We start from the raw sequence: 115,343 nt of genomic DNA on the forward strand, positions 1-115,343 counted from the left end.
ATGGCGTTCGATCAGGCGGCGCAGGTCGCCGTCGGTGAAGATGCCGGTGGGCTTGCCGGCCGCGTCGAGCACGATGGTCATGCCCATGCCCTTGGCGGACATTTCTTCAAGCGCCGTGAACAGCGCCGCGGATTCGGCCACCGTGGGCAGCGCGGCCCCCTGGCGCATGACGTCGCGCACGTGAGTGAGCAGGCGGCGGCCCAGGGTTCCGCCCGGATGCGAACGGGCGAAGTCTTCGGGGCCGAAGCCGCGCGCTTCCAGGCAGGCCACCGCCAGCGCGTCGCCGAGGGCCATCGCGGTGGTGGTGCTGGCGGTGGGCGCCAGGTTCAGCGGGCAGGCTTCCTGCGCCACGCTGGTGTCCAGGTGCAGGTCGGCCAGGCGCGCCAGCTCGGACGCCGGGTTGCCGGTGATGGCGACCAGGCCGGCCCCCATTCTGCGGGCCACGGGCAGGATGGTCAGCAGTTCCTGGCCCGAGCCGGAATGCGACACCGCGATGAGGACATCGTCGCGGGTGATCATGCCCAGGTCGCCATGGATGGCTTCGGCGGCATGCACGAAGAAAGCCGGCGTGCCGGTCGAGGCAAAGGTGGCGGCGATCTTGCGGGCGATGTGGCCCGTCTTGCCGATGCCGCTGACAACGACCCGGCCTCGACAGGCCAGCAGCATGTCGACCACGCGCGTGAAGTTGTCGTCCAGCCGCGCGGAAAGATCGGCGATGGCCTGGGCTTCGATGCGCAGCGTGCGGCGCGCGGAATCGATCGCCGTGCCGCCAGAGGGGGTGGGATGGTCGGTCATGGGCGGATTTTAATCTCAGTATGGCTGGTTGCCGCCTTACTGGGTGTGTGGCATGCTGGCGCCGCAATTTTCCGTTTCAACTCTCTACCAGGCTCGCGTCATGTCTTCCATTCCCGCGCCCGTGCTGGGCACGCCCCTGTCCGGCTCCGCCGTTCGCGTCATGTTGCTGGGAGCCGGCGAGCTTGGCAAGGAAGTCACCATCGCCCTGCAGCGGCTCGGCGTCGAAGTGGTGGCGGTCGACCGCTATGCCGACGCGCCGGCCCACCAGGTTGCGCACAGGGCCCATGTCGTGTCCATGACCGACCCGGACGCCCTGCGGCGCGTCATCGAGCAAGAGCGCCCCCACGTAATCGTGCCCGAGATCGAGGCCATCGCCACCCAGGTGCTGGCCGAGATCGAAGCCGCCGGAACCGCCCGTGTCACGCCCACGGCCCGCGCCGCGCACTTGACCATGAACCGCGAAGGCATCCGCCGGCTGGCCGCCGAAACCCTGGGCCTGCCGGTGTCGCCTTATCGGTTCGTGGACGCCGAGTCCGAGCTGCGCCGCGCCATCGACGAAGGCATCGGCTACCCTTGCGTGGTAAAGCCCGTCATGTCGTCGTCGGGCAAGGGCCAGTCGGTCATCCATGGCCCCGACGACATCGCCGCGGCCTGGCAGTATTCGCAAGAGGGCGGCCGCGTGGGGGCGGGGCGCGTCATCGTCGAGGGCTTCATCCGGTTCGATTACGAAATCACCCTGCTCACGGTGCGGGCGCGCGCGGCCGACGGCAGCATCCAGACGCATTTCTGCGAACCCATCGGCCATCTGCAGGCCGATGGCGACTACATCGAAAGCTGGCAGCCGCACCCCATGAGCCCCGTGGCGTTGCAGCGCGCGCAGGAAATTGCCCGCGCGGTCACGGGTGAACTGGGCGGCATGGGCGTGTTCGGCGTGGAGCTGTTCGTCGCCGGCGACCAGGTGTGGTTTTCGGAAGTAAGCCCGCGCCCGCACGACACCGGCATGGTCACCATGATCACCCAGGCCCAGAGCGAGTTCGAGCTGCATGCCCGCGCCTTGCTGGGCCTGCCGGTCGATACCTCGCTGCGCCAGCCCGGCGCCAGCAGCGTCATCTACGGCGGCCTGGAGGCTCGCGGCGTATCGTTTCACCACGTGGCCGACGCCCTGGCCGAACAGGGTACCGATATCCGGCTGTTCGGCAAGCCCGAATCGTTCGCCAAGCGCCGCATGGGCGTGGCCCTGGCCACCGACACCGACGCCCAGGCCGCCCGCGCCAAGGCCAAGCGCGTATCCGGCAAGGTGGCCGTCAAGGCCTGACAGATCACCTGCGGGCGCGCCTGCAGGCAGTGGCGCGCGGCCCCGGCTGCGTTGCTTCTTGCCGTCGATGCGAAGGTGTCTGACACCCTTCGGGAGTCAGACACCGAGCCGTCCAGCGCCGGTCTGGTCTGCGCCAGGCCGTCGACGCCAGGGTGTCTGACTCCCGAAGGGTGTCAGACACCGCACCGTTCAGCGCCGATCTGGTCTGCGTCAGGCCGTCGACGCCAGGGTGTCTGACTCCCGAAGGGTGTCAGACACCGCACCGTCCAGCGCCGATCTGGTCTGCGCCAGGCCGTCCGCGCCCGGGTGTCTGACTCCCGAAGGGTGTCAGACACCGCACCGCTGACTCTTATCCTGGTGTAGATATCGCCGCCTTCCAGGCGGCATTTTTGTGGCTTGCTTTTGACTTTGGTTAATACGATAATTTCAGAAATTTCTGAAATTCGCGTAACAAAACATGCCACTCACGCCTCGGACCGAACGTTTCGTGCTGCATTTCGGCGAAATGGGCAGCCGGTGGGGCGTCAATCGCACGGTGGGGCAGATGTACGCCTTGCTGTTCCTGGCGCCGCAGCCGCTCAATGCCGACGATATCGCCGAAGCCCTGGGGTTTTCGCGTTCGAACGTCAGCATGGGGCTCAAAGAGCTGCAGTCATGGCGCCTGGTGAAGCTGGTGCATCAGGTAGGCGACCGCCGCGATTACTTCGAGACCCCGCAAGACGTCTGGGAGATCTTCCGCATCCTGATGGAAGAAAAGCGCAAACGCGAAGTCGACCCCACACTGACACTATTGCGCGACACGCTGCTGGACCCGCCGCGCGGCGAATCCGAGGCGTATGCTCATCAGCGCATGCGCGAGATGCTCGAGTTGATCGAGTTATGCACCGGCTGGTTCGACGAGGTGCATGACCTTCCCCCCGAAACGCTACAAAGCCTGATGAAAATGGGCACCAAGGTGCAGAAGGTTCTGGGGTTTGCCGGCAAGCTGCGAGGCCGGGACTGACATCGCGGCATCACGAAGGATGTGTCGTATGGGTCTGTCGGAAGCGCGCCTGGCGCGCATATGGTTGTACCGGGCCGCCCGCCGCCCCATCGGCGCCAGGGCGATATCGCGGCTTGCCGCGGCTTGCTAGGAAGGCGATTATGTTCGATATCGACGTCGTCAACCTGTCGCGCCTGCAGTTCGCCGCGACAGCGATGTATCACTTCATCTTCGTTCCGCTGACGCTGGGGCTGTCGTTCATCCTGGCCATCATGGAAAGCGTGTATGTCATGACCGGACGCGACATCTGGCGCCGCATGACAATGTTCTGGGGCACGCTGTTCGGCATCAACTTCGCGCTGGGCGTGGCCACCGGTGTGGTCATGGAGTTCCAGTTCGGCATGAACTGGTCGTACTACAGCCACTATGTGGGCGACGTGTTCGGCGCGCCGCTGGCGCTCGAAGGCCTGATGGCGTTCTTCCTGGAAGCGACCTTCGTCGGGCTGTTTTTCTTCGGCTGGGACCGCCTGTCCAGGGTGGGCCACCTGGTGGTGACCTGGCTGGTTGCCTTCGGCACCAACTTCTCGGCCTTGTGGATCCTGATTGCCAACGGCTGGATGCAGAACCCGGTGGGCGCGGTATTCAACCCCGACACCATGCGCATGGAAATGACCGACTTTGTCGCGGTGCTGCTGAACCCCGTGGCCCAGGCCAAGTTCGTGCATACCGTCAGTGCGGGTTATGTCGCGGGCGCGATGTTCGTGATGTCGATCAGCGCGTGGTATCTGCTGCGGCGTCGCCATGTCGACCTGGCCAAGCGTTCGATGGCCGTGGCCGCCAGCTTCGGCCTGGCGTCCGCGCTGTCGGTCGTGGTGCTGGGCGACGAAAGCGGCTACCTGACCACCGAGCACCAGAAAATGAAGATCGCCGCGATCGAGGCCATGTGGCACACGGAGCCCGCGCCGGCCAGCTTCAACCTGTTTGCCATTCCCAACCAGGCAGAGCGCAAGAACGACTACGCCATCGAGATTCCCTGGGTGATGGGCATCATCGGCACGCGGTCGCTGACCACGCCGATGCTGGGCATCGACGACCTGGTGCGGCGCGCCGAGGTACGCATCCGCGAAGGCCTGGTGGCCTACGAGGCCATGCAGCGCATACGCGCCAACCCCGACGATACCGAGGCGCGGATGACGCTGGACCGCACCTGGCCCGAGCTGGGCTATGCGTTGCTGGTCAAGCGCCACCAGCCCGACCTGAGCAAGGTCACCGACGCAGACATTGCACGGGCCGCGCAGGATACGGTTCCGCATGTGGCGCCGCTGTTCTGGGCGTTCCGCATCATGGTGGCGGTGGGCATGTACCTGATCCTGTTCTTCGCGGTGGCGTTCTGGCTGGCGTCGCGCGGGCAACTGGACCGCCGCCCTGGCCTGCTGAAAGTGGCCCTGTGGAGCCTGCCGCTGCCCTGGGTGGCCATTGAAGCCGGCTGGTTCGTGGCCGAGTACGGACGCCAGCCGTGGGTGATCGAAGGCGTGCTGCCCACTTACTACGCCGCTTCGGGCCTGACGGTAAGCGACCTGGTGATCAGCCTGAGCATCTTCGTGTCGCTGTACACCGTGCTGCTGGTGATCGGCGTGAAGGTGATGCTGCATGCCATCAAGGCCGGGCCCAAGTCGGATCAGCCGCCGCGTCCGGCGCAGGCCGATCCGGTTTCCGCCGCTGTCGACGCATATTGATAACGGAGCGCGCAAATGGAAAGTCTGATTCCTTTTGACTATGCCGCCTTGAGAGTGATCTGGTGGGCGCTGCTGGGCGTGCTGCTGATCGGGTTTGCGGTGATGGACGGCTTCGACCTGGGCATCGCCGCATTGCTGCCGGTGGTGGCCCGTACCGACATAGAGCGGCGCGTGGTCATCAACGTCGTGGGGCCGGTGTGGGAAGGCAACCAGGTCTGGCTGATCACCGGGGGCGGGGCCATTTTCGCGGCGTGGCCGCTGCTGTATGCCTCGTCGTTTTCGGGCTTTTACATGGCCATGATGCTGGTGCTGGTTGCCCTGATCGTGCGGCCGGTGGGCTTCAAGTACCGCAGCAAGATGGAGGGCACCCGCTGGCGCAGCACATGGGACCGCGTGCTGTGCGCGTCGGGTGTGCTGACGTCGCTGGTGTTCGGGGTGGCCATGGGCAACCTGATCGTGGGCGTGCCTTTCGGCTTTGACGCGAACATGCTGCGCCCACAGTATTACGGCCATTTCTACCAGCTGTTCAGCCCCTTTGCCCTGCTGGCGGGGGTGTTGAGCGTGGCCATGCTGGTCATGCACGGCGCGGTGCAGCTCGTATGGCGCACCGACGGCGTGGTTGCGCAACGCGCGCGACGCGCCGGCCGCCTGGCGGCGCTGGCGACGGCGGCGCTGTTCGTCGCGGGGGGCTTCTGGGTGGCATACGGCATTGACGGGCACATCATTACCAGCATCCCCAATACGCTGGCGCCGTCCGACCCGGCGAGCAAGACCGTGGCGCTGCAGCCCGGCGGCTGGCTGGCCAACTTCGGCAAGTGGCCGCTGGCCTGGGTGGCGCCCGCTCTGGGCGTGGGCGGCGCTCTGCTGGTGGCGGCGCTGCTGGGGCGCTGCCGCGACGGCCTGATGTTCATCATTTCGTCATTGGCGGTCAGTGGCGTGATCCTGACAGTGGGGCTGGCGCTGTTTCCGTTCCTGATGCCTTCGTCGGCCGACCCGCGCTTCGGGCTTACGGTGTGGGACGCATCGTCCAGCCGCCTGACGCTATGGATCATGTTGCTGGCCACGGCGTTTTTCATGCCCATCATCACGATGTACACCGCCTGGGTATATCGCGTGATGCGCGGCAAGGTCAGCGCCGAGTCGGTCGACGGCACGCCCAATTCTTACTAGGAGCCCGCACGCATGTGGTATTTCTCGTGGATACTCGGTTTGAGCCTGGCGTGCGCCTTTGCCATTCTTAATGCCATGTGGTTTGAATTGCGCGAAGGCGGCGAGCACGATCCTGCCAGGCCGCCCGGCAAGTGAGCCGCCCGCCCGGCCATGTGCCGGACCCCGCCGTGCCGGCCGGCCAGGCCACGCGTGAACAGGGGCGTTGGCTGGCCGCGCAGGCGCGCCGGGTGCGCGCGCCCCTGGCCGTGGCGGCCGGATCGCCGCTGTTGGGGGGCATTTTGCTGGTGGCGCAGGCCTGGTTGCTGGCGCGGGTGCTGGACGCGGCCATCGCACAAGGCGCGCTGCGCGCCCAACTGGCGCCCGCCATCGGCGCGATCGCGGCGTTGATTCTGGCGCGCGCGGCGCTGGCATGGCTGGGCGAGCGCGCCGGGGCACGGGCCGCCGAGGCAATCAAGCAGCGGGTGCGGCTGGCGTTATTCGACAGGCTGGTGGCGCATGGGCCGCAATGGTCGCGCGCGCGGGTGTCGGGCGAGCTGGCCAGCGCCATCGTCGACCAGGTCGAGGCGCTGGACGGATTTTTCTCGCGCTATTTGCCGTCGGCTGTGGCCGCGGCCGTGCTGCCGGTGGCGTTTGCCGTGGTGCTGCTGCCGCTGGATATCGTGGCGGGCCTGCTGTTGCTGGTGACGGCGCCCTTGATTCCCCTTTTCATGGCGCTGGTGGGGTGGGGGGCCGAGGCTGCCAGCCGTCGCCACCTGCAGGCCTTCGCGCGCCTGTCCGGCTTTTTTGCCGACAGGCTGCGCGGCCTGTCGACCTTGAAACTATATGGCCGCGCCGAAGCCGAGGCGCGCTCGGTCGCCGCCGCAAGCGATGCCGTACGGCGGCGCACGATGGCGGTGCTGCGCATTGCATTCCTGTCGTCTGCCGTGCTGGAGTTCTTCGCGGCGCTGGGCGTGGCCGGCATGGCGGTGTACTTCGGGCTGACCTACCTGGGCTTTCTGGACGTGCGCGGTTCGCCGCTGACATTGCACGTGGGCTTCTTCTGCCTGCTGATGGCCCCGGAAGCGTATGCGCCGCTGCGGCAGTTCGCCGCGCATTACCACGACCGCGCCGCCGCCCGCGCGGCCGTGTCCCAGATCGCCGCGGCATTTGACGGCTTGCCCGACCCGGCCGACGGCGACCCGGAAGACAGCCACCCGGCGGCGTCCCCGCGTGGCCACGGGCGCCAGACCCCAGATCGCGCGTCGAGGTGTCAGACACCCCATGCGGCCGTTGTTGGGTGTCAGACACCCCCTGCCGCGGCGGCGCTCGAGGCAGGGCATTCGCAGGGGTGTCTGACACCGTCGCAGGAGCATGCGACAGCGGGTACCGATGCACTGGCCGTTGTTGGGTGTCAGACACCCCCTGCCGCAGCGGCGCTCGAGGCAGGGCGTTCGCAGGGGTGTCTGACACCGTTGCAGGAGCGTGCGGCACCGGATACCGATGCGGCCGTTGTTGGGTGTCAGACACCCCCTGCCGCAGCGGCGCTCGAGGCAGGGCGTTCGCAGGGGTGTCTGACACCGTTGCAGGAGCGTGCGGCACCGGATACCGATGCGCTGGCCGTTGTTGGGTGTCAGACACCCTCTGCCGCAGCGGCGCTCGAGGCAGGGCATTCGCAGGGGTGTCTGACACCGTTGCAGGAGCGTGCGACAGCGGATACCGATGCGGCCGTTGTTGGGTGTCAGACACCCCCTGCCGCAGCGGCGCTCGAGGCAGGGCATTCGCAGGGGTGTCTGACACCGTCACCGGAGCGTCGGACACCTGCCCCCGCCACGGGGGCGGCGGTGTGTGCCGACGCGTTGACGATTTATGCCCCGGGCCGCGCGGGGGCGATCATAGACGGGGCGCGGCTGGCCTTGGAGCCCGGCGCCCACGTCGCGCTGATGGGGCCCAGCGGGGCGGGCAAGACGACGCTGCTCGAGACCCTGTGCCGCCTGCGCGCAGGGGCGGGCCAGGTCATTCTCGACGGCGTTCCGCTGGCAGCGTGGAACGAACCCGCCTTGCGCGAACGCGTGGCGTTGGTGGGCCAGCGGCCATACCTGTACGCGGGCAGCATCGCCGACAACATCCGGCTGGGCCGGGCCGATGCCACCGATGCGCAAGTGCGTGAAGCCGCCCGGCGTGCGTGTGTGCTGGAATTTGCCGATGCGATGCCCCTGGGGCTGGATACTCCCCTGGGAAGCCGTGGGCATGGCCTGTCGGGCGGGCAGGCGCAGCGCGTGGCGCTGGCGCGCCTGTTTCTTCGCGACCCCGGCCTGGTTCTGCTGGACGAGCCCACCTCGCATCTGGACGAGGCCGCGCAGGCGCGCGTCATGGATGAAGTCCTGGCCTTTGCGCAGGGGCGCACCCTTGTGCTGGCCACGCACGCGCCGGCGGTGGCCCGCCGGCTGCCCCGAATGCTGCGCCTGGCGCACGGCAGGCTGGAGCCGGCATGAAAACACTATGGCTGCTGCTGCCCCTGTATCGCCGGCGCGTCGTCGGCCTGGCCGCGGCGCTGGTGTTGGCGCTGGTGACGATCGCGGCAGGCGTGGGCTTGCTGGGCGTGTCCGGGTGGTTCCTGAGCGCCGCGGCCCTGGCCGGCGCCGGCACCGTTTTCAACCTGTTCGTGCCGTCGGCGCTGGTGCGGCTGCTGTCGTTCGTGCGGATCGCATCGCGCTATGCCGAGCGGCTGGTGGGGCACGCCGCCACGCTGCGCCTGCTGACCGACCTGCGCGCCAGCGTGTTCGACGCGTTGGTCGCACTTACGCCGCGGCAACTGAGCCGCTATCGGGGCGGCGATCTGGTGGCGCGCCTGACGGGCGACGTCGACGCCCTGGATACTGTGTTCCTGAACGTGCTGGCGCCGTTGACGACGGCGGCGCTGGCGGCCGCCCTGCTTGCGGCGGTGGTGGGGCGCTGGACCCCTGAAGGCGCGTGGATCCTGGCCGCTGCCATGCTTGCCGCCTGCCTGGCGGTGCCGGCCTGGCAGGCGTGGGCGGGCCGGCAGGCCGGGCGCGACATCCAGGAGCGTCATGCGCAGTTGCGCGCCGCGACGCTGGACGTGGTGGAAGGCCATGCCGACGTGGTCGCATGGCATGCCGCGGCTCAGGTGCGCGGCGCTTATGCGCGGCACTGCGAGCAAGCAGCCGGCGCGCGCTGGGCGCAGGTGCGGGTGGCCGCGGGCGGCCTGTGGGCGCTGCAAGTGCTGTCGGGCGCCGGGATGCTGGCCGTGCTGTGGTTCGGCCTGGCGGCCCAGGCCGAGCAAAGGCTGGCCGGCCCCGTGCTGGCCGGGCTGGTGCTGGCCGCCATCGGGCTGTTCGAAGTGCTTGGTCCGCTGATGCGGGGGGCTGCCCGGTTGGGCGGATCCGTGGCCGCCGCGCAGCGCATTCATGCGATTACCGCACAGCGGCCCGCGCGGGAAGATCCGCAGGAACCGCAGGCCCTGCCCGATCGGGGCGCCATCGAGTTCGACGCCGTGCGCTATGCCTATCCGGGCCCGGCGGGGCTGCCCGGACTGCCCGTGCTCGACGGTGTGAGTCTGCGTATCGAGCCCGGCGAGCGCGTGGCCATTGTCGGGCCCAGCGGCGGCGGCAAATCCACGTTGCTGCATGTGCTGCTGCGCCTGGAAGATCCGCAGGCGGGCAGCGTGCGCTACGGCGGCGTAGACCTGCGCCGGGCGGCCCAGGCCGACTGGCATCGCCGCGTGGCCTGGCTGGCGCAGGATGCGCCGGTGTTCCTGGGCACTGTGCGCACCAATCTGCTGATCGGCGCGCCCGACGCGAGCGATGCCGCGCTCTGGGCAGCGCTGGACGCCGCCGGCCTGGCGAACTTTGTGCGGGCCCTGCCCGGCGGGCTGGACAGCTGGGTCGGGGAAACGGGCGCCACCCTGTCGGCGGGCCAGGCGCGCCGCCTGTGCCTGGCGCGCGCGCTGCTGGCCCCCGCGCCTGTGCTGGTGCTGGATGAACCCACCGCCGGCCTGGACGCCACCGCGCAGGAGGCATTCTTCCGCGATCTGGGTCGCGCCGCGCAGGGGCGTACCGTGCTGCTCGTGACCCACGCGGCGCTGCCGCCGGGTACGGTGCACCGATGCCTGGCGTTGCGTGGCGGCCGCCTGGCGGCCGTCGCGCTGGCCTAAGCCCGGCGGCACGGTTATAGTTCGCCTTGCTTCACTTTTCCGGGGCGTTCCCATGCAGACTGATACTGCCGAACTCATCCGGCGCACTATCCGCAGCGTTCCCGACTGGCCCCGCCCCGGGGTCGTGTTCCGCGATATCACGCCACTGCTACAAGACCCGCGCACCTTCCGCGTGCTTATCGACCTGTTCGTCTACCGTTATATGCGGCAAAGGCTGGACCTGGTGGCTGGCGTGGACGCGCGCGGCTTTATCGTGGGCAGTGTGCTGGCCTACGAGCTGAACCTGGGTTTCGTGCCGGTGCGCAAAGAGGGCAAGCTGCCTTATCGCACGGTGGCCGAGTCCTATAGCCTTGAATACGGCAATTCCACGGTCGAGATGCATACCGACGCGGTGCGCACCGGCCAGCGCGTCTTGCTGGTCGACGACCTGATCGCCACTGGCGGCACCATGCTGGCGGCCATCAAGCTGTTGCAGCGCCTGGGGGCCAATGTGGTCGAGGCCGCCGCCATTATCGACCTGCCCGAGCTGGGCGGTTCGGGCAAGGTTGCCGCCACCGGCACGCCGCTGTTCACGGTGTGCAGCTTCGATGGCGCCGCCTGACGACCGGCGCCGCCGTACAGGCCGGATGCGCCCGCAACCGTTACGCAAGCCTCTTTGCTGACGCTATGTCCGAAGAAATTCCTCGTAAAACGCGCGCCCAGGTGCGCGACGAACTGGCCGCGGCCAAGCGGGCCGGTGAGGTCTCGTTTGGCGAGCTGGATTATCCGCCGCCCGTCGCGCCGGCCGGTTCGCACAAGACCCGTTCTGAGGTGCGCGCCGAACTTGCGCAGGCGCGGGCCTCGGGCGAGCTGTCTTTCGGCGAGCTGGACTATCCCCCCGAGCCGCCCGTAGCCGCGGGCAAGACGCGCGCCCAGGTGCGCGCCGAGCTTGCCGCCGCCAAAGAGGCCGGCGAAGTCGGCTTCGGCGAACTGGATTATCCGCCCGACGGCCGCTAGTTGGTCTTGTTCGCCGCCATTGGCCGGCGTCGCCGCTACAAGAACAGCCGGTAGGCCGGATTGTCGGTTTCGTTCCAGTGCGGGTAGCCCAGCTCGGCCACGAAGCTCTTGAATTGCTTCTTGTCGGAGGGCGGCACCTGGATGCCGATCAGGATCTGGCCGTAGTCGGCGCCCTGATTACGGTAATGGAACAGGCTGATGTTCCAGTCGGGGTTCATGGCGCTTAGAAAGCGCATCAGTGCGCCCGGGCGTTCGGGAAATTCGAAGCGATACAGCAGCTCGTTGCTGGCGAGCGAGGACCGGCCGCCCACCATATGGCGCAAGTGAGTCTTGGCCATTTCATCGTGGGTGAGGTCCAGCGTGTCGAAGCCGTGGCGACGGAAGTTTGCGGCGATCTTGTCCGACTCGGATGGCGAGGCAACCTGCAGGCCCACGAATACGTGGGCGCGCGCGGGGTCGGAAATGCGGTAGTTGAACTCCGTCACGCTGCGGTGCCCCACCAGTTCGCAGAAGCGCCGGAAGCTGCCTCGCTGTTCGGGCATGCTGACTGCGAAAACCGCTTCGCGCATTTCGCCCACTTCGGCGCGTTCGGCCACGAAGCGCAGGCGGTCGAAGTTCATGTTGGCGCCGCAGGCGATGGCAACAAGAGTGGCGCCCTTGAGCTTGTGCGTGGCGGCATATTGCTTGGCGGCGGCCACCGCCATGGCGCCGGCGGGCTCGAGCACGCTGCGGGTATCCTGGAATACGTCTTTGATGGCCGCGCAGATGGCGTCGGTGTCGACCACCACGAAATCGTCGACATACTGGCGGGTCAGGCGGAACGTTTCGGCGCCGACCATCTTCACGGCGGTGCCATCGGAGAACAGGCCCACATCGTTGAGCTGCACGCGGCGCCCCGCGCGCACGCTGCGCAGCATGGCGTCGGAGTCATCGGTCTGCACGCCGATGATCTTGATCTCGGGGCGCAGCTGCTTGACGTAGGCGGCGATACCCGACACCAGCCCGCCGCCGCCGATGGCCACGAAAATGGCATCGATGGGGCCGGGATGCTGGCGCAGGATCTCCATGCCCACCGTACCCTGCCCGGCGATGACGTCAGGGTCGTCGAAAGGGTGCACGAAGGTAAGCTTTTCTTTCTTCTCGAGCGTCTGGGCGTGCTCGTAGGCATCCGTGAAGCTCTCGCCGGCCAGCACGACTTCGCCGCCCAGGCGCCGCACCGCGTCTATCTTGACTTGCGGGCTGGTGGTGGGCATGACGATGACGGCCCGGCAGCCCAGCCGCGATGCAGCCAGCGCGACCCCCTGCGCATGGTTACCCGCCGAGGCGGCGATGACGCCCCGGTTGCGCGCCGCGGGTGGCAGGTTGGCCATTTTGTTGTACGCCCCGCGCAGCTTGAAGCTGAAAACCGCCTGGGTATCTTCACGCTTGAGCAGCACCGTGTTCGAAATTCGCTGGGACAGCAGGGGAGCGGGGTCTAGCGGGGATTCGACGGCGACGTCATAGACCTTCGAGGTCAGGATGCGTTTTAGATAATCGGCGGACATAGTGGCTTTGGGGCCGCGTGTAGGAAGGTTGAAGCGGTGGGGGGATTATTGCATGCGGCATTTGGGGAGGAGGTGTTCCTTCTGATGACGTCGCGGGGGGAGGGGGCGCGAAGCCCGGCTTCACGGTGCCGTCGGGCGCCCTGTGCGCCCGGCCCGCCCGCGCCGCCCTGCGCGGCGCGGGCGGGCCATTCGGGCAAGGATTGTGTCGGGGATTTGTATATGCGGGGTGGTGTCAGACACCGAGGGCATGGGTTGATGCCTGACCCGAGAAAATTGGTCGGTGTCTGACACCTGGAGTGCGATAGGCGCTTGCTTGATGCGAGGTGTCAGACACCGAGGGCATTGGTGGATGTCTGAGCCGAGAAAATTCGTCGGTGTCAGACACCGGGAGCGCATCGGCATATCCATCGATCGGCGCCAGCCACCGGCCCACACGCCATCCCCATCCCCTATGCGAATGCATTTTCCAGGCCGCGCAGGGCGGCCCGGAAAATGCGGCCCTGTGCGATTTTCCCTTCCACGCCAATGCGGCGTTCAACATGCAAGAATCCGATCCGCCCCGGCGATGCATCATCGGTATTCCACTGCGAGTCGTGGGCGGGAGGCGTGGGGCCGCGGCGCCTCGGGGGCGGATCGGGCGCGCGGGGCGCCCGACGGCCCCGTGAAGCCAAGGCCCCACGCCTCCCGCCCACGACGCCAACAGAACCCCAACACCCCCCCAAAAACGCCACCCCAAACCAGCTAAACTGCCGCCCATCATGGAAGAAAGCCTGCTGAACGCCGTACATTGGATGCTGGCGCTGGTGGCGTTGCCCGTGGTCGGATTGCCGGCCATTTTCGTGGTCAGCGTCATTTCGGCGACCCTCTTGCCGCTGGGCTCCGAGCCGGCGGTTTTCGGCTTTGTGAAGCTGGCGCCCGACATGTTCTGGCCGGCCGTACTGGTCGCCACCGCCGGCAACACCATCGGCGGAGCCATTAGTTACGCCATGGGCCTGGGCGTCCACCGCGCCCTGGAACGATGGCGGGAAAAACACCCCCACCCGCATCCCGACGGGCACCCTGGCCACCCCGGCGGGCCCGCCGACCGCATGCGCGGGCGCTGGCACCTGCATGCCCACGACTGGCTGCACCGGATCGGCCCGCCGGCCCTGCTGCTGTCGTGGCTGCCGGCCGTGGGCGACCCGCTGTGCGCCGTGGCGGGCTGGCTGCGCCTGGCGTTCTGGCCGTGCGTGCTGTACATGGCCATCGGCAAGTTTGCCCGGTACACCATCATGACGGCCGGCCTGCTGTGGTTCTTTCCGCAGCCCGTGTAGGCCTCTCGCACGCGGCGCCGCGACGGCGCTGCCGGCGTCCGGTCCGGCGGGCCCGGGCGGCCGCCGCGCACAATGTCATAAAATGATTCTTTAAGGGCCTTTCCCTACCGTTGTCCATGAACGCCCCCCTCGCCAGCCAAATCCTGTCCGCGGCGATCCCGCCCGCGGCCACATCTCGCCTACGCGAAATCCCGTACAACTACACGTCGTTCTCCGACCGTGAGATCGTCGGCCGCCTGCTGGGCGACGATGCCTGGCAGTGGCTGACCGACCTGCGCGGCGAGCGCCGCACCGGCCGCTCGGCGCGCATGCTGTACGAAGTGCTGGGCGACATCTGGGTCGTCAGCCGCAACCCCTACCTGCAGGACGACCTGCTCGACAACCCCAAGCGCCGCAGGCTGCTCATCGAGGCCCTGCATCATCGCCTGGCCGAGATCGAGAAGCGCCGCGAACCCGACGTGCCGGCCCTGGAAGGCCATGATCCGCACCGCGACGCCAAGGTGGGCGAGCTGCTGGCGCGGGCGCGTTCGGCCGTGGCGGCTTTCGAAAGCCAGTTCGACCAGACGGCGCACCTGCGCAAGCAGGCCGTGAAAGTGCTGGGCCGGTTCACTGCGCGCGGCAACATCAAGTTCGATGGCCTGTCACGCGTGTCGCACGTCACCGACGCGACCGACTGGCGGGTGGAATATCCATTCGTCGTGCTCACGCCCGACAACGAAGAAGAAATCGCTGCCCTGGTGCGCGCCTGCATCGAGCTGGGCCTGACCATCGTGCCGCGCGGCGGCGGCACCGGTTATACCGGCGGGGCCATTCCGCTGACCTGGAAGTCTGCGGTCATCAACACCGAAAAGTTCGACGCCCTGGGGCCGGTCGAGTCCTGTATTCTGCCCGGGCTGACCGAGCCGGTGGCGGTCATTCATGCCGGGGCTGGCGTGGTGACCAAGCGCGTCGCCGAAGCCGCCGAACAGGCCGGCCATGTGTTCGCCGTAGACCCCACCTCGGCCGAAGCCTCGTGCGTGGGCGGCAACATCGCGATGAACGCCGGCGGGAAAAAGGCCGTGCTGTGGGGCACTGCGCTGGACAACCTGGCCTGGTGGCGCATGGTCGATCCCGACGGCAACTGGCTCGAAGTCACTCGCCTGGACCACAACCTGGGCAAGATCCACGACGTGGACGTCGCGCGCTTCGAGCTCAAGTGGTTCGACGGCGCCGGCAAGCCGGGCGAAAAGCTCATCAAGACCGAACAGCTTGAAATCGCCGGCCGCGCATTCCGCAAAGAAGGCCTGGGCAAGGATGTCACCGACAAGTTCCTGGCCGGCCTGCCGGGCGTGCAGAAAGAAGGCTGCGATGGCCTGATCACGTCCGCCCGCTGGATTCTGCATCGCATGCCGCGCCACACCCGCACGGTGTGCATGGAGTTCTTCGGCCAGGCGCGCGACGCCATTCCGTCCATCGTCGAGGTCAAGGCCTATCTCGATGGCGAAGGCCGCGCACGCGGCGCCATTCTTGCCGGCCTGGAGCATCTCGACGAACGCTATCTGCGCGCGGTGGGCTATGCCACCAAGAGCAAGCGCGGCACGCTGCCCAAGATGGTGCTGATCGGCGACATCGTGGGCGATGACGAAGACGCCGTGGCCACTGCTGCCAGCGAGGTCGTGCGGCTGGCCAATACCCGCCATGGCGAAGGTTTCGTGGCCGTCAGCGCCGAGGCCCGCAAGAAATTCTGGCTCGACCGCTCGCGCACGGCGGCCATCGCCCGGCATACCAACGCCTTCAAGATCAACGAAGACGTGGTCATCCCGCTGTCGCGCATGGGCGAATACACCGACCATATCGAGCGCATCAACATCGAGCTGTCCACGCGCAACAAGCTCAGGCTGCTCGAAGCGCTGGACGCTTTCCTGGCGGCGCCGCTGCCCATCGGCAAGATCGAAGACGCGGAAGACGGCCCGGCCCGGGCCGAACAGCTGGCCGAGCGCACCCGCCAGGCCATTGACGTGCTGGCGCAGGTGCGGCGTCGCTGGCAGTGGCTGCTGGACAACCTGGATATGCCGCTGCACCAGGCGCTGCCCGACCTGCCGGGCCTGGGCCTGGCGCCGCTGCAGGGCGCCTTGGCCGACCGGGTGGCCGCGCAGCCCGACGTCACGCTGTTCAGCGTGCTGCAGGACCGCACGGTGCGCGTGTCCTGGAAAACCGAAGTGCTGGCGCCGCTGCAAGGCATTTTCTCGGGCAACATGGGCAAGCACGTGGTCGACGAACTCAAGGCGATCCACGCCCGCGTGCTCAAGAGCCGTGTATTCGTCGCCCTGCACATGCACGCCGGCGACGGCAACGTGCACACCAACATTCCCGTCAACTCCGACGACTACGAAATGCTGACCGAGGCGCACCAGGCGGTGGCCCGCATCATGCAGATCGCGCGCGACCTGGACGGGGTGATATCGGGCGAGCACGGCATCGGCCTGACCAAGTACGAATTCCTTACCGAAGCCGAACTGGCGCCGTTCCAGGAATACAAGCGGCGCGTCGATCCGCGCGGCCACTTCAACGCGGGCAAGCTGATGCCCGGCGCTGACCTGCGCCATGCCTGGACCCCCAGCTTCAACCTGATGGGCCACGAATCGCTGATCATGCAGCAAAGCGATATCGGCGCCATTTCCGAATCCATCAAAGACTGTCTGCGTTGCGGCAAATGCAAGCCGGTTTGCGCGACCCACGTGCCGCGCGCCAACCTGCTGTATTCGCCTCGCAACAAGATCCTGGCGACCTCGCTGCTGGTCGAGGCTTTCCTGTACGAAGAGCAGACCCGCCGCGGCGTCAGCCTGAAGCACTGGGAAGAATTCGAAGACGTCGCCGACCACTGCACGGTCTGCCACAAGTGCTACAACCCTTGCCCGGTGGACATCGACTTCGGCGACGTATCCATGAACATGCGCGCGCTGCTGCGCCGCATGGGTCGCAAGTCGTTCAACCCGGGCACCGCGGCGGCAATGTTCTTCCTGAATGCCAAGGACCCGGCCACCATCAACGCCACGCGCAAGGCCATGGTGGGCGTGGGCTACAAGGCGCAGCGCCTGGCACACGACCTGCTGTCGGGCATTGCGCGCAAGCAGACGGCGCATCCGCCGGCCACGGTGGGCAAGCCGCCGTTGCGCGAGCAGGTGGTCCACTTCGTCAACAAGAAGATGCCGGGCGGCCTGCCCAAGCAAAGCGCGCGCAAGCTGCTGGACATCGAAGACGCCAATTACGTACCCATCATCCGCGACCCCAAGGCCACCACTGCGGATACCGAGGCGGTGTTCTATTTTCCGGGCTGCGGATCGGAGCGGCTGTTCTCGCAAGTGGGGCTGGCCACGCAGGCCATGCTCTGGCATGCGGGGGTGCAAACCGTGCTGCCGCCGGGCTACCTGTGCTGCGGGTATCCCCAGCGCGGCAACGGCATGAACGACAAGGCCGAACAGATCATCACCGACAACCGCGTGTTGTTCCACCGCGTGGCCAATACGCTGAACTACCTGGACATCAAGACCGTGGTGGTCAGCTGCGGCACATGCTATGACCAGTTGGCGGGCTACGAATTCGACAAGATCTTCCCGGGTTGCCGCCTGATAGACATCCACGAATACCTGCTTGAAAAAGGCATCAAGCTCGACGGGGTGCAGGGCGTGCGCTACGTGTACCACGACCCCTGCCATACCCCCATGAAGCTGCAGGAGCCCATGAAAACGGTGCGTGCGCTGGTGGGCGATGGCGCGATCAAGACCGACCGGTGCTGCGGCGAATCCGGCACGCTGGCGGTGACGCGCCCCGATGTGTCTACCCAGGTGCGCTTTCGCAAGCAGGAAGAACTGAACAAGAACCAGGCCGCCGTGCGCCAGGATGGCTACGCGGGCGAGGTCAAGATGCTGACGTCATGTCCGTCGTGCCTGCAGGGCCTGTCGCGCTATCAGCAGGATACGTCCATGCAGGCCGACTACATCGTGGTCGAAATGGCTCGCCACATCCTGGGCGAGCAATGGATGGAAGACTACGTCCGGCGCGCCAATGCCGGCGGCATCGAACGCGTGCTGGTGTAAGCCGCTGCCGTGCGCGTAGCCATAATCGGGGGCGGCCCGGCGGGCCTGATGGCGGCCGAGGTCCTGGCGCGCCGGGGCATACAGGCCGACGTATACGACAGCATGCCGTCGGTGGGCCGCAAGTTCCTGCTGGCGGGGCGCGGCGGGCTCAACCTGACGCATAGCGAACCTGCGGGGCGCTTCAGCCAGCGATACGGCGCGCGCAGCGCCGCCGTGGCCGGCTGGCTGCGGCACTTTGATGCCGACGCGATGCGCGAATGGGCGCATGGGCTGGGCATAGATACGTTCGTCGGCTCGTCCGGCCGGGTGTTCCCGCGCGAAATGAAGGCGGCCCCGCTGTTGCGAGCCTGGCTGTCGCGGCTGCGCGCGGCCGGCGTGCGCCTGCACATGCGGCACCGCTGGACGGGCTGGCCCGACGCCGCCGCGGCCGCGGCGCACACGCTGCACTTCGATACTCCGCAGGGCGCCGTGGTGGCGCAGGCCGACGCCGTCGTCCTGGCGCTGGGCGGAGCAAGCTGGGCGCGCCTGGGCTCGGACGGCGCCTGGGTGCCCGGCCTGCGGGCGTGCAGGGTGGACGTCGCGTCATTGCGGCCCGCCAATTGCGGCTTCGATGTCGACTGGAGCGCTCATCTGCGCGAACGCTGCGCCGGCATGCCCGTGAAATCCGTGGCCATGGCGCCCGACGACCATGGCGCGCCGGGCACATGGCGGCGCGGCGAGTTCGTGTTGACCGCCACCGGGGTCGAGGGCAGCCTGGTCTATGCCTTGTCCGCGCCGCTGCGCGACGCCATCGATGCGCGGGGCGCGACAGTGGCGTGGCTGGATTTGCTGCCCGATCTGTCTGCCGACCGCGTGGCCGCCCAGGTGGCGCATCCGCGCGGTGCGCGTTCAATGGCCAGCCATCTGCAGAGCCGGCTCGGGCTCAAGGGAGTCAAGGCGGCTTTGCTGCGGGAATGCGCCGAGCCCCAGGCCTGGAGCGATATGGCGCTGCTGGCCCGCTGCATCAAGGCGCTGCCGGTGCGCCTGCTGCGTGCCCGCCCGATCGACGAGGCCATCAGCAGCGCGGGCGGTGTGACCCTGGAAGCCCTTGATTCCGGCCTGATGCTCAAGGCGCTGCCCGGCGTCTTTTGCGCCGGCGAAATGCTGGACTGGGAAGCGCCCACGGGCGGCTATCTGCTGACCGCCTGCATGGCCAGCGCCGTGGTGGCCGCCGAAGCGGTACACGCCTATCTGGACGCGCCCCTGGCCGCCTGACGGCGTACCAGGGGTGTCAGGCTTGCGGCACGGTGCGCACCGCGATGCCGGCTTTTGACAAGGCATCGCGCAGCGCCTGCGCGAACACCCTGGCGTTGGGCTGGTCGCCGTGGATGCACAGGGTATCCGCGCGCACCGGCACGTCGCGGCCGCTGACCGAGCGCACCACGCCGTCTTGCACCATGCGCAGCACCTGCGCCAGCGACGCGCCCACCTCTTCGATCATTGCGCCCGGCTGGCTGCGCGGCGTCAGCGAGCCGTCGTCCTGATACGAGCGGTCGGCGAACACTTCATGGGCGGCCCGCAGGCCCAGTGTTTCGGCCTCGCTGACCAGGTGGCTGCCGGCCAGGCCGTACAGCACCAGGCTGGCGTCGACATCGCGCACCGCGCGGCAGATGGCCTGCGCCAGCGCCGCGTCCTTGGCTGCCATGTTGTACAGCGCCCCGTGCGGCTTGACGTGGTGCAGGCGCGTGCCCTGGCTGGCGGCCACGCCGGCCAGCGCGCCCACCTGGTAAACCACCATGTCGTAGGCTTCTTGGGGCGTGATCTGCATGGTGCGGCGGCCGAAGCCGGCCAGGTCGGGCAGGCTCGGATGGGCGCCTACCGCCACGTTGCGGTCCCGCGCCGCGGTCACTGTCTTGCGCATGGTGGACGGGTCGCCGCCATGGAAGCCGCACGCGACGTTGGCCGACGTGACGAAATCCAGGACGGCCTCATCGTTGCCCATGGTCCAGGCGCCGTAGCTTTCGCCCATGTCGCAGTTAAGGTCGATGGCGGAACTCATGTGGGTGTCCTCAAGCGTGAAGCAGGACGCGCAGCGGCGACAGGGCATCCTGCAATTGGGCAAAAGCGTCTTCGCGATCGCTGTCGAGTTGTTGGGCCTCGTCCAGGTTGACGCGCGCAAAGCGCACCGCCTGACCGGGGCCCATCTGCGCCAGTGCCGGCAAATCGGCCGTGATCACCTGCGCGATCTTGGGGTAGCCGCCGGTGGTCTGGCGATCGGCCATCAGCACAATGGCTTGGCCGCCCGCGGGCACTTGTACGGTGCCATAGTTGATCGCCTCGGACAAGATCTGACGCGGGGCCGCCATGGCCAGCGGCGGGCCGTCCAGGCGGTAGCCCATGCGGTCGGATTGCGGGCTGATGCGGAATTCCGCGTGCAGCAGCTGATGGCGCGCGTCATCGGTGAACTCGTCCCAATGCGCGCCCGGCAGCACGCGGATATGACGGCGTGGCTGCACGGCCAGGGGGGAAGGCAGGTAGATGCGCAGTTGCCAGAGGCCCTGCGCGAGCTGGTCGAGTGCCTCGGGTTGCGTGGGCAGGGAGGCACGCAGGCCGATGGTGTCGCCCTTGGCCAGGGCGCGCCCCGCATGCCCGCCGAAGCCGCCGCGCAAGTAGGTGCTGCAACTGCCCAGAACGGGTTCCAGCGCGTAACCGCCATGCACCGCCAGGTAGGCGCGTATGCCGCCGTCGGGACGGGCCGTGCGAAAGGCCAGCACATCGCCGGCGCGCGCCACCAGCGGGCGATGGCAGGGCACCGGGTCGCCGTTGAGCGTGGCCTGCAGGTCGGCCCCGCCGATGGCAAAGCAGGCGGGGGCATCGAACTGCAGCGTCGGGCCGGCCAGCGTGATCTCGAGCGTGGCCAGGTCGGCCTCATTGCCCGCCAGCAGGTTGGCCAGTCGATGCGAACGGGCGTCCATGACGCCGCCCACGGGCACCCCCAGGTGCTGGCTGCCGGTGCGGCCCATGTCCTGGAAGCTGGTGAGCAGCCCGGGCTTGAGAACGGTAATGCTCATCGCGCGGCCTCGCGCAGGCGGCGGAACTCCGCGGGGCCGATAGGCACGAAACGCACGCGGTCGCCGGGTTGCAGCAGGGTGGGCGCGTCGCTTGCCGGGTCGAAGAGCACGGCGGGCGTGGCGCCGATGATGTTCCAGCCGCCCGGCGACTGGCTGGGGTACAGCACGGTCTGCCGGTTGGCGACAGCCACCGAGCCGGCGGGCACGGCGGTGCGCGGCGACGCCCGGCGCGGGATGTCGAGGCGGGCGTCGTGCACGCCCATATACGGGGCGCCCGGGGCGAACCCCAGCATGAAAACCAGGCTCTCGGCGCCGCTGTGCAATTCGATGACGGCTTCGGGCGACAGGCCGGCATGGCGCGCCACGTCGGGCAGGTCGGGGCCGTATTGGCCGCCATAGCAGACGGGAAGCTCCACGTGCCGGCCGGTCTGTGTGTCGGCCGCCACCCCCTGGGCAAGCAGCGGCTCTATCCGGGCGGCCAGTTCTTCGTAGCGCGGGCGCTGCCCGCCACCCGGCCGGTAATGCACCGCCACCGTGACGAACGACGGCACCACGTCGGTTACGCCCGGCAGCTGCGCCAGGCGCAGCGCCTGCGCGGCGGCCAGGCACAGCCGGCCGACCTCGACATCAATGCTGTCGCCAAAGCGGATCAGCAGGCAGCGATCGCCTTGCGGCTCGATACGCCATGGCGGCGCGGGGGCGGGTGGGGGCGTGGTCAACAGCTTGGCGGCCCGTAGTCGGTTACTTGGCGAAGAGGGAATCCATGTTCTTGAACGACTTGAATTCCAGCGCGTTGCCCGACGGATCGAGGAAGAACATGGTGGCCTGCTCACCCACTTCGCCCTTGAAGCGGATGTAGGGCTCGATGACGAACTTGGTGCCCGCGTCGGTCAGCTTCTTGGCCAGGGCTTCCCAGTCTTGCATCGGCAGCACGGCGCCGAAGTGGCGTACCGGCACGTCGTGCGAATCGACCGAGCTGGTGGACTTGTGGCCGCATTCGTCCGGCGACAGGTGCGCGACGATCTGGTGACCATAGAAGTTGAAGTCCACCCATTCGTCGGAGCTGCGCCCTTCGGGACAGCCCAGCAGCTCGCCATAGAAGGCGCGGGCCTCGGCAAGGTCGCGTACGGGGAACGCCAGGTGGAAGGGGGGCAGGGTTGCAGGTGTGCTCATACGGGCTCCGGATTGCGGCAAGAGTAAATCAAAATCAAGCGTCGGGGCGGGCCGCCCGGCAACGGGCACGGCCGGCTCGCGCAGGCCTATCAGTTTAGAGATTGTTTTTTTGATCCAAAAGCGATATTTTTTTGCCCTGAGCATCAAAAAAATCGATAGTGATACGCGAATTCAAAACCTTCATGGCGGTGGCGCGCGCCGGTACGTTTACGGCGGCTGGCCGCCAGCTGGGGCTGACCCAGTCTGCCGTCAGCGCGCAGATGCGCCGGCTCGAAGACTATCTGGGCGTGACGCTGTTCGAGCGCACCGCCAAATCGGCGGTACTCAGCGCGTCAGGCCGCGAGATGCTGCCACAGGCCGAAGAAATCGTGGCGCTGGCCGAACGCATCGCCGGCGCGGCAAGGGCGGGCCACATCAGCGGGCTGCTGCGCGTGGGCGCCATTGCCTCGGCCCAGCAAAGCCTGCTGGTGGACGCCCTGGTGCAGTTTCGCGATGCGTTTCCCGATGTGCGCGTGCGTATCGTGCCGGGCGTGTCGCTGTCTTTGCTGGGACAGGTCGACGCCGCGGAAATCGACATGGCCGTCCTGATACGCCCGCCGTTTGCGCTGCCGCCCGAGCTGGCCTGGCGGCCGCTGCTGCGCGAACCCATGGCGCTGGCGGTTCCCGCCGGTTTGCCTGCCCGGCCATGGCGCGAGCTGCTGGCCAGCCAGCCATTCATCCGCTACGACCGCACGTCGTTCGGCGGCCGCCTGGTGGATATGTTCCTGAAGAAGCACCGCATTGCGGTGCGCGAGGCGATCGAACTGGACGAAATGGAGGCCATCGCCAACCTGGTCAGGCGCGGCCTGGGCGTGGCGCTGTTGCCGCGCACGCGCCGCTTTGATGACCGGGGCCTGGACCTGTACGACCTGGGCGAAGCCGGCTTTACCCGCGATATCGGCCTGATCGTGCGCCTGCCGCACGACCCGGCCTCGTTGGCAGGGCACCTGGCCGAATGTCTGCTGAACGCCGCGGGCATGTCCTGCGGCGGCTAAGGCCGGCGGGCGCCAGTTTGCCCGCCGCTCAGGGCGTGCGGATCACGTCGCAGCGCACGGTGATGGGGTGGCTGCACAGCGCGGTCATGACGGCGTCGCTGACTTCGCCATCCACATCGGTGATCACGTAGCCGATCTGGCCGCGCGTCTGCAGGTTCTGGCTGAGGATGTTCAGCCCCTGATCGGCGAGCAGGCTGTCCAGGGCGCCCAGCGCGCCGGGGGCATTGCGGTGCACGTGCAGGATGCGCGCGGCGCCGGCCGGCTCCAGATAGGGCAGTTCAGGGAAATTGACGGCGCTCTTGGTTGTGCCCGATTGCAGGAAGCGCACCAGTTTCTCGGCCACTTCGCGGCCGATGTTTTCCTGGGATTCCTGGGTGCTGCCGCCGATGTGCGGGGTAAGCAGCACGTTGGGCAAGCCGATCAAGGGGCTGTCAAGGGGTTCGTCCACGCCCTTGGGTTCGACCGGAAATACATCGAGCGCCGCGCCGGCCAGATGGCCCGATGTCAGGGCGGCGTGCAGCGCGGCAATGTCCACGACGGTGCCGCGCGATGCATTGATAAGAATAGCGCCACGCTTCATGCGGGCCAGCGCATCGGCGTCGATAATGTTCTGTGTGCTCTTGCCGCCGGGCACATGCAGCGTCACGACGTCGGCTTGCTGCAGCAATTCATCGAGCGACCCTGCGGGGCGGGCGTTGCCCAGCGGCAGCTTGGCTTCCACGTCGTGATACACCACGCGCATGCCCATCGCTTCGGCCAGCGTGCCGACCTGGGAGCCGATGTTGCCATAGCCCACGATACCCAGCGTCTTGCCGCGGGTCTCGAACGCGCCGGCGGCCGACTTGTCCCAGTGGCCCAGGTGTACGCGCGCGTTCTTCTCGGGGATGCGGCGCAGCAGCAGGATGGCCTCGCCCAGCACCAGTTCGGCTACCGAGCGGGTGTTGGAAAACGGCGCATTGAACACCGGCACGCCGCGCTGCATGGCGGTGTTCAGGTCGACCTGGTTGGTGCCGATGCAGAAGCACCCCACCACGCGCAGATCGGGCGCGGCCGCCAGCGCTTCGGCGTCAAGGTGCGTGCGTGAGCGGATGCCCGCCACCTGCGCATCGCGCAGGGCCGCATGCAGTTCGGCGGGCGGCAGCGCGCTGGCGTGCGTGACGATATCGGTGTAGCCCGCGGCGGTGAAGACGTCGCGCGCGCGGGGGTGGATATTTTCAAACAGGACGATCTGGGCCATAGAAGCTTGGTGCAAGAATGGAAGGTGATGCCCGTATTGTGGCGCAGTTCGCGCGCGCAACGCACAGAGGCCATTTGGCCGGTGTGGCGATCAGGCCGCCACGATCCGTTCCGCGGGGAAATGCAGGGCAAACGTGCTGCCCTTGCCGACTTCGCTGGTGATCAGCAGTTCGGCATCGTGCCGGATGGCGATGTGTTTGGTGATGGCCAGGCCCAGCCCTGTGCCGCCGGCGGCGCGCGAGCGGCCGCGGTCGACCCGGTAGAAGCGCTCGGTCAGCCGCGGCAGATGCGGCGCCGCGATGCCGATGCCGGTGTCCTGCACGCTGAAGCGCGCCCCGCCGTCGGGTTCGCTGCGCCATTGCACGGTGATCGTGCCGCCGTCGGGCGTGTAACGCACGGCATTGGTCAGCAGGTTCGACATCGCCGAAGCCAGCTCGGTTTCGGCGCCGAGCACATCGAGTGATTCGTCGATATTCCACGAGAATTCGTGGCGCCCTCCGGACAGGGCCTCTATCTGCTCGCGCGCCCTGCGCAGCAGCGCGGGCAGGTCCACGGCGTGAGGGTCCGATCCCGGCGAGGATTCCAGCGTCGACAGTGTCAGCAGGTCTTCCACGATGGCCTGCATGCGGCGCGCCTGCTCGTGCATCAGGCCCAGGTATTGTTCGCGCTGCGAGTCGTCCAGGGCCTCGGGCGGCATGTCGCGCAGCGTTTCCAGAAAACCCGCCAGCACCGTCAGCGGCGTGCGCAGTTCGTGCGATACGTTGGCCACGAAATCGCGGCGCGTGGTCTCAAGCTTTTCAATCTGCGTGACATCGCGCGTGATCAACAGGCGCCGGTTGCTGGCATACGCAGCCAGATGCATCATCATGACGCGTTCCTGGTCGCCGTGCGCCAGGCGCACCAGCACCGGTTCGGGCCAGCTGTCGCGATGCGCGTAAGCCACGAACTCCGGATCGCGCAGCAGGTTGAGCAGGTTGGTGCCCCGGTCGGCGGGCAGGCTCAGCCCCAGATGGTGCCGCGCCACCCGGTTGCACCAATCGATCTGGAAGTCTTCATTGAGCGTGACCACGCCGTCGGGCAGGGCCTGGGCAGCGGCCAGCATGCCTTGCATGGTGGCGCGCGTCTCGGCCAGTTCGCGCGCCCGCGCCCGGGTATAGCGGTAAAGCGGCGCAAGTATGTCGTCCCAGGGGCCCACGGACGCCGGCGGAGACGTTTCGGGGTGGTGCGCCCAACGCGATACCGCGCTCAGGCGCCAGCTGCGCCAGAACAACAAGCCCAGCAGGGCCGCGCAGAAGACCACCCAGCCGGCGGGTGCGCCCGCCAGCCAGTGCACAAACAACGCAAAGGCCGCCCACAGGGCGACCAGGAAAATAGTGCGCAGCCAGATCATCGTGGCGTTTTACCGTGCCGGCACTTGTGCGGTAAACCGGTAGCCGCTGCCGCGCACCGTTTCGACATGCACGTCGTGGCCGGTGGGTTCCAGCGCCTTGCGCAGGCGGCGTATGTGCACGTCCACCGTGCGCTCTTCCACGAATACGTGATCGCCCCAGACCTGGTCCAGCAATTGCGAGCGCGAGAACACCCGTTCCGGGTGCGTCATGAAAAAGTGCAGCAGGCGGAACTCGGTGGGGCCGATCGACAGCGGCTGTTCGTTGCCCGACAGGCGGTGGGTAACCGGGTCGAGCTTCAGGCCGCCCACATCGATGATGTCGTCGGTGAGCTGCGGCGCGCGGCGGCGCAGCACCGCCTTGATGCGGGCCATCAGCTCTTTGGGCGAGAAGGGCTTGGTGATGTAGTCGTCGGCGCCGGCTTCCAGGCCATCGACCTTGTCCTGTTCGGCGCCCTTGGCGGTAAGCATGATCACCGGCACCGCCCGCGTGCGCTCGTCGTCGCGCAGCTTGCGCGCCAGGCTCAGCCCCGAGGTGCCGGGCAGCATCCAGTCGAGCAGGATGAGGTCGGGCAGTTCGGCGCGGATCAGCGTCTGCGCCTGTTCAGCGTCGAAAGCGCGAAGCACCTTGTGGCCGGCAAAAGACAGGTTGACGGCAATAAGTTCCTGGATGGCGGGTTCGTCTTCGACGACAAGAATGGTGCTGGACATGGCGGTCGAGGCAGTCAATGTTCAAGTGGGCGCTTCTGCGGCGCGAACATTGCGATAGTATGGCCGGAATATTTCAGGTATGTGACCAGGCAGGGGCGGCACGGCGTTTTCGTGCCGGCCGGCCGGTGCGGCGCGGCCTCGATCGGCTACCATTGCGTCATATACCGGGATACCAGCCATGCAACAGAACCCTGCCACTCCATCCGAGCCCGAACACGGCACGACGCATTTCGGCTTCCAGTCGGTGCCCGAAACCGAGAAAGCCCGCAAAGTTGCCGAGGTGTTCCATTCCGTGGCCTCGCGCTACGACGTCATGAACGACCTGATGTCGGGCGGACTGCACCGCGTCTGGAAGGCCTTCACCATCGGGCGCGCGGCGATCCGCCCCGGCATGAAAGTGCTGGACATCGCCGGCGGCACGGGCGACCTGGCGCGCGCCTTCGCGCGGCGGGCCGGCCCTTCGGGCGAAGTATGGCTCACCGACATCAACGATTCGATGCTGCGCGTGGGCCGCGATCGCCTGACCGACGCCGGCCTGCTGCTGCCCATTGCCGTGTGCGACGCCGAGCGTCTGCCGTTTCCATCGGGTTATTTCGATCGCGTCAGCGTGGCGTTCGGCCTGCGCAACATGACCCACAAAGACCGCGCGCTGGCCGAAATGACGCGCGTGCTCAAGCCGGGCGGCAAGCTGCTGGTGCTGGAGTTTTCCCGGGTCGCCAAGCCGCTGGCCCCCGCCTATGACTGGTATTCCTTCAACGTGCTGCCCTGGCTGGGCAAGCGGGTCGCGGGCGACGAAGCCAGCTACCGCTACCTGGCCGAGTCCATCCGCATGCACCCCGACCAGGACACTCTGGCTGGCATGATGCGCACCGCCGGTCTCGAGCGCGTGCAGTACTTCAACCTGACGGCCGGCGTGGCCGCCCTGCACGAGGGCGTGCGGCTGGCCTGACCCCCCGCAGGGGGGAACTTGTCGCCCGCGGGCTTGTCCGTTATTCTCTGGGTATTCAGTTAGTTGTAAGAAACCCTCCGGCAGAGACGCCGGCCGCACTGCGGCCTGCTCGCGCCCCTGGCCGGAAGCCCCTCGCGGCGCCTCGCCCGGCGCCCGTGCCCCAAGGAGTCACATCTTATGTTTCGTTCCCGATTCACCCGGTTGCTGGCCGCGGCGCTGATCGCCGTTGCGGGCAGCGCCATGATGGCCGTGTCGTTCGACGCCGAGGCCCGCCGCATGGGCGGCGGCAGCAGCGTCGGCCGCCAGTCCAGCAACGTCATGCAGCAGCGGCAGGCCACGACGCCGCCGGCCACCACCACCAACCGCAGCGCGGCGCCCGCCACCGGCGCCGCCGCAGGCACGGCAGCGGCCGGCGCCGCCGCCAAGAGCGGCATGTCGCGCTGGCTGGGCCCCATCGCTGGCATCGCGGCGGGCCTGGGCATTGCCGCGCTCCTGTCGCACCTGGGGCTGTCGGGCGCCTTCGCCGAGTTCCTGTCCAGCATGCTGCTGATCGCGCTGGTGGTGTTTGCCGTCATGTTCATCGTGCGCCGCCTGCGCGGCGCGGGTCCGCGCACGGCCACGCAGGGCGCCTACGGTGCCCACTCGGCCCGCCAGGACGGCTCCGGCCAGTCGCAGCAGTCCATGTGGCGCCAGGCCGCCACCCCGGCGCCGGCCCAACCGGCCGCCGCGGCTTCGGCCGCCGTTGCGGCGGCTCCGGCTGCCGTTGCGCAGCCCGCCGACGGCGACACCAACAACTGGTATATCCCTGGCGACTTCAACAGCACCGAGTTCCTGGCCAAGGCCAAAGAGCAGTTCGTGAAAATCCAGGCCATCTGGGACAGCGGCGACACCGACCGCCTGCGCGAATTCCTTACCGACGACCTGATCGCCGAACTGAAGCAGCAGCTGGCCGAGCGCGGCGCCGCGCCCAACCAGACCGAAGTCGTGCTGCTCAACGCCGAACTGCTGGGTATTGAAACGGTGTCCGACGGCCACCTGGCCAGTGTGCGCTTCTCGGGCATGCTGCGCGAAGCCCCCGGCACCGAGGCCTTCCGCTTCGAAGAGGTCTGGAACCTGTTCAAGCCCCAGCAAGGCGGCTGGCTTCTTGCCGGCATCCAGCAGATTCCCGTCGAATACGCCAGCTGAGCCTGGCGTGGCGTTCCCGCGGATCGCGGCGCGGCCTGTCCGCAGCCGCCACCGCGGGCGCGGGCGGGCGTCCGACCCGGTAAACTCCGGGTTTGTCCGTTAAATCGGCCGGGCCCGCGGGCACGCCGGCCCGCCTAGCACTGATGCAGCCTTTTCCTTTTCTTCCCACCCCGGCGCGCGTGGCTGTCCGCGCGCTGAACGCCTTGCTGGCCCGCGAACCCTGGGCGCGCGAACGCCTGGAGCGCCACGCAGGCAAGACGGTGCGGTTCGTGCTCGGCGGCTTTACGGCGGGCCTGGCGATCAACAGCGACGGCTACGCCGACCAGGCCGATGCGGCCGTGGTGCCCGACGTAACGCTCACGGTCGATCCGGCCAAGTTCAATCCCCTGCGCCTGCTGCCCGGCCAGGAACGCCCCGACGTGGCCGAGGCCACGCACATTTCGGGCGAGGCCGCGCTGGCCCGGGTGGTGGCCGACCTGGCCGCCCACCTGCGCTGGGACCCCGAAGACGACCTGGCGCGGCTGGTGGGCGATATTCCCGCGGCGCGCCTGACCGCCGGCGCGCGCGCGGCCAACGAGGGCCTGCGCTCGGCCACCGCGGCCGTGGCCCGCAATGTGTCTGAATACCTGTCCGAAGAGCGCGGCGTGCTGGCGGGCGCGCCGCTGCTGGCCCAGTGGCGGCTCGACCACGCCGACCTGGTCACGCGCGCAGACGACCTGCGGCGTCGCATGGCCGCCCTGGACACACGCATCGCCCGCCTGGGCCGACAGCGGGGCGCCTGAATCCATGCCGACACTCCTGCGACTGCTGCGCATTCTTTATGTGGCATTCCGGTACGGGCTGGACGACCTGGTGTTGTCCAGCCTGGACCGTCCCCTGGCCCGCGGCCTGCGCTGGACGCTGCGCCTGGGCATGCGCCCGCGCGCCCCACGCGGCCTGAGGCTGCGGCGCGCGCTTGAATCGCTGGGCCCCATCTTCGTCAAGTTCGGGCAGATGCTGTCGACGCGGCGCGACCTGATCCCCGCCGATATCGCCGACGAACTGGCGCTGCTGCAAGACCGCGTGCCGCCGTTTCCCTCGGCCCAGGCCGCCGCCTGCATCGAGACGGCGCTGGGCGCGCCGCCGTCCGAGCTGTTCGCGCAATTCGAAGTGGACCCGGTGGCGTCCGCATCTATCGCCCAGGTGCACTTTGCCGTGCTGCACGACGGCCGCGAAGTGGCCGTGAAGGTGCTGCGCCCCGGTATGCGCGAAGCCATCGAGCGCGACCTGTCGCTGCTGCGCACCGTGGCGCGCATCATCGAGCGCACCGGCCCCGATGGCCGCCGCCTGAAGCCGCGCGAGGTGGTGGCCGAATTCGACAACTACCTGCACGACGAACTCGACCTGGTGCGCGAGGCCGCCAACTGCAGCCAGCTGCGGCGCAACTTCGATCCGGCTTCCGGGCGCGGCGAGCTGCTGATCGTGCCCGAGGTCATCTGGGAATACACCGCGCCCACCGTATTCACCATGCAGCGCATGTATGGCATACCGGTGGGGCAGGTAGACCGCCTGCGCGCGGCCGGCATCGATATCCCCAGGCTCGCGCGCAGCGGCGTCGATATCTTCTTTACCCAGGTGTTTACCGACGGCTTCTTCCATGCCGACATGCATCCGGGCAACATCTATGTGTCGGACCAGCCCGAAACCCTGGGCCGCTATATTGCGCTGGACTTCGGCATCGTCGGTTCGCTGTCCGAGTTCGACAAGAACTACCTGGCCCAGAACTTCCTGGCCTTCTTCCATCGCGACTACCGCCGCGTCGCGCAACTGCACATCGAATCGGGCTGGGTGCCGCCGGATACCCGCGAAGAAGCGCTCGAAGGCGCCGTGCGCGCCGTGTGCGAGCCGTACTTCGACCGTCCGCTGGCCGAGATATCGCTGGGGCAGGTGCTGTTGCGCCTGTTCCAGACCTCGCGCCGCTTCAATGTCGAGATCCAGCCGCAACTGGTGCTGCTGCAGAAAACGCTGCTCAACGTCGAGGGGCTGGGCCGCCAGCTGGACCCGAACCTTGATCTCTGGAAGACGGCCAAGCCGTATCTCGAGAATTGGATGCGCCAGCGCATGGGCCTTGACGGCCTGCGCAAGTCGCTTGCCAAAGAAGCCACGCAATGGTCGCAGATTCTGCCGGCCCTGCCGCGGCTCGTGCATGAACAGCTCAGCCGGCCCAACGTAGATCCGTTGGTGCTGCTCGAGCTGGCCCGCCTGCGCCAGACGCAGGAACGGGGCAATCGCCTGCTGGCCGTCGTGGCGGCCGTGCTGGCGGCAGCAGTGGGGGTGGCCCTGTGGGCGTTACAACGCTGACCCGCTGATTCGCCGCGCCGCGCTGTCATGAGTTCGTCATCGGGCTGTCATGACAGTTTCGCGCGGTGCGGCGATAAATAACCCTGCGCGAATAACGTGCGAGGTCCGAGCCGTAGCTACCGGTACGGCATTTTTTGAAAGTCATTAAAGCCCCACGCGGGACCAACAAGGGCACACCATGCTTTATCCTGAACTATTCAAGACCATGGAAGCCGTGCGCTGGAACATGGCAAGCGACATACCCTGGGACGATTTCGACGGCAGCAAGCTGTCGGATGAGCAGGCGTATACCATCAAGATGAACGCCATCACCGAATGGGCGGCGCTGCCGGCCACCGAGATGTTCTTGCGCGATAACCGCGGCGACAGCGATTTCTGCGCGTTCATGTCGGTATGGTTCTTCGAAGAGCAGAAGCATTCGTTGGTGCTGATCGAATACCTGCGGCGGTTCCGTCCCGAGCTCGTGCCCACCGAAGAAGAGCTGCACAAGGTGCGCTTCGAGTTCGACCCGGCGCCCGAGCTCGAGACGCTGATGCTGCACTTTTGCGGCGAGGTGCGCCTGAACCACTGGTACCGGCGCGCCGCCGAGTGGCATACCGAACCGGTCATCAAGGCGATATACCAGACCATCTCGCGCGACGAGGCGCGCCATGCCGGCGCGTACCTGCAATACATGCGCCGCGCGTTGCACGAGCGCGGCGACCGCGTCAGCGAGCAGGCGCGGCTGTCATTCTCGAAGATCGGCGTGCTGATGGCCTCGGCCAGCCGCACGGCGCAGGCCATGCACCCCACCAACCTGCATGTCAACAAGGATCTCTTCCCCAACGACACCGTGCAGTCGCGCCTGCCCGACCCGGGCTGGCTGGAGCACTGGCTGGACACGCAGATTCGTTTTGACGGCGCCTGGGAACAGAAGGTGGCCAGCCGCATTCTGCATATCCTGTCCACCCTGATGGGCCGCACCTTCGAGACCGTGAAGGACCTGAACCGTTTCCGCAAGGAAATGGTCCAGCAGTCGGCCCGCGACGGGCAATCAGGGCTGATTCTGCCTGCCGGCGCCTGAGCGCGCCGCGGGCGGCGGGGCGCGGCGTACAATCGCCGCATGTCCGCCGCCCGCTTCGAATCCAAGATACTGTCCCGCGACGCCTGCGTCGCCGCCATTGCCCAGGGCACACTGCCCAGGCCGCTGGTGTTCACCAACGGCGTGTTCGACATTCTGCACCGCGGGCATGCCACCTACCTGGACCAGGCCGCGCAATTGGGCGCGACGCTGGTCGTGGCCATCAACACCGACGATTCGGTGCGCAGGCTGGGCAAGGGCAGCGACCGCCCCCTGAACCGCCAGGAAGACCGCGCCGCCTTGCTGGCGGCGCTGGGCTGTGTCGGCGCGGTGACGATGTTCCATGAAGACACGCCGGTCCAGATCATCGGCCAACTGCGCCCCGACATTATCGTGAAGGGCGGCGACTACGATATGGAAAAACTGCCCGAAACCGCGCTGGTGCGCAGTTGGGGCGGACGCGCCGTCGCCATTCCGTTCGAGTTCGAACGCTCGACCACGTCGCTGGTGAAGAAGATCCGCGCCGGCGGCTGAGCGCCGTACGCCCGCGGCCGCTTACCTGCCGGGGGCGGGCAGCCGCAGCATGCGGTTGATGGCTTCGAGGTCGGCCTCGGCCAGGATGCCGCCCACCGCCTTCAGGCGCAGCCCGTCGAGCAGCGTGCGATAGCGGGCCTGGGCCAGGTCGCGCTGTGTGGCATACAGCTGCTGCTGCGCATTGAGCACGTCCAGGTTGATGCGCACGCCGATCTCGTAGCCTGTCTGGTTGGCCTGTACGGCCGCGCGGCTGGAGTTTTCGCCGGCTTCCAGGGCCGCGATGCGCGCCAGGCCCGACACGACGCCCGTGTAGTACTGCCTGGCCTCTTGGACGGCCTGACGGCGCGCGGCTTCGTAGTCTTCGCGCGCTTTTTGCTGAAGCTGGACTTTTTCGGTGACCTGGGAAGATACGCCGCCGCCCGAGTAAATGGGCACGGACAACACCAGCCCGATGGAACTGTCGATGGCGCGGCCGCCAGCGGCTTCGCGGTGCTGGCCTTCGGCGCTGCCGCTGGTGGCGCGCAGGCTCAGGGTAGGGTAGTGGCCGCTGCGCGCCACCTGGATTTCACGCTGCGCGATCTGCGTCTGCAGCTGCGCCCGCGCCACGGCCAGGCTGGCCGATTCGGCCTGCGTGGACCAGTCGGCCATGCGGGCGGGCTGGGGCGGCGGCAGGCGCACGCCGGCCGGCAGTTCGGCCAGCGCGCCGGGCTGCTGGCCGATGATCTTGGCCAGTTCGTCGCGCAGCACGGTCAGGGTGTTCTGCTGCAGCAGTTCCTGGGCCACGATCAGGTCGTAGCGCGCCTGGGCCTCGTAGGTGTCGGTGATGGTGGCGTTGCCCAGCTCGAAATTGCGCTTGGCCGCTTCCAGCTGGGCCGCCACTGCCGCTTTTTCGCCTTCGGTGGCGGCCAGCGTGTCTTGCGCGGCCAGCACATTGAAGTAGGCGTCGGCCACCCGCAACAGCAGGTCCTGGTAGGCCTGCTGCAACTGCAGTTCGGCATCGGCCACGCCCAGCCTGGCCTGTTCGTAGCGCTGCCAGCGCGAGCCGTCGTACAGGGGCTGGCTCAGTACCAGGCCCCAGCCCGCCCGGCTGCCGTCGCGGGCGCGCGACGAGATATTGCGGGTGGCGCGGGTTTCGTCGTAGCCGCCGATGATTTCGGCATTGACCGCGGGCAGCAGGTCGGCCCGCGCCTGCGGTAGCTGTTCGATAGAGGCGCGGTAATTGGCGCGCGCCGCGGCGTAGAGGGGGTCGCTGGCCAGTGCGGCGCGCCAGATCTGCAGCAGGTCTTGCGCGGCGTGCGCCGCGCTGGCCATGCCTGCGGCAAGCACCAGTATCAGTGAAACCGCAAGCGACCCGGGGCGCATGCGCGAGGGAATCAGAACTTGAACTGCGAAACCGTGACCCCGCGCAGCGGCTTGACCACCGTCTCGAACAGGTTGACGGTTTCGAAGCTGGCGGCGGTAGTGCGGGTGATGCGGCAGGCGGTCATGATGGGCGCCTGGCCCACGATGACGACCAGGCGTCCGCCCACGCGCAGTTGGTACTTGAGCGAATCGGGCACTGCGGGCACCGAGCCGGTGACCAGGATGGCGTCGTATTCGGTCGTGCCCCAGCCGTTGCGGCCGTCGCCGGTTTCGACCTTGACGTTGGTGACGTTGTTCAGTTGCAGGTTCTGCTGGGCGAAGGCGACCAGCCGGCTGTCGATCTCGACCGAGGTCACCTGCTGGGCCAGGTGCGCCAGCAAGGCCGCCTGGTACCCGGAACCGGTGCCGATTTCGAGCACGCAATCGGTGGGCGTGAGCTGCAGCTCTTGCGCCAGGCGGGCTTCTACCTTGGGCGCCAGCATGACCTGCCGGGTGTCCACGGCGTTGATCTGCAGCGGCAGTTCAAGATCGGAGAACGCCAGGGCGCGCAAGGCCGGCGGCACGAACTGCTCGCGGCGCACGGCGGACAAGGCATCCAGCACCTTGGAATCGAGCACGTTCCAGGGGCGGATCTGCTGCTCAACCATGTTGAAGCGGGCGATTTCTACGTCGGGCAGGGTCGAAGCGTTCATGACGGCACAGGGAAAATCAGACAGACCAACCGCACATTGTACTGATTCGTTGCATTCCTGGGGTGCGGCCCCGTAGGGCCGGACCGGTCTTACCACCAGGCGTGGAAATGATGGGTGGGGCCGTGGCCCGAGCCGACCTGCAGGCGGTCGGCGTGGCGCAGCGCCTCGGCCAGGTAGGCCTTGGCCCGCCGGGCCGCCTCGGGCACGTCTTCGCACTGCGGCAGCAGGGCCGCCAGGGCGGCCGACAACGTGCAACCCGTGCCATGGGTATTGCGCGTGTCGATCCGGTAGCCCGGCAATTCGATCATGCGGTCGCCGTCGTGCAGAAGATCGACCGTGTCGTTGCCGGGCAGGTGCCCGCCCTTGAGCATGACCCAGCGCTGGCCGGAATAGGCCATGATGTTGCGCAGCCGCTCGGCCACGCGGCGCATTTCTTTCAGGGTCTCGACGGGCCGCTCTTCGAGCAGCACGCCGGCCTCGGGCAGGTTGGGCGTGAGCAGCGTGGCCAGGGGCAGCAGCGCCTCGCGCAGCGCGCCGACGGCTTCGCGTTCGAGCAGCAGGTCGCCGCTCTTGGCCACCATGACCGGGTCCAGCACCACGTGGGGCGGCTGCCACCGGGCCAGTTTCTCGGCCACTACCAGGGTGACCGGCTGCTGGCCCAGCATGCCGATCTTGACGGCGTCGATATGCACGTCGGCGAACACGGTGTCGATCTGTTGGCCGACGAAGGCGGGCGGCACCGGCGCGATGCCCGTGACGCCCTGGGTGTTCTGGGCCGTGAGCGCGGCCACTACGGCGCAGCCGTAGGCGCCCAGCGCGCTCATGGCCTTGACGTCGGCCAGCACCCCGGCGCCGCCCGAGGGGTCCACCCCGGCAATGCTGAGAGCGTTGGGAATACGTCGCCCGCTCTCTGGCGACAGGACCGCCCCGTTCATTTTGGAGCGCCTGTGATCAGGCCTTCGGTGGGCGAGCTGGGCGCGCCGCTATACAGTTTGCGCGGCATGCGCCCGGCGCGGAACGCGTCGCGGCCCGCTTCCACGGCTTTTTTCATGGCGGCCGCCATCAGCAGCGGGTCTTGCGCGGCGGCGATGGCGGTGTTCATCAGCACGCCGTCGCAGCCCAGCTCCATGGCGATGGCCGCATCGGATGCCGTGCCCACGCCCGCGTCGACCAGCACCGGCACGCGCGCCTGGTCGATGATCAGGCGCAGGTTCCAGGGGTTGAGGATGCCCATGCCCGAGCCGATCAGCGAAGCAAGCGGCATGACGGCCACCACACCCAGGTCTTCGAGCATGCGGCACTGGATCGGGTCGTCGGTGCAATACACCATGACCTTGAAGCCCTCGGCCACCAGGGTCTTGGCGGCCTGCAGCGTTTCGGGCATGTTGGGAAACAGGGTGTGCGGGTCGCCCAGCACTTCGAGCTTGACCAGGTCGTGGCCATCGAGCAGTTCGCGGGCCAGGCGCAGTGTGCGCACGGCGTCGTCGGCGGTGTAGCAGCCGGCGGTGTTGGGCAGCAGCGTGAATTGCGATGGCGGCACGTAGTCGAGCAGGCTGGGTTCGCCGGGGTTCTGGCCGATGTTGGTGCGGCGGATGGCGACGGTGACGATCTGCGTGCCGCTGGCGTCCAGGGCGGCGCGGGTCTGTTCGAAGTCTTTGTACTTGCCGGTGCCTACCAGCAGGCGCGAGTGGTATTCGCGGCCGGCGATGGTCAGGGTGTCAGGAGCGGTCATGGTGATGCGTGCGGATGAAAATGACGGCGGCCCATGTTGCGGGCGTTCCGAGGGGATGTCTGTGGCCTCATGATAAAGCATGGCGGCTGGGATGGACGTGGGGCCGTTGGCGGTTCTTGCGTGCCTTTCGGCGTGCGGCCATGCGGGGCGGCGCACGTGCGTCGGGCTCGGGCGCATGCAGGCGCCCTCGGCCGGCTGCGCCGGCTGCCCCGCCGCCCAACGCGCCGCCCCGCATGGCCGCACGCCGAAAGGCGGGCGTGGCCCGCCGCTGCGATGGCCTGGCGGGGGGCTTCGTCCTGGAGACGGGTTTTTCGGGATGCGCGCGAGTATTCGGGATGCGCGAGTAATTACCGGGAAGCCTGGCGGGTTTGTTCCAGGGCATCGCACAGGCGTTCGGCGGCGTCCACCAGGCGCGGGCCGGGGCGGTACAGCGAATCGGCGTCCAGGCCGTATACATGGCCTTGCAGGGCGGCCGGCAGGCCGTGGCGCTGCCAGGCGGCGAGGCTGGCGTGCGTGTCCTGCGGGGCGACCGTGCCCACGAGCACGGCGTCGGGCCGGGCGGCAAGCACGCTTTCCACGGAAACCTGGGGGGCCAGCACGCCGGCCTGGGCAAATACGTTGACCCCGCCGCACAGGCGCACGGCATCGCTGACGATGCTGGCGCCGTTGAGCGTGTATACGGGCTGCAGGCCCGCCTGGATAAAGACACGCACGGGCGGGCGGCCGGCATAGCGGTCCGACAGCGCCCGCAGGCGGGCCCGCAGGTGGGCGGCGGCGGGCGTTGCCCGGGCCTCGGTGCCGAACAGCCGTCCCATGGCCTGGACGGCGTCGGGGATGGCGGACAGCGTGCGCGGGTCGCTGTAGTACACCGGCACGCCCATGCGCCGCATCAGGTCGCCCAGGGGGTCGGGGTGGGTGGGCTGCCACGCGATCAGCAGGTCGGGCCGCAGAGCGGCCGCGCTTTCCAGGCTGGGGCGCATCGCATCGCCTATCGAGGGCAGGGCGCGCGCGTCGGGCGGATGGTCGCTGCCTTGCGCGGTGCCCGCCAGGTAACGGCCCGCGCCGGCGGCGTAGACGAGTTCGGTGGCGTGCGGGGTGATGGTGATGGCACGCCGCGCCGGATGAGGCAGGGTCAGCTCGCGCCCCTGGTCGTCATGCACCGTGATGCCGGCCCGCGGGGTGTCGGCGGCCGGGGCGGCCGTCGCCAGCCAGCCGGCGAGCGCGCCGGTGACGATGACGGCCCCCCGCCGCGCTACGGCGGGCCGGGGGCGGGGCGAAAGGGCCGGGGCGGCGTTGCCTGGCACGTCAGTAGCGGATGGTGAGCGCGGCCTGCACATTGCGGCCCGCCGCGGGGTACAGGTTATAGGGGCCGCTTGCGCCCGTGCTGCCCGACCGGATGCCGTAGGTCGCGTACTCGCGGTCGAAGAGGTTGTTGACGGCAAGCGTGGCCGATATGTGCCTGGTGAACGCATAGCCCACTTTGCCGTTGACCAGCACGTAGTCGTCGAGCTGCTTGTCGAACTGGTTGGCCTGGTCGTTGTCCATGCGCGCCTTGCCCACATATTGCGCCGCCACGCTGACGAACAGCCGCTCGTCGGGCCGCCATGTGGCGCCCAGGTTGGCCATCCACTTGGGCACCAGCGGCACGGTGTTGCCGGCCAGATCCACGCCGTTATAGGTGCCCGACCGGAACTGCGCCTGCAGCCACGTGACGTTGGCGTCCAGCGCCAGCTCGCGCGTCAATGCGTGGCGCCCTTCGAGTTCCACGCCCTGGCGTCGCGTGGGCGACAGGTTGACGTTCGAGAACGTGACCGGGTTGTACTGGATCTCGTTGTCGAGATCGTAGCGAAACCACGTGAGCCGCGCACTGGACTGGCCATCCTGCCACAGGATGCCCAGCTCTTTGTCCACCGATGTCTGCGGTTTCAGGGGAGTGGCGACATACAGGGCCTCGTCGGAATTGGCCAGCCGGAAGCTGCGCCCGATCTTGCCGTACGCGGCATAGCCGTTGCCGATTTCCTGTCGCATGGCCAGCTGCCAGGCGCCCAGGTGGCGGGTCTCGTCGGAATTGCCGCTGAAGCCCGACACGGTTTCCAGGCGGTCGCGCGCGTATTGGCGGCGGCCTCCGAGCGTAATGCGGGTGGTGTCGGTGGCCTGCAGCTGCACTTCACCGAACACCCCGTGCTGGCGCTGCTCGGCGCGCCACCTGTCCGGCACGGGCGAGAACGAATAGGCGTTGGTGGCGTCGAGGTTGCTCTCCAGCATGTCCACGCCCGCGATCAAGGCGTGCCGGCCCGCCACGGGCAGGTGGTAGCGCAGGCTGCCGGTCGTCTGGTCCAGGTCCTGGGTGCGGGTGGTGTCGCCGAAGGGGCTGCCGGTAAAGCCGTGCAGCGATTTGTCGCGCTGGCCCAGTTCGGCATACAGCGTGCCGGCGCCCGCCTGCTGTTCGACCTGCACGCCAAAGGCATCGGTCTGCGTCTTGATGTAGTCGTCGGGCGTGGAGGTGCCGCGCGGGTCGTCTTCGTATTCGTTCAGGCCGGTGGCCGGATCGACGCGGCGCGGGCCGGGCAGCCCCAGTTTCTGGCGCGTGGTGCGGGCATACAGGCGCACCTGCCCGCTGTCGTGAGCGAAGCCCAGCGACACGCCGCCGCTGTCGCGGCTTTCGCGGTTGTTGTCGCGGTAGTTGTCGGTACGCAGCGTCTGGCCGTACACATCCACCGTGACATGTTCGTTCTGCAGGCCGATGGCCGCGTCGAGCTGGTGCAGGCCGTAGCTGCCCACCGTGCCGGTAGCACTGGCCGCCACGGGCTGGCCGTCGGCATTGCCGCGCCGGGTGACGATGTTGATCACGCCGCCGGTGGCGCCGCCGCCGTATTGCACCGACCCGCTGCCGCGCACGATCTCGATGCGTTCGATGCGCTGCAACGGCACGGTGCCCAGGCCCGGCGTGGACAGGTCGTTGTTGTTTTGCGGAATGCCGTCGATCAGGATCAGCGTATTGCTATGGCCGGTCAGCCCGAAGCCGCGTATATCCACGGCCGCCTGCTCGGCGGCGCCGGTGCTGTTGATCACGTGGATGCCGGCCTGGGTCGACAACAGTTCCTGCACCGTGACGGCGCTGCTGGTGCGGATCTGCTCGGCCGTCAGTACCGATACCTGCACCGGCTGGTCGCGGGCCTGCAGGGGCACGCGCGATGCGGTCACCGTAACGGGGTCCAGCTGTGTGATGGAGGGCGGGGCAGAAGGGGATTGCTGCGCGGCGGCCATCGCAGGCGCTGCGCACATGACACCGGCGGCGCGCCGGAGCAAACGGGATTTCATCTTATGAACCTCGGTGTGACGCGCGACCCCGCACGTCGTTCAAGGGAAGGGCGCGCCGTGGGCGCGGCCCCGTGTGTCGAACCGGCCGGTATCGGGCTGCCATGCGGCGCGTGGCGCGGCATGGGGACCGTTGCGGGGGCAGCACAGGCCGGGCGCGGACGCCTTCCTGTTTCCCGTTTAAGCCCGGCGCGCGTGGGGCGCGCCGGAACACCAGTTCGGCCCGCACTGTAGCACTGGCGGGCGGGCCGCGACCCATTTTGTTACCATCAAGCGTAGGTTTTCAGGCGTTTTTTGCCTTTTTCGCCACATATTTCCGAGAGTTTCCGTGCCGCATCCCCGCCTGCCTTATCCGCCATCGTCCTATACCCGCGGCGGCGACTTCGTCCGCCTGCTGGAGCAACGCATCCTGATCCTGGACGGCGCCATGGGCACCATGATCCAGCGATACAAGCTCGGCGAAGCCGACTTCCGCGGGGAGCGTTTCGCCGAACATGGCAAGGACCTCAAGGGCGACAACGAGTTGCTGTCGCTGGTGCGGCCCGACATCATCGATGAGATCCACCGCCAGTACCTTGAGGCCGGGGCCGATGTCATCGAAACCAATACCTTCGGGGCCACATCGGTGGCGCAGGGCGACTACGGCCTGCCCGAACTGGCCTATGAACTGAACCTGGCCTCGGCCCGACTGGCCCGCGCCGCCTGCGATGCCTACAGCACGCCCGACAGGCCGCGCTTTGTGGCGGGCGCGCTGGGCCCGCAACCCAAGACCGCGTCGATCTCGCCCGATGTCAACGATCCCGGCGCGCGCAACATTACTTTCGACGAACTGCGGGTGGCGTACACCGAGCAGCTGAACGGCCTGCTCGATGGCGGCATCGACATCGTGCTGATCGAGACGATCTTCGATACGCTGAACGCCAAGGCCGCCATCTTCGCCGTGGAATCCGTGTTCGAAGAGCGGGGCGTGCGGCTGCCGGTCATGATCTCGGGCACCGTCACCGACGCGTCGGGCCGCATCCTGTCGGGCCAGACGGTCGAGGCGTTCTGGAATTCGGTGCGGCACGCGCGGCCGGTCACGATCGGGCTGAACTGCGCGCTGGGCGCCGCGCTGATGCGGCCGTATGTGGCCGAGCTTGCCAAGCTGTGCGACACCTATGTATGTGTGTACCCCAACGCGGGCCTGCCCAACCCCATGGCCGAGACAGGCTTCGATGAAACGCCGGCCGATACATCCGGCCTGCTGGAAGAGTTTGCCCGTGCGGGCCTGGTGAACATGGCCGGCGGCTGCTGCGGCACCACGCCCGATCACATCCGTGCCATCGCCGACAAGGTGGCCAGCCTGACCCCGCGCCAGGTTCCCGAGGTGCCCGTCAAGACGCGGCTGTCGGGCCTGGAACCTTTGAACATCGACGAAGACTCGCTGTTCGTCAACGTGGGCGAACGCACCAACGTGACGGGCAGCAAGATGTTCGCGCGCCTGATCCGCGAGGAAAAATACGACGAGGCGCTGGCCGTGGCCCGCCAGCAGGTCGAGAACGGCGCGCAGATCATCGATATCAACATGGATGAGGCCATGCTCGATTCGGTGGCCTGCATGCGCCGCTTCCTGAACATGATCGCGTCCGAGCCCGACATTGCGCGCGTGCCGATCATGATCGACAGCTCCAAGTGGGAAGTGATCGAGGCCGGCCTGAAATGCGTGCAGGGCAAGGCGGTGGTGAACTCGATCTCGATGAAAGAAGGGGTCGAGGCGTTCCGGCACCACGCCCGCCTGTGCCGCCGCTATGGCGCGGCCGTGGTGGTGATGGCGTTCGACGAGACCGGCCAGGCCGATACGCTGGCCCGCCGCCAGGAAATCTGCGGGCGCGCCTACCGCATACTGGTGGACGAAGAACAGTTTCCGCCGGAAGACATCATCTTCGACCCCAACGTGTTCGCCGTGGCCACCGGCATCGACGAGCATAATCACTACGCCATGGACTTCATCGACAGCGTGCGGTGGGTGCGGCAGAACTTGCCGCATGCGCGCCTGTCGGGCGGCATCTCGAACGTGAGCTTCTCGTTCCGCGGCAACGAGCCCATGCGCGAAGCCATCCATACGGTGTTCCTGTATTACGCCATACGCGAAGGCCTGACGATGGGCATCGTCAACGCGGGCCAGCTGGGCGTGTATGCCGACCTGGACGCCAGGCTGCGCGACCTGGTCGAAGACGTGATCCTGGATCGCGCCGAACCGGTAGGCAAGACAGGCGACGACGACGACCGCACATCCACCGAGCGGTTGGTGCAGTTCGCCGACACCGTCAAGGGGTCGGGCGCCAAGAAGGAAGAAGACCTTGCATGGCGGTCGGGCACGGTGGAAGCGCGCCTGTCGCACGCGCTGGTGCATGGCATCACCACCTACATCGTCGAAGACACCGAAGAAGTGCGGCAGAAGATCGCCGCGCGCGGCGGCCGCCCCATCGAGGTGATCGAAGGCCCGCTGATGGACGGCATGAACGTCGTGGGCGACCTGTTCGGGGCGGGCAAGATGTTCCTGCCGCAAGTCGTGAAATCGGCGCGCGTCATGAAGCAGGCCGTCGCGCACCTGATTCCTTTCATCGAAGAAGAAAAGCGCCAGATCGCCGCGGCCGGCGGCGACGTGCGCGCCAAGGGCAAGATGGTGATCGCCACCGTCAAGGGCGACGTGCACGACATCGGCAAGAACATCGTATCGGTGGTCTTGCAATGCAATAACTTCGAAGTCGTGAACATGGGCGTGATGGTGCCCTGCGCGCAGATCCTGGAAAAAGCCAAGGAAGAAAAGGCCGACATCGTGGGCCTGTCGGGCCTGATCACGCCCAGCCTGGAAGAAATGGCCTACGTGGCCTCGGAAATGCAGCGCGACCCATACTTCCGCGAGCGCAAGATTCCGCTGATGATAGGCGGGGCCACCACCAGCCGCGTGCATACCGCGGTGAAGATCGCGCCGAACTACGAAGGGCCGGTGGTCTATACCCCGGATGCCAGCCGCGCGGTGGGCGTGGCCGCCAACCTGGTGTCCGACCAGGCCCAGGCGTTTATCGACGACATTGCCGAAGAATACGAACAGGTGCGCCGCCGCCACGCCAACCGCAAGGCCACGCCGCTGGTGTCGCTGGAGGCGGCCCGCGCGGCGCGTCCGCAGATCGACTGGGCCAGCTATACACCGCCGCGCCCGAAGTTCATCGGCCGGCGCGCCTTTAAAAGCTACGACCTGGCCGAGATCGCCAAGTATCTGGACTGGACGCCGTTCTTCCAGACCTGGAGCCTGTTCGGCCAGTTTCCGGCCATTCTGGACGACAAGGTGGTGGGCGAACAGGCCCGCAAGGTATATGCCGACGGCCAGGCCATGCTCAAGCGCATCATCGAGGGCCGGTGGCTCACCGCCAACGGCGCCGTGGCCTTCTACCCGGCCAATACGGTCAACGACGAAGACATCGAGGTATATACCGACGATACGCGCAGCGAGGTGCTGTTCACCTACCGCAACCTGCGCCAGCAGGGCGTCAAGCGCGAGGGTGTCGCCAACAAGTGCCTGGCCGACTACATCGCTCCCAAATCCAGCGGCGTGGCCGACTACATAGGCCTGTTCGCGGTGACGGCGGGCCTGGGCATCGAGAAAAAAGAAGCCGAGTTCCAGGCCGCGCTGGACGACTATTCCAGCATCATGCTCAAGGCGATGGCCGATCGCCTGGCCGAAGCGTTCGCCGAGTGCCTGCATGCGCGCGTCCGCCAGGATTTGTGGGGCTACGCGCCCGACGAAGCCTGGACCAACGAAGACATGATCGCCGAGAAGTACGTGGGCATCCGCCCGGCGCCGGGGTATCCGGCCTGCCCCGAGCACGTGGTCAAGCGCGACATGTTCCGCGTGCTGGACGGCGACGACATCGGCATGCAGCTGACCGACAGCTATGCCATGTACCCGGCTTCAAGCGTGTCCGGCTTCTACTTCAGCCATCCGCAGTCGCAGTACTTCAACGTCGGCAACATCGGCGCCGACCAGCTCGCCGACTACATCGCGCGCAGCGGGCGCAGCGAAGAAGACGTGCGCCGCACCCTGGCCAGCAGCCTGGGATAGCCTGGCCGCCGGCCAGACAGCCGGCACGCACGCGGCGTGTCCCGGCAGGCGCCGGGCACACCGTGTTGCGCCGGGGGCTGTGTCGTTTACCCAAGGGGGTGTCTGACACCTTTGGAGTCAGACACCAGCGCAGCGGTTACCAGTGCAGCGGTGTGACGCCATCCGTGGACTTTGGTGTCTGACTCCCAGCGGGTGTCAGACACCGCCACGCGCAAGGCGACTTCTGGGACTTTGGTGTCTGACTCCCACCGGGTGTCAGACACCGCAACGCGCCAGGCGACTTCTGCGCATGTGCCGGGACTTTGGTGTCTGACTCCCACCGGGTGTCAGACACCGCCACGCGCCGGGCGACTTCTGCGCATGTGCCGCGGCGCGCCCGGGGCTGTGTCGTTTACCGGATAAGATTAGCGTTTGCCACGGCCGTATCACGTTCGATTCTTCATCCTGTATGCCGCCGCCCGCCAGCCAGCTGGAAAGTTCCGCCCGTCGCCGCCAGGCGCTGGGCGAGTTCGTGCGCGCCGCGCGTGCCCGCATTACGCCGCAGATGGCGGGGCTGCCCGAAGGCTCGCGGCGCCGCACGCCGGGGCTGCGGCGCGAAGAGGTGGCGCAGCTGTGCGGCATCAGCGTCACCTGGTACACCTGGATCGAGCAGGGGCGCGAGGTATCGGTGTCGCCGTCAGTGTGGGCGCGCATTGCCGGCGTGCTGCAGCTGGCGCGCGCCGAACGCGCCTATCTGTTCGAACTGTCCGAATGCGCCGACCCCCAGCACCCGCGCGACGACTCCAGCGAAGCGGCCGGCCTGCTGCGAGAATGCGTGGATGCGATTACCGCCCCCGCTTATGTGCTCGACCGCGCCTGGAACGTGCTGGTGCACAACGATTCCATGCGCGAGCTGTTCGACGACTGGCCAGTGCGGGATCCCCACCCCAACTTGTTGCGGTACATCTTCCTGGACCCGGCGGCGCGCCAGCTGGTGGTGGACTGGGACCAGCGCGCTCGTCGGGTGGTGGCCGAGTTCCGCGCCGATGCCGGCGCGCACCTGGATGAAACCGACGTATTGGCCTTGCTGGACGAACTGAACCGCGACAGCGACGTGTTCGCCCACTGGTGGACGCGCCATGCCGTCGTCGAGCGCGAAGGCGGCGTGCGCGAATTCCAGCACCCGCGCCTGGGCCGACTGGCATATCGCCAGACCACCTTTCGCCTGGCCACCCATCCCGACCTGAAACTGGTGATGCTGCTCGAAGGCGCGTGAAGTCCGTCCCGCGGGCCACGGCCGCAAGTTCAGTCGGGCAGGCCCGCTTCCAGCAACCCGTCGATCAGCTTGCGTACCGGCGCGGGCAGCGCCATGCCGGGCAGGTCCGCCGCGCCCGCCCAACGCTGCGCCGGCCCGGGCTCGGCCAGGGAAGCCGCCGGCTGTACCGGCACATACCAGGGCTTGATATGCAGGCGGTAATGCGTAAAGGTATGCGCGAACGCTGCGAGCTCATAGCGCCGCAGCGGCTGCAGGCCCAGCCGCTGCACGGCCTGCGCGGGATCGCTGCCCGCCTCGAATTCCGGCAGGCTCCATAGCCCGCCCCAGATACCGGGCGAAGGCCGCAAGTGCAGCAGGATCGCACCATCGCGCTGCAACACCAGCATGCCCGTCTGGCGCTCGGGGATCGCCTTGCGTGTCTTGGGCGTGGGCAGCTCGGCCTGCCGGCCTTCGCGGCGCGCCACACAGGTGTCGGCCAACGGGCAGTGCCCGCAATCCGGCTTGCCGCGCGTACAGAGCGTCGCGCCCAGATCCATCAGCCCCTGCGTATACGCGGCCATGTCCAGCCTGGGAGCGGCCGCCACCTGGGCCTCGGCCAATGCCCACAGGCTTTGTTCGACATCACGGCGCGCCGGGTCGCCTGCGATGCCGAAGTGACGGGTGAATACGCGCTTGACGTTGCCGTCCAGAATGGGCGCCCGCTCGCCATATGCAAACGCCGCAATGGCCGCCGCCGTCGAGCGGCCGATTCCGGGCAGGGTGGCGATCTGTTGGGCAGTGGGGGGAAACCGGCCGTTCCACTCGTTCACGACCGCCTGTGCACAGCGATGCAGATTGCGCGCCCGTGCGTAATAGCCCAGGCCGGCCCAATAGGGCATCACCTCGTCCTGCGACGCAGCCGCCAGCGCGGAGACATCCGGAAACCGCTCGAGAAAGCGCTGGTAGTAGGGGATGACCGTGGCCACCTGAGTCTGCTGCAGCATGATCTCAGACAGCCAGATCCGGTAGGGGTCTTGCGTGCCCTGCCAGGGCAGGCCATGGCGGCCATGACTGCGTTGCCAGGCAACGATGCGGGAGGCGAAATCCATGGGCGGAATTATCGCACTACCGGACCGCAATCCCTTTCGACGGGCGGCGAGTTGAAGCAGGGCAGCAAATGGACGTTGATCAGTCCATCTGAATATCCAGCCGCTTGACGACCGGACGCCAGAGCTCAAGTTCGTCGGCCATGATCCGGGCTGAGGCGACTGCGTCGTTCGGAAACGGCGTGGCGCCTACTTCAATCAATTTAGTGGTGAAGTCAGGCTCTTTCGTCATGGCAAGCACCGCATCCTGGATTTTCTTGACCACGGCTTGCGGGGTCTTGGCCGGCACCATGACGCCGTACCAGGAGTCGAGTACGGCATTCTTCACGCCACCCTCGCCAAATGTCGGTACATCCGGAATCGACGGAGCGCGTGCTTCCGATGCGACGCCGAGTAGTCGAATTTTGCCGGCCGAGACGTGAGACATCACGTTGGGGAGATTTACAAATAACGCCTGAACTTCGCCAGATAGCAGATCGGCCGTGGCGGGCGCAGCGCCCTTATAGGGGATATGGGTCAGCTTGACCTTCGCGCGGTCCTGGAACACTTCGCCAACCAGGTGGTTGATCGAACCTATGCCAGCCGAGCCCATATTGATGGCGCCAGGATTCGACTTTGCATACGCGACGAATTCGTCCAGGGTATTGGCCGGCGTATTCAGGGAAACGGCCAGTACATTCGGCACCGCAGCAAAGGTGGCGACGGTGATCAGGTCTTTATTGCTATCGAAATCCAGGTTTTTATACAGCAGGGGTTGCAAAACCTGCCCCTGGGTGCCTACTAGTAGGGTGTATCCATCCGCGGGCGCCTTCACGGCGTAACTCGTTCCAATGATGCCGCCGGCCCCAGGACGGTTGTTGACGATGACGGGCTGCCCCAGGTACCCCGCCAGTCTTTCGGCAATGATGCGGCCCATGAGGTCTACCGTTCCGCCCGGGGCGAAGGGGACGACGAGCGTAATGGGTTTGCTGGGATAATCCTGGGCGTTGGCATGGAATGAAAGCGCCAGTGCGACGATTGCTGCAAGCTTCTTGAACATGGTTGGGTTTCCTCTTGTCTCTTTGATCATCTGCGGTTGTGGCACGGCAGAAGGCGTGCGTGTCGGAGTACCGGGCTTGCTCAGTTCAGCCCGACCATTGCGCTGCTGATGACGCTCGCATCGTTGCGGCTGTTGCTATCTGTGCCCTGCGAGCTTGCAGCCATGTGCTCTGTTCGCCAACGACGGTTCTGGCATCTTCGAGAAGGCTCATGGTCTCTGCGGCGGCGGTGCCTCCCGAAGACGTACGTGAACTGACAAACGCCCGGGCGTCGAGGCTTTCCCGAATAACGGCGCTCGACAGGCCGGGATCGGCTACGTTTAGTTCTCGCGCGGCTTCACTTAACAGCTCAGCGGTGACGCCATCTCGGGAAACGTCCCTTTCGGAACATAGGCGTACCAGGCGCGCCACCAAGCTGTGCGCTTCACGGAACGACAGGCCGCTGCTGTGCACGATCCGGTCGGCGAGGCTGGTCGCGGTCGACCAGTTGGATTCCGCGGCTCGGGCCATCCGGTTTTCGTGCACGGTCAAACTTTCGATCATCCCGGTCATCAGGTCCAGGCAGCCGTTCGTATCGGCGAATGCTTTGTCAAGCAACGGTAGCTCGCGCATTACGACATCGCCTGTGCCTTCCGCGCGGAAGGTGGCCAACGCTGTCGTGAGCCAGGTCGTGGCGCCCCCGGCGGCAAACTTTACGACTTCGAGTCCGGCCGGGTTCTTCTTTTGGGGGAAGATCGAACTGGTGCCGCAGAATGCGTCGGCGGTTTCTACAAACGCAAACTCATGCGCCGACCACAGGTGAAGATCAGTGGCCAGGTCGTTGAGCGTGGACATCACGAATGACAGTGCTGAGGCCACCTCTGCCGCGTAATAGGCTTCGCGCGCCAGCTTGGCGTTTGCGATGATCCCGTCGAAGGCCAGCAGTTCGGTGGTGCGCTGCCGGTTGATCGGCCAAGCCGTGCCGGAAAGACCTGCAGCACCGAGAGGATTCAGGTTCAGTCGCGTGAACGCGCTGCGCAGCCGGTCGAAATCATCCGACAGCTTTGTGCTGAACGACAGCAGATAATGCCCAAAATTGGTGGGGTGGGCATGCTGCATGCATGTATACCCGGGCATCAGCGTACCGACTTGCCTGGATGCAAGGTCAAGCAGGGCGTCTTGCAGACGGATGATTAGGTTGAACGTATCCAGCAGCAGGCGCCGTTTGTACAGGCGACGTACCGTCGGGCCCTGATCCAGACGGCTGCGCCCGGTGTGCATTCTTCCGCCTACCGCCTCGCCGATCTGCTGGAAAAGATAGCTTTCGACCTGCAGCAAGAAGCTGCCCCGCATGGGATCGATAGGGAAGCTCTCGGGCCCCAGCGCCACGATATCCTGGAGCGTGGACAGAATCAGCCGCGCGTGGGTCGGTTCGAGAATGCCCTGCTCGGCGAGCATGATCGTATGCGCGATATCAACCTGCAGGTATTCATGGAACTGCAGCAGTTCTCGCTCCAGGTGGGGGCGCTCGAAGTACTTCACCATCAAATCAGAGGGCGCTGAAGTCAGTCGTGCCTCGACGAGGGTGCGTGTTGGTGCAGGCGGTTCGGCCCATTGGTTCACAACATCTTCTCCATGCAGATATTCCTGGGCATTACTTGGCTTGCAATGGCAATGCCGGGAATTGACTGCAGAGCACTTTATTTTCTATAAGGTCATTCGTCCAATTAATTTTGATCGGCGATTTTGATAAGTTCGGCTGATGAGGCGCGCATGGAAATACGTCAGATCGAAGCATTTGTCTCAATTGCGACCCTACGGAACTTCCGGGTCGCAGCGAACCGGTTGCACATTACGCAACCGGCCGTTTCCATGCGACTGGCTTCGCTGGAACGCGAACTTGGCGTGGACCTCATTGACCGCAGCGGTGGCGATGTTCAGCTGACACCAAAGGGGATGCAGCTGCTGCAACTCGCCGAGCACCTGCTCGACACCACGGCTGAACTGAAGACATTGGCATCCGGCGGCGAACGCAAACTACAGCGCGTTCGTATTGGCACGACCAGTACCATCGTGAATGCCTGGATCGTGGATCTGTTCAAGGAAATCGAACGCGACTTGCCGCACCTGACTGCAGAGCTGATGGTGGATACGTCGCCACGGCTGCGTAGCCTGCTTGAGCGCGGCGAGTTGGACTTGGCGATCATCATGGGAAACACATTGAGCGCAGGGGTACGCAACCTGCTGCTTGCCCGCTACGAAACGCGATGGGTAGTCAGCAGGCAATTGCGGCTTCCCAAGGCCGCCTCGCTGGCCGACATGGCGCAGCATCCGATCATGACCTATGCACGGGACTCGGCGACGTACGGTGCCATCGAAGAACTGTTTCGCAACAACGGACTGTGGCCAATCCGCATCAGCTGCACCAATTCAGCCGAAGCCTTGCTGGGTATTGTGAAAGCAGGCATGGGCATTGGGATCATCAGTGAGGCATGCGTAGGCGCCGCGCAGGATGCCAGGTCGCTGCGGATCATCGAAGGGGCTCCCGCGCTGCCCGTCTACGAATATTTCGCCTCCTACCACGTGGACTCCGTAGGCCGCGTGGGGATGATGGTCGCCGAACTGGCCCAGCGGGTGTGCTGGGAGCATGCGGCACGAAAGAAGTGAGCTTCAATCGCCGTCTGAACCGCCGCTAGTCGCAAGCCCGACGCGGCTCCGACAGCAACCGAAACCTGGCGCCGCCCTCGCACCTGGCCGCCCCCCGATATGCCATCGGGTTCCGTCCCTATTGCATCCCCCCGAGTCCCCGGGTACAACCCTGATAGAACAACGGCACTTTCGCCCGTTCCGGTCCGCCGCGGCTTCACAAGAGCCGGCAGGCGACACCGGGCCGGACATCCAAGACCCTCGGAGTAGACATGAATGCCCCACTGACGCCCGCACAACATGCGGCGCTCGCTTCTGTCCAGCTGGACGACAAATACACCCTGGAAACGGGCCGCGCCTGGATGAGCGGCATCCACGCCCTGGTGCGCCTGCCCATGATGCAGCGCCTGCGCGACCTGCGCGCCGGCCTTAACACCGCGGGCTTCGTCTCGGGGTACCGTGGGTCGCCGCTGGGCGGCGTCGACCAGAACATGTGGAAAGCCGCCAAATACCTACAGGCGCATCACATCGAGTTCCAGCCGGGCATCAACGAAGACCTTGCCGCCACTGCTGTCTGGGGCACCCAGCAGGTCAACCTGTTTCCCGGCGCCCGCTATGACGGCGTGTTCGGCATGTGGTACGGCAAAGGCCCCGGCGTGGACCGCAGCGGCGACGTCTTCAAGCATGCCAACGCCGCCGGCACATCGCCGCACGGCGGCGTGCTGGTCGTGGCCGGCGACGACCATCCGGCCAAGTCGTCGACATTGCCTCACCAGAGCGACCACATCCTCAAGGCGTGCATGATTCCCGTGCTGTTTCCGGCGAGCGTGCAGGAGGTGCTGGACTACGGGCTGCACGGCTGGGCAATGAGCCGCTACGCGGGCGTGTGGGTGGGCATGAAATGCATCACCGATATTGTCGAAGTGTCCGCGTCTGTAGACGTCGACCCGCATCGCGTACAGATCGCCCTGCCTGGAGATTTCCAGCTGCCGCCCGACGGCCTGAACATCCGCCTGAACGACACTCCGCTGCAGCAGGAGGCCCGGCTGCTCGACTACAAGCTGTATGCGGCGCTGGCCTACGCACGCGCCAATCGGCTGAACCGCGAGCTGTGGCATGTGCCGCAAAGCGCGGCCCGGTTCGGCATCATGACTTCCGGCAAAGCCTATCTGGATACGCGCCAGGCGCTCAGCGACCTGGGCCTGACCGAAGACGTGTGCCGCCGTATCGGCGTGAGGCTCTTCAAGGTGGGCATGGTATGGCCCCTGGAAGCCACGGGCGTGCAGCATTTTGCCGAAGGGCTGGACGAGATCCTGGTGGTGGAAGAAAAGCGCCAGGTTCTCGAATACCAGCTGAAAGAAGAGCTGTTCAGCTGGCTTGGCACGGGCAAGAAGATTCCGCGGGTGGTGGGCAAGTTTGACGACAAGGACGGCGGCGAATGGTCGGTGCCCCAGGGCAATTGGCTGCTGCCGGCGCATCATGAGTTCACGCCCGCCATGGTTGCCAAGGCAGTGGGCGCCCGCCTGCTGCGGCTCGAACTGCCCGAAGACGTGCGTGCGGGTATCCAGGCCCGGTTGGCCTTCATCAGCGAGCGCGAACAGGCGCTGGCCCGGCCGCGCGTGGTGACCGAACGCAAGCCCTGGTTCTGTTCGGGCTGTCCGCACAACACCTCGACCCGCGTGCCGGACGGGTCGCGCGGCATGGCGGGTATCGGCTGCCACTATATGGTGACGTGGATGGGCCGCAATACGCAGGTCTACACGCAGATGGGCGGCGAGGGCGTGCCGTGGATAGGCCAGGCTCCCTTTACCGACGAGAAGCACGTCTTTGCCAACCTGGGCGATGGCACGTACTACCATTCCGGCCTGCTGGCCATACGCGCCGCCGTGGCGGCCAAGGTGCCCATCACTTACAAAATACTGTTCAACGATGCGGTGGCCATGACGGGCGGCCAGCCGGTGGATGGCCCCATCGATGTGCCGATGATCACGCGCCAGGTGGCTGCCGAGGGCATCGAGAAAATCGTGGTGGTGACCGACGAGCCCGAAAAGTACCAGGGCGTGACCACGCTGGCTGCCGGCGTGCCGGTGCGCCATCGCGACGAGCTTGACGCCGTCATGCGCGAATTGCGCGACTACCCCGGCGTGTCGGTGCTGGTGTACGACCAGACCTGCGCCACCGAAAAGCGGCGGCGCCGCAAGCGCAACGCCTACCCCGATCCGGCCCGGCGCGTGGTGATCAACGAGCGTGTATGCGAAGGCTGCGGCGATTGTTCCGAGCAGTCGCATTGCCTGTCGGTCGAGCCGCTGGAAACTGAATTCGGCCGCAAGCGCACCATCAACCAGTCCAGCTGCAATAAAGACTTTTCCTGCCTGAAGGGCTTCTGCCCCAGCCTGGTTACTGTTGAAGGCGGGCGCCTGCGCAAGCCCCGTGCGCTGCAGCAACAGGCTCCCATCGACGCCGACCTGCCATCGCCGGCCTTGCCGTCGCTGGACCAGCCGTACGGCGTGTTCGTCGCGGGCGTGGGCGGCACGGGGGTCGTGACCATCGGCCAGCTGCTGGGCATGGCCGCGCACCTGGAAGGCAAGGGCGGCTCGGTGCTCGATATGGCAGGCCTGGCCCAGAAGGGCGGGGCCGTGGCCTCGCATGTAATACTGACCCCGACTTCGGACGAGCTGTTGAATACGCGCGTGGCCATGGGCGAGGCCGACCTGGTGCTGGCCGGCGATCTGGTCGTGGCCGCGGGCCAGGATTCGCTGGCCCGCATGCGGCCCGGCCGCACGCGCGTGCTGCTCAACACCGATGTCGCGCCGACGGCGGCATTCGTCAACAATCCCGACTGGCGTCTGCCGGGCTCGGACCTGCAGGCCGAATTGCGGGCCGCCTGCGGCAACGAGAACGTCGCCATGCTCGACGCGGCGGAACTTGCCGTGGCGCTGCTCGGCGACGCTATCTATGCCAACCCCATGATGCTGGGCTATGCCTACCAGAAGGGCTGGCTGCCGCTGGGGCAGGACGCGTTGCTGCGGGCCATCGAGCTCAACGGGCAGCAGGTGCCGGCCAACCAGGCGGCGTTTGCCTGGGGGCGGCGTGCCGCGCATGACCTGCCCGCCCTGCGACGGCTGGCCGGGCTGGATGCCGCCGCGCGCGCCGACGAGACCGATGGCATTGTGCAGGTGCGGCGCGGGCAGCCGGCGGATGTCGTCGATATCAAGCGGCCCAGCGGAGAGCTTGAAAACCTGGTGGCCGTGCGCAGCAGTTTTCTTACGGCCTATCAGGATGCGGCGTACGCGACGCGCTACCGCGATCTGGTGCAACGCGTGGCCGAGGCGGAACAGGCGGCTACCGGCACCACCCGGCTCGCGGCCGCGGTGGCCCGCTACTACTTCAAGCTGATGGCGTACAAAGATGAATACGAAGTCGCGCGGCTATATACCGACGGCGAATTCATCAAGCAGGTCCAGGCCCAGTTCGAAGGCGACTGGAAGCTGCGGCTGCATCTGGCGCCGCCCCTGTTGGCGCGGCGCGATGCCCAGGGCCATCTGGTCAAGCGCGCCTACGGGCCCGGCATTCTGAAGCTGTTTGCCGTGCTGGCGCGGTTGCGTCGCCTGAGAGGCACCGTGCTGGATGTCTTTGGCTATACCGCCGAGCGCCGCGCCGAACGTGCCTTGATCGACACCTACCGCAACGACATCCTGGCCATTCTGCCCAAACTCAGCCGGGCCAACCTGGATCGCGCGGTGGAACTGGCAAGCCTGCCAGAAACCATACGCGGGTACGGGCACATCAAAGAAGCGGCGATGCAGCGGGCGGCCGCCCGGCGCGCCGAACTGATGCAGGGGTTCAGTGCGCCGGTGCTGCCGATCGACGGGGTGCGGGCGGCCTGACGCCGGCCTCAGCGCGCGGGCGGGGCGAAGCGTTCGACCCGGGGCGGCGTATGGGCCTTGGCCTGGGCCGTTTGCGCCGCCGCCTGTTCGCGCCGGGCGATCAAGGCTTCGGCCTTGTGGTGGTGGGGGGCCAGCTTGCGCACCATGACACGTCCGTCGCGCGGAAAGTAGCCGATGCGGCGGGCGTGCACGTCGCCCAGGTCTTGCGCCAGCACAGGGATGCCCTCGAGGCGCAGGTAATTAAGCACGAAGCGCGCATTGCGCTCGCCGATGTTCATCTGCTGCATGGCGCTCAGCACGGCGCCGCCGCCGAACACCTTGGCCTCGAGGCGCTCGCGCGCGGCCCCGGCCTTGAGCAGTTCGTTGATCAACACTTCCATCGCGTAGGCGCCGTAACGCATGGTGGCCGAAGCGGGCGCCTCGATGTCGCCCTCGGGCAACATAAAGTGGTTCATGCCGCCCACGCCCGTGAGCGGGTCGCGGATGCACGCCGCCACGCAGGAGCCGAGCACGGTGGAAATCATGATGTCTTCGCCGGCCGCAACGTAATACTCGTTGGGCAGCACCTTCACCGCCGGGCATTGGAAGGCGCTATCAAAATAGTGACGAGTCGCGCGGGCGTCGAGGCGTGGGGGCATGGAAGGGCGGGGAAGGGGGCCGCGCACAGCGGCAAGAAGCCACAGCTTGGCAAGCCGGTAATGTTAGCAAATTTGTTTTATGTAAATAAAAATGAATAAAAGGCGGGTGGAGCAGAGGAGCCCGCGCCGTTTACACGCCCGCCGGGCAAGCGGGCGGACGTTATGCGTCCCTATTTAATTCGGGCAGCTGCGGGCCAGCCGATGCCCGCACTATAGCGGCGGCGTCGGCTGGCCTTTTGGGGCAACAAGCGGCTTAAAACCGTGTACTGCGCGTGACTGACCAGCGGGCGGCCAGCGCCCCCAGGATGCTGGCGCCCGCCACCGCAACAGCCAGGACTGGCGCGCCCGGCAGGTGCAAGGCGAATTCGGCTCCGTAGCTGCGGGCTAGCCCTTGCAAGGCGTTGTTCAGCGGCGTCAGCGCCAGGGCGGCCGCGCCGATGGCCGCCAACGCCGCCAGCGCGCCCGACAGGGCGCCCAGGTAGAGAAAGGGGCGCCGCACGAAGGATTCGGTGGCGCCCACCAGGCGCGCCACGGCGATTTCTTCGCGCTGGAGCATGGCCTGCATGCGCACCGTGTTGAACACGGCCGCCAGCACCACGGCCGCCACGCATGCGGCCAGGAACAGCAGGCCCACCCGTGCGAACCTCAGGATGGCTTCGAGCCGCTGCACCCAGGCACTGTCGAGTTGCACCTGGTCGACGTGCTCCCACTGGCGCCATACCTGGGCCAGCTGGCTGGCGCGCTGGGCCAGCTGCTCGCCTTCGGTCAGGGTGGCGACCACGGCGTCGGGCAGGGGGTTGTCCGGCAACACCGCCAGGGCCTGGTCCCAGGTGGGGTTGTTGCGCAGCGCGGCCAGCGCTTCGTCGCGCAGCACCACACGCACGCCCTGCAGCTGGTCGCCATGCTCGGCGCGGATGCGCTGCGCGATGGACTCGGCCGCGCCCGCCGGCGCCTGGGTCTGCAGGAAGAGGGTGACTTCCGGCGTGACCGACACCTGGCGCGCCACGGGCTGCGCGGACACCAGGACCGCCGCGCCCAGCAGGGGCAAGGCCAGCGCCAGCGTCATGACCAGCAAGTTGGCCAGGGTGGAAAAAGGTTGGGCCGCCAGACGGCGCAGTGTGACGGTCAAGGCATAGCGATGCTGCCGCAGCCAGGATTTCATGCGGAGGCTCCCGAATCGTAGAACTTGCCCGGCTCCAGCCGCAGCATGCGGGTGGCATAGCGGGACAACAGGGCCTCGTCGTGCGAGGCGATCAACGTGGTGACGCCCACGCGGTTGAAGTCGCGGAACACATTCAGGATGCGTTGCGCGGTGTCGTGGTCGAGGTTGGCGGTGGGCTCGTCGGCGATCAGGATGGCGGGCCGGTTGACGATGGCGCGCGCGATGGCCAGGCGCTGTTGTTCGCCCCCGGACAGCTCGATGGGGTTCATGTCTTCCTTGCCCGCCAGGCCCACCTTGTCGAGCGCGGCGCGCGCGCGGCTGCCGGCCGCCTCGGGCGACTGGCCGATGACGGCCAGCGGCAGCATTACGTTCTGGAGCGCGCTGCGGTCATACAGCAGATGCGTATCCTGCAGAATGACGCCGACGGCGCGGCGCAGGTATGGCCGGGCCCGGGCGGGCAGCTTGTCCAGCCGCTGCCCATTGACCTGGATGGACCCCCGGCTGGCGGGCTCCAGCCCGCCTATCAGCTTGAGCAGGGTGGACTTGCCTGCGCCGGATGCCCCCGACACGAAGATGAACTCGCCGGCGCTGACCCGGAAGTTGATGTCGGCCAGGATGTTTCGGCCGCGCCCATACGATTTGAAGACGTGCTGGAATTCGATCATGGCGGCTGTTGAGAATGAAGCAGCAATAGTACAGCGCGGGTAAGGGCGCGGACATCGTGCCGCGACGCATTTTTTGCGTCCCTTTTTTTCATTTAAACCGTCAAGGGATTTCCCCCATGTCCCCGAATAACCTCAACCTTTACCATGCCGGCGATGCTTGACGCGCCGTGTCTTACCTCTTGGCGCATTGGGCTTCCCAACAGGAGATCAAACATGAAAGCACTGAAATTAGCCGCCGTTGCCGCCGCCCTGTTCACCGCGGCCTCGGCGGCCAATGCTGGCGCCACGTTCGACAGCATCAAGAAGAAGGGCTTCGTCCAGTGCGGCGTGTCTACCGGCATCCCCGGATTTTCCATCGCGGACAGCAAGGGCCAATGGCAGGGCATCGACGTGGACATGTGCCGCGCCATCGCCGCCACCATGTTCAACGATGCAAGCAAGTTCAAAGTCACCCCCCTGAATACGCAACAGCGCTTTACCGCGCTGCAGTCGGGCGAAGTCGACGTGCTGACCCGCAATACCACCCAGACCTTGACGCGCGATACCACGCTCGGTCTGATCGGCGCGGGCGTCAACTACTACGACAGCCAGGGCGTCATGGTCTCCAAGGACCTGGGCGTCAAGAGCGCCAAGGAACTCGACGGCGCCACCATCTGCGTGCAGCCGGGCACCACCACCGAACTGAACCTGGCCGACTGGTTCCGCGGCCAGAACATCCAGTTCAAGCCCGTGGTCATCGACAAATACGACGAAATCATCCGCGCCTTCTCGGCAGGCCGCTGCGACGCCTTCACCACCGACAAGTCGCAACTGGCCTCGACCCGCACCACGCTCGAAAACCCGGACAACTTCGTCATCCTGCCCGAAGACTTCTCGAAAGAGCCGCTGGGCCCCATGGTTCGCCAGGGCGACGAGCAATGGTTCAACATCGTGCGCTGGACGCTCAACGCGATGCTGGAAGCCGAGGAATACGGCATCACGTCGAAGAACGTCGACGAAATGCTCAAGAGCTCCAACCCCAACGTGCAGCGCATCCTGGGCGTGACCCCGGGCATGGGCAAGAACCTGGGCGTGGACGACAAGTGGGCCTACACCATCATCAAGCAAGTGGGCAACTACGGTGAAGTGTTCGAGCGCACGCTGGGCAAAGACAGCGCCATGAAGCTCGAGCGCGGCTTGAACGCGTCGTACAAAGACGGCGGTTTGATGTACGGCTGGCCGGTGCGCTAAGCACGGCTGCCCGGCAAGGCGGGGCCTCCCGCCTTGCCAAGCCCGCCTGCGGCGGGCGGCAGGAGTAAAGGTGGCGGGCAGATCCTGCAGCCATCCCTGTTCGACTTCTGTAGATTCAATCCATGACAACTACCAACCCCCAGGTCCCGGCGGCGGCGCCCAAGCGACGCCTGAGCTGGAACGACCCCGGCGTGCGCGCCGTGGTGTATCAGGTTGTCGCGCTGGCCTTGGTTGCACTGGCCGCGTGGTACCTGGTTTCGAACACGCTGCATAACCTTGCAGTGCGCAATATCTCTACCGGATTCGGTTTCATCGACCGCGAGGCCGGCTTTGCCATCGGCGAGACGCCGATCGCGTATTCCCCCGCAGATACCTATGGCCGCGCCATTGCCGTCGGCCTGCTCAACACGCTGCGCGCCGCCGTGCTGGGCATTGTGCTGGCGACCCTGCTCGGCACGCTGATCGGGGTGGGGCGGCTGTCGAAAAACTGGCTGATCGCCAAAGTATGCTCGGCGTACGTCGAGGTCATGCGCAACGTGCCGTTGCTGTTGCAACTGTTCTTCTGGTATGCGCTGATCACCGAGAACATGCCCGGGCCGCGGCAGGCGGCCAATCCGCTGCCGGGCGTCTTTATTTCGAACCGCGGGCTGAAGGTGCCGGCCGTCGAAGGCGCGTCGCTGGATTTCGTGCTGGGCGGGCTGGCCCTGGCCATCATCGGCATCCTGGTGGCGGCCCATTGGGGCAAGAAGCGGCAGGAAGCCACCGGCAGGGTGTTCCCGCTGGGGCGGCTGGCGCTGGCGCTGCTGATCGGCCTGCCCGTGGCGGGCTGGCTGGTAAGCGGCGCGTCGTTGAGCCTGCAGATGCCGGAGCTCAAGGGCTTTAACTTCAGCGGCGGGCTGACCATGTCGCCGGAGTTCGCCGCCTTGCTTGCCGGGCTGGTGATCTACACGTCGGCCTTTATCGCCGAAGTGGTGCGTTCCGGTATCCAGGCCGTCAACCAGGGGCAGTGGGAAGCCGCCGGGTCCCTGGGGCTGAGCCGCGCACGCGTGCTGCGCCTGGTGATCCTGCCGCAGGCGCTGCGCGTGATCATCCCCCCCATGACCAGCCAGTACCTGAACCTGACCAAGAACAGCTCACTTGCCGTGGCTATCGGCTACCCGGATATCGTGTCGGTGGTCAACACCACCATGAACCAGACCGGGCAGGCCATCGAGGGCATCCTGATCATCATGGCGGCCTACCTGACGGTGAGCCTGTCTATCTCGGTGTTCATGAACTGGTACAACAAGCGCATCGCGCTGGTGGAGCGTTGATATGAGCACGACGACTCCCGTCCCCAATGAAGGCCTGCCCCCGCCCCGCAACCACGCGGGCCCCTGGGCCTGGCTGAAAGAGCGCCTGTTTTCCTCGCCGCTGAGCATCCTGGCCACGGTGCTGATGGCCTGGCTGCTGATCATGACCGTGCCGGCCCTGGTCGACTGGGCCTTCCTGCAGGCCGACTTCACGTCGGCCACCGCGCAGGAATGCCGCAAGGCGGCCGGCGCATGCTGGGCATTCATCGTCGAGAAACACCGGCTGATCCTGTTCGGCACCTACCCGTACGACGAGCAATGGCGCCCGCTGCTGGCCACCATCATTCTCATCGCCGTGATTGTCTGCAGCGGCCTGAGGCGTTTCTGGAACATGCGCCTGGCGGTGATCTGGGTGGTGGGCCTGACCGCCGTTGCGATCCTGATGTGGGGCGGCGTGTTCGGCCTGACCTACGTCGAGAACTCGCAGTGGGGCGGCCTGCCGCTGACGCTGATATTGTCGACCTTCGGCATCGCCTTCGCGTTCCCCATCGGCGTGCTGCTGGCGCTGGGCCGCAGGTCGCGGCTGCCCGCCATCAAGGCGCTGTGCGTCGTGTACATCGAGCTTATCCGCGGCGTGCCTCTGATCAGCCTGCTGTTCATGTCGTCGGTGATGCTGCCGCTGTTCCTGCCGGTGGGCTTTTCCATCGACAAACTGCTGCGGGCGCAGATCGCCATCATCATGTTCGCGGCCGCCTACATTGCCGAGACGGTGCGCGGCGGGCTGCAGGCGATACCCAAGGGGCAATACGAAGGCGCCGATTCGCTGGGCCTGAACTACTGGCAGCAGATGCGCAAGATCATCCTGCCGCAGGCGCTGCGCATTGTGATCCCGCCGCTGGTCAGCATCTTCATCGCGCTGTTCAAGGACACGTCGCTGGTGGTCATCATCGGCATCTTCGACCTGACGCTGGCCGCCAAGGCGGCGCTGTCGGATGCGGCATGGCGCGGGTTCGGCGTAGAGGCCTATGTGTTTATCTCGCTGATTTACTTCGTGTTCTGCTTTTCGATGTCGAAATACAGCCAACGCCTCGAGAAACGCCTGGCGACCGGGCATCAACGATAGTTGCCGGGCCCGCGCCCGCCATCGGCGGGCCGGGCTGGCGTACCTTATGGGAGTAAAGGCATGAGCGATGCCATCATCCGCATGCAGAACGTGAACAAGTGGTACGGCCAGTTCCACGTGCTGCGCAATATCAACCTGGACGTGGCGCCCGGCGAGCGCATCGTGGTGTGCGGGCCGTCGGGCTCGGGCAAGTCGACCATGATCCGCTGCATCAACCGGCTGGAAGAGCACCAGCAGGGCCACATCATCGTCGATGGCACCGAGCTGACCAACGACCTGAAGCACATCGAGACTATCCGGCGCGACGTGGGCATGGTGTTCCAGCACTTCAACCTGTTCCCCCACCTGACGGTGCTGGAGAACCTGACGCTGGGGCCGACATGGGTGCTGAAGAAGCCCCGCGCCGAGGCCGAGGCCACGGCCATGAAATACCTGGAGCGCGTGCGCATTCCCGAACAGGCCAACAAGTATCCCGGCCAGTTGTCGGGCGGGCAGCAGCAGCGCGTGGCGATCGCGCGTTCGCTGTGCATGAACCCGAAGATCATGCTGTTCGATGAGCCCACGTCGGCGCTGGACCCGGAAATGGTGAAAGAAGTCCTGGATGTGATGGTGACGCTGGCCCAGGAAAGCGGCATGACCATGCTGTGCGTGACCCACGAAATGGGCTTTGCGCGCAAGGTGGCCAACCGTGTGATTTTCATGGATCGCGGCGAGATCATCGAGCAGAACACGCCCGACCAGTTCTTCGATAATCCGCAGAATGAGCGCACCAAGCTCTTCCTGAGCCAGATCCTGCATTAAGGGCCGGCCCGCGGGACGGAAAGCGCCTGTGCGTCGGGGTGGAGTATGCTAACCGACGCACAGAAGCTCAATCCGGAGACTCAAAACAATGCGCAACCCGCAAAAATTCCACGTTTCTTCTACCCGTCGCGCGCTGGTGCGCGGCGCCGTCGCCCTGGCGGCAACCTTCGGCTGCCTGGCGCCTGCCGCCGCGCAGGGCACCGATTTCCCGACCAAGCCGCTGCGCTTTGTCGTGCCGTATCCGCCCGGCGGCCCGCTGGACACGACGGCGCGCCTGCTGGCCGAGAAGGTCCGTGTCACGCTGAACCAGCCTGTCATCGTCGAGAACCGCTCGGGTGCGGGCGGCAACATCGGCGCCGACCTGGTCGCCAAGGCCGCGCCCGACGGCTATACGCTGGTGATGGGCGCGGTGGCCACGCACGCCATCAACCCGTGGCTGTTCGCCAACCTGCCCTACGACCCCATCAAGGATTTCGCGCCGGTCACGATTGTGGCCGCCGTGCCCAATGTGCTGGTCGTGAACGTGGATTTCGCCAAGAAGAACCAGATCGAGTCGCTGCAAGACCTGATCGCGTACGCGAAGAAGAACCCCGACCGCCTCAATTACGGCTCGGGCGGCAATGGCAGCGCGGGGCACCTGGCCGGCGAACTGCTGAAGGCCCGCGCGGACATCGATGTGGTGCACGTGCCCTACCAGGGCGCCGCGCCGGCGCAGCTGGCGCTTCTGGGCGGCCAGTCGGACTTCATGTTCGACAACCTGGCCGCCGCGGCGCCGCTCATCAGGGACGGCAAGGTAAAGGCGCTGGCCGTGACGACGCTGAAGCGCTCGTCGCTGTTGTCGGATGTGCCCACCATGGACGAAGCGGGTGTCAAGGGCTTTGACCTGGGCACCTGGTTCGGGGTGTTCACCACCGGCGGCACACCGGCCGATGCGGTGGCCAAGCTCAACAAGGCCTATGCCGACGCACTGCGCCAGCCGGACGTGCAACAGCGCCTGCTGGCCATGGGGTCCGAGGCGCAACCCATGACGGCCGAGGAATTCGCCGCGTTCGTCAAGCGCGAGAAAGACAAGTACCAGGAGATTGTGAAGCTCTCCGGGGCCAGCTTGAATTAATCGTTCTGTAGAGGGCGCGCTTATTGAGCCGCCCGGAACAAAGGGCGCCTCATGGCGCCCTTTGTCGTTACGATCCCCACCCCGTGCGCAATGACAGCGCCGGAGCTTCGACGCTCGACGGTGTTTCGGCCTGGCTCAGAAGGTGTCAGACACCCGTCGATGGTGTTCCGGCCGGGCTAACGTGTCAGACTCCCGCAGGGTGTCTGTCACTGGCGCGTCGGCGTTGCCGGCGCCATTGCGTATGGTGTCAGACACCCGCCGAAACCAGCGTTGATTGGTCGTGTCTCGCATCGGGTGTCAGACACCTGGTGCACTGTCTCGCATCGGGAGTCTGACACCGGGTGCACGGGTTTCAAACACCGCGTACACGCCCGCTGCATATCGCGGAAGGTATCTGCGGAAGGTGTCCGATACCCGTCGACGGTGTTCCGGCCTGGCTAACGTGTCAGACACCCGCAGGGTGTCTGACACTGGCGTGTCGGCGTTGCCGGCGCCATTGCGTATGGTGTCAGACACCCGCCGAGACCGGCGTTGACTGGTCGTGTCTCGCATCGGGTGTCAGACACCTGGTGCACTGTCTCGCATCGGGTGTATGACACCGGGTGCACGGGTTTCAAACACCGCGTACACGCCCGCTGCATATCGCGGAAGGCATCTGCGGAAGGTGTCAGACACCCGTCGATGGTGTTCCGGCCTGGCTAACGTGTCAGACTCCCGCAGGGTGTCTGACACTGGCGCGTCGGCGTTGCCGGCGCCATTGCGTACGGTGTCAGACACCCGCCGAGACCGGCGTTGATTGGTCGTGTCTCGCATCGGGTGTCAGACACCTGGTGCCACTGTCTCGTATCGGGAGTCTGACACCGGGTGCACGGGTTTCAAACACCGGGTACACGCCCTGTGCATATCGCGGAAGGCATCTGCGGAAGGTGTCAGACACCCGTCGATGGTGTTCCGGCCTGGCTTACGTGTCAGACTCCCGCAGGGTGTCTGACACTGGCGTGTTGGCGTTGCCGGCGCCATTGCGTATGGTGTCAGACACCCGCCGAGACCGGCGTTGATTGGCCGTGTCTCGCATCGGGTGTCAGACACCGGGTGCACGGATATCAAACACCGCGTACACGCCCGCGGCATGTAGATCGACGCAAACGCCCACGACAAGCGGTTGCCGAATGGCCGCGCACGCCGCGCGGGGCGGCGTGCGCGGCCGGCGCTGCACTATCTTTCTCGCCCCCTACAGCGTCGCCAAATATGCAAGAACCCTGTTCGCCCCAGCGCCGTTGCGAGTTTGTACGGTGCGAGTCGGGGCGGGCCGGGGTGAGCGGCGCGGCGCCTCGGGGCCGGGCCCGGGCGCGGGGGGCGCCCGGACGGCGCCGTGAAGCCAAGGCGCTCACCCCGGCCCGCCCCGACGCCTCAAGAACCCCTCAACTTTGTAACCCTCCCCCCTCAAGCAAAGTTACGTTTAACCCCTGAAGTATTCCCGTAATCCAGACTGCCTACGATCTGCCCAGTATCCACAATCTGGCCACGAAAGCTGATCCCGAGCAGCCATGGACAACGTCATATCCCTGCAGCGCCGCACCGTCACCGCCCGTACTCCTCTGCCAGCCGCCATGCTGGCGTTCCGCGCCATGGCGGGCCACGAGGCCTTGTCGCAACTGTTCGAACTCGAAGTCGACCTGGTGTCGCCCTCGCATTCGCTGGACATGAAGCAGCTGCTGGGCAAGCCGCTGACGCTGGACATCCAGGCGGCCAGCGGCATCCGCCATCTGAATGGCCACATCACCCGCTGCAAGCTTGCCGGCCGCGAAGGGCCGACCTCGCGCCTGTACCGCTATCGCGTCACGGTGCGCCCCTGGCTCTGGTACCTGACCCAGACCTCGGACAGCAAGATTTTCCAGAACCAGAGCGTGCCCGACGTCATCCGCACCGTGCTCGCCGAGTATCCGTTTCCCGTCGAGTACAAACTGACCGGAGCCTATCGGAACTGGGATTACTGCGTGCAGTACCAGGAGACCGATTTCGCCTTCATCAGCCGCCTGATGGAGCACGAAGGCATCTACTATTGGTTTCGCCACGACGCCGAGCAGCACACCCTGGTGCTGACCGACGACGTGACGCAGCACGAAACCTGCCCGGGCTACGACACCATTCCGTACTACGGCCCCGACCGCGTCGCAGTACCTCGGCAGGAATACATCTCGAGCTGGGAAGTCGCCGAGCAGATCACGCCCGGCGCCTTCGCCACGTCCGACTATTTCTTCGAGACTCCCGGCGCAGACCTGCAGGCCCGCCGCAACAATCCGGGCGCCTACGACCATGGCGACCTGGAAATGTACGAATGGCAGGGGGGCTACACCAATCCTGCCGATGCCGAGCGCTATACCCGCGTGCGCCTGGAAGAACTGCAGTCCCGGCAGGAACAGGTAAGCGGCGGCTGCAACGTGCGCGGCATGGCGCCGGGCTGGCTCTTTACCCTGCGCAACCATCCGCGCCAGGCAGAGAACCGCGAATATTTGATTGTTTCGGCGCACTACCGCATCCAGGAAGCCGCCCAGGCCAGCGGGCTGGACGCGGCGACATTCGATGTGGGCTTTACCGTATTGCCGGCCGCCGTGCCGTTTCGCGCGCCGCGCGTCACGCCCATGCCGCATACCCATGGCCCGCAGACGGCCAGGGTGGTGGGCAAGGCCGGCGAGCAGATCTGGACCGACGCATACGGCCGCATCAAGGTGCAATTCCACTGGGACCGGTACGGCCAGAAGAACGAGAACAGCTCATGCTGGGTGCGCGTGTCCAGCCCCTGGGCGGGCGGCGGATTCGGCGGCATCCAGTTGCCGCGCGTGGGCGACGAAGTGATCGTGGATTTCATCGGCGGCCACCCCGACCGGCCCATCGTCATCGGCCGCGTCTATAACGCGAGCAACATGCCGCCGTGGGACCTGCCCGGCAACGCGACGCAAAGCGGCTTTCTGAGCCGTTCGCGCGACGGCACGCCGGGCAATGCCAACGCGCTGATGTTCGAAGACAAGCCGGGCAGCGAACTGGTGTGGCTGCATGCCGAACGCGACCTGACCACCGAGGTCGAAGGCAACGAGCTGCACGCCACCGACGGCACGCGCACCACCTTCGTCGGCTCGCACGATACCACCGTCATCGGTTCGGGCGGCGCAGGCAATCGCGACGTCACCGTGCATGGCACCGACACGCTGCACGTGGACGGCGATCGCACGGTAACGGTAGACGGCAGTGAAACCCATACCGTCAGGCAGGGCCGCACGGTGCGCGTTACCGACGGGCTCATGGACGAGAAATTCGACCAGGGCCTGCACACCACCATCGCTGCCCAGGGCGAAATACGCGAAGTGACCGGGCTTTTCGACGAAACCCTGCACAGCGGCGAGCGGCGGCATGTCACCGGCGATGTCAACGAGACGCTCGATGGCAATGTGACCTTTGCCATCGAAGGCGGCGGCACATTTACGGAAACCATCCAGGCGAACCATATCCACGAACTGACCGGCACCCAGGATTCGACCATCACGGGCGAGGTTACCCATACGATCAACGGCGCGCTGACGCAGACGGTGACCGACCCGGTCATCGTCAACGCGCAAACCAGCATGACCGTGAACACGCCCAGCTGGACGGTCAGCGGCGCCAAGCAGGCGTTCTGGGCGTCCAGCTTCGTGCGCGGCACGCCTGCGCGCGCCACGCTGGTGGGCGCGGCCGCAGACCTGTGGGGCGTGCGGCAGCAGGTGTATGCCGGCGTCAACTCGCAGTGGTCTACCGTGAAAATCGACCTGGCCGCGTTCAAGAACGGCCAGTCGGGCTTTGAGTTCGGTGGCGCGGCCACGCAGATCAAGGCGATAGGCGTGCAGGTCAAGAGTGGGGTGGCCGGCATTATTTCGCGCGCGGCCAGCATATTCACGTGAGGCCCGGACAACATGACCAATCTTGCATGGTGGGTGGCCGGCACTGTAGCAACGGTGTTGTTCGTGGGTTTTGTCGCCATGATTGTGCGCGACAACGCCCGGCTGTTTGACCAGGAACGCGCCCTGGCCGGGCAGCTGGCGCAGTCGGGGCAGCCCGCCGTGGCCACGGTGCTGGCGCTGGAGCGCCAGCCGGGGGGAAGACCGTACGCCGCGCCGATGAAGATGCGGCTGCGCTACGCAGATACACGCGGCCGCGAGCAGACGGTCGAGCTGCGGCTGTATATCGATCGCGAATTGCTTGCCGGCTTCATGCCGGGCCAGGCCGTGCACGTGCGCTACGACCCGCAGCAACCTGGCAGCATTGCCATCGACCGCGAGCTCAGCCCCACGGATGTCCCGGCGTCATGGCGCAGTTGAGGGGGCGGGCATGAAGATCGTCAAGCCATTGCGCCTGGGCCTGTTGAACCGGCCCTACATGATGCGCGGAAGATCGGCTCTGGGCATCAGCGCGCTGGCGCTGGCCAGTCTGGACGCGCGGGCTTTGTTGCTGCCCGAGGCCGAGCTGTGGGAACTGGCCGGCGAGGCGCTGGGCGAAGACGGCGTGCTGGACCTGGGCGTGCCCAAGCCCTGCGCCGAGTTCCTCGTCACCGGCAACGCGTACACCGCGCACCAGGCGCGCCGGGATGCCTGCGCGGTGCGTGTGCGAGTGGGCGACAGGCAGAAAAGCCTGATGGTGTTCGGCGACCGGTTCTGGGTGGGCCAGCAGGCCAGCGAGCCGCTGCCGTACGAAATCATGCCGCTGGACTGGCGCCATGCCTACGGCGGCCCGTCTTATCCGGACAACCCGCAGGGGCGCGGCGCGGACGATGAGTTCATCAACGGCGTGCGCACCCGCCGCCTGCCCAACATCGAGCCCCTGGAAGGCCGCATGGCGCGGCCTGACCAACAGCCCGCGCCCGCGGGGCTGGGGCCGGTGTCGCCGCTGTGGCCGCGCCGTTTCGAGCGCGTCGGGGCCTATCACGACAGTTATCCGGATACCGCCTTTCCGGGGTTCCTGGACACGCTGGACCCCCATTTTTTCAACGCTGCGCCGCCCGACCAATGGTGGCCCGGCCGCCCCGAACTTGCGCCCGGTATCGATTACGAGTTCTGGAACATGCACCCGCGGCATGCCTGCATGCAGGGTGTACTGCCGGACTGGCGCGCGCGCTGTTTCGTTCGGCGCGCCGCCACCCAGGCCCTGGAGGCCGTGCCGCTCGCACTGACGACGGCCTGGTTCTTTCCCGACCGCGAGCGGGTGCTGCTGATCTATCAGGGCGTTGCGCCGCTTGCCGAAGATGACGGCGCGGATGTGGACCTGCTGATGCCCGCCCTGGACACGGGCGTTGATGAGCGGCCCATGTCTCATTACGAGGCCGTGCTGGCGCGGCGGCTGGACCCGGACTATGGGCCGCTGCACGTGCTGCTCGATGATGAACTGCTGCCGGCCGGGCACCTGGGGCCCTGGGAATCGCTGGCGGCATGGAATCCGATGCGCAGCCCGCTGGCCCGCAACCAGCATGCGCGCGCGGCGTCGATGCGCGCGCACATGCAGGCCGAGGCGCAGGCCGCCGGATTGGATGCGCAAGCCTTTGACGTGACGCTGCCCCCGGACACTGCCTTGCCCGCCTTGCAGGACCTGCCGTCGATGGCCCGGCAGGCAGCGCAGGCCGCCCAAGAGGCGCGTATCGACATGCTGCATGCGCGCAGGCAGGTAGCCGCGCAGATACGCGACCAGGCCTGCGACATGCCGGCCGGCATGAACGCCGCCACATTGCTCGACAGCGCCGAGAAGCCCGCCAGGGGCGGGCCGCCGACGCTGCTTGGGCATCCCGGCCTGGCGGAGCTGCAGGCGCTTGCGTCGCGCCGGCCGCCCGAGCCGGGCGGGCAGGCGCTGGATGACGCGTCGGTGCGCGGCATGATGAAACAGGCCGACGACCAGCTGCGGTCGCTGTATCTGCAGGGCGCGCACCTGCAGCCGCCCGCCGACGCGGCAAGGCCGGCGCGCGCGGCGCGCATGAGGCGCCGGGTGCAGTCCATCATGGCCGGCAGCCGCGATCTGTCCGGCCTTGACCTGACCGGCGCCGACCTGTCGGGGCTGGACCTGCGTGGCGCCCGATGTGCAGGCACGATGTTCGAAGGCGCCGACTTGTCGGGCGCGCGCCTGGACGGTGCGGACTTGACGCGCGCGGTGCTGGCGCGTGTGCGGGCGCAGGGCGGTTCATGGCGCGCCACGCAGTTGCATGGCGCCAATCTGGGGAGCGCCGTGTTGCGGGATATCGACCTTGGCCAAGCCACGATGACCGACTGCGAACTGACGGGGCTCAGGCTCAGCCATTGCCGGCTGGCGGGCCTGGCCATGAAGAATTGCGCCCTGGCAGAAACGGAATGGACCGATTGCTGCTGCGACGGCGCCAGTTTTGATACGGTGACGTTCTGGCAACAAGCCCGCCTGACGCGCGTGAGTTTCGCCAACGCGAGCATGACGCGCGTAAGCTGGGTGGACTGCGTGCTCGACGAAGCGGCGTTCGGCGACGCGCAGTTCGTGCGTTGTTCGTGGGTGCAGTCGCATTGCGTGACGCCGCCGGACTTTACGCGCGCGCAACTGACCACTTGCTGCGCGGTAATGACCGATATGGACGAGGCAGTGTTCGCGGGGGCCTTGCTGCGCGAGTGCAGCCTGCGCGGTATCGGCCTGGCGAGCGCCGATTTCGGCAAGGCCGGCCTGCTGCGCTGCGACCTGTCGGGTGCGGACCTGCGCGGCGCCGACCTGTCGGGCGCGTGCGCGGACGAGTCGCTGTTCATCCGCGCCTTGCTCGACGGCGCCGATTGTTCAGATGCCGACCTGAAGCAGGCATTGCTGCACGATGCCACGCTTGCACATGCCAGCCTGCGCGGCGCCAACCTGTTTCGCGCCGATCTGGCGCGCGCGCGGCTGGATGGCAGTACCGATACGCGGGGCGCCTACGTGCACCTGGCCAACACGCGGCCCGTCGCGCCCAAGGCGTCATGCTGACGCCCGCCGACTTGCAGGCCCGCGTCAAGGGCGGCGAGATGCTGGCCGGCCTGGATCTGCGCGGCCTGTCGTTGCGCGGCATGGACATGGCCGGCGCCGTGCTGCATGACTGCGACCTGACAGGCGCCACCCTGGCGGACACCGATTGGCGCGACAGTCGCTTCCATGCCTGCCGCATGTCGCACACCGATTGGCGCGGCGCGGATATCAGCCATTGCGCCTACTTCCGCTGCGCACTGGAGCAGGCCGATTTCCGTGCTGCCGTGTGCAACGAGGCCGCGTTTACGGAATGCCGGGCGCGGGGCATAGATTTCAGCGGCACGACGCTGGCGGCCTGCCACTTTACCCAGACCGACCTGGCCCATTCGCGTTGGGAGGCCGCCCAGCTGCATGACGGATCCTGCGGCGAATGCGCGCTGGAGCACGCGAGCTTTGCGCAAGCCAGCCTGGTCAAGGTTGTGTTTATGCACGCCGATCTGCGGGTCACGGTATTGAGCGGGGCTGCGCTGGACAAATGCGTGTTCACCGAAGGCGACCTGCGCGGCCTGGCGCTGGGCGGGCAGCGGCTGGAAGGCTGCCAGTTCATCGATGCGCGCATGGATGGCTGCGACCTGAGCTGGGCGCAACTGCGGCAGGCCAACTTCAAGGGCGCATCGCTGCGCGGCGCGCGGCTGGTGCAGGCTCGCGCCGACCGGGCGCTGTTCGTGCAGGCCGACCTGACCCAGGCCGATGCAACAGGGGCTTCATTTGTGCAGAGCATGTGGCCCGACGCCTGCCTGGATGGCGCGACGCTGAGCGGGGCGAACCTGACGCAGGCGGTGCTGCATCGTGCGCGCTGCGCCGCCGCGCGGTTTGATGGGGCGCAGTTGGGGTATGCCGATTTTTCGTGCGCCGACCTGCGCGATGCCGACCTGCGGCACGCCAGCTTCGGGCGCACCCAGTTGCACCGCGCGCTGACCGAGGGCGCACGCTGGACGACGCGCGCCGGCGTGCTGGAAAACGATGCCGCCCTGTATGAGGCCGAGCTGTGGTCGGCCCGCCGCCCTGGCGCGACTTCGGCCGCGTCAGGGCCCTAGCTTACAACCGGAGGCTCTGTGTTCGCCGACTGCCAGCTCATGGGAATGGACCTGGCCTTTCCCGATATTTGCAAGACGCCCCCTGCGTTGTTGCCGGTTCCGTACCCCAACTTTGCGCTCGGGCCGATGGCGATTCCCAATGTGTGGAACACGCTGCTGATGATGATGCCGGCGCACAACCTGCTCACCACCATTCCCATCACCAATGGCGACAATCCCGGCGTGGCCCTGGGGTTGATTTCCCAGACGGTGATGGCGCAGGCGCGCCGCATCACCTGCGTGCCGAATGTGTTGTTCGGGTGCATTCCCGCCACCCGGCTTACGGGGCTGACCATCCAGAACACCATCAATGCGCGCGGCATGCGGGTGCTGCCCAGTCAGCTGAAAGTGGTGTTGCTGGGCGGCGGAGCAGGCGCCGGGCGGGCGGCGTCGGCCGCGCGCGGCGCGGGGGTGGGCGGCACGACGCGCACTGGCCGCCTGGCGGCGCGCGCGTCGGGCAAGTCCGGCCAGGGCCGCGCGGCGCCCGCCCCGAGCGCGGCGTCGCGCCCGGCCACGCCGGCGGCCAGGTCGGCCCCGCGGGGCGGCCAGCCCCGCGCCGAACCGCCCAAGGCCGATCCACGCTACAAGCGCGGCAAGTTTCGCAAGGGCGTGCGCGACCAGGCCTGGGACGCCGCCAAGGGCAGGGACGGCAAGGTGCGCGACCCCGTGTCCGATAAGGTGATGAAGAAAGACGAGCCCTGGGATATGGGGCACAAGCCGGGTTTCGAGCATCGCAAGCACGCCAGGAGCGCCGCCGAGCGGAACATCGACCGCAAGCAGTTCCTCGATGAATACAATGACCCTTCCCACTACCGGCCCGAACTGCCCAGATCCAACCGCAGCCACCGGGGCGAACTGAAAACGGACGACTATTTTGGCTACTGACGCGTCTCCCGCCGTAACGCCGCAACGCAAGGCCGTGGCCCGGCATGTGCTGGATGTGTTCGACGGCGCACCGGTGGTGCATGCCTACCACCACGACACGCTGGCGCTGTCGATCGACATCCTGGAAGTCGATGACAGCCCCGATGACGGGCTGGTGTCGTATTCCACGCTGGGGCTGTTCGAGACCCTGCTGCGCCACGGCGACGGCACGCCCTTGGAAACGCGGGTAGAACTGTGCGCCGAGGCCCCGCAAGAGCAAGACCTGTGGGGCAATATCCTCGGCACCGCAGCCTTCGGGCTGATGCGGTCAGGGCAGGCCGTGGGCCCCGGCAGCGTGCTGCGCGACTGCGTGCTCGAGTACTACCCGCAATGCAGCGTTCCGCATCTTTATCTGTGCGCGCCGTTTTCGTGGCAGGACGGCGAGTTCGCCCGTGTCGAGGTCGACGGCGAGCCGGTCAACTGGCTGCAGGCGTTTCCGATCAGCGAAGCCGAGCGCCAGTACGTGCAGGAGCATGGCGCCGATGCGTTCGAAGACATCCTGCTCGAGCAGGATCCCGACCTCTACGATCTCGAACGCCCGTCGGTCGTATAACACCGCCACCCGCCCCCGCCGGGTGGCCACAGCAACATCAGGTGTCTGACACCATACGAACTCGCGCGGGCCGCGCCTGTTTCTTACGTCGGCCGCGCCCAGCCCTTGGCGTGTTCCACCGCCTGACGCCAACGGGCCAGGCGCGCCTGGCGCTGGTCGGCGGACCATTGGGGTTCGAAGCGGTGCTCCGCTTCCCATTGCGCCGCGAATTCGTCCAGCCCGGACCAGAACCCCGTGGCCAGGCCGGCCAGACCGGCTGCGCCTCGCGCGGTGGATTCGGCCACGCGCGGGCGCACTACCGGTACGCCCAGCAGGTTGGTCTGCATCTGCATGAGCAGATCATTGCGCGCCGCGCCGCCGTCGACGCGAAGTTCCGACAGCTCGATGCCGCTGTCTGCATTCATGCATGTGAGCAGTTCGGCGCTTTGCAGCGCGATGGCTTCCAGCGTGGCGCGCGCCACGTGCGCGCGCGTGGTGCCGCGCGTCAGGCCCACCAGGGTTCCGCGCGCATACGGGTCCCAGTCGGGCGCGCCCAGGCCGGCGAAGGCCGGCACCAGGAACACGTCGTCTGTGTCGGCCACGCTGGCTGCCAGCGCCTCGACCTGGTCTGACCGCTGGATGATGCCCAGCCCGTCGCGCAGCCACTGCACGGCGGCGCCGGCCATGAAAACGCCGCCTTCCAGCATGTACGTCGGTTGCCCCGCCGTGCCCGCGCCGGGCGCGGGCAGGCCCCAGCCTATGGTGGAAAGCAGGTTGTTCTGTGACGCGATGGGCCGGTCGCCGACATTCATCAACATGAAGCAGCCGGTGCCGTAGGTGTTCTTGGCCATGCCCGGCTTGAAGCACGCCTGCCCGAACGTCGCGGCCTGCTGGTCGCCGGCGACGCCTGCAATAGATATGGGGCCGCCGAACCACTCGGGCAGGGCATGGCCCACTTCTGCGCTGCTGGGAGCCACCGCCGGCAGCACGCTGCGCGGAATGTCCAGCAATGCCAGTATCTCGTCGCTCCAGTCGTGCGCATGGATGTCGTACAGCAGCGTGCGCGACGCATTGCTGGGGTCGGTACTGTGCACCTGCCCGCCGGTCAGGTTCCATACCAGCCAGGTGTCTACCGTGCCGAAGGCCAGCTGGCCGCGCTGGGCGGCCTGGCGCGCACCCGGCACATGTTCGAGCATCCAGGCCAGCTTGGTGCCGGAAAAATAAGCGTCCAGCACCAGCCCCGTGCGTTCTTGCAGCAGTTTGTCGTGGCCTTGCTGGCGCAGCGCGTCGCACATGGGCGCGGTGCGGCGGTCTTGCCAGACCAGGGCGCGGGCCAGCGGCCGGCCAGTGGCGCGGTCCCAGATCAGCGTGGTTTCGCGCTGGTTGGTGATGCCGATGGCGGCGATATCGGCCGCGCTGGCGCCGGCATTGCGCAATGCCTCGCGCGCCACATCGAGCTGGCTCTGCCAGATCTCGTTGGCGTCGTGCTCGACCCAGCCCGGCTGCGGGTAATACTGGCGGAACTCGCGCTGCCCGACGCCGCGCGCCGCGCCATGCCGGTCGAACACGATGGCGCGCGAACTGGTGGTGCCCTGGTCCAGGGCCAGAATGTACGATTTCGTCACGGATGCCTGCCTATCAACCTTGCAGTTGAGCCCCGGCCTGCGGCGCCAGCCGCCTGAACGACAGCGTAGAGGCCGCGCACAGCACGCCGATGACCACGAACGCCACCATCGCGTCGCCAGTGGCGAAATGGTCGGCGCCACGCACAGCCATGCTGATATTCAGCGTGACCGCGGCCACCCCGACCCCCAGGCTGATGCCCAGTTGCTGGGCCATGGCCGCAAAACTGCTGGCGCTGCTCATGCGCTCGGGCGCGATGTCGGCATAGGTTAGCGTATTTACCCCGGTGAACTGCAAGGACCGGAAGAAGCCGCCCACCAGCAGGATGCCGATCAGCAGCCACACCGGGGTGCCTGGCGTGAACGCGGCGCAGGCCATGATGAACAGCCCCGTGAGCACCGCGTTGACGGTCAGCACGCGCCGGAAACCGAAATGCCGCACGATGGGGGTGGCCACGAACTTCATCAGCAGCGCGCCGGCCGCGCTGGCAAAAGTGATAAGCCCGGCCGAGAACGGCGTCAGCCCGAACCCCACCTGCAACTGCACGGCCAGCAGGAAGGGCATCGCGCCCACCGCAAACCGGCACAGGTTGCCGCCCAGCACCGAAATGGCGAAGGTCGGCTCTCGCAGCAGGGTGAGGTCGAGGATGGGGTGGGCGGCCCGCCGGGCATGCCACACGTACAGGCCGCCGCAGACCAGGCCCACGAGGGCCATGCCCGCCACCATCAGGGGCGGCACCAGGCTGTGGCCCAGCGCCTCGAAGGCGCTGACCAGGGTGGCCAGGCAGACGGCGCTGAGCAGAAAGCCCAGCCAGTCCAGGCGCGGCGTGGACGCCTCGCGGATTTCGGGCACGTAGCGGCGCACCAGCGCAATGCCCGCGATGCCTATGGGTATGTTGATCAGGAAAATCCAGTGCCAGGACATGTAGGTGACCATGAATCCGCCCAGCGGCGGCCCGATCACGGGGCCCAGCAGGGCCGGTATGGACAGGAAAGACATGGCCTTGAGCAGGTCTTGCTTGGGCACCACGCGCAGCAGGATGATGCGCCCCACCGGCACCATCATGGCGCCTGCCATACCCTGCACGACGCGCGCGGCCACCAGCTGGGCCAGGCTGTGCGACATCGCGCAGGCGATCGAGCTCAGGGTGAACAGGGCGATGGCGGCGGTGAACACCCGGCGAGCGCCATAGCGGTCGGCGGCCCAGCCGCTGACGGGCACGAACACCGCCACTGCCAGCAGATAGGACGTAATGGCCACATTGAGCCGCACCGCCGTGGTCTGCAGCGACTGCGCCATGGCCGGCAGGGCCGTGGCGACGACGGTGGAGTCGAGCATCTGCATGAAAAGCGCGCACCCGACAATGAAGGGAATCATCCGCGCCGCGCGGGCCGCGTCCGGGGAAGGGGGAGGAGAGGAGGCTGGTGCGACGGAATCTGCAGACATGTGGACGGGAGACAGGGGGGCCAGCCGATTGTAACGTCCGGGGGCCGGCCGGGCTGAAGTAAACTGGGGGAATCTGCAACCTGTTTTTATACGGTGCCATGGCAAGTCATTACGAATCCGACATCACTCGCTTTCTGAAGTCGTACAAGGCGCAGCATCCCGACGTCGAGCAACGCCAGCGCGAAGGCCGCGCCCGCCTGTGGGACAAGAAGCAGGACACCGAGCTGCTCGAGGCCTTCCGCGCCGCGCGCGTGCCGCAGAAGCCTTACGTGTATCACAGTGAATAAGCGCCATCGCCGCGCGCGCCTCGTGTCTGCATCCTGACGACGCGCCATGCCTGCGAACCATCCCGTTTCCGGCGAGGCCCTGGCCGCCCTGGTCGAACCTCCCGTCGACAGCACGCCCGACGTGGTCGACAGCGTGGCCTTTGCGCGCCTGTACGGCGAACCGCTGTTCCAGCTGCCGACCGACCTGTACATTCCGCCGGACGCGCTTGAAGTATTCCTGGAAACCTTCGAAGGCCCGCTGGACCTGCTGCTGTACCTGATACGCAAGCAGAACTTCAATGTGCTCGACATCCCTATGGCTGATGTCACGCGGCAGTATCTGTCGTATGTCGAGCAGATCCGCATGCACAACCTCGAACTGGCGGCCGAATATCTGCTGATGGCGGCCATGCTGATCGAGATCAAGTCGCGCATGTTGCTGCCGGTAAAAAAGACAGACACCGGCGAAGAGCCCGAAGACCCGCGCGCCGAGCTGGTGCGGCGGCTGCTCGAGTACGAGCAGATGAAGCTGGCGGCCCAGAAGCTCGACACCCTGCCGCAGCTGGGCCGCGATTTCAAGCGCGCCCAGGCCGTGGCCGACATCACGACCGAGCGCATGCTGCCCGATGTCAGCGTCGACGACCTGCGCGCCGCGTGGGCCGATATCCTGAAGCGCGCCAAGCTGAACCAGCATCACCACATCACGCGCGAACAGCTGTCGGTGCGCGACCACATGACTCACATCCTGCGCCGCCTGAACGATGTGCGTTTCATCGAGTTCGGCGAGCTGTTCATGGAACGCATCCGCGAAGGCGCGCCGGTGGCGGTGGTGGTGGTACATTTCATCGCCATGCTCGAACTGGCGCGCGAATCGCTGCTGGAAATCACCCAGGCCGAGCCCTACGCGCCCATTTATGTGCGCCTGGCGTACACCAGCGTAGCTGCCGCCGCCTGAAGCCGCGCGCGGGCTGCACGCCGTTTCGGAGATTCCCTTGAAAGTCGTCCACACCATCCAAGAGTTGCGCGACCACTTGCGCGGGCAGAACCGCGTGTCGTTCGTGCCCACCATGGGCAATCTGCACGCCGGCCACCTGGCGCTGATGAAGCTGGCGCGCCAGCATGGCGACCCCGTGGTGGCCAGCATCTTCGTCAACCGCCTGCAGTTCGGCCCTGCCGAGGATTTCGACCGCTATCCGCGCACGCTGCAGGACGACGTGGCCAAGCTCGAAGCGGCGCGCGACGTCTACGTGGTGTTTGCGCCCGACGAACGCGAGATGTACCCCGAACCGCAGAACTACCGGGTGCAGCCGCCCGACGATCTGGGCAACATCCTGGAAGGCGAGTTCCGTCCGGGCTTCTTCGGCGGCGTCAGCACCGTGGTGCTCAAGCTGCTGGCCTGCGTGCAGCCGCGCGTGGCGGTGTTCGGCAAGAAAGACTACCAGCAGTTGATGATCGTGCGGAACATGTGCCGCCAGTTCCAGCTGCCGGTGGACATCGTCGCCCACGAAACGGTGCGAGCCGAAGACGGCCTGGCGCTGTCGTCGCGCAATCGCTATCTGGCGCCGGCCGAGCGCGCCGAGGCGCCTGCGCTGTACCAGGCGCTGCTGTCGATACGCCAGCGCATCGGGGCCGGCGAACGCGACCTGGCCGCCATCGAGCGCGAGTGCGCGCAGGCGCTGTCCGCGCGCGGCTGGCAGGTCGACTACCTGGCCGTGCGCCGCCAGCGCGACCTGCAATCGCCCGCGCCGGCCGACCTGGATGCCGGCGAACCACTGGTGGCCCTGGCCGCCGCCAAGCTGGGCGCCACCCGGCTGATCGACAACCTGGAACTCTAGGCGCGCGGGGGCGCGCGCCATCGCGCGTAAAAATCCTGTCAAGTTTGACAGTATCTGGGGCCCAGGCGGCCCTGGCAGACTGCCTTGCAATCCGACATTGCAAGCGAGCTCTTCATGCAGGATACCCCCCCGCCGCATGGTCCGGCCGCCATCGCCCGCCTGACGCCGCGCGAGCAGCAGATTGTGTCGTACCTGGCGGCCGGCAGGCCCAATAAGGTCGTGGCGATTGAACTCGGCATTTCGTTGCGCACCGCCGAGGCCCACCGTGCGCGCATCTTTCGCAAGCTGGGCGTGCGCAACGCCCTGGAACTGGCCTGCCGGCTATGCCCGCGCCAGGGCACCACTTCCCTGCGCGGCTGAATGCGTCAGCGCATCGGCGCCGCCCCGGCGCTGCCTGCCTGCCGGGCTGCGGTCGCCGCCAGCACGCCGGCGCCGAACGGGCCGCCGCCGTCCGGCGGCAAATCTTCCAGCAGCGTCGCAGCGCCCCATACGCCATTGTTGCGCGCCAGCACCTGGTAGGTCTGCATCTGGCCGGCGCTGCGCGCCACGACGTACAACGTGCCGTGCAAGAAACGCATGGCGGGTAGCGACGCGGCGTTCGCCTGCAGCCGGGTCGCGCGTTCGCCTTCCACCAACCACAGGGCCCCGCCCGGGCTTTCGAGTACGGCCACGGCGACGTGCCCATGCGCATCCGCGCCCACCGCGGGCTTGCCCACGTACGGTACCCCCAGATCGACGGCCGGTGTCCAGTGCTGGGTGCGGGCGGCATCGGCAGCTTGCCCGCCGGCTTGCGCAATGCGCATCAGGTGGCCGATGCCGTGGGCGCGGAAATACAGTTCGATCAGGCCCTGGCCGTTGCGTATGGCGGCCAGGCCTGCGCTGCTGCGCGGGGCGGGCAGGCGCTGCCACGGGGCCCAGGCGGCGCTCTCGTGCGCTTCGCGCTGCCATGTGGCGAACAGCTGCCCGTCTTTATCGATGGCAAAGGCCCAGTAACGCCGGGCTTCGTCGCGGGCGATGGCGGCATTGCCGCGCGCGTCCGGCAGCAGGGGCAGGGGTTGCCAGGGCGTCCAGCCGCTGTCGAGCCCTGTCAGGGCGGTCCAGTGATAAAGGCCATCGTGCCCGATGGCCACGATGGCGGCATCGCCGCGGGGCGCCACGGCGGGCGATCGTGCCGCGCGCATTCCCGCCATGGCCTGCCACCCGTTCCAGGCGCCGTCCAGGCCCTGCCTATTGATCCACAGGCCGCCCAGGGTATCGCGGGCCACGATACCGACGCTGGAGTCCGGGAATGCCAGCGACACCAGCGGGCCCGCGGTGCGGCCGCCCAAGGTGTTCCAGCGGCGCTGCCGGGCATCCCACATATTGACGGCGTCGTTGGCTTCGCCCGCCGCGAACACCATCAGGCCGCCCTGCGGGCCGGCATAGAGTTCGGGCGCGACGTCGTGCCGCGACACATAATAGGCGCGGCGCACCCATGCCGCGGCCGGGCCGGCCGGCTCTTTGCACCCGACGGGCCCGCTGCAATAGTGGTAATCGTTCCATGCGTAATGGCGGAAGATCTCGGACTTGCGCGCGATTTCTGCCTCGGCCAGGTTGATGCCCCGTTCCTGGCTGGGGTAGTCGACATAGCCCGTCTCGGCATAGTTGCCGGGGGCCAGGGCGATGGCGTCGCGCACCAGCCGCGCGCTGGAGATATGGTCCGGATGGCCATGGCCCGCGCAGCGCCAGCACAGCTGGGTGTAGGGCACGCTGATGGTGTCATCGAGATGGCGCACCGCCGTGGGCCGGTATGTGTCGATGATGGCGGCGAGCGTGCGCACCAGATCCTCGCGGCCGTATGCCTGCAGGCGCGGGCCCAGTGTAAGCGCCACCATGCCCGGCACGGATTCTGCCTGGCTCAGCGGCGTCAGGCTGCCCCAGCCCTCGCCCAGCCATGGATCCTGCAACCGCATGTGCCATAACTGCACGCCGGGGTTGCCCTGCAGGGTGAAGCGCGCGATGTCGTAGCCATCGACCCGCACGGCGTCTTCCTTCCACAGGTCCGGCTGCCCGGCCATGTATGCGTAGGCGGCGCGCACGCCTCGCTCGCGTCCCAGCATGTAGGGCTCGCCTTCGCCGGCATCGCTGGCCGTCAGATACACCACGCGCACGCACCCGCCGGCCTCGATGTTGGCGGCCAGGTCCGGGTTCATGAACAGCAGGTCGTCGTCCAGGTGGGCCACAAAGGCCAGGTCTTTGATCCCCCGGCAGTCAGCCAGGGACGGCGTGTCGGGGGCGGCGGGCGCAGCGGGGGGCGTGGCCATGGCGGCGCCGGCCCAGGCCAGCCAGCCCAGGCAAGGCAGCAAACAACGGAAGGCGCGCGCGCAGCGGGCCCGGAAATGGCGCATGGATCGTCTGTGGGCGACAACCCGATACTTGGCTTGGCGGGGCTGCTGCCGCGCGAGTATCTTGGTATGAGGTGATGGTTTTCTGTGCGCGGCGAGTATAGCGAGCCGCCGCGACGCGCGCCATGGGGATGAACGCGAATGCGCCCGGCTGGCGCCGGGCGCGGCAGGTTCAGCGGCTGACGGCCGGCGTCAGGCGGAACACTTGGGGGCGGGCTGCTTGGACAGTTCGTCGATGGCGTCCAGGTCGGGCTGGCGCGTCAGGCTGTAGTTCAGATTGGGCGTCTTGCCCAGTACCGACCGCAGTCGCAGCACGTTATTGGCCGCCACCACGAATTCCGCGCGCGGCGCGCCGTCGGCGTCGAATATCAATACGCGCGGCGGGCGTTCGGTCGTGGCATCCCAGCAGCCTTGCTCGGCCGTGGGCTTGCTGAGATTGCCGGCGTTGTCCAGGTAGGCCACGCGGCTGCGCCAGCGGCCGTTGGGGGCCAGGGTCAGCGTGATGCGTTGCGCGGCGCATTGCTCCGAGGGCGACAGGCAGGGCAGGGTGCCCATGTAGGTCTGTGCCTGGGGCACCAGCGCGTGGGCGGCCGGCGAAGCGCTGCCCGCGGCCTGCGCCGCCGATGCGGCGCTGGATTCGGCGGCTTCCTGGGCTGCGGCGTCTTCGGCTTCGGTGCGGGGGCGCGTCTGGCCCGGGGGCGGCGCCTTGAGTTCGATCTGCAACTGCGAGGGGGCGCGCACCACGCTGCGGTAGGCCGCGCCTTCGCCCTGGTACTGTGCGTCGGTCAGCGTGCCGGCCGGCGGCGGGTTGTAGTAGCCCTCGGTGCGCTGCTGCGCGCAGCCCGCGATCAGCGCCGTGCCAGCCAGCGTGGCCGCGGTCAGGGTCAGGAATCGATGGCGAGGCGCCTGAAGACTTGCGGGTGCGGGCATGATGGCTGACAAACGTAGTGGATATGTCGGAATTCTACGCATTTATGGAAACATCCGATACGTTTGCATCACGGCGCGGGTTTGAACTATTTGCCGCATGCCGGAATAATGCGGCGTCACCGGCCCTGTTGCGCGTCATGCCGCGCCCGGCCCCTACACAATGCTGGCCTGAATACCTATGCGGCACGCCTTCGCAGTCGATCTCCACTGGGCCATTGCCATGGCTGCGGTGCTGGGCCTGTTGGCCGGCGCCTGGCTGACCGTGCTCGCCCATCGCCTGCCCCGCATGATGGAGCGCGAGTGGCTGCAGCAATACTACGACTACCGCCAGTCGGCGCTGCCCGATGCCCTTGCGCCGCTCGCGCCGGCCCCCGGCCCGGCCGCCTATAACTTGTGGACCCCGGGCTGGCACTGCGCCGCGTGCGCCGCTCCCATACGCGGCTGGCGCCGGCTGCCCGTGGCCGGGTGGCTGTGGCTGCGGGGCCGCTGCGGGGCATGCGGCAGCGCCATAGGCTGGCGTTATCCCGTCACCGAACTGGCCACCGCCGCGCTCTTCGCGCTGTGCGTCTGGCGGTTCGGGCCCACGCCGCTGGCCTTGTGCGCCATGCTGTTGTGCGCGGCGCTGGTGGCGCTGGCGTGGATCGATCTGCAGACCAGCCTGCTGCCCGATGCCATCACCCTGCCCCTGGCCTGGCTGGGCCTGCTGGTCAACCTTGGCGGAGCAATCGCGCCGCTGCCGCTGGCCGTGCTGGGCGCCGTGGTGGGCTACGTGTTCCTGTGGCTGCTGTTTCATATGTTCCGGCTGCTGACCGGGCGTGAAGGCATGGGGTACGGCGATTTCAAGCTGCTGGCCGCGCTGGGCGCGTGGTTCGGCCTGGCGGCGCTGCCCGCCCTGTTACTGATGGCTTCGCTCGCGGGCGTGGCCGGCGCGGGTATCCTGCGGTTGACGGGCCGCGCGCGGCGCGGGCAGCCTTTGCCCTTCGGCCCTTATCTTGCGTTGGCCGGCGTGGTGATGCTGCTGACCCCGGGGGGGCCGGCATGGTTCTAGCTAGCCGACGCGGGCCGGGCGCCCATGGCTTTAACGGATTACATCTATGTACAAAATCGGGCTGACCGGCGGCATTGGTTCCGGCAAGACTCGCGTGGCCGACATGCTGGCCGAATGGGGCGCGGCGGTGGTCGACACCGACGCCATCGCGCACGCCCTGACGGCGCCCGGCGGGGCCGCGCTGCCCGCCATACGCGAGGCGTTCGGCGATGCGGCCATCGGCGCCGACGGCGCCCTGGACAGGGCCTGGATGCGCGACCTGGTATTTCGGGAACCCGACGCGCGCGCACGGCTCGAAGCCATCATGCATCCGCTCATCGGCGCGGATACCCGGCGCGCGGCCGCCGTGGCCACGGGCGCGTACCTGGTGTTCGTGGTGCCGCTGCTCGTAGAGTCCGGCCGCTGGCGCGACCGGGTCGATCGCATCTGCGTCGTCGACTGCGATCCGGCTACCCAGGTCGCCCGGGTGCAGTCGCGCAGCGGGCTGACGGAGCCAGCCATACGGCGTATCATGGCGGCACAGGCCGCGCGGGCAACCCGGCTCGCGGCAGCAGACGACGTCATCGTCAACGACGGCGCCACTACTGTCGAACAGCTGCGCGCGCGGGCAAAGGCTCTGCACGACCAATGGCGCCGACTGGCGGCGGCGCCGCGCAATCCGCCGCCCGGTGCGGCCGGCTCTCCTGAATAACCCGGCCTGCGGGCCGATCACAAACAGGCCTGTACATAGCGTGATTCTGTACGAATATCCTTTCAACGAACGCGTCCGTGCCTACCTGCGGCTGGAATACCTATTTGACCGCCTGAACTACTTTGCGCGCGAAGGCGATCCCAGGCATCACCAGATCGCGGTCGCGACCCTGTTCGATATCCTCGACGCCACGGAACGCACCGACATCAAGACCGCCGTGCTGCAAGACCTCGATCGCCAGCGCGTGGCCTTGCAGGCGCTGCGCGACCATCCCAATGTCGCCCAGGACGCCCTCGAATCGATGCTTGCCGACCTGGAACGCACCGTGGGCAACCTGGCCGCCCAGGGACGCGCCGGGCAGCCGCTGCGCGAGAACGAATGGCTGGTCAGCCTGCGCGGCCGCCTGGCGGTGCCCGGCGGCGCCACGCAGGTCGACATGCCCTCGTATCATGCCTGGCAGCACCGGCCCGAGGCCGACCGCTGCGCCGACCTGCAGGCCTGGACGGCGCCGCTGCGCCCCTTGCACAACGCCGTGGCCATGGCGCTGCGCCTGTTGCGCGAATCGGGCCGCCGCTCCGAAATCCAGGCCGAGGGCGGCGCCTACCAGCAGATGCTGGCCGGCAAGCTGTTTCAATTGCTGCGCGTCTGGATCGACCCCCAGTTGGGCGTGTTTCCCGAGATCAGCGCCAATAAGTACATGATCTGGATACGTTTTTCGTGCCAGAACGGCGACGCGAAGCCCCAGCAGGTCACGCGCGACCTGTCCTTCCAGATGTCGCTTTGCAGCGCCTGAGCCGGCGCGGCATGCCGCCGTCGCGGCGCGACGGCCGATTTCCTGTTGCGGCGTATTTCAAGCGCCGCCGCCCGGCGCCGTAAACGGGTGCTCTTGGGGGACAATAGCGCCTTCAGCCGCTTGTGTCCGACCCTTTATGCCCCAAATGTCCGAACCGACCAGGCCGCGCCGCCGGCGCTTGCTGGTGGCGACTCTGTCATTGCTGGCCCTAGCCGTTGTCGCATGGCTGGCGCTCAAGCCCGGCGATCAGCCGGCGCAGCGCCAGGGCCGTGGGTTCGGCGGGGGCGGCGCGATGGACATGCCGGTGCCCGTGCGGGTGGCCGCAGCGGGCACGCAGAACATCGACATCGAGCTGCGCGCGCTGGGCACCGTTACCGCGTACAACACCGTCACTGTACGCAGCCGCGTCGATGGCGAGCTGATCGACGTGGCCTTCAATGAAGGCCAGCGCGTCAAGGCGGGCGACCTGCTCGCGCAGATCGACCCCCGCCCCTATGAAGTGGCGCTGGCCCAGGCGCGCGGGCAGCAGCAGCAGAACCAGGCGCAGCTGGCCAATGCGCGGCGCGACCTGCAGCGCTATCAAACCCTTTTCAAGCAGGATTCGATCGCACGGCAGCAGCTCGATACCCAGGCCGCGCTGGTGCGCCAGTATGAAGGCACCCAGATCAGCGACCAGGCCGCCGTCGACGACGCCAAGCTGCGCCTGGAGTACACGCGCATCACCGCGCCCATAGACGGCAGGCTGGGGCTGCGCAAGGTTGATGTGGGCAATCTGGTATCGACGGGCGACACCGAAGGCCTGGTGGTCATTACACAGACCCAGCCTATCTCGGTGCTGTTTTCGCTGCCCGAAACGCAATTGCCCGAAGTGCTTGAACAGGTGCGCGCCGGGCGCACGCTGGCCGTGCGCGCCTACGACCGCAACGATACCGAACTCGTCGCCACCGGGCAGCTCGAGACCCTCGACAACCAGATCGACGTGGCCACCGGCACGGTCAGGCTCAAGGCGCGTTTCGATAATGCCGACGAACGCCTGTTTCCCAACCAGTTCGTCAACGTGCGCCTGCTGGTACAGACGCGCGACGACGCCACGGTGATTCCCACGGCCGCGGTACAACAGGGCAACGCCGGCCCCTTCGTGTTCCTGCTGCGTCCCGACAACACCGTAGAAGTGCGGCAAGTGCAGCTGGGCGCCATCAATGGCGACCGAGTGGCCGTCAACGCGGGGCTGGCGCCAGGCGACCGAGTGGTCGTCGAAGGCACCGACCGCCTGCGCACGGGCGCCAAGGTCAGTGTCGTCACGGGCGACGCCACCATTGCGGCCACGCCCGGCCAGACACTGGGCGCCGGCGCGCGTGCGGGCGCCGGCCAGCCAGCGAAGGCGCCGTGAACCCGTCACGCCTGTTCATCCTGCGGCCGGTCGCCACCACACTGTCAATGGTGGCGATCCTGATCGCCGGCTTCATCGCCTACCGCCTGCTGCCCGTATCGGCGCTGCCCGAGGTGGACTATCCCACCATCCAGGTCGTCACGCTGTATCCGGGCGCCAGCCCCGACGTCATGACCTCGCTGGTGACCTCGCCGCTCGAGCGCCAGTTCGGGCAGGTGCCGGGGCTGAACCAGATGTCTTCCACCAGTTCGGGCGGGGCGTCGGTGATCACGCTGCAGTTCAGCCTGGACGTATCGCTGGACGTGGCCGAACAAGAGGTGCAGGCCGCCATCAACGCGGCGTCCAACCTGCTGCCCGGCGACCTGCCCGTGCCGCCGGTGTACAACAAGGTCAACCCTGCCGACGCGCCGGTGCTGACACTGGCCATTACTTCGCCCACCATGCCCTTGCCTCAGGTGCGCGACCTGGTCGATACGCGCATGGCGCAGAAGCTGTCGCAGGTGCCAGGCGTGGGGCTGGTCAGCGTGGCCGGCGGGCAGCGCCCCGCCGTGCGCATCCAGGTCAACCCGCGCGCGCTGGCCTCGGCGGGGATGTCGCTGGCCGATCTGCGCAACGCGGTGGTCGGCGCCAATGTCAACCAGCCCAAGGGCAACCTGGACGGGCCCGAACGTTCGACCACCATCAACGCCAACGACCAGCTCAAGTCGCCCACCGACTATAACGACCTGATCATCGCCTACCGCAACAACGCGCCCGTGCGCCTGTCGGACGTGGCGCAGGCCGTGCAGGGCGCCGAAGACGTGCGCCAGGCCGCCTGGGCGGGCGACCAGCCCGCGATTCTGCTGAATGTGCAGCGCCAGCCGGGGGCCAATGTCATCGACGTGGTCGACCGCATCCGCGCCATGCTGCCGCAGCTTGAACACGCGCTGCCCGCCACCCTGGATGTCACCGTCGTGTCCGACCGCACGCAGACCATCCGCGCGTCGGTGTCCGACGTGCAGTTCGAGATGCTGCTGGCCGTGGCCCTGGTGGTAATGGTGACCTTCGTGTTCCTGCGCAGCCTGACGGCCACGGTGATCCCTAGCGTGGTGGTGCCCCTGTCGCTGGTGGGCACGTTCTGCATCATGTACCTGGCCGGGTTCAGCATCAACAACCTGACCTTGATGGCGCTGACCATCGCGACCGGCTTCGTCGTCGATGACGCGATCGTCATGATCGAGAACATCGCGCGGCACCTCGAAGAAGGCGAAACGCCCATGCAGGCCGCGCTCAAGGGCGCCCAGCAGATCGGCTTCACGCTCATCTCGCTGACGTTCTCGCTGATCGCGGTGCTGATCCCGCTGCTGTTCATGACCGAAGTGGTGGGGCGGCTGTTCCGCGAATTCGCCATCACGCTGGCGGTGGCCATTCTGATTTCGCTGGTGGTGTCGCTGACGCTTACCCCCATGATGTGCGCCCGCCTGCTGCGGCCCGAGTCCGAACAGCGGCACGGCCGCTTCCACCGGGCCACGGGGGCGTTCATCGACGGCGTCATCAGGCGCTACGACGTCATGCTGCAGTGGGTGCTGGCACGCCAGCGCCTGACCCTGCTGGTGGCGCTGGGCACCTTTGTGCTGACCGTGCTGCTGTACATCGCGATTCCCAAGGGTTTCTTCCCGCAGCAAGACAGCGGCATCATCCAGGCCATCACGCAGGCGCCGGCCTCGGTGTCTTTCCCCGCGATGGCGCAGCGCCAGCAAGCCGCCGCGCGCATCGTGCTGCAAGACCCGGATGTCGAATCCGTGGCCTCGTTCATCGGCGTGGACGGCACCAATGCCACGTTGAACACCGGCCGCATGCAGATCGCCCTGAAGCCCCATGCAGAGCGCGACGGCGACCTGGCCGAGATCACCCGCCGCCTGCAGGATGCGCTTGCCGCGCAGCACGACCTGAAGGTCTACATGCAGCCGGTGCAGGATCTCACCATCGAAGACCGCATCAGCCGCACGCAGTACCAGATGACCCTGTCCAATCCCGACATGGCGCTGCTGGCCGAGTGGGCGCCGCGGCTGGTCGAGCGCCTGTCGCAGCTGCCCGAGCTGACCGACGTGGCGCACGACATGCAGAACGACGGCCTGCAGACCTGGGTGGAAATCGACCGCGATGCCGCGGCGCGGCTGGGCATCACCACGGCCGCCATCGATGAGGCGCTGTACAACGCGTTCGGGCAGCGGCTGATTTCCACCATTTTTACGCAGTCGAACCAGTACCGGGTGGTGCTGGAGGTGCTGCCGCAGTTCAGCCAGTCTCCCCAGGCGCTGGAACAGATACACCTGACGACCGAGGCCGGCACGCTGGCGCCGTTGTCGGCGGTGGCGCAGATTTCGCAGGGCCGCACCATGCTGGCCATCAGCCGGCTCGACCAGTTCCCCATGACCACCGTGTCGTTCAATCTGGCGCCCGGCGCATCATTGTCGGGCGCGGTCGAGGCCATCAAGGCCGCCGAGGCCGAGATCGGCATGCCGGCCGGCATCGAGACACGCTTCCAGGGCGCGGCGCTGGCTTTCCAGAACTCGCTGTCCAGCACGCTGTGGCTGATCCTGGCCGCGGTGGTCACCATGTACATTGTGCTGGGCGTCCTGTACGAAAGCTATATCCACCCCATCACGATTCTTTCCACGCTGCCTTCGGCCGCGGTGGGCGCGCTGCTGGCGCTGATGATCCGGGGCACCGAGCTCGACATGATCGGCATCATCGGCATCATCCTGCTTATCGGCATTGTGAAAAAGAACGCGATCATGATGATCGACTTTGCGCTTGAGGCCGAGCGCAAGCGCGGGCTGACGCCGCGCGCGGCCATCCATGAAGCGGCCCTGCTGCGTTTCCGCCCCATCCTGATGACGACGCTGGCGGCGTTGTTCGGTGCGTTGCCGCTGATGCTGTCGACCGGCACTGGCGCCGAACTGCGCCAGCCGCTGGGCCTGGTCATGGTGGGCGGGCTGCTGCTCAGCCAGGTGCTTACGCTGTTTACCACGCCGGTCATCTACCTGATGTTCGACCGCCTTTCGCGCCGGGGCAGGGCGCGGCAGGCCACGGAGCCGGCATGATCCTGTCGGCGCCGTTCATCGTGCGCCCGGTGGCCACGGTCTTGCTGTGCCTGGGGCTGGTGCTGGCGGGGCTGCTGTCGTACCGCATGCTGCCGGTGGCGCCGCTGCCGGAAGTCGACCTGCCTATCATTTCGGTCACGGCCAATCTGCCGGGCGCCAGCCCGGAAACCATGGCGTCCAGCGTGGCCACGCCCCTGGAACGCTCGCTGGGCGCCATTGCCGGCGTCACCGAAATGACGTCGCGCAGTTCGCAGGGCAGCACCCGCATCACCCTGCAGTTCGACCTCAGCCGCGACATCGACGGCGCCGCGCGCGACGTGCAGGCCGCCATCAATGCCGCGCGTTCGCTGCTGCCCACCGGCTTGCGCAGCAACCCCACGTATCGCAAGGTCAACCCCTCGTCGGCCCCCATCATGGTGCTGGCCATGACTTCCAGCACCCTGAGCCAGGGCAGGCTGTACGACCTGGCCTCGACCATCGTGGCGCAGAAGCTGGCGCAGGTAAAAGGCGTGGGCGAAGTCACGGTGGGCGGCAGCTCGCTGCCGGCGGTGCGGGTCAATCTCAATCCGGGCGCGCTGTCGAGCCGCGGCGTGTCGCTGGACGAAGTGCGCAGCACGCTGACCGAGGCCAATGCCAACCGGCCCAAGGGCTTTATCGAGAACGACAGCCATCATTGGCAGATCATGGCCAGCGACCAGCTCGAACGCGCCGAGCAGTACCGCCCGCTGGTGGTAGCGTGGCGCGACGGCGCGCCGGTGCGGCTGTCCGACGTGGCCACGGTGGAAGACTCGGTCGAAGACCTGTTCCAGACGGGTTTCTACAACAACAGCCCGGCCATCCTGCTTATCCTGCGCCGCCAGGCCGACGCGAACATCATCGAAACCGTAGAAGCGGTGCGCGCCCAGTTGCCGCAGCTGGCCGCGATGCTGCCGGGCGACGTAGACCTGACCATCGCGCAAGACCGAACGCCCAGCATCCGCGCTTCGCTGCACGAGGCCGAGTTGACGCTGGTGGTGGCGGTGGGCCTGGTGATGCTGGTCGTGCTGCTGTTCCTGCGCCATTGGCGCGCCGCGCTCATTCCCAGCGTGGCGGTGCCGGTTTCATTGATCGGCACGTTCTGCGTGATGTACCTGTGCGGCTATACGCTGAACACGATCTCGCTGATGGCGCTGATCATCGCCACGGGGTTCGTGGTGGACGACGCCATCGTGGTGCTCGAGAACATCATGCGCCATATCGAGCAGGGCGCCTCGCCCATGCGGGCGGCGTTGCGCGGCTCGCGCGAAGTCGGCTTCACGGTGCTGTCCATGAGCCTGTCGCTGGTGGCCGTATTCATTCCCATCTTGTTGATGGGCGGCGTGGTCGGGCGGCTGTTCCGCGAGTTCGCGGTGACCCTTTCGGCCGCCATCCTGGTGTCGCTGGTGGTGTCGCTGACGCTTACCCCCATGATGTGCGCACGGCTGCTGCAGCCGCAAAACCGCGAGCGTAGGCCGGGGCGGCTGTCGGCGGCGATCGGGCGCGGCTTCGACGCCATGCTGGCGCATTACCGGCGCAGCCTGTCCTGGGCGCTCGCGCACGGACGCATCATGATGCTGCTGCTGGCGGCCGCCATCGGCCTGAACGTGTATTTGTACGCCGTGGTGCCCAAGGGCTTCCTGCCGCAGCAGGACACCGGTCAGCTGCTGGGCTTTTTCCGCGTCGACCAGGGCACGTCTTTCCAGGCCACGGTGCCCAAGCTGGAATACTTCCGCAAGGTGATTCTCTCGGACCCGGCCGTGGCCAGCATCACGGTGCATGCGGGCGGGCGCGGGGGCAGCAACAGCAGCTTTATGTCGATACAGCTCAAGCCGCTGGACGAACGCAATGTCAGCGCCAACGATGTGGTCAACCGCCTGCGCGGGCGGCTGCAGAATACCCCCGGCGCGCGGGTGTTCCTGGTGCCGCAGCAGGATATCTTCCTGGGTGGCGGGCAGGGCAGCGGCTCGTACGACTACACGTTGCTGTCGGGCGATCTGTCGCTGCTGCGCGCCTGGATGCCGCGGGTGCAGCAGGCCATGGCCGCGTTGCCCGAACTTGTCGACGTGGACTCCAGCGTCGAAGACAAGGGCCGCCAGATCGAGCTGGTCATCGACCGCGAGGCCGCGACGCGGCTGGGCATACGCATGGCCGACATCGCGGCCGTGCTGAACAATTCGTTCAGCCAGCGCCAGGTTTCCGTGATGTATGGCCCCCTGAACCAATACCATGTGGTCATGGGTGTAGACCAGCGCTTTGCGCGCGATGCCGAATCGCTCAAGCAGGTGCATGTCATCACGCAGGATGGCCAGCGCGTGCCGCTGTCGGCCTTCGCGCGCTTCGAAAACACGAATGCCCCGCTCAGCGTGCGTCACAACGGGCTGTTCGCGGCCGACGATATTTCGTTCAACCTGGCGCCCGGCGTGTCCCTGGATCAGGCCATACGCGCCATCGACGCCGCCGTGGCGCGCATCGGGCTGCCCTCGGACCAGATCCAGGCGGGCTTTTTGGGCGCCGCCGCCGCGCAGCAGCAGGCGCAAAGCCAGCAGCCCTGGTTGATCCTGGCCGCGCTGGTCACCATGTATATCGTGCTGGGCATCCTGTACGAAAACCTGGTGCATCCGCTTACCATCCTGTCCACGCTGCCATCGGCCGGCATCGGCGCCTTGCTGGCGCTGATGCTGGTGGGCAGCGAGTTCACCATCATTGCGCTGATAGGCGTGTTCCTGCTGATCGGCATTGTGAAGAAGAACGCCATCATGATGGTTGATTTCGCGCTGGAGGCCGAACGCCGACGCGGCCTGACGCCGCGCGACGCCATCTTCGAGGCGTGCCTGACGCGCTTTCGCCCCATCATGATGACCACGATGGCGGCCATTTTCGGGGCATTGCCGCTGGTGCTGGCCACCGGGGCCGGCGTCGAAATGCGTCAACCGCTGGGGGTGACAATCGTCGGCGGGCTGATACTCAGCCAGATCCTCACGCTGTACACGACTCCGGTCGTGTACCTGTACCTGGACCGCTTCCGCCTGTGGCTGCGGGGCCGCCGCCGCGGCGGCGGGGTGGCGGGTCCGCAACCGGATATAGAACGCCCATGAGCCGCGCCATGTCGTTGCTTTCGTTTCCCGACCTTGCACGCGCGCCGCGCCGCGCGCTGCTGCTTGCGTGTTGCTGCGCGTTGTTGTCCGCCTGTGCGGTAGGCCCCGATTACCAGAGGCCCACGCTTGATGTGGGCGACAGCTACAAAGAAGCGCCGGCTTCCGTCGACGGGTGGAAACCCGCCCAGCCGCGCGATGCCGCAGAACGCGGCGCATGGTGGCAGGTGTACGGGGACCCGACGCTCGACGGGCTGATGCAGCAGTTGAATACGGCCAACCAGACCATTGCGCAGGCAGAGGCCAATTACCGCCAGGCACAGGCGCTGGTGCAGGGTGCGCGCTCGGGGTTCTTTCCCACGGTGGGCGCCAACACCAGCGCCACCCGGGCGGGCGGCGGCAACAGCGCCGCCGGGGGCGTTGCCAACCAGTACAACCTGAGCGGCTCTGCAAGCTGGGAGGCCGACCTGTGGGGGCGCGTGCGCCGCGAAGTGGAGGCCAGCCGCGCCGAGGCCGACGCCAGCTTCGCCGACCTTGCCAACGCGCGACTCAGCGCGCAATCGGCCCTGGCCCAGAACTATTTCCAGCTGCGCATCCTGGACGAACAGAAGCGCCTGCTGGAATCCACCGTGGCGGCCTACGAAAAGTCTTTGCGGCTGACACAGAACCGTTATCAGGCAGGCGTGGCGGGCAAGAGCGACGTGTCGGTCGCCCTGGCGCAGCTGGAAAACACGCGCGCGCAGTTGATCGATCTGGAATGGCAGCGCGGCCAGTTCGAACATGCCATAGCCGTGCTGGTGGGGCTGGCGCCTTCGCGCTTTGCACTTGCGCCGGCGCGCTTCGCGCAGGCGTTGCCCCACATTCCGGCGGGCTTGCCGTCCGAACTGCTCGAGCGCCGGCCCGACGTGGCGTCGGCCGAACGCCGCGTGGCGGCCGCCAACGCACAGATCGGCGTCGCGCAGTCGGCCTGGTTCCCCGACCTGGTGCTGAGCGCCGACGGCGGCTTTCGCAGCGGGCAATTCGCGCAGTGGCTGACCGCGCCCGCACGGTTCTGGTCGCTGGGCCCGGCCTTGGCGCTGACGCTGTTCGACGGCGGAGCGCGCCAGGCCGAACTGGACCGCGCCCGCGCCGCCTACGAGGGGCAGGCGGCCCTGTATCGCCAGACCGTGCTGGGCGCGCTGCGCGAAGTCGAAGACTATCTGATCCAGCTGCGCGTCATGGAACAAGAGCAGGTCGTGCAGCGACGCGCACTCGAAGCCGCGCGCGAATCATTGCGGCTGGCGCGCAACCAGTACGAGGCCGGCCTGATCGGATACCTGGACGTGGCCGTGCTCGAAACCACCGCGCTCAACAGTGAGCGCAATGCGCTGAGCCTGCTGGGCAGCCGCCTGGCCGCCAGCGTACAACTCATCGCCGCCCTGGGCGGCGGCTGGGAAGGACTGCCACCGCAAGACACCGCGCAGGCCGAGCCGCAGCAGGAATAAACACCGCCCGGTGTCAGACACCCTGCGGGAGTCAGACACCAAGCATCAGGAAGCGGGGAGCAGAGCGTACAGGTTTGAAGGTGTCAGACACCCTGCGGGAGTCAGACACCAAGCATCAGGAAGCGGGGAGCAGGACGTACGGGTTTGAAGGTGTCTGACTCCCGCAGGGTGTCTGACACCAAACGCATGGGCATAACGCTGCGAGTGCGCGCAGCCCCTTAGAAAAACCCCCGGATACCTGCGACCCCGTGGGCGCCATGCCGTTGCGCGTCGGCCAGCGTGTTGGCCGACTGCCCGCCCAGCGCATAGACGGGCAGCCCGGCGTCGCGCGTGCCTTGCACGAACCCCTGCCACCCTAGCGTGGGAGCCCCCGGATGCGATGGTGTTTCCAGCACCGGCCCCAGCACCGCGAAGTCGGCGCCCAGGTTGCGTGCGTGCATCACCTGCGCATTGTCGTGCGTCGAGACCCCCACCCACGCATGTTCGGGAAGCGCCGGGCGCGCATGCAGCGCCGCGGCGTCGGACCAGCGCAGGTGCACGCCGTCGGCATGGCGCCACCACGCCTGCGGATGCACGCTGTTGATCAGCAGGCGCGCGCCCGCCGCATGGCATTGCCTGGCGACCGCCTGCATCGCGTCGCGCAGCGACGTGGCCGCGGGGCCGTCGGGCCAGTTGGGTTCGCGCAGCTGCACCAGTTTCAGGCCGCGCGCCAGCGCCAGATCGAGCCGTTCCAGAAAGGCCGGCAGCCCGGCGCGCCCGCCGATGGACGTAATGCCGTAGGCGTCGGGCAGTTGCAGCCAGCGCAATGGGGGCAAGGTGGCCGGCAGCAGGTCGCCGACCTGGTCGGCATGCGCGGGTTTTACCCAGCGCAACTGCTGGTCTTCGAGCCCGCGCGGCTCGCCCTGCCATGCCGTGACCTTGCAGAAGCACAGGCGCACCGTAGTGTGCGGATAGGCGTGCACATAGGTTACCCAGGGCACCGCCTGCGTGACTTCGATGCCGAGTTCTTCGCGCAGTTCGCGCGTCAGGGCCTGCAGCACGGTTTCGCCGGACTCGAGCTTGCCGCCGGGCAGTTCCCACCAGCCCGCCCAGGGTTTGCCGTCGGGGCGCTGCCCAAGCAACAGCTGGCCGTCGGGACGCAGGATGAGGCCCGCGGCGACATCGATGATGCGCTCAGACATGGCGTGCCGCCCAGTCGCGCGCAAACTGATAGGCCACGCGCCCCGAACGCGAGCCGCGTTCCAGGGCCCATTGCAGCGCTTCGGTGCGGCTGGTTTCGATATGCTCTGCGGGGCAGTCGAGCTCGCGCAGCCAGTGCCGCACGATGTCGAGGTAGTCGTCCTGCTTGAATGGATGGAACGACAGCCACAGGCCGAAGCGTTCGGATAGCGAAATCTTTTCTTCGACGGTTTCGCCCGGGTGGATCTCGCCATCGGGCTGGTGCCGGGCCTGCAGGTTCTCGCTCATGTATTCCGGCATCAGGTGACGCCGGTTGGATGTCGCGTAGATCAGCACGTTGTCGCCCGAGGCCGACACCGAACCGTCGAGCACCGACTTCAGCGCCTTGTAGCCCGCTTCGCCTTCTTCGAACGATAGGTCATCGCAGAACACAATGAAGCGTTCGGGGCGTTGCGCCACCAGTTCGACGATGTCGGGCAGGTCGCCCAGGTCGGACTTGTCGACCTCGATGAGCCTGAGGCCCTGGTCGCCATAGGCGGCCAGCATGGCCTTGACCAGTGAACTCTTGCCCGTGCCGCGCGCCCCGGTCATCAGGACGTTGTTGGCGGGCTTGCTCTGCAGGAACTGCCGGGTATTGCGGTCGATGATGTCTTTCTGGCGTTCGATGTGGTGCAGGTCGGACAGGTCGATGCGCGCGACGTGGCGCACCGCATCGAGCCAGCCGCGCGCGCCGCGCTTGCGCCACCGGTAAGCGTGGGCCGACCAGTCGATCTCGGGCGGTGCGGCGGGCAACCAGGCTTCGAGCTGGGCCAGCACGCGTTCGGCGCGCTCGATGAGTACGGAAAAATCAGTAGCGGTCACTTCGGTATCCGGTGCGTGGAGCTCAGGAGCGGTAGTCGGCATTGATGCTGACATACTCGTGCGAGAAGTCGCAGGTGTACACGGTTTCGGCGGCCTGCCCGCGCCCCAGGGCGACGCGCACTTCGATTTCGGCCTGCTTCATGACACGTTGGCCGTCGGCTTCCTGGTAGTCGGGATTGCGGCCGCCGTCGCGCGCCACCAGCACGTCGTCGAGCCACAGGCGCAGCCGGGAGACATCCAGGTCGTCGACGCCGGCATAGCCGATGGCGCACAGGATGCGGCCCAGGTTAGGGTCCGAGGCGAAGAACGCGGTCTTGACCAGCGGCGAGTGCGCCACCGAGTACGCGACCTTCAGGGCCTCTTCGGCGTTGTGCGCCTGCTCGACCCGAACCGTGATGAACTTGGTGGCGCCTTCGGCGTCGCGCACGATCTTCTGGGCCAGGTCCAGCGCGGCGGCGCCCAGCGCGTCGCGCAAGTCGGCATAGTGCGGGTCGGATGGCGATGTGATGTTCAGGCCCGACTGGCCGGTGGCGGCGATGATGAAAGAATCGTTGGTGGACGTGTCGCCGTCGACGGTAATGCGATTGAATGACCGGTTGGCGAGGTCTGTGGCCAGCGTGCGCAGCAGCGGCTGCGCGATGCCCGCGTCGGTGGCCAGGAAGCTGAGCATGGTGGCCATGTTGGGCCGGATCATGCCGGCGCCCTTGCTGATGCCGGTAATGGTGATCGTGCGGCCGCCGATCTGCACCTGCCGCGAGTGGATCTTGGGCAGCGTGTCGGTGGTCATGATGCCGTGGGCCGCGTTGAACCATTCGTTGGCGCCCAGCCTGGCCAGCGCGTCGGGCAGGGCGGCCGTCAGGCGGTCCAGCGGCAGGGGTTCCAGGATGACACCCGTGGAAAACGGCAGCACCTGCTCGGCCGGTACGCCCAGCAGCTTGCCGAGCGCGGCGCAGGTATCTTGCGCCTTCTGCAGGCCTTCGGCGCCAGTGCCGGCATTGGCGTTGCCGGTATTGACCACCAGCGCGCGGATCGGCCCGCCAGCGGCAAGGTGCGCTTCGCAAACCTGCACGGGAGCCGCACGGAAGCGGTTGCGGGTGAACACGCCTGCCACGCTGGTGCCTTCGGCCAGCTTGAAGACGGTGAGATCGCGTCGGTTGGCCTTGCGGATGCCGGCTTCGGTAACGCCGATTTCAACGCCGGCTACGGGAAAAATGTCGGACTCGGAGGGGATCTGCAGGTTAACGGCCATGACTCGGTCTCTGTGGCAGGGCAAATAAACCGCGCTTGGGCGGGTGGAAGCTTCGTATTATCCCACCCAGCCGCGCCGTGTGGGCATGCGGTCCCGGCGTGAAAGGGCAGCGGGTTATACGGTGTACGGTGTGCTGCTGTTGTGCGGTGTCAGGCGCTGGCGATATGTTGTAGGGTGTCAGGCACCTGCGGAGCCTGGCACCAGGCAAGCGCCACGAGGAAAAGGTTTGCCAGGGGGGATGCCCGGCTCGATCGCGCTTCCGTTTCTTGCCGGCGCGGTCTCGCCGGTGCAGTCTCGTTCTTGCCAGTGCGGTCTCGCTTCTTGCCGGTGCAGTCTCGTGGCGTGGGGCACTGTGGGGTGGCGCGTTGGGCGGCGGGGCAGCCGGCGTAGCCGGCCGAGGGCGCCTGGTTGCGCCCGAGCCCGACGCACGTGCGCCGCCCCACAGTGCCCCACGCCGCGAGACGCCATAAGAACCCGTCCAGCCCCAGCCCAGCTCCCAGCCCCCCAGCCTAAGCCCCCAGCCGCAGCCCCCAGCCCCCAAGCACCACGCCCCCCTTCCGCTACTGGCCGCCCCCGCGCGCCGCCACAATCTGCAGCTTCAGTTCCCCCAGCGCCTGGAACAACGCATCCCGGCTGTGGTCCGGCAGCCCGTCGAACATCCCCTTGACCCAATTTTCGTGCGCGCGAGCCATGCGCGTGAACACGCGGCGGCCTTGCGGCGTGAGTTTGAGCACCGAACTGCGCCGGTCGGTGGCCAGCTTCGTGCGCATCACCAGCCCTTCCTTTTCGAGCTGGTCGGCAATGCCCGTAATATTTCCGTTGGTCACCATCATCCGGCGCGACAGTTCGCCCATTTTCATCCCCTTGGGCGCGCGCTGCAGTTGCGCCATCAGGTCAAAGCGGGGCAGCGTCGTATCGAATTCAGTGCGCAGGCGGCCGCGCAGGTCAGATTCGATCAAGTTGCAGCACGTCAGCAGACGCAGCCACAAGCGCAACGCATGGTGGTCGTCGGGCGCGGCGCGGGTTTCCAGGTCGGGAGCGTCGATCATGGCGGGCATCAGCAGGCGGCCTGGCCGCCGGCCAGGCCCATTTGGTCGAAAATGGCGCGCGTCAGCGGGCTGGCGGGATCATTCAGCGTAAGCACGATATCGAAATGATTGGCATCCGGCATGGGCACATACTGCGCCGGCAGGCCGCGGGCCCGCCAGGCGTCGAGATAATCGTCGCTCTGGCGCTTGAATTCAGCCGTTTCATTGCCGCCGTAACTGATCAGCAGCGGGCAGGCGGCGCCGGCGGGAAGCAGGGCGGGGCTGTTGCGTTCGGCGTCGGCCACAGTAAGCCGCATCCAGTCATTGATATGCGTATGCACCAGCGGCCGCAGGTCATACAGGCCCGACAGCGGCGCCGCGCCGGCCACCACATCGGCCGGCACACCATAAGAGCCGTGCCAGCCATCGGCCAGCAGCATGCCCGCCAGGTGCCCGCCCGCCGAACTACCCGACACATGAATGCGCCGCGGATCGCCGCCATACCCGGCAATATGCCGATGCACCCAGGCCAGCGCGCGGCGGTTCTGGTCGACGATATGGTCCAGCGTCACGGCGGGGGCCAACGAATAATTTACCGCCACCACCACCGCGCCGGCCCGAGTAAACGCCGGCGCCATGCAGCTGGAATCATCCTTCGACAGCAGCCGCCAATAGCCGCCGTGTATAAACACAAACACCGGCGCCCCGCCCGGTTGCCGCCCGGCTTGCGGCGATGCCGGAAAAATATCGAGCAGCTCGTCCGGGTGGCTGCCATACGGCACATTGGCCGCATGCGGCAGGGCGTCGCGCGCCGCCTGGCTTTGCAGGGCATACTGCGCCAGGTACGGCTGCACATCGGGCACCGTAGCGCGCGCGTTGTATTGTGCGTCGAGCTCGGCGCGGTCGTAATGGCGGTAAAGGGCTGGCATATCGGGGCCGGGCGCGGGCGGATTCTTGGTAAAAACCCTAGGCTTGTCTTGCGGAATACTTTAAACCTAAACTATGCCGCACGCCAGCCTTTGCCGCGTCATTGTTTGATGCCGGGCAGCCGATGGCAATAGCATCCACATTCGCCCACACATAAGAATATCCGCCGCGCGCCTCGCGCAAGGAGCTATACGATGCGTATCCTGACCACTCTGGTGATGGCCGCCGCACTGGCGCCCGCCCTGTCATCGGCCGATCCCATTAAAGTCGGCATTGCGAATGATATATCGGGGCCGTTCGCCGCGCTGGGCGCCGAAGCGCGCGACGGCTTCAATCTTGCCATCAAGCAGCTGGACGGCAAGCTAGGCGGGCAGCCCGCAGAGTTCCTGCAATCCGACATGGGTGGCAACCCCGACCAGGCGCGCCAACTGGTCACGCGCTACATCCAGCGCGACAAAATCGACTTTTTCACCGGCCCCATCGGCTCGAACGTAGCGCTGGCGGTAGGCCCGGCGCTCTTTGCCGCCAAGGTGCCCTACTTGTCGAACAACCCGGGTCCCAGCCAGTATGCCGGCGAGCGCTGCAACCGCTATTGGTTCGGCACGTCGTACCAGAACGACGCCTTTCATGAAGCCGCCGGCAAAGTGGCCGCCGATCGCGGGTTCAAGAACGTGCTGATCATGGCGCCCGACTACCCGGCGGGCAAAGACGCCCTTACCGGCTTCAAGCGCGGCTACAAGTCGCCGGTTGCCGAAGAGGTCTACACCAAACTGGGCCAGCTCGACTACGCCGCCGAACTGGCACAGATTCGCGCCGCCAAGCCCGATGCCGTGTTCATTTTCCTGCCGGGCGGCATGGGCATCAACTTCGTCAAGCAGTTCGTGTCCACCGGGCTGTCGCAAAGCATCACCCTCATCGGCCCGGGCTTCTCGGCCGACGAAGACGTGATCCAGGCCGTGGGCGAACCGATGCTGGGCATGTACAACACCGCCCAATGGGCGCACGACCTGGACATTCCGCAGAACAAGCAGTTCGTCGAAGCCTTCCGCAAGGAATACAACGGCCGCTACCCGTCCGTGTATGCCGCGCAGGCCTATGACGTCATCATGGCCATGGACGCGGCGGTCAAGCAGGCGGGCGGCAAGGTCTCCGACCGCGAAGCCGTGCTCCAGGCGCTGGCCAAGGCCGATTATCCGTCGGTGCGGGGCGAGTTCACCTACGGCAAGAACCACTATCCCATCCAGGCTTACTACCTGCGCGTCATCGAAAAAGATGGCGAAGGCCGTATCACCAACAAGCTGGTGGGCAAGGTGTTCGACAGCTACCAGGACGTGTACGTGGACCAGTGCAAGCTGTAGTCCGGCCCATGCGCGGGCATAGCCAGGCGCCGTGCCCGCGGCCCACCCCATTGACGGAATCCAGATGACCCTGGTTGTCGAGCAGCTGCTGAATGGCCTGCAGTTCGGATTGATGCTTTTCCTGATCGCCGCCGGCCTGACGCTGGTATTCGGCATCATGGACATCATGAACCTGGCGCACGGGTCGCTGTACATGGCGGGCGCCTACGTCGCCGCCGAGACAATGCAGCGGTCCGGCTCTTTCGTGGCCGCGGTGCTGGTCGCCGCGCTGGCCACCGGGCTGGTGGGCCTGGTGCTGGAACTGGTGCTGGTGCGCCGCCTGGCCGTGCGCGACCACCTGGCCCAGGTGCTGGGCACCTATGCCGTCATCCTGATCGCCAATGACCTGGTCAAGATGATCTGGGGCCCAGCCCCCGTCATGCTCAATATGCCGGCGGCGCTGTCCGGGCCGGTGCGGCTGCTGCCCGACCTGATGTACCCCGCCTACCGGCTGATGATCATCGCCTGCGGCCTGGCGGCCGCCGTAGGCCTTTACTGGTTCGTGACCCGCACCCGCGCGGGCGTGCTGGTGCGCGCGGGCGCATCCAACCGGCAAATGGCTACCTTGATGGGCGTGCGCGTGCCGCTGCTGTTCCTGGGCGTATTCACGATCGGCGCCATGCTGGCCGCCGTGGCGGGCGCATTGCTCGGCCCGATCACCGCCGTGCAGATCGGCATGGGCGAAGAGATCCTGATCCTGGTGCTGGTGTGCATCGTCATCGGCGGCATCGGTTCCATACGCGGGGCATTCGTGGGGGCCCTGCTGGTCGGCATGGTCGATACCGCCGGCCGGGCCTTCCTGCCCATGCTGCTGCGCGAGTTCCTGCCGCCCGCCATGGCGTCCAGCGTGGCCGCGACGCTTGCCGCGATTTCCATTTACCTGCTCATGGCCGGCGTGCTGGTGTTTCGCCCGGCCGGACTCTTTCCGGCGCGTGGCTGAACGATGCGCAGATCGACTCTCTGGACCCTGTTGCTGCTGCTGGTGCTGGCGCTGCTGCCTTACCTGGCGGCGGCGCTCGAACTGGACTTCTATGTGTCGGTGGTGCGGCGCATGCTGATCTATGCGGTGGCCGCCACCAGCCTGAACCTTATCCTGGGCTACGGAGGCATGGTGGCGCTGGGCCATGCGGCCTTCTTCGGCGCGGGCGCCTATGCGGTGGGCATTCTGGATGCGGCGGGCATCGCTTCGGCGCTGGTCGCCTGGCCGGCCGCGGTGGGCGTCGCGGCGTTGCTGGCCTTGCTGATCGGCGCGGTGTCGCTGCGCACGCGGGGCGTCTACTTCATCATGATCACGCTGGCATTCGCGCAGATGGTGTATTACCTGTTCATTTCGCTGCGCCAGTATGGCGGCGAAGACGGCCTGAACCTGTCGGGATATTCGCTGCTGCCGGGGCTCGATCTTGCCGACAGCACCCAGTTCTACTATCTGGTGTTGGCGCTGTTCATCGTGGCGATGTGGGCATTCAACCGTCTGGTTGATTCGCGGTTCGGCATGGCGTTGCAGGGCGTACGCGAAAACGAGTCGCGCATGGAAGCGCTGGGCTATCCGGTGTATCGCCTGAAGCTGGTCGCCTTTGTGCTCAGCGGGGCAGTGGGCGGCCTGGCGGGCGCCTTGCTGGCCAACCACAATCTCTTCATTTCGCCCAGCCTGATGCACTGGACGCAATCGGCCAACCTGCTGGTGATGGTGCTGGTGGGCGGAATCGGCCTGCGCTACGGCGGCGTGGTGGGCGCAGTGCTGATGCTCACGCTTGAAGAAGTGCTGCGCATGTGGACAGAATACTGGCACCTGCCGCTGGGCGTGCTGCTGCTGTGCGTGGTGTTCGGTGCGCCGCGCGGCGTGGCGGGCCTGGCGGGCCCGTGGTTCACGGGCGCCGCGCGCGGAGAACGCGCATGACGGCGGCCCGCACACCCATGCCCGCCGGCGCGGCCGCCGCATCCCAGAGCGCCGTGCTGCAGGCCACCGGCCTGGTGCGCCGCTTCGGCGCGCTGCTTGCCACCGACCACGTATCCCTGACCCTGGCGCCTGGCGAGATACATGCGCTGATCGGCCCCAACGGCGCGGGCAAGTCCACGCTGATACACCTGCTGTCGGGCACCCTGCCCGCCGACGAGGGCAGGCTGCTGCTCAACGGCGCGGACATCACCCGGCTCAATGCGCACCAGCGCGTGGCTGCGGGGCTGTCGCGTTCGTACCAGGTCACCAATATTTTCAAGGCGTTCAGCGTGCGCGACAACCTGCTGCTGGCGGCGCAGGCCCGCGCGGGCAGCAGCTTCCGCTTCTGGTCGCCGCGGGCGGCGGATACCGCGCTTCATGACGCGGCGCATGCGCTGGCGCGGCAGTGCGCCATCGACGACAGCCTGTTCGACCGCCCCGCCGGCACGCTGCCGCACGGCGAACAGCGCAAGCTGGAGTTCGCGCTGGCGCTGGCCGCGCGGCCCAGCGTGCTGTTGCTGGATGAGCCCATGGCAGGCATGGGGCCCGATGAAACGCTGCGCCTGACCGACCTGATCGAATCATTGCGGGGGCAGGCGGCCATGTTGCTGGTAGAGCACGACATGCAGGCCGTGTTCCGGCTGGCCGACCGCATTTCGGTGCTGGTGTACGGACGCATTATCGCTACCGGCACGCCCGCCGAAATCCGCGCCGATCCGGCCGTGCGGCAGGCGTACCTGGGCGAAGACGCAACCCCCACGGAGCGCGCGACATGTTGACGATGCAGGGCGTGCAAAGTGGCTATGGCGCCAGCCAGGTGCTGTTCGGTGTCGATCTGCAGGTGGGCGCCGGGCAGGTGGTCACCCTGCTGGGCCGCAACGGCATGGGCAAGACTACCTTGCTGCGCACGCTGTTCGGCCAATTGCCATTGCGCGCCGGCGCCATACAGTTCGCCGGAAGCGATATCGGCGGCTGGGCCCCCGACCGCATCGCGCGCGCCGGCCTGGCCATCGTGCCCGAAGGGCGGCAGTGCTTTCCCAACCTTACCGTGCGCGAGCACCTTACCGCGTTTGCCGCGGTTCGCAACCCCGGCATCGTGCAGCCCTGGACGGTGGATCGGGTGCTGGAGCTGTTTCCGCGCCTGGGCGAGCGCGCGCGCAACATGGGCAACCAACTGTCGGGCGGCGAGCAGCAGATGCTGGCCATCGGGCGCGCGCTGGTCACCAACCCTCGCCTGCTGGTGCTGGACGAAGCCACCGAAGGGCTCGCGCCGCTGGTGCGCGAAGAAATCTGGTCGTGCCTGGCCACGTTGCGCGCCGCCGGCCAGACCATTCTCGTGATCGACAAGTACGTCGAGCGCCTGTTGGCGCTGGCCGACCGCCATGTCATCCTGGAGCGCGGCAAGGTCGTCTGGACCGGCGACTCGCAGCAGCTCGACCGCGACCGGGGCCTCTGGGAACGTTACCTGGGCGTGTAGCCCAGGCGGCCGCGCGGGGTCAGGGGGGCGGGCGCTACGATACGGCATGACGCTTGCTGGCCTTGCGCCATCACATCCGGAGCTTCCCATGCCCATGACCCATCGCTACGTACCGGAAACACTCACGCGCGCCGACATCGACGCCCGCCCGGGCGGCCTGGTGCTTGAGTTCGGCACGAACTGGTGCGGCTTCTGCCAGGGCGCCCAGCCGCTCATCGAACAGGCTTTCGCCGCGCATCCGCAGGTGCAACATATCAAGGTCGAGGACGGCAGCGGCCGCCCGCTGGGGCGTTCTTTCCGCGTCAAGCTGTGGCCCACCCTGATCTTCCTGCGCGACGGCCAGGAAGTTTCGCGCCTGGTGCGCCCGGGCAATGCCCAGGAGATCGTCCGCGCCCTGGGGCAGGTCGCCTGAAAATCAGCGCCCCTGGCGCCCCCGGCGCTTCCTGTACTGCCTTGGGCCGCCCCAACGCGGCATGGACCGCTGGCGCCGTCCGCGGGTGCAGGCGGAACTTGGCGCGCACCCGGTATTAACCCGGCATTGCCATTCTTGCGTCGCTGGTTCCACGGGTATATAGTTGAAACCTAAACTAATTGGCCGGTGGAACTTGTCCGCCGCTGTCCGGTGTCACGGAGGCTGTTGCGCAATGAAGATCGTCTGCCTGGGCGGTGGGCCCGCCGGCCTGTATTTCGGCCTGCTCATGAAGCTGCAGAATCCGGCCAACGATGTCACCGTCATCGAGCGCAACCGCCCGTACGACACGTTTGGCTGGGGCGTGGTGTTTTCCGACGCCACCATGGACAACCTTCGCCAGGCCGACCCGGTATCGGCGCAAACCATAGGCGACGCGTTCAACCACTGGGACGACATCGACATCCACTTCAAGGGCCGCAGCGTGCGCACGCACGGGCACGGCTTTATCGGCATCGGCCGCAAAAAGCTGCTGAACATCCTGCAACAGCGCTGCGAAGACGTGGGTGTGAAGCTGGTGTTCGAAACCTATGTGCAGGACGACCAGGCGGTGGCGCAGCAGTATGACGCCGATCTGGTCATTGCTTCGGATGGCATCAACAGCCTGGTGCGGACCCGCTACGCCGACACCTTCCGGCCCGACATCGACACCCGCCGCTGCCGCTTTGTGTGGCTGGGCACCACCAAGGTATTCGACGCTTTCACCTTCGCGTTCGTAGAAAACGAGCACGGCTGGTTCCAGGCGCACGCCTACCGCTTCGAAGACGGGCTGTCGACCTTCATTGTCGAGACGCCCGAAGAAACCTGGCAAGCGGCCGGCATCGGCGACATGAGCCAGGAAGAGGGCATCGCCTATTGCGAAAAACTCTTCGCGCCCTGGCTGGACGGCCACAAACTCATCAGCAATGCCACGCATCTGCGCGGCGCGGCCATCTGGATACGCTTCCCGCGGGTCATCTGCGATACGTGGGTGCACTGGAACACCCTCGACACGCCGCGCGGGCGCCGCCGTGTGCCCGTCGTGCTGATGGGCGACGCCGCGCATACCGCTCACTTTTCGGTAGGCTCGGGCACGAAGCTCGCGCTCGAAGACGCCATCGAACTGGCGCGTTGCCTGGGTGGGGCCGAAGGCGGGCTGGAGCAGGGCCTGCAGCACTACCAGGACGTGCGCAGCGTTGAAGTGCTCAAGATCCAGAACGCGGCGCGCAACTCCACCGAATGGTTCGAGAACGTGCGGCGCTACGCCGGGCTGGAGCCCGAGCAGTTTGCCTATTCGCTGCTGACTCGGTCGCAACGCATTTCGCACGAGAACCTTCGGGTGCGCGACCCGGCCTGGCTGGACGGCTACGAACGCTGGCTGGGCGCGCGAGCCGGCGCCGACGTGGGCAACTCGGCGCGGGCGCCGCTGCCCATGCTCACGCCCTACCGGGCAAGGGGCGTGCAACTGAAAAACCGCATCGTCGTGTCGCCCATGGCCATGTATTCCTGCGTAAACGGGGTGCCGGGCGAGTTCCATCTGGTGCACCTGGGCGCCCGCGCGCTGGGCGGCGCGGGCCTGGTCATGGTCGAAATGACCTGCCCGTCGGCCGACGCGCGCATTACGCCGGGATGCCCGGGGCTGTGGAACGACGAGCAGGCTCGCGCCTTTGCCCGCATCGTCGATTTCGTGCACGCCAACAGCGACGCGCGCATCGGCATCCAGCTGGGTCACGCCGGCCGCAAGGGCTCGACGCAAGTGGGGTGGCAGAAAATGGATCACCCGCTGCCCGACGGCAACTGGCCGTTGTTGTCGGCTTCGGCCTTGCCCTATCTGCCGGGCGTGTCACAGACGCCGCGGGCAATGGATCGCGCCGACATGGACCGCGTGCGAGACGACTTCGTGGCCGCGGCGCGCCGCGCCGGGCAGGCGGGGTTCGACTGGCTCGAACTGCATTGCGCGCACGGGTACCTGCTGTCCAGCTTCATATCCCCGCTTACCAACCGACGCGACGATGAATATGGCGGCAGCCTGGACAACCGCCTGCGCTACCCGCTTGAAGTGTTTCGCGCCGTGCGGGCCGCCTGGCCGCAGGACCGGCCGATGTCGGTGCGCATTTCCGCCCATGATTGGGTAGAAGGCGGCATCACTGCCGACGACGCCGTCGAGATCGCCCGCCGCTTCAAGGACGCCGGCGCCGACATGATCGATTGTTCTTCGGGCCAGGTCAGCCCCGACCAGCAACCCGTGTACGGCCGCATGTATCAGACGCCATTCGCCGACCGGGTGCGCAACGAAGCGGGCATTCCCACCATCGCGGTGGGGGCGATTTTCGAGGCCGACCACGCCAACGGCATCATCGCCTCGGGCCGCGCCGACCTGTGCGCGCTGGCGCGTCCGCACCTGGCCGATGCGGCCTGGACGCTGCGCGAGGCCGCGCGGGTAGGCTACAGCGACACCACCTGGCCGCCGCAGTACATGGCCGGCAAGCGGCAACTCGAAACCAATTTCGAACGCGCCGCGATGATGGCGCAACAGGACCTGAAATGACATCGTCCGTGATTTCCCTGGCCGGCCGGCACGCGCTGGTAACGGGCGGCGCGCGCGGCATCGGCCTGGCCTGCGCGCAGGCGCTGCTGCGGCGCGGCGCTGCGCTGACCTTGCTGGGCCGCGACCGCGCGGCGCTGGATGCGGCGGTTGCCGACCTGGGCAGACACGGCGCGGTGCGCGCCGTGTCTGCCGATATTGCCGACGAACGTTCGGTGCGCGCCGCGTTCGAGCAGGCCGCACGCGAGGCCGGACCGGTGGACATCCTGGTCAATAACGCCGGGCAGGCCGTCAGCCAGCGCTTTGACCGTACCGACGCCGAGATGTGGCAGGCCATGCTGGCCGTGAACCTTACGGGCACATTCCACTGCATCCAGGCGGCGCTGCCGGCCATGCTGGCCAGCGGCTGGGGGCGGGTCATCAACGTGGCAAGCACCGCGGGGCTGATCGGCTACCCGTACGTCAGCGCCTATTGCGCGGCCAAGCACGGCGTGGTGGGCCTGACACGGGCGCTGGCGCTCGAGGTGGCGCGCAAGGGCGTCACGGTAAACGCCGTATGCCCCGGTTTTACCGAAACCGATATTGTGCGCGACGCGGTGCACAACATTGTGCAAAAGACCGGGCGCACCGCCGAACAGGCGCGCGCCGAACTGGCCGCGCGCAACCCGCAGGGCCGGCTGGTGCAGCCCGACGAAGTGGCCGAGGCCGTCGCTTGGCTGGCCCTGCCCGCATCCGCAGCCATCAATGGCCAGGCGATCGCCGTCGACGGCGGTGAAGTCATGCCCGGCTGACATCGGCCTTCCGGCCAGGAGACCCCATGAACCAGGCAGCATCCGAACACACCATGAAACACCACCGGCGCCCCTGCGCCGACTACGCCGCCCGCACCTTCCTGTGGCAGGTGTCGGACGACGGCAAGGTGGGCACCATTACGCTGAATCGGCCCGAGCGCAAGAACCCGCTGACCTTCGATTCGTATGCCGAGCTGCGCGACCTGTTCCGCCGCCTGGTGTATGCCACCGATGTGAAGGTGGTGGTCGTTACGGGCGCGGGCGGCAATTTCTGTTCGGGCGGCGACGTGCACGAAATCATCGGCCCGCTTACCCGCATGAGCATGCCCGAACTGCTGGACTTCACCCGCATGACCGGCGACCTGGTCAAGGCCATGCGCGCCTGCCCGCAGCCCATCGTGGCCGCCGTGGATGGCGTGTGCGCCGGCGCGGGCGCCATGATCGCCCTGGCCTCGGACATGCGGCTGGGCACGCCGGCGGCGCGCACGGCGTTCCTGTTCAGCCGGGTAGGGCTGGCGGGCGCCGACATGGGAGCCTGCACATTGCTGCCGCGCGTCATCGGGCAGGGCCGCGCGTCCGAACTGCTGTACACCGGCCGTTCCATGAGCGCCGAGGAGGGCCTGCAATGGGGTTTCTTCAACAGCCTGCACGACGGCGCGGCGCTGATGGACGCGGCGCACGGGCTGGCCGCACAGCTGGCCGCCGGCCCGACGTTCGCGCACGGCATTACCAAGAAGCTGCTGCACCAGGAATGGAACATGGGCGTGGACGAAGCCATCGAGGCCGAGGCCGAGGCGCAGGCTATCTGCATGCAGACGCGCGATTTCCGCCGCGCCTATGAAGCCTTCGTGGCCAAGCGCAAGCCGGTATTCGAGGGAGACTGACGTGGCCGACACGACATGGCTGGACTGGCCGTTCTTCGATGATGGGCATCGGTCCATGGCGGCCGGGCTAGAGGCATGGTGTGTGGATGCGCTGGCCCGCATCGACCACCGCGACACCGACGCGGCCTGCCGCAAGCTGGTGTCCGAGTTGGGGCAGGCGGGATGGCTGCGCTATTGCGTGCCGGCCGGGCCAGATCAGTCGTGGGGCGGCGCATTGCCGCAAATTGATTCGCGCATGGTGTGCATCCTGCGCGAAACGCTGGCGCGGCACGACGGGTTGGCCGATTTCGCGCTGGCCATGCAGGGCCTGGGCAGCGGGGCCATTGCGCTGATGGGGCCCGATGCGTTGCGCGAGCGGTACCTTCCGCGCGTGGCCAGCGGGCAGGCCATCGCGGCCTTCGCGCTGTCGGAGCCGGACGCGGGCTCTGACGTGGCGGCTCTGTCGTGCCAGGCGCGCCAGGATGGCGACAGCTATGTGCTGGACGGCGCCAAGACCTGGATATCCAACGGCGGCATCGCCGATTTCTACTGCGTGTTCGCTCGTACGGGCGAGGCGCCCGGCGCACGCGGCATCAGCGCGTTTGTGGTGGATGCGGGCACGCCCGGCCTGGAAATCGCCGAGCGTATCGACGTCATCGCCCCGCACCCGCTGGCCACGCTGGCGTTCGACGGCTGCCGCATCCCCGCGAGCCAGCGTCTGGGCGACGCCGGGCAGGGCTTCAAGCTGGCCATGATGACGCTGGACATCTTTCGCGCGTCGGTGGCCGCGGCGGCCCTGGGCTTTGCCCGCCGCGCGCTGGACGAAGCCGTGAAGCGCTCGCGCGAGCGCCGCATGTTCGGCCAGACCCTGGCCGACATGCAGCTGACCCAGGCCGCGCTGGGCGACATGGCAACCGCCATCGATTCGGCGGCCCTGCTTACGTATCGTGCCGCCTGGCTGCGCGACGTGCAGGGTGGGCGCACGACCCGCGAGGCCGCCATGGCCAAGATGGCGGCCACCGAATCGGCGCAAACGGTCATCGATCGCGCGCTGCAGATGTTCGGGGGCGCGGGGGTCGTGTCGGGCATGCCCGTCGAGAAGCTGTACCGGGAAATCCGCGCCCTGCGTATCTACGAAGGGGCCACCGAAGTCCAGAAACTGATCATTGCACGAGAGCTGCTCAAAGACTGACGGCAGCCATACACCGCATTGCCAAGGGGATTAGCATGGAACGCTCTGCCCACGTGGATACTTTCGCCCGCGATCATCTGCCGCCCGTCGAGGAATGGCCCGAGTTTTTGCTGGACAGCCCCGACGTGGCCTACCCCGCGAGGGTGAATTGCGCGGTGGAACTGGTGGACGCAATGGTCGGGCGCGGCTTCGGCTCGCGCCCGGCGCTGCGCTGGCGGCGCGACGGCGCGGCCGCCGTGATGACCTACGCCGAGCTGCAGGCCCTGACCAACCGCATCGCGCGCGTGCTGGTCGAAGACATGAAGCTGGTGCCCGGCAACCGCATCCTGCTGCGCGGCCCCAACAACCCCATGATGGCGGCGTCGTGGCTGGCGGCCATCAAGGCCGGGCTGGTCACGGTGCCCACCATGCCGCTGTTGCGCGCCAAGGAACTCAAGCAGATCATCACCAAGGCGCGCGTATCGGCCATGCTGTGCGATGCACAGCTGCGCACCGAGGCGCAGTACTGCATGCAGCCCGGGCACGAGCACTATTGCGAAGACCTGCGGCAGATCGTGCTGTTCAATGATCCGGCCGCCGACGCGCTGGACGCCCGCGCGGCCGCCAAGCCCGACGACTTCACGGCGTGCGACACGGCGATCGACGATGTATGCCTGATCGCCTTCACCAGCGGCACCACCGGCTCGCCCAAGGGCTGCATGCATTTTCATCGCGATGTGCTTGCCATGTGCGACCTGTTCCCGCGCCACGTCATCAAGCCGGGCCCGGATGATATTTTCTGCGGCACGCCGCCCCTGGCGTTCACGTTCGGATTGGGCGGACTGCTGTGCTTTCCGCTGCGCGTGGGCGCCAGCACTGTCCTGGGCGAAAAGCTCACGCCCGACAGCCTGCTGGAGCTGATCCAGGATTTCCGCGCCACGATTGTGTTCACCGCGCCCACCTTTTATCGCCAGATGGCGGCGGCGGCGGGCAAGTACGACATCAGTTCGCTGCGCAAGAGCGTGTCCGCGGGCGAGGCGCTGCCCGACGCGACGCGGCAGCTGTGGAAACAGGCCACGGGCATCGAGATGATCGACGGCATCGGCGGCACCGAGATGATCCATGTGTTCGTTTCCAGCCCGCCCGACCAGGTGCGCCCGGGCGCCATCGGCAGGGTGGTGCCGGGCTATGTGGCCTGCGTTGTGGACGACGACATGCAGCCGGTGCCCAACGGCACGCCCGGCCGCCTGGCGCTGAAGGGCCCCACCGGGTGCCGCTACCTGGCCGATGAACGGCAGCGCCGCTTCGTGCAGCAGGGCTGGAACCTGCCGGGCGATACGTTCATACGGGATGATGACGGCTATTTCTTCTATCAGGCGCGCAACGACGACATGATCGTCTCGGCCGGCTACAACATCGCCGGCCCCGAAGTCGAAGACGCCTTGCTGCGCCACGAGGCCGTGGCCGAATGCGGCGTGGTGGGCGCCCCCGACGAAGAGCGCGGCCAGGTGGTCAAGGCGTTTGTGGTGCTCAAGCCCGGCCATGCCGCCAGCCCCGAGCTGGCGTCCGAGCTGCAGGCTTTTGTAAAGGCCACCATCGCGCCCTACAAATACCCCCGCGCGATCGACTTCGTGGATGCGCTGCCGCGCACTGAAACCGGCAAGCTGCAGCGCTTTGCGCTGCGCAAGCTGGCACAGGGGAAGGGATGAGCGCGCCGTTTGTCAGCGAAGTCGAAGTGCGCTTCCGGCACTGTGACCCGGCCGGCATCGTCTTCTACCCGCGCTATTTCGAGATGATCAACGACTTTGTCGAAGAGTGGTTCGACAAAGGGATGGGCATGCCTTTTCATGCTCTGCATGTTGATCGCCAGATCGGCACGCCGCTGGCGTCCGTGCAATGCGATTTCACCGCGCCCAGCCGCTGGCACGAAAGGCTGCGCCAGGAACTCGCCGTGCGGCGTATCGGCGGGGCCTCGTTTACGGCCGGGGTGCGCTTTGCCGGCCCCGACGGCAGCACGCGCCTGAAGGCCGAGCTGACGATTGTGACGGTCGACCTGCGCGTCATGCGCTCGACGGCCATTCCCGATGATTTGCGCCAGCGCATGCAGGCGTTTCTTATTACAGGATGACCCCATGAAGATTCTTCAACCGCCCAGCTGGACGCCGCCGCGTGGATACTCGAACGGCGTGATGACGCAGGTGGGCGTGGGCGACCGCCTGTTGTTCGTAGGCGGACAGGTGGGCTGGAACGGCAACCAGCAGTTCGAAACCGACGACTTTGCGGGCCAGGTGCGCCAGACGCTGGAGAACATCGTGGCCATTCTCGCCGAAGGCGGCGCGCGTCCCGAACACATTGTGCGCATGACCTGGTACGTGACCGACAAGCAGGAATATGTGGCGGCGTATCCCGAAATCGGCAAGCACTACCGGGAGGTCATCGGCCGGCATTTCCCGCCCATGACGGCGGTACAGGTGGCAGACCTTATCGAAGACCGCGCCAAGGTCGAGATCGAGGTCACCGCAGTGGTTCCGGCCTGATCCGGCCGGGCCCGCGTCAGCGCAAGACCAGCTCGCCCGCCTCCAGGCGGGCCTGCCCGCCCGGCTGGTCTTCCAGCAAGGTTTCCACTTTGACGCCCACCTGCAGCGTGCAGCCGCCGTAGAAACGCTTGCCGGCGATGATGGCGGCCGATTGCAGCGGCTGCATGCGCCGTTCCAGCTCGGCTTCCTGCTGCTGCACGCCCTGCAGCCCGGCGCACACTTTGGCGTGCGTATTGTGCGCCCGCTCGCCCACGTCGCCTGCGGCCTTTTGCGGATTCATCCGCAGAAACACCAACAGTTTTTCCAGCTTCGACTTTTCTTCTTCCAGGCGCTGGCGTTCGTCCTTGAGCACGGCCCGCCGGGCCTGTGCATGAGGGTCCAGGCCTACACGCACGATCGTGGGCACGGCCGCCATAGAGCCCAGCGTGCCGGCGCGCACCGCATGCAGCGCGCAGGTTTCGCCGCCGGTGATCACGCCCTGCTGCGAGCCGGGCGGCCCTACCATCACACTGTGCCCGGCCAGTACGCGGCTGTGGCGGATTTCACGTTCGGCCATCACCTGCTGGCCGGCGTGAACCAGAGCGTGTTCGATAAAGCGCGCCTTCACCGAGCCCTGGCACTGTATGTGAGCAGCGCGGGAGCCGCCCGGGCCTTCGCCCGGCGCAGGCTCGGCCATGCCGATGATGCCGCCATTCACCGTCAGGCTGCCGCCGGCGACGATCTGCGCCGCTTCGACCGTGCCGCCCACCACGACATCGCCGCTGACGCGTACGGTCATGCCGGCAGTCACATCGCCCTTGACCCGCAGGGTGCCGTCGAATTCGACATTGCCGGAATGCAGGTCCACCGCCTCGACCTCGACCACCGAGTTCACCAGCGCACCCTGTGGCACCAGCATGGGCGCGCCAGCCACCGCCGCGCGCAGGACGTCAGGGTCTTGTTCGTCGACAGCCACGCCGGCCAGCCCCGGCGCGAACGGCAGGTCGGGCTGCGGCTCGGCGGCCACCGGCTGGCCGGTCACATCCTGGCCGTCCGTGCCGGGCGTCGCGGCAATGCGGCGCACCAGCGGCGTGCCGGCCTGCACCAGCACCAGGTTGCCCAGGTTGCGGTAGTCCACGGGCGCGTTGTCATCGTGAATCTGCGCCAGCGGGTTGCAGATCAGGCTTTCGAACCGGGTGGGCGTGCCGGGCCGGGCGGGCACGCCGTGCGCGACGGGCATGGCTTCGCAACGCCCGCGTTCCAGCGCCAGGCGGATCGCCGCGGCATCGATGCCGGCCACCACGTTCTGCGCGGCCAGCGCGGCCTCGATATCCTGTTGACTGACGGGGCGGCCGCCGCGCGGCGGCGCCAGCGTGAGCAGGGCGGTCATGCGGTCGGGCTCGACATCCACCTGCACTGCGCCGTCGCGCACCTCGCCCACCGCCGCGGTAACCGGGCCATCGGCGTCACGGCACTGCTGCACGAATGCCGCCGCTTGGGCGTGGTCCAGTACGTCGGACCCCCAGCCCTGTCGCTGCGCGGCCGCAGCCAGCGTGTCCCAGGTAATTGGCTGGCCGCCAGCGCCCGCCGCGCCGAAGGTGGCCGACAGCACGCCCGTCGCGGGATCCACGGCCAATTGCACTGCATCGTCGCCCATGCCGTCCTCCGGACTGAACACCGGCACCATGGGCCAGAGTTCGGGATTTGTAAAATCCCGAAATATTAAGACATATCCAGTGCGGATGCAGGCGGCCAATGCCGGGTGTCTGACACCCAAAGGGTGTCAGACACCTTTCCACTCCAGGCACCGCCGTCCCTTTAAGCGCTTCTGGTGTCTGACACCCAAAGGGTGTCAGACACCTTTCCACTCCAGACCCAGCCGCCCCTTTTAGCGCTTCTGGTGTCTGACTCCCAAAGGGTGTCAGACACCCTTCCACCCCAGGCCCAGCCGGCCCTTTAAGCGCTTCTGGTGTCTGACTCCCAAAGGGTGTCAGACACCTTTCCACCCCAGGCCCAGCCGCCCCGTTAGCGCTTCACGTGTCAGACACCCGCCCCGCATCCGACCTTATTTCTTCATTTCCCCGAAAACCGCTTCGGCGATGTCGAGCGTGGCGTCGATGACGCTGTCGTCGTGCGTGGCCGAGACGAATCCGGCTTCAAAGGCCGACGGCGCGAAATGTACGCCGCGGTCCAGCATGGCGTGGAAAAACTGTTTGAAGGCATCGGTATCGCTGTCCGAAACTTCGGCGAAAGAGGCCGGCACCGTGTCGCGGAAATACAGGCCGAACATGCCGCCGATGGCATCGGCCGCAAACGGGATGCCCGCCGCCCGGGCGCGCTGCTGCAGGCCGTCGGCCAGGCGCAGCGTCTGGCGCGACAATTGTTCATAGAAACCCGGCTGCGCAATCAGTCGCAACGTGGCCAGCCCCGCCGCGACCGCCACCGGGTTGCCCGACAGCGTGCCGGCCTGGTACACGCCGCCCAGCGGCGCCATATGCTGCATCAGGTCGGCGCGACCGCCCACCGCGCCCACGGGCATGCCGCCGCCGATCACCTTCGCCAGCGTCGTCAGGTCGGGCGTCACGCCGGACAGCCCCTGCACCCCTTGCGGGCCGACCCGGAAACCGGTCATGACCTCGTCAAAGATCAGCACCGCGCCGTGCCTGGAGCAGACATCGCGCAGGCCCTGCAGAAAGCCTTCGGCCGGCTTGATGAGGTTCATGTTGCCGGCCACCGGCTCGACAATGACACAGGCGATGTCGGCCCCATGCTGGTCAAAGGCCGCCTGCACCGCTTGCAGGTTGTTGTATTCCAGGGTCAGCGTGTGGGCCACGAACTCGGGGGGCACGCCTGCCGAACTGGGATTGCCGAGGGTCAGCAACCCCGACCCGGCCTTGACCAGCAGGCTGTCGGAATGCCCGTGGTAGCAGCCCTCGAATTTCACGATCTTGGCCCGGCCCGTGGCGCCGCGCGCCAGGCGGATGGCCGTCATGGTGGCCTCGGTGCCCGAACTGACCAGGCGCACGCGTTCCAGCGAAGGCAGGCGCTCGATCAGCACTTCGGCCAGCTCGACCTCGGCCTTGGTGGGCGCGCCGAACGACAGGCCGTCGAGCGCCGCCGTGCGCACCGCTTCGACGACATCCGGGTGCGCATGGCCCAGGATGGCCGGCCCCCACGAGCCCACGTAGTCGATATAGCGGGTGCCCTCTTCGTCCCACACATAAGGGCCCTGGGCGCGCTTGATGAAGCGCGGCGTGCCGCCTACCGAGCGGAAGGCGCGTACGGGCGAATTGACGCCGCCGGGAATGCTGCGGCAGGCGCGATCGAATAGCTGGGCGTTACTGGACATGGCGTTACGGCTTTGAGTAAGAAGAAGCGGAAAACGGCGCCGCGCAGGCCGCGGCGGCCTGTTGAATATCGGGCGCCTCGAACAACCCGTTGATGACGGCAATGCTGTCGGCGCCGGCCTGCGCCACCTGGGGCGCGTTGGCCGGCGTGATGCCGCCGATGGCCACCACGGCGGGCCGCGGGCCGGGCATGCCGGCGGCCAGCTCCCGTGCCCGGGCCAGCAGCGACAAGGGCGCGCGCACGGCCTGCGGCTTGGTCGCAGACGGAAACACCGCGCCGAACGCGATGTAGTCGGCGCCCGCGTCGAGAAGTTCGCGTGCGCGGGCAAGGTCGTTGTAGCAGGACGCGCCCAGCAGCAGGCCCGAGCCGGCCTGGGCGCGGGCCTGTGCCAGGTCGCCGTCGTCGCGGCCCAGGTGGGCGCCCTCGGCGCCGACATCCAGCGCCAGGCGCCAGTGGTCGTTGACCAGGAACACCACGCCCAGCTCGCGGCACAAGTCAGCCAGCACGCGCGCCTGCGCGGCGCGTTGCGCCTCGGTGGCTGTCTTGCGGCGCAGCTGCAGGGCAGTCATGCCGCCGGCCGCCGCGCGGCGCACGGCGTCCGCCAGGCGGTCGGTGTCGTCCCATTCGGGCGTGACGCCGTACAGGCCGCCGGGAAAGCGCAGCCGTCCGGCGAGTGTGTCGGCGCCCTGAAAACCGGCCGGCGTCATGGAGCGGCCACCCGGTTGGGAACGCGCTTGCCCATGCCCGCCAGGAAAGCCGTGGCGACGGCCTGGTCGGCATGGCGCAGGGCCTGCTCGACGGCCTTGGGCATGTCGAGCCCCTGGGCCAGCATGGCGGCTGCGGCCGTGGCGGCCACTCCACCCGTATCGGCGTTGCGCTCGGGCGGCGCCTGCCATGGCCAGGTGGACGTCTGCCCCTCGGGGCCCAGCAACACGTTGGCGTAATGGCCGGGACGCACGGGCGAGCCCAGCACCAGTGCCCATTGGGCACCGCCGGCCAGCATGGCGTGCATGGGGCTGGGCGCGTCGCCGATGTCGATGTCGCCGTCGGCGTGCCATTGGGCCAGGCGCAGATGTTCGACCACCACCAGATCAGTCTGGGGCAGCACGAGTTCCAGCGTGGCGGCCAGCAAGTCATCGGCGTCGTCCTGCGACGCGGCATCGTGCGCGGGCACGCTGCGCTGCCCCAGGTGCAGCACCAGCGGCACTTGGCTGTAATCGGCCGCCACCTGGGCGACGACACTGGCCGCTTCGGTGCTGTGCAGTCCGCCGACCTTGATGGCCTGCACCGGCATGTCTTCGAGCAGGCAGCGGGCCTGGTCGTCCAGCAGCTCCGGCGGGGTAGGGTGGATTTCTTCGATGCCGGCGGTATCCTGCACGGTCAGCGCGGTGGCCGCGGCCAGGCCGTGGCACCCCAGGCGCGCGCAAGTCACCGCGTCAGCAGGCAGGCCGTCGGTCCCGGATGGGTCGACGGGCCCGAAAATCAGCACTACAGGGGGAATCAAGGGGGACACGAGCTGCAGAATATTGAAGAGTGTTGCGCGGGCCTTGCCATGGCCGCCCGGCAACCCCTATTGGGTTTCGGTAAGATTGCCCCATTCTAATGGATGCGCCACGCGCTTTGCCCCTCGTCCGGGGGGCGGGCTTTTGATGTAACAGATAAAAGAGAATTTATGCGTACTTGGATGTGCTTAATCTGCGGTTGGGTATACGATGAAGAGGCCGGCCTGCCGGACGAAGGCATCGCTCCCGGCACGCGCTGGGAAGACGTTCCGCCCAATTGGGTCTGTCCCGAATGCGGTGCCCGCAAGGAAGACTTCGAACTGATGGAAATCTGATCGCGCGGGCGTCCTGCCGTATGCGGCCAGGCCGCCCGGGCACCGCGCCCGAGGGGTTCCCATGACCGATCAATACGACACCCGGTCCGACGACGACGCCACCGACGCGCCGGCTACCGACTTTTCCAACCAGTTCCTGATCGCTATGCCCAGCATGGTCGAAGGCAGCCTGGCAGGCTCGGTAATTTACGTGTGCGAGCACACGGCGCGTGGAGCGCTGGGCCTGGTCATCAACCGGCCAACCGACCTGACGCTGGCCAGCCTGTTCGA

94 protein-coding genes and 1 pseudogene (2 of these 95 running past the window's edge) are annotated in these 115,343 nt (G+C 67.1%); 61 read left to right on the forward strand and 34 right to left on the reverse strand.

The window, feature by feature from the left end; translation table 11 throughout:
- A protein-coding gene (locus CAL19_RS01085; RefSeq protein ID WP_094795779.1) for a KpsF/GutQ family sugar-phosphate isomerase crosses the window boundary here: on the reverse strand, positions 1–795 show its 5' portion. Its footprint begins 195 nt before the window's first position; only the first 795 of its 990 coding nucleotides appear in the window; it begins with the start codon at positions 793–795; its stop codon lies off the left edge, out of view.
- A 100-nt stretch (positions 796–895) separates the two neighbouring features.
- Between CAL19_RS01085 and purT the strand changes: the two genes are divergently transcribed.
- The 10 genes and pseudogenes from purT (at position 896) to CAL19_RS01135 (ending at position 11,144) form a co-directional block, all read left to right on the forward strand.
- A complete protein-coding gene (gene purT, locus CAL19_RS01090) occupies positions 896–2,110 on the forward strand; it encodes a formate-dependent phosphoribosylglycinamide formyltransferase (RefSeq protein WP_094795780.1) in 1,215 nt (404 codons plus the stop codon).
- Positions 2,111–2,567: 457 nt separating this feature from the next.
- Complete coding sequence (locus tag CAL19_RS01095; protein ID WP_026640787.1) at positions 2,568–3,113, forward strand: GbsR/MarR family transcriptional regulator; 546 nt, start codon at positions 2,568–2,570, stop codon at positions 3,111–3,113.
- A 140-nt stretch (positions 3,114–3,253) separates the two neighbouring features.
- Positions 3,254–4,828, forward strand: a complete 1,575-nt coding sequence (locus tag CAL19_RS01100; protein ID WP_094795781.1) for a cytochrome ubiquinol oxidase subunit I — start codon at positions 3,254–3,256, stop codon at positions 4,826–4,828.
- A 15-nt stretch (positions 4,829–4,843) separates the two neighbouring features.
- Positions 4,844–5,998: a cytochrome d ubiquinol oxidase subunit II gene (gene cydB / locus CAL19_RS01105; RefSeq protein ID WP_026640785.1), complete on the forward strand. Its 1,155-nt coding sequence runs from the start codon at positions 4,844–4,846 to the stop codon at positions 5,996–5,998.
- Positions 5,999–6,010: 12 nt separating this feature from the next.
- Complete coding sequence (gene cydX / locus CAL19_RS01110; protein ID WP_094795782.1) at positions 6,011–6,133, forward strand: cytochrome bd-I oxidase subunit CydX; 123 nt, start codon at positions 6,011–6,013, stop codon at positions 6,131–6,133.
- Positions 6,130–8,469 (forward strand): ABC transporter ATP-binding protein/permease, encoded by a 2,340-nt coding sequence (locus CAL19_RS19775; RefSeq protein ID WP_249276234.1) that lies wholly within the window; start codon positions 6,130–6,132, stop codon positions 8,467–8,469. Before cydX ends, CAL19_RS19775 begins: the two co-directional genes overlap by 4 nt.
- A complete protein-coding gene (gene cydC / locus CAL19_RS01125; protein WP_094795783.1) occupies positions 8,466–10,148 on the forward strand; it encodes a thiol reductant ABC exporter subunit CydC in 1,683 nt (560 codons plus the stop codon). Before CAL19_RS19775 ends, cydC begins: the two co-directional genes overlap by 4 nt.
- A 52-nt stretch (positions 10,149–10,200) precedes the next feature.
- Positions 10,201–10,749 (forward strand): adenine phosphoribosyltransferase, encoded by a 549-nt coding sequence (locus CAL19_RS01130; protein ID WP_026639455.1) that lies wholly within the window; start codon positions 10,201–10,203, stop codon positions 10,747–10,749.
- A pseudogene (locus CAL19_RS19920) lies at positions 10,725–10,814 on the forward strand (hypothetical protein); the annotation flags it as partial. The gene CAL19_RS01130 and the pseudogene CAL19_RS19920, both read left to right, overlap by 25 nt.
- Positions 10,815–11,144 (forward strand): DUF4148 domain-containing protein, encoded by a 330-nt coding sequence (locus tag CAL19_RS01135; RefSeq protein ID WP_094795784.1) that lies wholly within the window; start codon positions 10,815–10,817, stop codon positions 11,142–11,144.
- Positions 11,145–11,179: 35 nt separating this feature from the next.
- On the opposite strand, the gene ilvA is transcribed toward CAL19_RS01135, so the two are convergent.
- Entirely contained in the window at positions 11,180–12,688 is a 1,509-nt protein-coding gene (gene ilvA, locus CAL19_RS01140) for a threonine ammonia-lyase, biosynthetic (protein WP_094795785.1), read from the reverse strand.
- 758 nt (positions 12,689–13,446) lie between these two features.
- Between ilvA and CAL19_RS01145 the strand changes: the two genes are divergently transcribed.
- The 3 genes from CAL19_RS01145 (at position 13,447) to CAL19_RS01155 (ending at position 19,331) form a co-directional block, all read left to right on the forward strand.
- Positions 13,447–14,001 (forward strand): YqaA family protein, encoded by a 555-nt coding sequence (locus CAL19_RS01145; protein ID WP_094795786.1) that lies wholly within the window; start codon positions 13,447–13,449, stop codon positions 13,999–14,001.
- Between the two features lie 116 nt (positions 14,002–14,117).
- The gene (locus tag CAL19_RS01150) at positions 14,118–18,077 is read left to right on the forward strand and encodes a DUF3683 domain-containing protein (RefSeq protein WP_094795787.1); all 3,960 of its coding nucleotides are present in this window, start codon (positions 14,118–14,120) and stop codon (positions 18,075–18,077) included.
- A 9-nt stretch (positions 18,078–18,086) separates the two neighbouring features.
- Positions 18,087–19,331 (forward strand): TIGR03862 family flavoprotein, encoded by a 1,245-nt coding sequence (locus CAL19_RS01155; protein ID WP_170941482.1) that lies wholly within the window; start codon positions 18,087–18,089, stop codon positions 19,329–19,331.
- A gap of 16 nt (positions 19,332–19,347) precedes the next feature.
- Here the strand turns inward: CAL19_RS01155 and CAL19_RS01160 are convergent, their stop codons facing one another.
- The 4 genes from CAL19_RS01160 to CAL19_RS01175 are packed head-to-tail and all read right to left on the reverse strand — an operon-like array spanning position 19,348 to position 22,300.
- Entirely contained in the window at positions 19,348–20,115 is a 768-nt protein-coding gene (locus CAL19_RS01160) for a LamB/YcsF family protein (RefSeq protein ID WP_094795788.1), read from the reverse strand.
- Between the two features lie 10 nt (positions 20,116–20,125).
- On the reverse strand, positions 20,126–21,127 hold the full coding sequence (locus CAL19_RS01165; RefSeq protein ID WP_094795789.1) for a biotin-dependent carboxyltransferase family protein: 1,002 nt from the start codon (positions 21,125–21,127) through the stop codon (positions 20,126–20,128).
- Positions 21,124–21,846: a 5-oxoprolinase subunit PxpB gene (gene pxpB / locus CAL19_RS01170; RefSeq protein WP_432759156.1), complete on the reverse strand. Its 723-nt coding sequence runs from the start codon at positions 21,844–21,846 to the stop codon at positions 21,124–21,126. Before pxpB ends, CAL19_RS01165 begins: the two co-directional genes overlap by 4 nt.
- 22 nt (positions 21,847–21,868) lie before the next feature.
- Positions 21,869–22,300, reverse strand: coding sequence for a VOC family protein (locus tag CAL19_RS01175; protein WP_026639446.1), 432 nt, complete (start codon positions 22,298–22,300; stop codon positions 21,869–21,871).
- Positions 22,301–22,458: 158 nt separating this feature from the next.
- Between CAL19_RS01175 and CAL19_RS01180 the strand changes: the two genes are divergently transcribed.
- The gene (locus CAL19_RS01180; RefSeq protein WP_094795790.1) at positions 22,459–23,334 is read left to right on the forward strand and encodes a LysR family transcriptional regulator; all 876 of its coding nucleotides are present in this window, start codon (positions 22,459–22,461) and stop codon (positions 23,332–23,334) included.
- 28 nt (positions 23,335–23,362) lie between these two features.
- On the opposite strand, the gene serA is transcribed toward CAL19_RS01180, so the two are convergent.
- The 3 genes from serA to phoB all read right to left on the reverse strand — a co-directional run bounded on the left by serA (position 23,363) and on the right by phoB (position 26,668).
- On the reverse strand, positions 23,363–24,571 hold the full coding sequence (gene serA, locus CAL19_RS01185) for a phosphoglycerate dehydrogenase (RefSeq protein WP_026639444.1): 1,209 nt from the start codon (positions 24,569–24,571) through the stop codon (positions 23,363–23,365).
- 90 nt (positions 24,572–24,661) lie between these two features.
- Positions 24,662–25,960 carry a phosphate regulon sensor histidine kinase PhoR gene (phoR, locus tag CAL19_RS01190; protein WP_094795791.1) on the reverse strand — a complete coding sequence of 433 codons (1,299 nt, stop codon included), beginning with the start codon at positions 25,958–25,960 and terminating at the stop codon, positions 24,662–24,664.
- Between the two features lie 9 nt (positions 25,961–25,969).
- Positions 25,970–26,668 (reverse strand): phosphate regulon transcriptional regulator PhoB, encoded by a 699-nt coding sequence (phoB, locus tag CAL19_RS01195; RefSeq protein WP_026639442.1) that lies wholly within the window; start codon positions 26,666–26,668, stop codon positions 25,970–25,972.
- A gap of 178 nt (positions 26,669–26,846) precedes the next feature.
- Between phoB and ubiE the strand changes: the two genes are divergently transcribed.
- From ubiE to rfaE2, 6 genes are all read left to right on the forward strand, one after another.
- Complete coding sequence (gene ubiE, locus CAL19_RS01200; RefSeq protein ID WP_094795792.1) at positions 26,847–27,617, forward strand: bifunctional demethylmenaquinone methyltransferase/2-methoxy-6-polyprenyl-1,4-benzoquinol methylase UbiE; 771 nt, start codon at positions 26,847–26,849, stop codon at positions 27,615–27,617.
- 177 nt (positions 27,618–27,794) lie between these two features.
- A complete protein-coding gene (locus CAL19_RS01205; protein ID WP_026639440.1) occupies positions 27,795–28,802 on the forward strand; it encodes a Tim44 domain-containing protein in 1,008 nt (335 codons plus the stop codon).
- A gap of 143 nt (positions 28,803–28,945) precedes the next feature.
- On the forward strand, positions 28,946–29,584 hold the full coding sequence (locus CAL19_RS01210; RefSeq protein WP_094795793.1) for a ubiquinone biosynthesis accessory factor UbiJ: 639 nt from the start codon (positions 28,946–28,948) through the stop codon (positions 29,582–29,584).
- Positions 29,585–29,588: 4 nt separating this feature from the next.
- The gene (gene ubiB / locus CAL19_RS01215) at positions 29,589–31,142 is read left to right on the forward strand and encodes a ubiquinone biosynthesis regulatory protein kinase UbiB (protein WP_026639438.1); all 1,554 of its coding nucleotides are present in this window, start codon (positions 29,589–29,591) and stop codon (positions 31,140–31,142) included.
- Positions 31,143–31,320: 178 nt separating this feature from the next.
- On the forward strand, positions 31,321–32,205 hold the full coding sequence (locus CAL19_RS01220; RefSeq protein WP_026639437.1) for a ferritin: 885 nt from the start codon (positions 31,321–31,323) through the stop codon (positions 32,203–32,205).
- A gap of 39 nt (positions 32,206–32,244) precedes the next feature.
- Positions 32,245–32,736 (forward strand): D-glycero-beta-D-manno-heptose 1-phosphate adenylyltransferase, encoded by a 492-nt coding sequence (gene rfaE2 / locus CAL19_RS01225; protein ID WP_094795794.1) that lies wholly within the window; start codon positions 32,245–32,247, stop codon positions 32,734–32,736.
- A 21-nt stretch (positions 32,737–32,757) separates the two neighbouring features.
- Here rfaE2 and CAL19_RS01230 read toward each other — a convergent pair whose 3' ends face one another.
- The 6 genes from CAL19_RS01230 to CAL19_RS01255 form a co-directional block, all read right to left on the reverse strand.
- On the reverse strand, positions 32,758–34,098 hold the full coding sequence (locus tag CAL19_RS01230; RefSeq protein WP_026639435.1) for a TolC family outer membrane protein: 1,341 nt from the start codon (positions 34,096–34,098) through the stop codon (positions 32,758–32,760).
- A gap of 11 nt (positions 34,099–34,109) precedes the next feature.
- On the reverse strand, positions 34,110–34,790 hold the full coding sequence (locus tag CAL19_RS01235; RefSeq protein WP_094795795.1) for a protein-L-isoaspartate O-methyltransferase family protein: 681 nt from the start codon (positions 34,788–34,790) through the stop codon (positions 34,110–34,112).
- 89 nt (positions 34,791–34,879) lie between these two features.
- On the reverse strand, positions 34,880–35,725 hold the full coding sequence (gene thiD / locus CAL19_RS01240; protein ID WP_026639433.1) for a bifunctional hydroxymethylpyrimidine kinase/phosphomethylpyrimidine kinase: 846 nt from the start codon (positions 35,723–35,725) through the stop codon (positions 34,880–34,882).
- Positions 35,722–36,522, reverse strand: a complete 801-nt coding sequence (locus CAL19_RS01245) for a thiazole synthase (protein ID WP_026639432.1) — start codon at positions 36,520–36,522, stop codon at positions 35,722–35,724. The genes thiD and CAL19_RS01245 overlap by 4 nt, the downstream gene beginning before the upstream one ends.
- A gap of 347 nt (positions 36,523–36,869) precedes the next feature.
- Positions 36,870–37,757 (reverse strand): cobalamin-binding protein, encoded by an 888-nt coding sequence (locus CAL19_RS01250; RefSeq protein ID WP_432759157.1) that lies wholly within the window; start codon positions 37,755–37,757, stop codon positions 36,870–36,872.
- Between the two features lie 70 nt (positions 37,758–37,827).
- Entirely contained in the window at positions 37,828–39,843 is a 2,016-nt protein-coding gene (locus tag CAL19_RS01255; RefSeq protein ID WP_094795797.1) for a TonB-dependent receptor, read from the reverse strand.
- A 325-nt stretch (positions 39,844–40,168) separates the two neighbouring features.
- Here CAL19_RS01255 and metH point away from each other — a divergent pair, with 325 nt between their 5' ends.
- Entirely contained in the window at positions 40,169–43,942 is a 3,774-nt protein-coding gene (gene metH / locus CAL19_RS01260; RefSeq protein ID WP_094795798.1) for a methionine synthase, read from the forward strand.
- Between the two features lie 448 nt (positions 43,943–44,390).
- Positions 44,391–45,197, forward strand: coding sequence for a helix-turn-helix transcriptional regulator (locus tag CAL19_RS01265; protein WP_038852273.1), 807 nt, complete (start codon positions 44,391–44,393; stop codon positions 45,195–45,197).
- Between the two features lie 29 nt (positions 45,198–45,226).
- Here the strand turns inward: CAL19_RS01265 and mutY are convergent, their stop codons facing one another.
- The 3 genes from mutY to argH all read right to left on the reverse strand — a co-directional run bounded on the left by mutY (position 45,227) and on the right by argH (position 48,921).
- Complete coding sequence (gene mutY / locus CAL19_RS01270) at positions 45,227–46,294, reverse strand: A/G-specific adenine glycosylase (RefSeq protein ID WP_094795910.1); 1,068 nt, start codon at positions 46,292–46,294, stop codon at positions 45,227–45,229.
- Between the two features lie 70 nt (positions 46,295–46,364).
- On the reverse strand, positions 46,365–47,321 hold the full coding sequence (locus CAL19_RS01275; protein ID WP_094795799.1) for a Bug family tripartite tricarboxylate transporter substrate binding protein: 957 nt from the start codon (positions 47,319–47,321) through the stop codon (positions 46,365–46,367).
- Positions 47,322–47,406: 85 nt separating this feature from the next.
- Positions 47,407–48,921 (reverse strand): argininosuccinate lyase, encoded by a 1,515-nt coding sequence (argH, locus tag CAL19_RS01280; RefSeq protein ID WP_249276235.1) that lies wholly within the window; start codon positions 48,919–48,921, stop codon positions 47,407–47,409.
- A gap of 150 nt (positions 48,922–49,071) precedes the next feature.
- Between argH and CAL19_RS01285 the strand changes: the two genes are divergently transcribed.
- Together CAL19_RS01285 and CAL19_RS01290 are read left to right on the forward strand one after the other, a co-directional pair.
- Positions 49,072–49,965, forward strand: a complete 894-nt coding sequence (locus CAL19_RS01285; protein WP_094795801.1) for a LysR family transcriptional regulator — start codon at positions 49,072–49,074, stop codon at positions 49,963–49,965.
- 251 nt (positions 49,966–50,216) lie between these two features.
- Positions 50,217–53,831 (forward strand): indolepyruvate ferredoxin oxidoreductase family protein, encoded by a 3,615-nt coding sequence (locus CAL19_RS01290; RefSeq protein ID WP_094795802.1) that lies wholly within the window; start codon positions 50,217–50,219, stop codon positions 53,829–53,831.
- Positions 53,832–53,839: 8 nt separating this feature from the next.
- Here the strand turns inward: CAL19_RS01290 and cheD are convergent, their stop codons facing one another.
- The 3 genes from cheD to CAL19_RS01305 form a co-directional block, all read right to left on the reverse strand.
- On the reverse strand, positions 53,840–54,469 hold the full coding sequence (gene cheD, locus CAL19_RS01295; RefSeq protein WP_026639421.1) for a chemoreceptor glutamine deamidase CheD: 630 nt from the start codon (positions 54,467–54,469) through the stop codon (positions 53,840–53,842).
- Positions 54,470–54,722: 253 nt separating this feature from the next.
- Positions 54,723–55,631, reverse strand: coding sequence for a cell division protein FtsX (locus tag CAL19_RS01300; protein ID WP_026639420.1), 909 nt, complete (start codon positions 55,629–55,631; stop codon positions 54,723–54,725).
- Positions 55,628–56,296, reverse strand: coding sequence for a cell division ATP-binding protein FtsE (locus CAL19_RS01305; RefSeq protein ID WP_026639419.1), 669 nt, complete (start codon positions 56,294–56,296; stop codon positions 55,628–55,630). The genes CAL19_RS01300 and CAL19_RS01305 overlap by 4 nt, the downstream gene beginning before the upstream one ends.
- A gap of 213 nt (positions 56,297–56,509) precedes the next feature.
- On the opposite strand from CAL19_RS01305, the gene CAL19_RS01310 reads away from it, so the two are divergent.
- The 11 genes from CAL19_RS01310 (at position 56,510) to CAL19_RS01360 (ending at position 71,435) form a co-directional block, all read left to right on the forward strand.
- A complete protein-coding gene (locus CAL19_RS01310) occupies positions 56,510–57,526 on the forward strand; it encodes an amino acid ABC transporter substrate-binding protein (protein WP_026639418.1) in 1,017 nt (338 codons plus the stop codon).
- Between the two features lie 122 nt (positions 57,527–57,648).
- A complete protein-coding gene (locus tag CAL19_RS01315; protein WP_026639417.1) occupies positions 57,649–58,839 on the forward strand; it encodes an amino acid ABC transporter permease in 1,191 nt (396 codons plus the stop codon).
- A gap of 1 nt (position 58,840) precedes the next feature.
- Positions 58,841–59,941 carry an amino acid ABC transporter permease gene (locus CAL19_RS01320; protein ID WP_026639416.1) on the forward strand — a complete coding sequence of 367 codons (1,101 nt, stop codon included), beginning with the start codon at positions 58,841–58,843 and terminating at the stop codon, positions 59,939–59,941.
- A gap of 60 nt (positions 59,942–60,001) precedes the next feature.
- Entirely contained in the window at positions 60,002–60,742 is a 741-nt protein-coding gene (locus tag CAL19_RS01325) for an amino acid ABC transporter ATP-binding protein (protein WP_026639415.1), read from the forward strand.
- 88 nt (positions 60,743–60,830) lie between these two features.
- A complete protein-coding gene (locus tag CAL19_RS01330) occupies positions 60,831–61,856 on the forward strand; it encodes a Bug family tripartite tricarboxylate transporter substrate binding protein (RefSeq protein ID WP_094795803.1) in 1,026 nt (341 codons plus the stop codon).
- Positions 61,857–63,403: 1,547 nt separating this feature from the next.
- Entirely contained in the window at positions 63,404–65,788 is a 2,385-nt protein-coding gene (locus CAL19_RS01335) for a type VI secretion system Vgr family protein (protein ID WP_094795804.1), read from the forward strand.
- Positions 65,789–65,800: 12 nt separating this feature from the next.
- Positions 65,801–66,205 (forward strand): DUF3592 domain-containing protein, encoded by a 405-nt coding sequence (locus tag CAL19_RS01340; protein ID WP_026639412.1) that lies wholly within the window; start codon positions 65,801–65,803, stop codon positions 66,203–66,205.
- Between the two features lie 10 nt (positions 66,206–66,215).
- Positions 66,216–68,843, forward strand: a complete 2,628-nt coding sequence (locus tag CAL19_RS01345; RefSeq protein WP_094795805.1) for a DUF2169 family type VI secretion system accessory protein — start codon at positions 66,216–66,218, stop codon at positions 68,841–68,843.
- Positions 68,837–69,919, forward strand: a complete 1,083-nt coding sequence (locus CAL19_RS01350; RefSeq protein WP_094795806.1) for a pentapeptide repeat-containing protein — start codon at positions 68,837–68,839, stop codon at positions 69,917–69,919. The genes CAL19_RS01345 and CAL19_RS01350 overlap by 7 nt, the downstream gene beginning before the upstream one ends.
- An 18-nt stretch (positions 69,920–69,937) precedes the next feature.
- Positions 69,938–70,843 (forward strand): PAAR-like domain-containing protein, encoded by a 906-nt coding sequence (locus CAL19_RS19875; protein ID WP_026639409.1) that lies wholly within the window; start codon positions 69,938–69,940, stop codon positions 70,841–70,843.
- On the forward strand, positions 70,833–71,435 hold the full coding sequence (locus CAL19_RS01360; protein WP_249276236.1) for a suppressor of fused domain protein: 603 nt from the start codon (positions 70,833–70,835) through the stop codon (positions 71,433–71,435). Before CAL19_RS19875 ends, CAL19_RS01360 begins: the two co-directional genes overlap by 11 nt.
- An 83-nt stretch (positions 71,436–71,518) precedes the next feature.
- Here the strand turns inward: CAL19_RS01360 and glpK are convergent, their stop codons facing one another.
- Positions 71,519–73,039, reverse strand: a complete 1,521-nt coding sequence (gene glpK / locus CAL19_RS01365; protein WP_094795807.1) for a glycerol kinase GlpK — start codon at positions 73,037–73,039, stop codon at positions 71,519–71,521.
- Between the two features lie 13 nt (positions 73,040–73,052).
- Positions 73,053–74,483, reverse strand: a complete 1,431-nt coding sequence (locus tag CAL19_RS01370; protein WP_094795808.1) for a DHA2 family efflux MFS transporter permease subunit — start codon at positions 74,481–74,483, stop codon at positions 73,053–73,055.
- A 98-nt stretch (positions 74,484–74,581) separates the two neighbouring features.
- On the opposite strand from CAL19_RS01370, the gene CAL19_RS01375 reads away from it, so the two are divergent.
- The 4 genes from CAL19_RS01375 to CAL19_RS01390 all read left to right on the forward strand — a co-directional run bounded on the left by CAL19_RS01375 (position 74,582) and on the right by CAL19_RS01390 (position 76,944).
- Positions 74,582–74,770 (forward strand): DUF3460 family protein, encoded by a 189-nt coding sequence (locus CAL19_RS01375; protein WP_026640635.1) that lies wholly within the window; start codon positions 74,582–74,584, stop codon positions 74,768–74,770.
- Between the two features lie 46 nt (positions 74,771–74,816).
- A complete protein-coding gene (locus tag CAL19_RS01380) occupies positions 74,817–75,704 on the forward strand; it encodes a segregation and condensation protein A (protein WP_026640636.1) in 888 nt (295 codons plus the stop codon).
- Positions 75,705–75,741: 37 nt separating this feature from the next.
- Positions 75,742–76,584 (forward strand): pantoate--beta-alanine ligase, encoded by an 843-nt coding sequence (panC, locus tag CAL19_RS01385; protein WP_094795809.1) that lies wholly within the window; start codon positions 75,742–75,744, stop codon positions 76,582–76,584.
- Positions 76,585–76,668: 84 nt separating this feature from the next.
- Complete coding sequence (locus CAL19_RS01390) at positions 76,669–76,944, forward strand: response regulator transcription factor (protein WP_231494599.1); 276 nt, start codon at positions 76,669–76,671, stop codon at positions 76,942–76,944.
- Between the two features lie 5 nt (positions 76,945–76,949).
- Here the strand turns inward: CAL19_RS01390 and CAL19_RS01395 are convergent, their stop codons facing one another.
- Both CAL19_RS01395 and CAL19_RS01400 read right to left on the reverse strand, forming a co-directional pair.
- Positions 76,950–78,971: a PIG-L family deacetylase gene (locus tag CAL19_RS01395; RefSeq protein WP_094795810.1), complete on the reverse strand. Its 2,022-nt coding sequence runs from the start codon at positions 78,969–78,971 to the stop codon at positions 76,950–76,952.
- Positions 78,972–79,160: 189 nt separating this feature from the next.
- Positions 79,161–79,898, reverse strand: coding sequence for a copper resistance protein NlpE N-terminal domain-containing protein (locus CAL19_RS01400; protein WP_026640638.1), 738 nt, complete (start codon positions 79,896–79,898; stop codon positions 79,161–79,163).
- 178 nt (positions 79,899–80,076) lie between these two features.
- On the opposite strand from CAL19_RS01400, the gene CAL19_RS01405 reads away from it, so the two are divergent.
- From CAL19_RS01405 to CAL19_RS01435, 7 genes are all read left to right on the forward strand, one after another.
- Complete coding sequence (locus CAL19_RS01405; RefSeq protein ID WP_094795811.1) at positions 80,077–80,946, forward strand: prepilin peptidase; 870 nt, start codon at positions 80,077–80,079, stop codon at positions 80,944–80,946.
- Positions 80,947–80,992: 46 nt separating this feature from the next.
- Positions 80,993–81,637, forward strand: a complete 645-nt coding sequence (coaE, locus tag CAL19_RS01410; protein WP_026640640.1) for a dephospho-CoA kinase — start codon at positions 80,993–80,995, stop codon at positions 81,635–81,637.
- Positions 81,638–81,677: 40 nt separating this feature from the next.
- Positions 81,678–82,430 carry a cell division protein ZapD gene (gene zapD / locus CAL19_RS01415; protein WP_026640641.1) on the forward strand — a complete coding sequence of 251 codons (753 nt, stop codon included), beginning with the start codon at positions 81,678–81,680 and terminating at the stop codon, positions 82,428–82,430.
- A 136-nt stretch (positions 82,431–82,566) separates the two neighbouring features.
- Entirely contained in the window at positions 82,567–83,820 is a 1,254-nt protein-coding gene (locus tag CAL19_RS01420) for an MdtA/MuxA family multidrug efflux RND transporter periplasmic adaptor subunit (protein ID WP_038852519.1), read from the forward strand.
- Positions 83,817–86,906: an MdtB/MuxB family multidrug efflux RND transporter permease subunit gene (locus tag CAL19_RS01425; protein WP_094795812.1), complete on the forward strand. Its 3,090-nt coding sequence runs from the start codon at positions 83,817–83,819 to the stop codon at positions 86,904–86,906. The genes CAL19_RS01420 and CAL19_RS01425 overlap by 4 nt, the downstream gene beginning before the upstream one ends.
- A complete protein-coding gene (locus CAL19_RS01430) occupies positions 86,903–90,019 on the forward strand; it encodes a multidrug efflux RND transporter permease subunit (protein WP_094795813.1) in 3,117 nt (1,038 codons plus the stop codon). The genes CAL19_RS01425 and CAL19_RS01430 overlap by 4 nt, the downstream gene beginning before the upstream one ends.
- Entirely contained in the window at positions 90,016–91,500 is a 1,485-nt protein-coding gene (locus CAL19_RS01435; RefSeq protein WP_170941484.1) for an efflux transporter outer membrane subunit, read from the forward strand. The genes CAL19_RS01430 and CAL19_RS01435 overlap by 4 nt, the downstream gene beginning before the upstream one ends.
- A gap of 218 nt (positions 91,501–91,718) precedes the next feature.
- On the opposite strand, the gene CAL19_RS01440 is transcribed toward CAL19_RS01435, so the two are convergent.
- The 5 genes from CAL19_RS01440 to CAL19_RS01460 all read right to left on the reverse strand — a co-directional run bounded on the left by CAL19_RS01440 (position 91,719) and on the right by CAL19_RS01460 (position 96,746).
- Positions 91,719–92,681 carry a Nudix family hydrolase gene (locus tag CAL19_RS01440; RefSeq protein WP_094795814.1) on the reverse strand — a complete coding sequence of 321 codons (963 nt, stop codon included), beginning with the start codon at positions 92,679–92,681 and terminating at the stop codon, positions 91,719–91,721.
- Positions 92,674–93,540, reverse strand: a complete 867-nt coding sequence (locus CAL19_RS01445; protein WP_026640646.1) for an ATP-binding protein — start codon at positions 93,538–93,540, stop codon at positions 92,674–92,676. Before CAL19_RS01445 ends, CAL19_RS01440 begins: the two co-directional genes overlap by 8 nt.
- 22 nt (positions 93,541–93,562) lie before the next feature.
- Entirely contained in the window at positions 93,563–94,789 is a 1,227-nt protein-coding gene (argJ, locus tag CAL19_RS01450) for a bifunctional glutamate N-acetyltransferase/amino-acid acetyltransferase ArgJ (protein WP_094795815.1), read from the reverse strand.
- 560 nt (positions 94,790–95,349) lie between these two features.
- A complete protein-coding gene (locus tag CAL19_RS01455) occupies positions 95,350–95,838 on the reverse strand; it encodes a MarR family winged helix-turn-helix transcriptional regulator (protein ID WP_026640648.1) in 489 nt (162 codons plus the stop codon).
- 8 nt (positions 95,839–95,846) lie between these two features.
- Positions 95,847–96,746 carry an alpha/beta hydrolase gene (locus tag CAL19_RS01460; protein WP_094795816.1) on the reverse strand — a complete coding sequence of 300 codons (900 nt, stop codon included), beginning with the start codon at positions 96,744–96,746 and terminating at the stop codon, positions 95,847–95,849.
- 192 nt (positions 96,747–96,938) lie between these two features.
- Here CAL19_RS01460 and CAL19_RS01465 point away from each other — a divergent pair, with 192 nt between their 5' ends.
- From CAL19_RS01465 to CAL19_RS01525, 13 genes are all read left to right on the forward strand, one after another.
- A complete protein-coding gene (locus CAL19_RS01465; protein ID WP_026640650.1) occupies positions 96,939–98,102 on the forward strand; it encodes an ABC transporter substrate-binding protein in 1,164 nt (387 codons plus the stop codon).
- A gap of 58 nt (positions 98,103–98,160) precedes the next feature.
- Positions 98,161–99,081, forward strand: a complete 921-nt coding sequence (locus tag CAL19_RS01470; RefSeq protein WP_094795914.1) for a branched-chain amino acid ABC transporter permease — start codon at positions 98,161–98,163, stop codon at positions 99,079–99,081.
- A 3-nt stretch (positions 99,082–99,084) separates the two neighbouring features.
- Positions 99,085–100,038, forward strand: a complete 954-nt coding sequence (locus tag CAL19_RS01475) for a branched-chain amino acid ABC transporter permease (RefSeq protein WP_094795817.1) — start codon at positions 99,085–99,087, stop codon at positions 100,036–100,038.
- Complete coding sequence (locus tag CAL19_RS01480; protein ID WP_419670209.1) at positions 100,035–100,856, forward strand: ABC transporter ATP-binding protein; 822 nt, start codon at positions 100,035–100,037, stop codon at positions 100,854–100,856. The genes CAL19_RS01475 and CAL19_RS01480 overlap by 4 nt, the downstream gene beginning before the upstream one ends.
- Entirely contained in the window at positions 100,850–101,554 is a 705-nt protein-coding gene (locus CAL19_RS01485) for an ABC transporter ATP-binding protein (RefSeq protein ID WP_094795818.1), read from the forward strand. The genes CAL19_RS01480 and CAL19_RS01485 overlap by 7 nt, the downstream gene beginning before the upstream one ends.
- 88 nt (positions 101,555–101,642) lie before the next feature.
- Entirely contained in the window at positions 101,643–101,966 is a 324-nt protein-coding gene (locus CAL19_RS01490) for a thioredoxin family protein (protein WP_026640655.1), read from the forward strand.
- A 232-nt stretch (positions 101,967–102,198) separates the two neighbouring features.
- Positions 102,199–104,550, forward strand: a complete 2,352-nt coding sequence (locus CAL19_RS01495) for a bifunctional salicylyl-CoA 5-hydroxylase/oxidoreductase (protein WP_094795819.1) — start codon at positions 102,199–102,201, stop codon at positions 104,548–104,550.
- Positions 104,547–105,338 (forward strand): SDR family NAD(P)-dependent oxidoreductase, encoded by a 792-nt coding sequence (locus tag CAL19_RS01500; protein ID WP_026640657.1) that lies wholly within the window; start codon positions 104,547–104,549, stop codon positions 105,336–105,338. Before CAL19_RS01495 ends, CAL19_RS01500 begins: the two co-directional genes overlap by 4 nt.
- 26 nt (positions 105,339–105,364) lie before the next feature.
- On the forward strand, positions 105,365–106,222 hold the full coding sequence (locus CAL19_RS01505; protein ID WP_026640658.1) for an enoyl-CoA hydratase family protein: 858 nt from the start codon (positions 105,365–105,367) through the stop codon (positions 106,220–106,222).
- Between the two features lies 1 nt (position 106,223).
- Positions 106,224–107,393: an acyl-CoA dehydrogenase family protein gene (locus CAL19_RS01510; protein WP_026640659.1), complete on the forward strand. Its 1,170-nt coding sequence runs from the start codon at positions 106,224–106,226 to the stop codon at positions 107,391–107,393.
- A gap of 35 nt (positions 107,394–107,428) precedes the next feature.
- Positions 107,429–109,081 carry an AMP-binding protein gene (locus CAL19_RS01515; RefSeq protein WP_094795820.1) on the forward strand — a complete coding sequence of 551 codons (1,653 nt, stop codon included), beginning with the start codon at positions 107,429–107,431 and terminating at the stop codon, positions 109,079–109,081.
- Entirely contained in the window at positions 109,078–109,500 is a 423-nt protein-coding gene (locus CAL19_RS01520) for an acyl-CoA thioesterase (RefSeq protein ID WP_026640661.1), read from the forward strand. The genes CAL19_RS01515 and CAL19_RS01520 overlap by 4 nt, the downstream gene beginning before the upstream one ends.
- A gap of 4 nt (positions 109,501–109,504) precedes the next feature.
- Positions 109,505–109,909 (forward strand): RidA family protein, encoded by a 405-nt coding sequence (locus tag CAL19_RS01525; RefSeq protein WP_094795821.1) that lies wholly within the window; start codon positions 109,505–109,507, stop codon positions 109,907–109,909.
- Between the two features lie 16 nt (positions 109,910–109,925).
- On the opposite strand, the gene CAL19_RS01530 is transcribed toward CAL19_RS01525, so the two are convergent.
- From CAL19_RS01530 to CAL19_RS01545, 4 genes are all read right to left on the reverse strand, one after another.
- On the reverse strand, positions 109,926–111,545 hold the full coding sequence (locus tag CAL19_RS01530) for a DUF342 domain-containing protein (RefSeq protein ID WP_094795915.1): 1,620 nt from the start codon (positions 111,543–111,545) through the stop codon (positions 109,926–109,928).
- 408 nt (positions 111,546–111,953) lie between these two features.
- Complete coding sequence (gene hemL, locus CAL19_RS01535; RefSeq protein WP_026640664.1) at positions 111,954–113,237, reverse strand: glutamate-1-semialdehyde 2,1-aminomutase; 1,284 nt, start codon at positions 113,235–113,237, stop codon at positions 111,954–111,956.
- Positions 113,238–113,241: 4 nt separating this feature from the next.
- Positions 113,242–113,943, reverse strand: coding sequence for a thiamine phosphate synthase (gene thiE, locus CAL19_RS01540; RefSeq protein WP_094795822.1), 702 nt, complete (start codon positions 113,941–113,943; stop codon positions 113,242–113,244).
- Entirely contained in the window at positions 113,940–114,740 is an 801-nt protein-coding gene (locus CAL19_RS01545) for a bifunctional hydroxymethylpyrimidine kinase/phosphomethylpyrimidine kinase (RefSeq protein WP_349290305.1), read from the reverse strand. The genes thiE and CAL19_RS01545 overlap by 4 nt, the downstream gene beginning before the upstream one ends.
- 168 nt (positions 114,741–114,908) lie before the next feature.
- On the opposite strand from CAL19_RS01545, the gene CAL19_RS01550 reads away from it, so the two are divergent.
- Together CAL19_RS01550 and CAL19_RS01555 are read left to right on the forward strand one after the other, a co-directional pair.
- Complete coding sequence (locus tag CAL19_RS01550) at positions 114,909–115,073, forward strand: rubredoxin (RefSeq protein WP_003814980.1); 165 nt, start codon at positions 114,909–114,911, stop codon at positions 115,071–115,073.
- 61 nt (positions 115,074–115,134) lie between these two features.
- Positions 115,135–115,343, forward strand: partial view of a YqgE/AlgH family protein gene (locus CAL19_RS01555; protein ID WP_026640667.1) — the beginning only. It continues 394 nt past the right edge of the window; 209 of the gene's 603 nt are visible here — the first part of the coding sequence; it begins with the start codon at positions 115,135–115,137; its stop codon lies beyond the right edge, outside the window.

It is taken from the genome of Bordetella genomosp. 7 (genome assembly GCF_002261265.1).
GTDB lineage: Bacteria > Pseudomonadota > Gammaproteobacteria > Burkholderiales > Burkholderiaceae_B > Bordetella_A.

Coding starts and splice junctions, on each gene's coding strand:
- purT (WP_094795780.1), top strand. CDS start 896: ATGTCTTCCATTCCCGCGCCCGTGCTGGGCACGCCCCTGTCCGGCTCC.
- CAL19_RS01095 (WP_026640787.1), top strand. CDS start 2,568: ATGCCACTCACGCCTCGGACCGAACGTTTCGTGCTGCATTTCGGCGAA.
- CAL19_RS01100 (WP_094795781.1), top strand. CDS start 3,254: ATGTTCGATATCGACGTCGTCAACCTGTCGCGCCTGCAGTTCGCCGCG.
- cydB (WP_026640785.1), top strand. CDS start 4,844: ATGGAAAGTCTGATTCCTTTTGACTATGCCGCCTTGAGAGTGATCTGG.
- cydX (WP_094795782.1), top strand. CDS start 6,011: ATGTGGTATTTCTCGTGGATACTCGGTTTGAGCCTGGCGTGCGCCTTT.
- cydC (WP_094795783.1), top strand. CDS start 8,466: ATGAAAACACTATGGCTGCTGCTGCCCCTGTATCGCCGGCGCGTCGTC.
- CAL19_RS01130 (WP_026639455.1), top strand. CDS start 10,201: ATGCAGACTGATACTGCCGAACTCATCCGGCGCACTATCCGCAGCGTT.
- CAL19_RS01135 (WP_094795784.1), top strand. CDS start 10,815: ATGTCCGAAGAAATTCCTCGTAAAACGCGCGCCCAGGTGCGCGACGAA.
- ilvA (WP_094795785.1), bottom strand. CDS start 12,688: ATGTCCGCCGATTATCTAAAACGCATCCTGACCTCGAAGGTCTATGAC.
- CAL19_RS01145 (WP_094795786.1), top strand. CDS start 13,447: ATGGAAGAAAGCCTGCTGAACGCCGTACATTGGATGCTGGCGCTGGTG.
- CAL19_RS01150 (WP_094795787.1), top strand. CDS start 14,118: ATGAACGCCCCCCTCGCCAGCCAAATCCTGTCCGCGGCGATCCCGCCC.
- CAL19_RS01160 (WP_094795788.1), bottom strand. CDS start 20,115: ATGAGTTCCGCCATCGACCTTAACTGCGACATGGGCGAAAGCTACGGC.
- CAL19_RS01165 (WP_094795789.1), bottom strand. CDS start 21,127: ATGAGCATTACCGTTCTCAAGCCCGGGCTGCTCACCAGCTTCCAGGAC.
- CAL19_RS01175 (WP_026639446.1), bottom strand. CDS start 22,300: ATGAGCACACCTGCAACCCTGCCCCCCTTCCACCTGGCGTTCCCCGTA.
- serA (WP_026639444.1), bottom strand. CDS start 24,571: ATGGCCCAGATCGTCCTGTTTGAAAATATCCACCCCCGCGCGCGCGAC.
- phoR (WP_094795791.1), bottom strand. CDS start 25,960: ATGATCTGGCTGCGCACTATTTTCCTGGTCGCCCTGTGGGCGGCCTTT.
- phoB (WP_026639442.1), bottom strand. CDS start 26,668: ATGTCCAGCACCATTCTTGTCGTCGAAGACGAACCCGCCATCCAGGAA.
- ubiE (WP_094795792.1), top strand. CDS start 26,847: ATGCAACAGAACCCTGCCACTCCATCCGAGCCCGAACACGGCACGACG.
- CAL19_RS01205 (WP_026639440.1), top strand. CDS start 27,795: ATGTTTCGTTCCCGATTCACCCGGTTGCTGGCCGCGGCGCTGATCGCC.
- CAL19_RS01210 (WP_094795793.1), top strand. CDS start 28,946: ATGCAGCCTTTTCCTTTTCTTCCCACCCCGGCGCGCGTGGCTGTCCGC.
- ubiB (WP_026639438.1), top strand. CDS start 29,589: ATGCCGACACTCCTGCGACTGCTGCGCATTCTTTATGTGGCATTCCGG.
- CAL19_RS01220 (WP_026639437.1), top strand. CDS start 31,321: ATGCTTTATCCTGAACTATTCAAGACCATGGAAGCCGTGCGCTGGAAC.
- rfaE2 (WP_094795794.1), top strand. CDS start 32,245: ATGTCCGCCGCCCGCTTCGAATCCAAGATACTGTCCCGCGACGCCTGC.
- CAL19_RS01230 (WP_026639435.1), bottom strand. CDS start 34,098: ATGCGCCCCGGGTCGCTTGCGGTTTCACTGATACTGGTGCTTGCCGCA.
- CAL19_RS01235 (WP_094795795.1), bottom strand. CDS start 34,790: ATGAACGCTTCGACCCTGCCCGACGTAGAAATCGCCCGCTTCAACATG.
- thiD (WP_026639433.1), bottom strand. CDS start 35,725: ATGAACGGGGCGGTCCTGTCGCCAGAGAGCGGGCGACGTATTCCCAAC.
- CAL19_RS01245 (WP_026639432.1), bottom strand. CDS start 36,522: ATGACCGCTCCTGACACCCTGACCATCGCCGGCCGCGAATACCACTCG.
- CAL19_RS01255 (WP_094795797.1), bottom strand. CDS start 39,843: ATGAAATCCCGTTTGCTCCGGCGCGCCGCCGGTGTCATGTGCGCAGCG.
- CAL19_RS01265 (WP_038852273.1), top strand. CDS start 44,391: ATGCCGCCGCCCGCCAGCCAGCTGGAAAGTTCCGCCCGTCGCCGCCAG.
- CAL19_RS01275 (WP_094795799.1), bottom strand. CDS start 47,321: ATGTTCAAGAAGCTTGCAGCAATCGTCGCACTGGCGCTTTCATTCCAT.
- CAL19_RS01285 (WP_094795801.1), top strand. CDS start 49,072: ATGGAAATACGTCAGATCGAAGCATTTGTCTCAATTGCGACCCTACGG.
- CAL19_RS01290 (WP_094795802.1), top strand. CDS start 50,217: ATGAATGCCCCACTGACGCCCGCACAACATGCGGCGCTCGCTTCTGTC.
- cheD (WP_026639421.1), bottom strand. CDS start 54,469: ATGCCCCCACGCCTCGACGCCCGCGCGACTCGTCACTATTTTGATAGC.
- CAL19_RS01300 (WP_026639420.1), bottom strand. CDS start 55,631: ATGAAATCCTGGCTGCGGCAGCATCGCTATGCCTTGACCGTCACACTG.
- CAL19_RS01305 (WP_026639419.1), bottom strand. CDS start 56,296: ATGATCGAATTCCAGCACGTCTTCAAATCGTATGGGCGCGGCCGAAAC.
- CAL19_RS01310 (WP_026639418.1), top strand. CDS start 56,510: ATGAAAGCACTGAAATTAGCCGCCGTTGCCGCCGCCCTGTTCACCGCG.
- CAL19_RS01315 (WP_026639417.1), top strand. CDS start 57,649: ATGACAACTACCAACCCCCAGGTCCCGGCGGCGGCGCCCAAGCGACGC.
- CAL19_RS01320 (WP_026639416.1), top strand. CDS start 58,841: ATGAGCACGACGACTCCCGTCCCCAATGAAGGCCTGCCCCCGCCCCGC.
- CAL19_RS01325 (WP_026639415.1), top strand. CDS start 60,002: ATGAGCGATGCCATCATCCGCATGCAGAACGTGAACAAGTGGTACGGC.
- CAL19_RS01330 (WP_094795803.1), top strand. CDS start 60,831: ATGCGCAACCCGCAAAAATTCCACGTTTCTTCTACCCGTCGCGCGCTG.
- CAL19_RS01335 (WP_094795804.1), top strand. CDS start 63,404: ATGGACAACGTCATATCCCTGCAGCGCCGCACCGTCACCGCCCGTACT.
- CAL19_RS01340 (WP_026639412.1), top strand. CDS start 65,801: ATGACCAATCTTGCATGGTGGGTGGCCGGCACTGTAGCAACGGTGTTG.
- CAL19_RS01345 (WP_094795805.1), top strand. CDS start 66,216: ATGAAGATCGTCAAGCCATTGCGCCTGGGCCTGTTGAACCGGCCCTAC.
- CAL19_RS01350 (WP_094795806.1), top strand. CDS start 68,837: ATGCTGACGCCCGCCGACTTGCAGGCCCGCGTCAAGGGCGGCGAGATG.
- CAL19_RS01370 (WP_094795808.1), bottom strand. CDS start 74,483: ATGTCTGCAGATTCCGTCGCACCAGCCTCCTCTCCTCCCCCTTCCCCG.
- CAL19_RS01375 (WP_026640635.1), top strand. CDS start 74,582: ATGGCAAGTCATTACGAATCCGACATCACTCGCTTTCTGAAGTCGTAC.
- CAL19_RS01380 (WP_026640636.1), top strand. CDS start 74,817: ATGCCTGCGAACCATCCCGTTTCCGGCGAGGCCCTGGCCGCCCTGGTC.
- CAL19_RS01395 (WP_094795810.1), bottom strand. CDS start 78,971: ATGCGCCATTTCCGGGCCCGCTGCGCGCGCGCCTTCCGTTGTTTGCTG.
- CAL19_RS01400 (WP_026640638.1), bottom strand. CDS start 79,898: ATGCCCGCACCCGCAAGTCTTCAGGCGCCTCGCCATCGATTCCTGACC.
- CAL19_RS01405 (WP_094795811.1), top strand. CDS start 80,077: ATGCGGCACGCCTTCGCAGTCGATCTCCACTGGGCCATTGCCATGGCT.
- coaE (WP_026640640.1), top strand. CDS start 80,993: ATGTACAAAATCGGGCTGACCGGCGGCATTGGTTCCGGCAAGACTCGC.
- CAL19_RS01420 (WP_038852519.1), top strand. CDS start 82,567: ATGCCCCAAATGTCCGAACCGACCAGGCCGCGCCGCCGGCGCTTGCTG.
- CAL19_RS01430 (WP_094795813.1), top strand. CDS start 86,903: ATGATCCTGTCGGCGCCGTTCATCGTGCGCCCGGTGGCCACGGTCTTG.
- CAL19_RS01435 (WP_170941484.1), top strand. CDS start 90,016: ATGAGCCGCGCCATGTCGTTGCTTTCGTTTCCCGACCTTGCACGCGCG.
- CAL19_RS01440 (WP_094795814.1), bottom strand. CDS start 92,681: ATGTCTGAGCGCATCATCGATGTCGCCGCGGGCCTCATCCTGCGTCCC.
- argJ (WP_094795815.1), bottom strand. CDS start 94,789: ATGGCCGTTAACCTGCAGATCCCCTCCGAGTCCGACATTTTTCCCGTA.
- CAL19_RS01455 (WP_026640648.1), bottom strand. CDS start 95,838: ATGATCGACGCTCCCGACCTGGAAACCCGCGCCGCGCCCGACGACCAC.
- CAL19_RS01460 (WP_094795816.1), bottom strand. CDS start 96,746: ATGCCAGCCCTTTACCGCCATTACGACCGCGCCGAGCTCGACGCACAA.
- CAL19_RS01465 (WP_026640650.1), top strand. CDS start 96,939: ATGCGTATCCTGACCACTCTGGTGATGGCCGCCGCACTGGCGCCCGCC.
- CAL19_RS01475 (WP_094795817.1), top strand. CDS start 99,085: ATGCGCAGATCGACTCTCTGGACCCTGTTGCTGCTGCTGGTGCTGGCG.
- CAL19_RS01480 (WP_419670209.1), top strand. CDS start 100,035: ATGACGGCGGCCCGCACACCCATGCCCGCCGGCGCGGCCGCCGCATCC.
- CAL19_RS01485 (WP_094795818.1), top strand. CDS start 100,850: ATGTTGACGATGCAGGGCGTGCAAAGTGGCTATGGCGCCAGCCAGGTG.
- CAL19_RS01490 (WP_026640655.1), top strand. CDS start 101,643: ATGCCCATGACCCATCGCTACGTACCGGAAACACTCACGCGCGCCGAC.
- CAL19_RS01495 (WP_094795819.1), top strand. CDS start 102,199: ATGAAGATCGTCTGCCTGGGCGGTGGGCCCGCCGGCCTGTATTTCGGC.
- CAL19_RS01500 (WP_026640657.1), top strand. CDS start 104,547: ATGACATCGTCCGTGATTTCCCTGGCCGGCCGGCACGCGCTGGTAACG.
- CAL19_RS01505 (WP_026640658.1), top strand. CDS start 105,365: ATGAACCAGGCAGCATCCGAACACACCATGAAACACCACCGGCGCCCC.
- CAL19_RS01515 (WP_094795820.1), top strand. CDS start 107,429: ATGGAACGCTCTGCCCACGTGGATACTTTCGCCCGCGATCATCTGCCG.
- CAL19_RS01520 (WP_026640661.1), top strand. CDS start 109,078: ATGAGCGCGCCGTTTGTCAGCGAAGTCGAAGTGCGCTTCCGGCACTGT.
- CAL19_RS01525 (WP_094795821.1), top strand. CDS start 109,505: ATGAAGATTCTTCAACCGCCCAGCTGGACGCCGCCGCGTGGATACTCG.
- CAL19_RS01530 (WP_094795915.1), bottom strand. CDS start 111,545: ATGGGCGACGATGCAGTGCAATTGGCCGTGGATCCCGCGACGGGCGTG.
- hemL (WP_026640664.1), bottom strand. CDS start 113,237: ATGTCCAGTAACGCCCAGCTATTCGATCGCGCCTGCCGCAGCATTCCC.
- thiE (WP_094795822.1), bottom strand. CDS start 113,943: ATGACGCCGGCCGGTTTTCAGGGCGCCGACACACTCGCCGGACGGCTG.
- CAL19_RS01550 (WP_003814980.1), top strand. CDS start 114,909: ATGCGTACTTGGATGTGCTTAATCTGCGGTTGGGTATACGATGAAGAG.